General features: G+C 41.3%; 119 protein-coding genes and 10 pseudogenes (2 of these 129 only partly in view). 112 read left to right on the forward strand and 17 right to left on the reverse strand.

Going from position 1 to position 115,343, the window contains the following annotated elements; all coding sequences use genetic code 11:
* Both QFZ77_RS14985 and QFZ77_RS14990 read left to right on the forward strand, forming a co-directional pair.
* Positions 1-353: pseudogene (locus QFZ77_RS14985) on the forward strand (DinB family protein); it begins 81 nt to the left of the window's first position.
* Between the two features lie 82 nt (positions 354-435).
* Positions 436-948 carry a GNAT family N-acetyltransferase gene (locus QFZ77_RS14990; RefSeq protein ID WP_307440796.1) on the forward strand — a complete coding sequence of 171 codons (513 nt, stop codon included), beginning with the start codon at positions 436-438 and terminating at the stop codon, positions 946-948.
* 207 nt (positions 949-1,155) lie between these two features.
* Here the strand turns inward: QFZ77_RS14990 and QFZ77_RS14995 are convergent, their stop codons facing one another.
* The gene (locus QFZ77_RS14995) at positions 1,156-1,368 is read right to left on the reverse strand and encodes a hypothetical protein (protein WP_307440797.1); all 213 of its coding nucleotides are present in this window, start codon (positions 1,366-1,368) and stop codon (positions 1,156-1,158) included.
* A 615-nt stretch (positions 1,369-1,983) separates the two neighbouring features.
* Entirely contained in the window at positions 1,984-2,475 is a 492-nt protein-coding gene (locus QFZ77_RS15000) for a hypothetical protein (RefSeq protein WP_307440798.1), read from the reverse strand.
* Between the two features lie 302 nt (positions 2,476-2,777).
* Here QFZ77_RS15000 and QFZ77_RS15005 point away from each other — a divergent pair, with 302 nt between their 5' ends.
* The 9 genes from QFZ77_RS15005 (at position 2,778) to QFZ77_RS15045 (ending at position 10,646) form a co-directional block, all read left to right on the forward strand.
* On the forward strand, positions 2,778-3,281 hold the full coding sequence (locus tag QFZ77_RS15005; protein ID WP_307440799.1) for a hypothetical protein: 504 nt from the start codon (positions 2,778-2,780) through the stop codon (positions 3,279-3,281).
* 188 nt (positions 3,282-3,469) lie between these two features.
* Positions 3,470-4,051: a GDSL-type esterase/lipase family protein gene (locus QFZ77_RS15010; RefSeq protein ID WP_307440800.1), complete on the forward strand. Its 582-nt coding sequence runs from the start codon at positions 3,470-3,472 to the stop codon at positions 4,049-4,051.
* A gap of 21 nt (positions 4,052-4,072) precedes the next feature.
* A complete protein-coding gene (locus tag QFZ77_RS15015) occupies positions 4,073-4,537 on the forward strand; it encodes a hypothetical protein (RefSeq protein WP_307440801.1) in 465 nt (154 codons plus the stop codon).
* 301 nt (positions 4,538-4,838) lie between these two features.
* Entirely contained in the window at positions 4,839-5,399 is a 561-nt protein-coding gene (locus QFZ77_RS15020) for a hypothetical protein (RefSeq protein ID WP_307440803.1), read from the forward strand.
* 516 nt (positions 5,400-5,915) lie between these two features.
* Positions 5,916-6,410 carry a hypothetical protein gene (locus QFZ77_RS15025; protein WP_307440804.1) on the forward strand — a complete coding sequence of 165 codons (495 nt, stop codon included), beginning with the start codon at positions 5,916-5,918 and terminating at the stop codon, positions 6,408-6,410.
* A 232-nt stretch (positions 6,411-6,642) separates the two neighbouring features.
* A complete protein-coding gene (locus QFZ77_RS15030) occupies positions 6,643-7,128 on the forward strand; it encodes an alpha-crystallin domain-containing protein (protein WP_307440805.1) in 486 nt (161 codons plus the stop codon).
* Between the two features lie 139 nt (positions 7,129-7,267).
* Positions 7,268-7,795, forward strand: coding sequence for a peptidase M56 (locus QFZ77_RS15035; protein WP_307440806.1), 528 nt, complete (start codon positions 7,268-7,270; stop codon positions 7,793-7,795).
* 882 nt (positions 7,796-8,677) lie between these two features.
* Positions 8,678-9,442: a hypothetical protein gene (locus QFZ77_RS15040; protein ID WP_307440807.1), complete on the forward strand. Its 765-nt coding sequence runs from the start codon at positions 8,678-8,680 to the stop codon at positions 9,440-9,442.
* A gap of 169 nt (positions 9,443-9,611) precedes the next feature.
* On the forward strand, positions 9,612-10,646 hold the full coding sequence (locus QFZ77_RS15045) for a hypothetical protein (RefSeq protein ID WP_307440808.1): 1,035 nt from the start codon (positions 9,612-9,614) through the stop codon (positions 10,644-10,646).
* 209 nt (positions 10,647-10,855) lie between these two features.
* Here the strand turns inward: QFZ77_RS15045 and QFZ77_RS15050 are convergent.
* The 4 genes from QFZ77_RS15050 to QFZ77_RS15065 form a co-directional block, all read right to left on the reverse strand.
* Positions 10,856-12,189, reverse strand: a protein-coding gene (locus QFZ77_RS15050; RefSeq protein WP_307440809.1) for an IS3 family transposase whose coding sequence is annotated in 2 segments (ribosomal slippage) — positions 10,856-11,802 and positions 11,802-12,189 — 1,335 coding nt in all. Because the reading frame shifts where the segments join, the coding sequence is not laid out codon by codon here.
* 320 nt (positions 12,190-12,509) lie between these two features.
* A complete protein-coding gene (locus QFZ77_RS15055) occupies positions 12,510-14,009 on the reverse strand; it encodes an NAD(P)/FAD-dependent oxidoreductase (RefSeq protein WP_307440810.1) in 1,500 nt (499 codons plus the stop codon).
* Between the two features lie 328 nt (positions 14,010-14,337).
* Positions 14,338-14,784: a YybH family protein gene (locus QFZ77_RS15060; protein ID WP_307440811.1), complete on the reverse strand. Its 447-nt coding sequence runs from the start codon at positions 14,782-14,784 to the stop codon at positions 14,338-14,340.
* Positions 14,785-14,874: 90 nt separating this feature from the next.
* Positions 14,875-15,492, reverse strand: a complete 618-nt coding sequence (locus QFZ77_RS15065; RefSeq protein WP_307440812.1) for a nitroreductase family protein — start codon at positions 15,490-15,492, stop codon at positions 14,875-14,877.
* A gap of 632 nt (positions 15,493-16,124) precedes the next feature.
* Here QFZ77_RS15065 and QFZ77_RS15070 point away from each other — a divergent pair.
* The 3 genes from QFZ77_RS15070 (at position 16,125) to QFZ77_RS15080 (ending at position 19,369) form a co-directional block, all read left to right on the forward strand.
* Positions 16,125-16,880 carry an RCC1 domain-containing protein gene (locus tag QFZ77_RS15070; protein ID WP_307440813.1) on the forward strand — a complete coding sequence of 252 codons (756 nt, stop codon included), beginning with the start codon at positions 16,125-16,127 and terminating at the stop codon, positions 16,878-16,880.
* 404 nt (positions 16,881-17,284) lie between these two features.
* Positions 17,285-18,715 (forward strand): multicopper oxidase family protein, encoded by a 1,431-nt coding sequence (locus QFZ77_RS15075; protein ID WP_307440815.1) that lies wholly within the window; start codon positions 17,285-17,287, stop codon positions 18,713-18,715.
* Positions 18,716-18,760: 45 nt separating this feature from the next.
* Complete coding sequence (locus QFZ77_RS15080; RefSeq protein ID WP_307440816.1) at positions 18,761-19,369, forward strand: multicopper oxidase domain-containing protein; 609 nt, start codon at positions 18,761-18,763, stop codon at positions 19,367-19,369.
* A 111-nt stretch (positions 19,370-19,480) separates the two neighbouring features.
* On the opposite strand, the gene QFZ77_RS15085 is transcribed toward QFZ77_RS15080, so the two are convergent.
* Positions 19,481-20,380 carry a LysR family transcriptional regulator gene (locus QFZ77_RS15085; RefSeq protein WP_307440817.1) on the reverse strand — a complete coding sequence of 300 codons (900 nt, stop codon included), beginning with the start codon at positions 20,378-20,380 and terminating at the stop codon, positions 19,481-19,483.
* A gap of 739 nt (positions 20,381-21,119) precedes the next feature.
* Between QFZ77_RS15085 and QFZ77_RS15090 the strand changes: the two genes are divergently transcribed.
* From QFZ77_RS15090 to QFZ77_RS15150, 14 genes are all read left to right on the forward strand, one after another.
* Positions 21,120-21,887 (forward strand): hypothetical protein, encoded by a 768-nt coding sequence (locus QFZ77_RS15090; RefSeq protein WP_307440818.1) that lies wholly within the window; start codon positions 21,120-21,122, stop codon positions 21,885-21,887.
* Positions 21,888-22,071: 184 nt separating this feature from the next.
* Positions 22,072-22,530, forward strand: a complete 459-nt coding sequence (locus tag QFZ77_RS15095) for a GNAT family N-acetyltransferase (RefSeq protein ID WP_307440819.1) — start codon at positions 22,072-22,074, stop codon at positions 22,528-22,530.
* 202 nt (positions 22,531-22,732) lie between these two features.
* Positions 22,733-22,945 (forward strand): hypothetical protein, encoded by a 213-nt coding sequence (locus QFZ77_RS15100; protein ID WP_307440820.1) that lies wholly within the window; start codon positions 22,733-22,735, stop codon positions 22,943-22,945.
* A gap of 336 nt (positions 22,946-23,281) precedes the next feature.
* Positions 23,282-24,064, forward strand: a complete 783-nt coding sequence (locus QFZ77_RS15105; protein WP_307440821.1) for a hypothetical protein — start codon at positions 23,282-23,284, stop codon at positions 24,062-24,064.
* Positions 24,065-24,543: 479 nt separating this feature from the next.
* Entirely contained in the window at positions 24,544-24,687 is a 144-nt protein-coding gene (locus QFZ77_RS37805; protein ID WP_373462744.1) for a tyrosine-type recombinase/integrase, read from the forward strand.
* Between the two features lie 351 nt (positions 24,688-25,038).
* On the forward strand, positions 25,039-26,214 hold the full coding sequence (locus tag QFZ77_RS15110; RefSeq protein WP_307440823.1) for an ankyrin repeat domain-containing protein: 1,176 nt from the start codon (positions 25,039-25,041) through the stop codon (positions 26,212-26,214).
* A gap of 258 nt (positions 26,215-26,472) precedes the next feature.
* Positions 26,473-27,234, forward strand: coding sequence for a hypothetical protein (locus QFZ77_RS15115; protein ID WP_307440824.1), 762 nt, complete (start codon positions 26,473-26,475; stop codon positions 27,232-27,234).
* A gap of 97 nt (positions 27,235-27,331) precedes the next feature.
* Positions 27,332-27,688 carry a hypothetical protein gene (locus tag QFZ77_RS15120; protein ID WP_307440825.1) on the forward strand — a complete coding sequence of 119 codons (357 nt, stop codon included), beginning with the start codon at positions 27,332-27,334 and terminating at the stop codon, positions 27,686-27,688.
* A 525-nt stretch (positions 27,689-28,213) separates the two neighbouring features.
* Positions 28,214-28,663, forward strand: a complete 450-nt coding sequence (locus QFZ77_RS15125; protein ID WP_056834367.1) for a VOC family protein — start codon at positions 28,214-28,216, stop codon at positions 28,661-28,663.
* 173 nt (positions 28,664-28,836) lie between these two features.
* Positions 28,837-29,055 carry a hypothetical protein gene (locus QFZ77_RS15130; protein WP_307440826.1) on the forward strand — a complete coding sequence of 73 codons (219 nt, stop codon included), beginning with the start codon at positions 28,837-28,839 and terminating at the stop codon, positions 29,053-29,055.
* 331 nt (positions 29,056-29,386) lie between these two features.
* Positions 29,387-31,279 carry a hypothetical protein gene (locus tag QFZ77_RS15135; protein ID WP_307440827.1) on the forward strand — a complete coding sequence of 631 codons (1,893 nt, stop codon included), beginning with the start codon at positions 29,387-29,389 and terminating at the stop codon, positions 31,277-31,279.
* Positions 31,280-31,357: 78 nt separating this feature from the next.
* Positions 31,358-32,605 carry a WD40/YVTN/BNR-like repeat-containing protein gene (locus QFZ77_RS15140; protein ID WP_307440828.1) on the forward strand — a complete coding sequence of 416 codons (1,248 nt, stop codon included), beginning with the start codon at positions 31,358-31,360 and terminating at the stop codon, positions 32,603-32,605.
* Positions 32,606-32,990: 385 nt separating this feature from the next.
* The gene (locus QFZ77_RS15145; protein WP_307440829.1) at positions 32,991-33,299 is read left to right on the forward strand and encodes a hypothetical protein; all 309 of its coding nucleotides are present in this window, start codon (positions 32,991-32,993) and stop codon (positions 33,297-33,299) included.
* Between the two features lie 202 nt (positions 33,300-33,501).
* Positions 33,502-33,942: a hypothetical protein gene (locus QFZ77_RS15150; RefSeq protein WP_307440830.1), complete on the forward strand. Its 441-nt coding sequence runs from the start codon at positions 33,502-33,504 to the stop codon at positions 33,940-33,942.
* Between the two features lie 134 nt (positions 33,943-34,076).
* Here the strand turns inward: QFZ77_RS15150 and QFZ77_RS15155 are convergent, their stop codons facing one another.
* The gene (locus tag QFZ77_RS15155; protein WP_307440831.1) at positions 34,077-34,478 is read right to left on the reverse strand and encodes a DUF3888 domain-containing protein; all 402 of its coding nucleotides are present in this window, start codon (positions 34,476-34,478) and stop codon (positions 34,077-34,079) included.
* A 236-nt stretch (positions 34,479-34,714) separates the two neighbouring features.
* Between QFZ77_RS15155 and QFZ77_RS15160 the strand changes: the two genes are divergently transcribed.
* Positions 34,715-35,254 carry a tyrosine-type recombinase/integrase gene (locus tag QFZ77_RS15160; protein WP_307440832.1) on the forward strand — a complete coding sequence of 180 codons (540 nt, stop codon included), beginning with the start codon at positions 34,715-34,717 and terminating at the stop codon, positions 35,252-35,254.
* 169 nt (positions 35,255-35,423) lie between these two features.
* The gene (locus QFZ77_RS15165) at positions 35,424-35,588 is read left to right on the forward strand and encodes a hypothetical protein (RefSeq protein WP_307440833.1); all 165 of its coding nucleotides are present in this window, start codon (positions 35,424-35,426) and stop codon (positions 35,586-35,588) included.
* Positions 35,589-35,675: 87 nt separating this feature from the next.
* Here the strand turns inward: QFZ77_RS15165 and QFZ77_RS15170 are convergent, their stop codons facing one another.
* A complete protein-coding gene (locus QFZ77_RS15170) occupies positions 35,676-36,035 on the reverse strand; it encodes a winged helix-turn-helix transcriptional regulator (RefSeq protein WP_307440834.1) in 360 nt (119 codons plus the stop codon).
* Between the two features lie 151 nt (positions 36,036-36,186).
* Here QFZ77_RS15170 and QFZ77_RS15175 point away from each other — a divergent pair, with 151 nt between their 5' ends.
* The 11 genes and pseudogenes from QFZ77_RS15175 to QFZ77_RS15225 all read left to right on the forward strand — a co-directional run bounded on the left by QFZ77_RS15175 (position 36,187) and on the right by QFZ77_RS15225 (position 45,211).
* Positions 36,187-36,918 carry an NADPH-dependent F420 reductase gene (locus QFZ77_RS15175; RefSeq protein WP_307440835.1) on the forward strand — a complete coding sequence of 244 codons (732 nt, stop codon included), beginning with the start codon at positions 36,187-36,189 and terminating at the stop codon, positions 36,916-36,918.
* An 81-nt stretch (positions 36,919-36,999) separates the two neighbouring features.
* Positions 37,000-38,547: a WG repeat-containing protein gene (locus QFZ77_RS15180; RefSeq protein ID WP_307440836.1), complete on the forward strand. Its 1,548-nt coding sequence runs from the start codon at positions 37,000-37,002 to the stop codon at positions 38,545-38,547.
* A gap of 371 nt (positions 38,548-38,918) precedes the next feature.
* On the forward strand, positions 38,919-39,542 hold the full coding sequence (locus QFZ77_RS15185) for a hypothetical protein (protein ID WP_307440837.1): 624 nt from the start codon (positions 38,919-38,921) through the stop codon (positions 39,540-39,542).
* 636 nt (positions 39,543-40,178) lie between these two features.
* Positions 40,179-40,289: pseudogene (locus tag QFZ77_RS15190) on the forward strand (LuxR C-terminal-related transcriptional regulator); the annotation flags it as partial.
* An 11-nt stretch (positions 40,290-40,300) separates the two neighbouring features.
* Positions 40,301-40,492: a hypothetical protein gene (locus QFZ77_RS15195; RefSeq protein ID WP_307440838.1), complete on the forward strand. Its 192-nt coding sequence runs from the start codon at positions 40,301-40,303 to the stop codon at positions 40,490-40,492.
* Positions 40,493-40,640: 148 nt separating this feature from the next.
* Entirely contained in the window at positions 40,641-41,786 is a 1,146-nt protein-coding gene (gene msrA, locus QFZ77_RS15200; RefSeq protein ID WP_307440839.1) for a peptide-methionine (S)-S-oxide reductase MsrA, read from the forward strand.
* Complete coding sequence (locus QFZ77_RS15205; protein ID WP_307440840.1) at positions 41,783-42,244, forward strand: DinB family protein; 462 nt, start codon at positions 41,783-41,785, stop codon at positions 42,242-42,244. The genes msrA (QFZ77_RS15200) and QFZ77_RS15205 overlap by 4 nt, the downstream gene beginning before the upstream one ends.
* Before the next feature lie 183 nt (positions 42,245-42,427).
* The gene (locus QFZ77_RS15210) at positions 42,428-42,751 is read left to right on the forward strand and encodes a hypothetical protein (protein WP_307440841.1); all 324 of its coding nucleotides are present in this window, start codon (positions 42,428-42,430) and stop codon (positions 42,749-42,751) included.
* Positions 42,752-43,097: 346 nt separating this feature from the next.
* Positions 43,098-43,217 (forward strand): annotated as a pseudogene (locus QFZ77_RS15215) (IS3 family transposase); the annotation flags it as partial.
* A gap of 303 nt (positions 43,218-43,520) precedes the next feature.
* A complete protein-coding gene (locus QFZ77_RS15220) occupies positions 43,521-44,552 on the forward strand; it encodes a sensor histidine kinase (protein ID WP_307440842.1) in 1,032 nt (343 codons plus the stop codon).
* Positions 44,549-45,211: a response regulator gene (locus QFZ77_RS15225; RefSeq protein ID WP_307440843.1), complete on the forward strand. Its 663-nt coding sequence runs from the start codon at positions 44,549-44,551 to the stop codon at positions 45,209-45,211. The genes QFZ77_RS15220 and QFZ77_RS15225 overlap by 4 nt, the downstream gene beginning before the upstream one ends.
* Before the next feature lie 381 nt (positions 45,212-45,592).
* On the opposite strand, the gene QFZ77_RS15230 is transcribed toward QFZ77_RS15225, so the two are convergent.
* Positions 45,593-46,012: a DoxX family protein gene (locus QFZ77_RS15230; protein ID WP_307440844.1), complete on the reverse strand. Its 420-nt coding sequence runs from the start codon at positions 46,010-46,012 to the stop codon at positions 45,593-45,595.
* Between the two features lie 210 nt (positions 46,013-46,222).
* Between QFZ77_RS15230 and QFZ77_RS15235 the strand changes: the two genes are divergently transcribed.
* The 3 genes and pseudogenes from QFZ77_RS15235 (at position 46,223) to QFZ77_RS15240 (ending at position 47,555) form a co-directional block, all read left to right on the forward strand.
* Positions 46,223-46,450, forward strand: a complete 228-nt coding sequence (locus QFZ77_RS15235; RefSeq protein ID WP_307440845.1) for a DNA cytosine methyltransferase — start codon at positions 46,223-46,225, stop codon at positions 46,448-46,450.
* A 625-nt stretch (positions 46,451-47,075) separates the two neighbouring features.
* Positions 47,076-47,267 (forward strand): annotated as a pseudogene (locus QFZ77_RS37810) (helix-turn-helix domain-containing protein); the annotation flags it as partial.
* Between the two features lie 75 nt (positions 47,268-47,342).
* Positions 47,343-47,555, forward strand: a complete 213-nt coding sequence (locus tag QFZ77_RS15240; RefSeq protein WP_307440846.1) for a hypothetical protein — start codon at positions 47,343-47,345, stop codon at positions 47,553-47,555.
* Positions 47,556-48,071: 516 nt separating this feature from the next.
* Here the strand turns inward: QFZ77_RS15240 and QFZ77_RS15245 are convergent.
* Positions 48,072-48,989 (reverse strand): AraC family transcriptional regulator, encoded by a 918-nt coding sequence (locus QFZ77_RS15245; RefSeq protein ID WP_307440847.1) that lies wholly within the window; start codon positions 48,987-48,989, stop codon positions 48,072-48,074.
* A gap of 242 nt (positions 48,990-49,231) precedes the next feature.
* Here QFZ77_RS15245 and QFZ77_RS15250 point away from each other — a divergent pair, with 242 nt between their 5' ends.
* The 12 genes and pseudogenes from QFZ77_RS15250 (at position 49,232) to QFZ77_RS15305 (ending at position 58,294) form a co-directional block, all read left to right on the forward strand.
* Positions 49,232-50,605: an MFS transporter gene (locus tag QFZ77_RS15250; RefSeq protein ID WP_373462604.1), complete on the forward strand. Its 1,374-nt coding sequence runs from the start codon at positions 49,232-49,234 to the stop codon at positions 50,603-50,605.
* A gap of 154 nt (positions 50,606-50,759) precedes the next feature.
* Complete coding sequence (locus QFZ77_RS15255) at positions 50,760-52,190, forward strand: aldehyde dehydrogenase family protein (protein ID WP_307440848.1); 1,431 nt, start codon at positions 50,760-50,762, stop codon at positions 52,188-52,190.
* Positions 52,187-52,399, forward strand: coding sequence for a hypothetical protein (locus QFZ77_RS15260; RefSeq protein ID WP_307440849.1), 213 nt, complete (start codon positions 52,187-52,189; stop codon positions 52,397-52,399). Before QFZ77_RS15255 ends, QFZ77_RS15260 begins: the two co-directional genes overlap by 4 nt.
* A gap of 47 nt (positions 52,400-52,446) precedes the next feature.
* Positions 52,447-53,139: an MFS transporter gene (locus tag QFZ77_RS15265; protein ID WP_307440850.1), complete on the forward strand. Its 693-nt coding sequence runs from the start codon at positions 52,447-52,449 to the stop codon at positions 53,137-53,139.
* A gap of 42 nt (positions 53,140-53,181) precedes the next feature.
* Positions 53,182-54,018, forward strand: coding sequence for an SDR family NAD(P)-dependent oxidoreductase (locus QFZ77_RS15270; protein WP_307440851.1), 837 nt, complete (start codon positions 53,182-53,184; stop codon positions 54,016-54,018).
* 241 nt (positions 54,019-54,259) lie between these two features.
* Positions 54,260-54,702, forward strand: a pseudogene (gene msrA / locus QFZ77_RS15275) (peptide-methionine (S)-S-oxide reductase MsrA); the annotation flags it as partial.
* A 126-nt stretch (positions 54,703-54,828) separates the two neighbouring features.
* Positions 54,829-55,053: a hypothetical protein gene (locus QFZ77_RS15280; protein WP_307450109.1), complete on the forward strand. Its 225-nt coding sequence runs from the start codon at positions 54,829-54,831 to the stop codon at positions 55,051-55,053.
* A complete protein-coding gene (locus QFZ77_RS15285; RefSeq protein ID WP_307440852.1) occupies positions 55,050-55,511 on the forward strand; it encodes a DinB family protein in 462 nt (153 codons plus the stop codon). Before QFZ77_RS15280 ends, QFZ77_RS15285 begins: the two co-directional genes overlap by 4 nt.
* Positions 55,512-55,755: 244 nt before the next feature.
* A complete protein-coding gene (locus QFZ77_RS15290; RefSeq protein WP_307440853.1) occupies positions 55,756-56,262 on the forward strand; it encodes a 3'-5' exonuclease in 507 nt (168 codons plus the stop codon).
* A 330-nt stretch (positions 56,263-56,592) separates the two neighbouring features.
* Entirely contained in the window at positions 56,593-56,781 is a 189-nt protein-coding gene (locus QFZ77_RS15295) for a hypothetical protein (RefSeq protein ID WP_307440854.1), read from the forward strand.
* A 277-nt stretch (positions 56,782-57,058) separates the two neighbouring features.
* Positions 57,059-57,835, forward strand: a complete 777-nt coding sequence (locus QFZ77_RS15300; RefSeq protein ID WP_307440855.1) for a Cof-type HAD-IIB family hydrolase — start codon at positions 57,059-57,061, stop codon at positions 57,833-57,835.
* Between the two features lie 282 nt (positions 57,836-58,117).
* Positions 58,118-58,294, forward strand: coding sequence for a GNAT family N-acetyltransferase (locus QFZ77_RS15305; protein ID WP_307449528.1), 177 nt, complete (start codon positions 58,118-58,120; stop codon positions 58,292-58,294).
* Here QFZ77_RS15305 and QFZ77_RS15310 read toward each other — a convergent pair.
* Positions 58,252-58,686 carry a hypothetical protein gene (locus QFZ77_RS15310; protein ID WP_307440856.1) on the reverse strand — a complete coding sequence of 145 codons (435 nt, stop codon included), beginning with the start codon at positions 58,684-58,686 and terminating at the stop codon, positions 58,252-58,254. The two genes, QFZ77_RS15305 and QFZ77_RS15310, sit on opposite strands and share 43 nt — an antisense overlap.
* A gap of 346 nt (positions 58,687-59,032) precedes the next feature.
* Here QFZ77_RS15310 and QFZ77_RS15315 point away from each other — a divergent pair, with 346 nt between their 5' ends.
* The 3 genes from QFZ77_RS15315 (at position 59,033) to QFZ77_RS15325 (ending at position 61,275) form a co-directional block, all read left to right on the forward strand.
* Positions 59,033-59,437, forward strand: coding sequence for a hypothetical protein (locus QFZ77_RS15315; RefSeq protein WP_307440857.1), 405 nt, complete (start codon positions 59,033-59,035; stop codon positions 59,435-59,437).
* Positions 59,438-59,606: 169 nt separating this feature from the next.
* A complete protein-coding gene (locus tag QFZ77_RS15320; RefSeq protein WP_307440858.1) occupies positions 59,607-60,272 on the forward strand; it encodes a carboxylesterase family protein in 666 nt (221 codons plus the stop codon).
* 160 nt (positions 60,273-60,432) lie between these two features.
* Positions 60,433-61,275 carry a tyrosine-type recombinase/integrase gene (locus QFZ77_RS15325; protein ID WP_307440859.1) on the forward strand — a complete coding sequence of 281 codons (843 nt, stop codon included), beginning with the start codon at positions 60,433-60,435 and terminating at the stop codon, positions 61,273-61,275.
* 82 nt (positions 61,276-61,357) lie between these two features.
* Here QFZ77_RS15325 and QFZ77_RS15330 read toward each other — a convergent pair whose 3' ends face one another.
* On the reverse strand, positions 61,358-61,546 hold the full coding sequence (locus QFZ77_RS15330) for a hypothetical protein (protein ID WP_307440860.1): 189 nt from the start codon (positions 61,544-61,546) through the stop codon (positions 61,358-61,360).
* A 616-nt stretch (positions 61,547-62,162) separates the two neighbouring features.
* Here QFZ77_RS15330 and QFZ77_RS15335 point away from each other — a divergent pair.
* From QFZ77_RS15335 to QFZ77_RS15390, 12 genes are all read left to right on the forward strand, one after another.
* On the forward strand, positions 62,163-63,092 hold the full coding sequence (locus QFZ77_RS15335) for a TniB family NTP-binding protein (RefSeq protein WP_307440861.1): 930 nt from the start codon (positions 62,163-62,165) through the stop codon (positions 63,090-63,092).
* Between the two features lie 440 nt (positions 63,093-63,532).
* Positions 63,533-63,841: a MerR family transcriptional regulator gene (locus tag QFZ77_RS15340; protein ID WP_307440862.1), complete on the forward strand. Its 309-nt coding sequence runs from the start codon at positions 63,533-63,535 to the stop codon at positions 63,839-63,841.
* Positions 63,842-64,488: 647 nt separating this feature from the next.
* Entirely contained in the window at positions 64,489-65,079 is a 591-nt protein-coding gene (locus QFZ77_RS15345) for a hydrolase (RefSeq protein ID WP_307449531.1), read from the forward strand.
* 44 nt (positions 65,080-65,123) lie between these two features.
* Positions 65,124-65,570: a c-type cytochrome gene (locus QFZ77_RS15350; protein WP_307440863.1), complete on the forward strand. Its 447-nt coding sequence runs from the start codon at positions 65,124-65,126 to the stop codon at positions 65,568-65,570.
* A 151-nt stretch (positions 65,571-65,721) separates the two neighbouring features.
* Positions 65,722-65,916 carry a hypothetical protein gene (locus tag QFZ77_RS15355; RefSeq protein ID WP_307440864.1) on the forward strand — a complete coding sequence of 65 codons (195 nt, stop codon included), beginning with the start codon at positions 65,722-65,724 and terminating at the stop codon, positions 65,914-65,916.
* 82 nt (positions 65,917-65,998) lie between these two features.
* Positions 65,999-66,439: a MarR family winged helix-turn-helix transcriptional regulator gene (locus QFZ77_RS15360; RefSeq protein WP_307440865.1), complete on the forward strand. Its 441-nt coding sequence runs from the start codon at positions 65,999-66,001 to the stop codon at positions 66,437-66,439.
* Positions 66,440-67,019: 580 nt separating this feature from the next.
* A complete protein-coding gene (locus QFZ77_RS15365) occupies positions 67,020-67,610 on the forward strand; it encodes a hydrolase (protein ID WP_307449534.1) in 591 nt (196 codons plus the stop codon).
* Between the two features lie 309 nt (positions 67,611-67,919).
* Positions 67,920-68,510, forward strand: coding sequence for a hydrolase (locus QFZ77_RS15370; RefSeq protein ID WP_307449534.1), 591 nt, complete (start codon positions 67,920-67,922; stop codon positions 68,508-68,510).
* Positions 68,511-68,819: 309 nt separating this feature from the next.
* Entirely contained in the window at positions 68,820-69,410 is a 591-nt protein-coding gene (locus QFZ77_RS15375; RefSeq protein WP_307449538.1) for a hydrolase, read from the forward strand.
* 125 nt (positions 69,411-69,535) lie between these two features.
* On the forward strand, positions 69,536-70,429 hold the full coding sequence (locus QFZ77_RS15380; protein WP_307440866.1) for an S-layer homology domain-containing protein: 894 nt from the start codon (positions 69,536-69,538) through the stop codon (positions 70,427-70,429).
* Between the two features lie 11 nt (positions 70,430-70,440).
* Positions 70,441-71,772: a multicopper oxidase family protein gene (locus QFZ77_RS15385; RefSeq protein ID WP_307440867.1), complete on the forward strand. Its 1,332-nt coding sequence runs from the start codon at positions 70,441-70,443 to the stop codon at positions 71,770-71,772.
* A gap of 275 nt (positions 71,773-72,047) precedes the next feature.
* Positions 72,048-72,323, forward strand: a complete 276-nt coding sequence (locus QFZ77_RS15390; RefSeq protein WP_373462605.1) for a DUF896 domain-containing protein — start codon at positions 72,048-72,050, stop codon at positions 72,321-72,323.
* Between the two features lie 153 nt (positions 72,324-72,476).
* Here the strand turns inward: QFZ77_RS15390 and QFZ77_RS15395 are convergent, their stop codons facing one another.
* Complete coding sequence (locus QFZ77_RS15395; protein WP_307440870.1) at positions 72,477-72,791, reverse strand: putative sulfate exporter family transporter; 315 nt, start codon at positions 72,789-72,791, stop codon at positions 72,477-72,479.
* 178 nt (positions 72,792-72,969) lie between these two features.
* Between QFZ77_RS15395 and QFZ77_RS15400 the strand changes: the two are divergent.
* The 4 genes and pseudogenes from QFZ77_RS15400 to QFZ77_RS15415 form a co-directional block, all read left to right on the forward strand.
* Positions 72,970-73,098, forward strand: a pseudogene (locus QFZ77_RS15400) (IS6 family transposase); the annotation flags it as partial.
* 163 nt (positions 73,099-73,261) lie between these two features.
* Positions 73,262-74,209: a ring-cleaving dioxygenase gene (locus QFZ77_RS15405; protein WP_307440871.1), complete on the forward strand. Its 948-nt coding sequence runs from the start codon at positions 73,262-73,264 to the stop codon at positions 74,207-74,209.
* The gene (locus tag QFZ77_RS15410) at positions 74,209-74,601 is read left to right on the forward strand and encodes an alpha/beta hydrolase (protein ID WP_373462606.1); all 393 of its coding nucleotides are present in this window, start codon (positions 74,209-74,211) and stop codon (positions 74,599-74,601) included. Before QFZ77_RS15405 ends, QFZ77_RS15410 begins: the two co-directional genes overlap by 1 nt.
* Before the next feature lie 389 nt (positions 74,602-74,990).
* A pseudogene (locus tag QFZ77_RS15415) lies at positions 74,991-75,593 on the forward strand (NAD(P)H-dependent oxidoreductase); the annotation flags it as partial.
* Positions 75,594-75,825: 232 nt separating this feature from the next.
* Here QFZ77_RS15415 and QFZ77_RS15420 read toward each other — a convergent pair.
* On the reverse strand, positions 75,826-76,419 hold the full coding sequence (locus tag QFZ77_RS15420) for a hydrolase (RefSeq protein WP_307449541.1): 594 nt from the start codon (positions 76,417-76,419) through the stop codon (positions 75,826-75,828).
* Between the two features lie 1,145 nt (positions 76,420-77,564).
* Here QFZ77_RS15420 and QFZ77_RS15425 point away from each other — a divergent pair.
* The gene (locus QFZ77_RS15425) at positions 77,565-78,200 is read left to right on the forward strand and encodes an FMN-dependent NADH-azoreductase (protein WP_307440872.1); all 636 of its coding nucleotides are present in this window, start codon (positions 77,565-77,567) and stop codon (positions 78,198-78,200) included.
* Between the two features lie 144 nt (positions 78,201-78,344).
* On the opposite strand, the gene QFZ77_RS15430 is transcribed toward QFZ77_RS15425, so the two are convergent.
* Positions 78,345-78,599 carry a YolD-like family protein gene (locus tag QFZ77_RS15430; protein ID WP_307449544.1) on the reverse strand — a complete coding sequence of 85 codons (255 nt, stop codon included), beginning with the start codon at positions 78,597-78,599 and terminating at the stop codon, positions 78,345-78,347.
* Positions 78,600-79,024: 425 nt separating this feature from the next.
* Between QFZ77_RS15430 and QFZ77_RS15435 the strand changes: the two genes are divergently transcribed.
* The 33 genes and pseudogenes from QFZ77_RS15435 (at position 79,025) to QFZ77_RS15600 (ending at position 110,800) form a co-directional block, all read left to right on the forward strand.
* Positions 79,025-79,168 carry a hypothetical protein gene (locus tag QFZ77_RS15435; RefSeq protein WP_307440873.1) on the forward strand — a complete coding sequence of 48 codons (144 nt, stop codon included), beginning with the start codon at positions 79,025-79,027 and terminating at the stop codon, positions 79,166-79,168.
* A gap of 63 nt (positions 79,169-79,231) precedes the next feature.
* On the forward strand, positions 79,232-79,756 hold the full coding sequence (gene sigK / locus QFZ77_RS15440; RefSeq protein WP_307440874.1) for an RNA polymerase sporulation sigma factor SigK: 525 nt from the start codon (positions 79,232-79,234) through the stop codon (positions 79,754-79,756).
* A gap of 59 nt (positions 79,757-79,815) precedes the next feature.
* Positions 79,816-80,445 (forward strand): ABC transporter ATP-binding protein, encoded by a 630-nt coding sequence (locus tag QFZ77_RS15445; protein ID WP_307440875.1) that lies wholly within the window; start codon positions 79,816-79,818, stop codon positions 80,443-80,445.
* 50 nt (positions 80,446-80,495) lie between these two features.
* Positions 80,496-82,286 (forward strand): annotated as a pseudogene (locus tag QFZ77_RS37820) (class I tRNA ligase family protein); the annotation flags it as partial.
* A gap of 201 nt (positions 82,287-82,487) precedes the next feature.
* Positions 82,488-83,144 carry a GntR family transcriptional regulator gene (locus tag QFZ77_RS15460; protein ID WP_307440878.1) on the forward strand — a complete coding sequence of 219 codons (657 nt, stop codon included), beginning with the start codon at positions 82,488-82,490 and terminating at the stop codon, positions 83,142-83,144.
* 130 nt (positions 83,145-83,274) lie between these two features.
* A complete protein-coding gene (locus QFZ77_RS15465; protein ID WP_307440879.1) occupies positions 83,275-84,486 on the forward strand; it encodes a M24 family metallopeptidase in 1,212 nt (403 codons plus the stop codon).
* A gap of 20 nt (positions 84,487-84,506) precedes the next feature.
* The gene (locus tag QFZ77_RS15470; RefSeq protein ID WP_307440880.1) at positions 84,507-85,589 is read left to right on the forward strand and encodes a tartrate dehydrogenase; all 1,083 of its coding nucleotides are present in this window, start codon (positions 84,507-84,509) and stop codon (positions 85,587-85,589) included.
* A 38-nt stretch (positions 85,590-85,627) separates the two neighbouring features.
* Positions 85,628-86,620, forward strand: a complete 993-nt coding sequence (locus QFZ77_RS15475) for a thiamine pyrophosphate-dependent dehydrogenase E1 component subunit alpha (protein WP_307440881.1) — start codon at positions 85,628-85,630, stop codon at positions 86,618-86,620.
* Positions 86,621-86,652: 32 nt separating this feature from the next.
* Entirely contained in the window at positions 86,653-87,636 is a 984-nt protein-coding gene (locus QFZ77_RS15480; protein WP_307440882.1) for an alpha-ketoacid dehydrogenase subunit beta, read from the forward strand.
* Between the two features lie 16 nt (positions 87,637-87,652).
* Positions 87,653-88,960, forward strand: coding sequence for a 2-oxo acid dehydrogenase subunit E2 (locus tag QFZ77_RS15485; protein ID WP_307440883.1), 1,308 nt, complete (start codon positions 87,653-87,655; stop codon positions 88,958-88,960).
* A gap of 13 nt (positions 88,961-88,973) precedes the next feature.
* Positions 88,974-90,359, forward strand: coding sequence for a dihydrolipoyl dehydrogenase (gene lpdA, locus QFZ77_RS15490; protein WP_307440884.1), 1,386 nt, complete (start codon positions 88,974-88,976; stop codon positions 90,357-90,359).
* Positions 90,360-90,406: 47 nt separating this feature from the next.
* On the forward strand, positions 90,407-91,834 hold the full coding sequence (locus QFZ77_RS15495; RefSeq protein ID WP_307440885.1) for an NAD-dependent succinate-semialdehyde dehydrogenase: 1,428 nt from the start codon (positions 90,407-90,409) through the stop codon (positions 91,832-91,834).
* A gap of 22 nt (positions 91,835-91,856) precedes the next feature.
* On the forward strand, positions 91,857-92,849 hold the full coding sequence (locus tag QFZ77_RS15500; RefSeq protein ID WP_307440886.1) for a sugar ABC transporter substrate-binding protein: 993 nt from the start codon (positions 91,857-91,859) through the stop codon (positions 92,847-92,849).
* A 37-nt stretch (positions 92,850-92,886) separates the two neighbouring features.
* On the forward strand, positions 92,887-94,389 hold the full coding sequence (locus tag QFZ77_RS15505) for a sugar ABC transporter ATP-binding protein (RefSeq protein ID WP_307440887.1): 1,503 nt from the start codon (positions 92,887-92,889) through the stop codon (positions 94,387-94,389).
* Entirely contained in the window at positions 94,386-95,375 is a 990-nt protein-coding gene (locus QFZ77_RS15510) for an ABC transporter permease (RefSeq protein ID WP_307440888.1), read from the forward strand. The genes QFZ77_RS15505 and QFZ77_RS15510 overlap by 4 nt, the downstream gene beginning before the upstream one ends.
* A 57-nt stretch (positions 95,376-95,432) precedes the next feature.
* The gene (locus tag QFZ77_RS15515; RefSeq protein WP_307440889.1) at positions 95,433-95,831 is read left to right on the forward strand and encodes a cupin domain-containing protein; all 399 of its coding nucleotides are present in this window, start codon (positions 95,433-95,435) and stop codon (positions 95,829-95,831) included.
* A 50-nt stretch (positions 95,832-95,881) separates the two neighbouring features.
* Positions 95,882-96,760: an NAD(P)-dependent oxidoreductase gene (locus QFZ77_RS15520; RefSeq protein WP_307440890.1), complete on the forward strand. Its 879-nt coding sequence runs from the start codon at positions 95,882-95,884 to the stop codon at positions 96,758-96,760.
* A 147-nt stretch (positions 96,761-96,907) separates the two neighbouring features.
* Positions 96,908-98,191, forward strand: coding sequence for a C4-dicarboxylate transporter DctA (dctA, locus tag QFZ77_RS15525; protein ID WP_307440891.1), 1,284 nt, complete (start codon positions 96,908-96,910; stop codon positions 98,189-98,191).
* A gap of 669 nt (positions 98,192-98,860) precedes the next feature.
* Positions 98,861-100,144, forward strand: a complete 1,284-nt coding sequence (locus QFZ77_RS15530) for a TniQ family protein (RefSeq protein ID WP_307440892.1) — start codon at positions 98,861-98,863, stop codon at positions 100,142-100,144.
* Positions 100,113-101,210: a transposase gene (locus QFZ77_RS15535; protein ID WP_307440893.1), complete on the forward strand. Its 1,098-nt coding sequence runs from the start codon at positions 100,113-100,115 to the stop codon at positions 101,208-101,210. The genes QFZ77_RS15530 and QFZ77_RS15535 overlap by 32 nt, the downstream gene beginning before the upstream one ends.
* Positions 101,211-101,375: 165 nt before the next feature.
* The gene (locus QFZ77_RS15540; RefSeq protein WP_307440894.1) at positions 101,376-101,501 is read left to right on the forward strand and encodes a hypothetical protein; all 126 of its coding nucleotides are present in this window, start codon (positions 101,376-101,378) and stop codon (positions 101,499-101,501) included.
* 201 nt (positions 101,502-101,702) lie between these two features.
* Positions 101,703-102,134: a hypothetical protein gene (locus tag QFZ77_RS15545; RefSeq protein WP_307440895.1), complete on the forward strand. Its 432-nt coding sequence runs from the start codon at positions 101,703-101,705 to the stop codon at positions 102,132-102,134.
* 290 nt (positions 102,135-102,424) lie between these two features.
* Entirely contained in the window at positions 102,425-103,621 is a 1,197-nt protein-coding gene (locus QFZ77_RS15550; protein WP_307440896.1) for an IS4 family transposase, read from the forward strand.
* A gap of 227 nt (positions 103,622-103,848) precedes the next feature.
* On the forward strand, positions 103,849-104,400 hold the full coding sequence (locus QFZ77_RS15555) for a hypothetical protein (protein ID WP_307440897.1): 552 nt from the start codon (positions 103,849-103,851) through the stop codon (positions 104,398-104,400).
* A gap of 308 nt (positions 104,401-104,708) precedes the next feature.
* Positions 104,709-105,170 carry a MarR family winged helix-turn-helix transcriptional regulator gene (locus QFZ77_RS15560; protein ID WP_307440898.1) on the forward strand — a complete coding sequence of 154 codons (462 nt, stop codon included), beginning with the start codon at positions 104,709-104,711 and terminating at the stop codon, positions 105,168-105,170.
* A gap of 1 nt (position 105,171) precedes the next feature.
* The gene (locus QFZ77_RS15565) at positions 105,172-105,504 is read left to right on the forward strand and encodes a luciferase domain-containing protein (RefSeq protein WP_307440899.1); all 333 of its coding nucleotides are present in this window, start codon (positions 105,172-105,174) and stop codon (positions 105,502-105,504) included.
* Positions 105,497-106,372 carry a haloalkane dehalogenase gene (locus tag QFZ77_RS15570; protein ID WP_307440900.1) on the forward strand — a complete coding sequence of 292 codons (876 nt, stop codon included), beginning with the start codon at positions 105,497-105,499 and terminating at the stop codon, positions 106,370-106,372. The genes QFZ77_RS15565 and QFZ77_RS15570 overlap by 8 nt, the downstream gene beginning before the upstream one ends.
* A gap of 36 nt (positions 106,373-106,408) precedes the next feature.
* Positions 106,409-106,905, forward strand: a pseudogene (locus QFZ77_RS15575) (MFS transporter); the annotation flags it as partial.
* 462 nt (positions 106,906-107,367) lie between these two features.
* Positions 107,368-108,417 carry a helix-turn-helix transcriptional regulator gene (locus tag QFZ77_RS15580; RefSeq protein ID WP_307440901.1) on the forward strand — a complete coding sequence of 350 codons (1,050 nt, stop codon included), beginning with the start codon at positions 107,368-107,370 and terminating at the stop codon, positions 108,415-108,417.
* 413 nt (positions 108,418-108,830) lie between these two features.
* A complete protein-coding gene (locus QFZ77_RS15585; protein ID WP_307440902.1) occupies positions 108,831-109,625 on the forward strand; it encodes an SDR family NAD(P)-dependent oxidoreductase in 795 nt (264 codons plus the stop codon).
* Between the two features lie 121 nt (positions 109,626-109,746).
* Positions 109,747-109,851 (forward strand): annotated as a pseudogene (locus QFZ77_RS15590) (sigma factor-like helix-turn-helix DNA-binding protein); the annotation flags it as partial.
* Between the two features lie 55 nt (positions 109,852-109,906).
* Complete coding sequence (locus QFZ77_RS15595; RefSeq protein ID WP_307440903.1) at positions 109,907-110,584, forward strand: ABC transporter ATP-binding protein; 678 nt, start codon at positions 109,907-109,909, stop codon at positions 110,582-110,584.
* 18 nt (positions 110,585-110,602) lie between these two features.
* On the forward strand, positions 110,603-110,800 hold the full coding sequence (locus tag QFZ77_RS15600; RefSeq protein ID WP_307440904.1) for a hypothetical protein: 198 nt from the start codon (positions 110,603-110,605) through the stop codon (positions 110,798-110,800).
* Positions 110,801-111,847: 1,047 nt separating this feature from the next.
* Here QFZ77_RS15600 and QFZ77_RS15605 read toward each other — a convergent pair.
* Positions 111,848-112,891: a LacI family DNA-binding transcriptional regulator gene (locus QFZ77_RS15605; RefSeq protein ID WP_307440905.1), complete on the reverse strand. Its 1,044-nt coding sequence runs from the start codon at positions 112,889-112,891 to the stop codon at positions 111,848-111,850.
* 552 nt (positions 112,892-113,443) lie between these two features.
* Between QFZ77_RS15605 and QFZ77_RS15610 the strand changes: the two genes are divergently transcribed.
* The 3 genes in view from QFZ77_RS15610 to QFZ77_RS15620 are tightly spaced (at most 48 nt apart) and all read left to right on the forward strand, a layout consistent with a single transcriptional unit that may run on beyond the window.
* Entirely contained in the window at positions 113,444-114,379 is a 936-nt protein-coding gene (locus tag QFZ77_RS15610; RefSeq protein ID WP_307449546.1) for an ABC transporter permease, read from the forward strand.
* A gap of 18 nt (positions 114,380-114,397) precedes the next feature.
* Positions 114,398-115,279, forward strand: a complete 882-nt coding sequence (locus QFZ77_RS15615; protein ID WP_307440906.1) for a carbohydrate ABC transporter permease — start codon at positions 114,398-114,400, stop codon at positions 115,277-115,279.
* A gap of 48 nt (positions 115,280-115,327) precedes the next feature.
* Positions 115,328-115,343: the 5' end (the start) of an ABC transporter substrate-binding protein gene (locus QFZ77_RS15620; RefSeq protein WP_307440907.1), read on the forward strand. The gene runs 1,586 nt beyond the window's last position; only the first 16 of its 1,602 coding nucleotides appear in the window; it begins with the start codon at positions 115,328-115,330; its stop codon lies beyond the right edge, outside the window.

A 115,343-nucleotide genomic window follows, 5' to 3' on the forward strand; every position in this document is an offset into this window, starting at 1 on the left:
AGTATTCTCAAACACTCTTTCACATTTTAGATGTGGAATATAGTTGGATTCGTGGAATACAAGGTAAGCCTGATATCCAATTACCATTTGAGAACTTTCAAACACTCCTGCAGGTAAAGGAACTTTCAGATTCTTGGATCGATGAAATACAAGCATTTCTTAATACGTGGACTTCGGATTATGAAATTGAAACAGTCAGTGTTCCGTGGACAGTAGGGGTTTTTACCAAGGGCGAAATTTTGCGTCATGTAATTGCTCATGAAATTCATCATATGGGTCAGCTTTCTATTTGGGCAAGAGAACTGGAGCTTCAACCAATATCAGCCAATGTTATTGGGCGAGGGTTGGTTTAGTAACAGGTTGAACTAACGATGAACTTTACTTCAATCCGCAAGTTTTATATAGAACAATTTGATAAATGAAAGGAAGTGACTAATGAACATTCGTCTGTTGAATGACTCTGATGCCCAAGTGTACAGGGAAGTAAGGTTGCGTGCATTGAAAAATGATCCCGATGCATTTGGATCAACGTATGAGCAAGAAGAAACTAAACCTCTGGGGCACATTATAGAAAGGATACACCATACAAAAGATCAATTTACATTGGGATGTTTTGACGACAATAACACATTAGTTGGCATTGTCAATTTTTCACGTGAAAACAGGCTTAAGACGGCACATAAAGGAAATATTTACGGCATGTACGTAGAGCCTAAATTTCGAGGACAGGGGTTAGGTAAAGCCCTTCTAACAGCCTTGATTGAAAGAGCAACAAAAGAATGTGAAGGGTTGGAACAGATTCATTTGACGGTTGTGTCTAATAACAAATCAGCAAAACGCTTATATGTCTCGCTGGGGTTTGAAGTTTACGGTGTAGAACCACATGCATTAAAGTTTGATGAACAGTATTTCGATGAAGACTTAATGATTTTAAGATTGCGACTTTAAACTAAAGGTGCACGATAGTTCAATGAATGAGATGGGATCTGCGTCTGCGGATCCCGTTTTCATTTGGTTTTGAAACACAACAAAGGCCACAAATGGATGCTTTCCGCTAGTTGCCTTTGTTGTACAGATGCCCCTGATTTATACTAATTTAACATGAATAGGTATACTATTCCCTCTATTTCATTTCAGCAGGTACCTCAGTGCTCTTTACTTCTCTTCAATGGTTTGCCATCCACTAGTAGTACCGTAAGGGATCAATATTTGGGAATTCCCCGTCAGCCTATTAATTTTCACTACTAAAGGCAAATTACTACTACCATAAGCTGTATGGTCGTACCGATACAACGTTGGATACACAAGAAAGCTGAATAATACAATCAAAACTGCTCCGACACCCAGGACACCTAAGTATTTCTTCATCGCCGTTCAACTCCCCTATTTCAATGACCCAGTGTGCACTTCCAAGCAACATCCACAAAGTTTATACGGTAAGCCTTTTAATTCCATACGGCCAATCAGATCTTGTATGTCCGTCGAACATAGCTTTGGATGATCAGACGTAATTGGGTTATCCCGATTCTTCAGTGGGGGACTGTCCAACGACGGGCACCGTTTTGCAGAATGAATTATATACGTCATAGGTGACGTTGGAGTCCAAGTGTTGATGTTAAGGACGAATCCTCCAGGATTATGCTTACGCCATTCTAGATATGCAGGTACTTCACTTTCTTCCGTGAATTCCCGGTAATTGTCCAAGAGCTTTCCTCCTATGCCCCAAATTACAAAGCAAACTTTCTTTCAAATACATTATAGACACGCAGCCGCGGTTCTTGATCTAACGTCCCCAGGTAATAACATTAATACGTATACAAATGCAGGGAAATGCTTCGTCAGACCAAACAACTTGGCGGGATCAGTCTCACTCATCATAATACGGTATCTATCTGAGAAGTTGCTATGACCTGTGGCTTTGTAGTCTATGTAATCTAACCTTGCCTTCGTAAGGCTGTTTTCACGGCAGTCGAACAATTTCTCTTATCCAAACAATGATCTCCAAAATGATCTCTTTTTTTCAGGACTATACTCAATGCCTGCTAAAGTGTAAATACGTTGGTGATACAAAGGATCAAATCTATCTAACAGACGTACTTCAAAAATGAAGTTTTGAATCTCACTCATCAATTCAAGGCTAATCATCTTGCTTGTGACCTTTTGCATCGCAGGAGCAATTCTTGGATCGTCCGAGGGAATCTCTCCTGCCCGCATTAAGTGGAGAACCTTATTCACTTCAATAGCTTCTTTATCTGGGACAAATGATCCAATTCCTGCAATTGACGTAATCATAGATTGCTCTGTGTCTTCATTGAGAGTATCGTATTCAATTAGATAAGCAAGGAACAACTTAGCTGCCTTTACTATGGTATCTTTTTCGCAAGGAAGAAGAGACTCTCTTCGTAGAATGGCTTCTTCAGTGGCTAATGCCGCACCATATTTGTTGATAATTTCTCGAGCCTTATCTAACTTCATATTTTTGAGCACTCCTAATCAAATATAAGATATTCGTCTCAACTAACTTATCATGTTTTCACTTCCACATATATACATTTTTAGAAGGACTGCACTATTCGCTCCGCTGTCCTCAGGGATATTTAATGAACTGAGTTAAAAAGTTCATCAGAATTTTATCAGTCACCTTTTGAATGATCAGCAGAAGCTTTTGAGTCTTTAAATTCTCAATGAATTCATCGTTACGCTAACGGGGAACTATAACGCAACTATGCTTTGTTTTTATACGTCTATACTTACAAAGCATGAAAGGAAGTCAATACATGCAAAGAACTTATAAATTAATGCGTCAACTATTAGTTGTAGTAGCATTATTGGTAGTTTCTACTGGATGTTCTAATACGGAATCAACGATTGAAAAAACAACGAAAAATGAAGTCTTAAACTTACCAAAGTCACAGCAGCTGCAAGAACTACCCTTTGAAAGTGGAATAGGGCGAGCAATTATTATTTTTGAAGAGAGCGGTGCTGATTGTATTATTTATGCGAAAGGCTTAAATCCTGGAGAAAAATATACAATTTCTCTAGTAGTAGATAATGGAGTCTCTCCTGGAGTGATATTTGGTCCAATAGAGAATGTCAAAATGAAGGTTGGATCACTGGAAGATGAAGTAATGTTTAAGCCGAATTCCGAAGGTGAGCTATTCGTTTCTATGCGTAACCCAATTCGATTATTTACAGTAGCTAAGGAAGAATTGTTCTTTAAGATAGAATCTGAAAATAAAAAAGTAATTATGAAGACTGTTCCCTTTTTAGTTAATAAATAAGGAGTATAGCATAGTCGTTAAACTAACGGGAGAACGATAGCGAAATCATGATGCGATGGCAGCCGGCAAGAATGCTCGGTTGCTTTTTTATTGAAGTACGGGCAGTTATGCTAAATAAGATTGTGATAAAATGGAAAATATCTTGAGATAATCTACTCCAACAATTTTGAAGGAAGGAAACCCAGAAAATGAAGTTGGTCTGTTTTGGAGACAGCATCACCGCGAGGACAGAAGGATATGATCGCCCGTTATTAACACTTAAACTGAAGGAAAAACTAAGAGGAAATTGGGAAGTCATTAACGCTGGTGTACCAGGCAACAACACATACGATGCACTTCAGAGAATTGAGAAAGATGTCATAATTCATAATCCTGATTTAGTGACGGTACTATTCGGAGCAAATGATGCTGCGTTTCACAAAATGATTCAATTGCAAGACTATAAAAGGAATCTCACCGACATTGTTAAGATGATTACTCCAAGAAAGACGATTCTTATCAGCCCCTCACCAGTTGACGAGAGTTTGCAACATGCGCGAACTAATGCAGTTCTTAGGCAGTATACGGATAGCGTTAAAGAAGTGAGTGTAGCGACAGGCAGTTACTATATTGACTTGTTTTCAAATATGGTTGGACTTCAAAATTTGAGCGACATTTTACTAGGTTTAAGAAACGATGGTTTACATTTCGGTGAACGGGGTTACGACTATTTATCCGATGAAATATACAAAAAGTTACAGATTATAATGAAGGGCTGGTATTCAAAATAGGTCTCAGATAGGAATTACGGAATGCAAATTTCCTTTACTCTTGAGTATCATGGTTGGCTAGATATAGAAGTTACAGATATGTCAGGCAATTATAATATACCAGCATCATTTATGACGGATGTTATTTATGATATTATTCAGCGTGTCTCAAGTTTGCTTTACGGTGCATCAGAAACAGTAATCGTTATTCAGACTGAGCCAAACGAATGTCGAATTCGTATTCAGCGAATAGATTCCGACTGTATTTTTGAAATATTTGAATTTAATGATAATTTCAACAAGGATGAAATTGACAAAGGTTCATGTGTATTTAAAGCTAAGGTCAAATTAAAGGACTTATTAAGGAAAATTCTAATTGAGATTAATAAATTACTTGATCTAGGTAAGGAAGAGTATTATCGTCGATGGGGGTTTGAGTTTCCTGACGATGTGTACGAAAGATTTACAAAAGCGTGGAAAGCGCTGAAAGATGAAGAGCAGAAATGAATTAAATAGAATGCTCATTAAATCGAGGTATGGTCGTTGAACTAACGGAAACGATAGTTCAAATACAACCAGGACGAGGCTGCCACAATCATAGGCAGCCTTCGTTGCGCTAACCAGGGCAGTTTGGTTGAATAAGTACAGTACAATTGAATTTTGCACTTTTGCAATGGTTTATGCCTATGATAGTATAGTGAAAGCAGTGCTAGTGCACTCAATAATAGTTACTTCAGCTACAGATAATATGAGCGGCAGCGTTTCTAATAGAATAGATATTGTATCGAATTAATAAACAGGGGTGTAGATGTTGAAAAAGAAAAAGATGCTTATTATTTTGAGTTTTTGTACCACCTTTTTATTTTTGAGTATATCGACTCAAACAAAAACGTTTGCAAATATAGGTTTATATGACAAGATGAATACTGCAATTACTGGGCGTGGTTTTTCTAAAGATCCCGATGGTAAAGATATATCAATTACTTCTGTTAATTATAAAAAAACAACTGAAGATGTAAAGATTAAAAAGGAAAACGAGATTCCTGGGTACGTATCTGATATAGAGTTAGCCGAAAAGGGTGGAATGTATACCCGAAAAAGTTTAATGACATATCATGATTTTATTGATCTAGGGATTGCAGATGACCTTAGACACGATATTGAACCAGAGAGAATGGTATGGGTATTTACATCTAAGTTTAGCAATGATCATAACTTAGGAGAAGGTGTGGTACCAACAAGAGAAGTAACAACAGTTATTGATGGGGAAACCGGAGATGTCTTATCCGTATACAATTCTTCTAACATAAACCAGGTAAAAAGAATGCCTTCTCCTGATAGTAACTCCATATTTTATAATAAGCAGTAGTTATTGAATCCAATTAATAAATCGAAACCATTGAAGTGTGCTTTAAGGGTTTTTTCAAATACACATAATTTATGTCTGAATGGTCGGCATCTCAGGAATCAGGCCGAAGAGATAGGTTGGTATTATATGTCCCCAAATACGTCTCTAATGCGTGTTTTAAAGAGATGAGTTGGATCCGCAACGAACGGGTAGAAGGCCAGGTAGAGATAGAATACGTGTAATCATCTGATGTCGTATGAGCGTTCAGCTAACGGCAGAACTATAGTTCAATCACGACACAACGGCAGCCGGCATAAGATCGGCTGCCGTTGTCCGTTGAAGTAACGGACAGTAGAGTGGGATTTGTAAAATGATGGAACTTTTGTGAGCATTGAACGTCTAATTGAGTAGTTAAAACTTACTGGAAGGAGCCAAGAGAAAGACATAGATGTATTGAGAAAAAATAAATACAAAAGATAAAAGATAAAAGGGCTATGCTGTTTGTGAAAAATTTAATTAACAAAAAGGAGTTTTTATATGAGACAGAGTTCTAAATTTGCTTCTATCCTGACAGTTCTTTTTTTAGTTACTTGTGCTGGGATAGTCAGTGCAGCTGGGTTACAAGATAATAGGTCGCTTGAAGAGAAAACGAGCAGACCAATACAGGAGGTACAACAACAAAATCTCGAAGAATCTGCTAAGAGCATCGTTACAGATTATTTTAATGCCATTATTAAGGAAGGTGACGCTGGTGGAGTAACTCCATTAGTAGCTTTTTCATTGGGAAAAGTGGACACTTCAGATTCAGCAGATATCAAAGTATCGGTGGCTTTGAAGTATAAAGATGATAATATGGAATTGCCTTCAGTAGATTATTCAGTCGTTCGAGTTGATGATATGTATCAAGTACAGAAACAAGTTTGCATATTTGATGCAATTCCAGGTTCTCCTACAAAAGGCACAGCTTCTTGCAGCAAGATTTTTATTGAGCATGAAAATGGATTGATGACCGTTCCTGGTAGAAATAACTAATCACATTCACTTTTAAAAACCACGCATAGTACATATAGCGAGTCCACTTTTTTACCTGTTGAACTAACGAGAAACGATAGTGAAGGAGCTTACCTCGCGGTAGCTCCTCTTTTTGTTCATTCAAGTAACGGTCAGCATAGTGGAACGATGAATATTTTTCCATTACGCGGTTATCCTATCCTAAGCACAAGCATAGGACTAAAAAAGTGCTAGTTCAATGGAGGCGGGAATAATGAAAAAAATATCAATTGTATTGCTGATGTGCTTTCTACTTCTCTTTACTATGGGATTTGTAAAGAAAGGGGAACTTATTTTGACAAGTGTTGAACCAACGGTCATTAAAACTGAACGTATATTACGATACGATTTCAGAATCAAAAATACTGGCTCTCAACGAATTATTAGTACATTCGATTATCCTGGAAATCACCCATTAGGTTTAGAAGTGACGGTAAGACCAAATGATAAACTTGCTTCGTTAATGGTGATGAGTGAAAATACGGGATTTAGAAAAATGAAACTCAGAGGCAGTGGTTCAGCTGGTTTTATAGAGCCAGGTAAAGAATCATCTTTTCATGTAGAATTTCAAATTAAGGAAAACGTAGAAGTTGAAAAAGTAAAATCTACTTCACTTGACGGTGTTTTACTTATTCTAGATGGACCAAAGATTATTGCTGAAATACCTTTAGCAGATAGCGTAAATAAGAACACAAACTAACCTCAGCCAACAATAAAAACACCTCTTGGCTGAGGTGTAGGAGCAGTTTGCCGCGGCAGCTGTTCCTTTTTGTTTATTTAAAGGGCAGGCTAATGGATTACTTTTACCATACCTGAAAAAAATAAACTAGGGTGATTAAATGAGAAAAAAGTTGTTATATGCTCTGTTTCTTATCATTAGTATTTTGTTTCTTCCCCAATCGACGTTAGCTGAACCTCAAAAGTTACATGACGGAACTAAACCACCTAACTATAACATCTATAAGAATGTTGATTACCAAGTTGAGTTCCAGTATCCGAAATCGTGGAAACCAGTGACAGGATACACCCCTGCTAAGTACGAAGGTACTGACGGATATTTTTTAATTAGTGCAGTATCAGGGGTAGGCTTGAATATAGATGATGTTGTGAAATTTAATGCATATCATAAGTTACAACCATTTGGATCAAGACCTAAAATAGAAAGTTTGAGTATATCCGGACAAGAAGCAAGACTAATTTTACCTTCCACTGACCAAGATGAGCATATGCATAATGAAGCAAGTTTAATTATCAAATATCCTTCACCAGTGACTATAAACGGAGATAAATACTACTATCTCATCATCTATGCAGATCAAAACCATATATATCAAATCGGTAATACTGTTACTTTTATACATTCATAAGTAAAAACCATATCCCCGATGTAGATAGACATTAACGAGCAGTTAGCCGTGGCAACCTGTTCTTTTTGTTGAACTAACGGGACACTATAGTTTAATCACGACATTAAGGCAGCTGATTGCGCTCAGTTGCCTTTTTCAATGATTTAAAAACGGGTATTATCAGCAGCAAGTATATATATTATCGTTTTAACATATAGGTATAAATGCAGGAGGTGGGGTATTGAAAAAAGTGGCATTATACATATTCGTATTCGCAATAATAGTAGTGTTCATTTTTTGGTTTGCCTTCTCGTTATTCCTTCACAAATCTGATGAATGGTGGTCAATATTCGAGTTTGAGCATATTGGATCTGATGTTACTATTGCAAAAATATCATGGCTAAAAGTTTTAATAATTGGAATGATTAGTGTCATTATAGGATTTGTTAGCTTCAAAAATCATCATAAACAATAATATTTGACAAGTATGTAACGAATTTAGGGGCAACGGATATTGATGATGTAATTTTGAACATGATTGGTTGCCTAATAGGATATATGGCTTATGTGGTTTCGGTAGAATTGTATAAAAAATTGAACAAAGGGTTTCCAACATTAAGCTAACGGGAGAACTAGTCGAGGGGTTTGCTTCGCGGCAGCTCCTCTTTTGTTTATTACGGGCAGTTTAATTCAACTAAGACTATCAAATTTATTTGTTTTTTCCTAGTATATACATCGTAGCATGTTCCATTTTATGAAACATGACGACTGGCGATTTAAAAAATGCGGACAAGGAAGAAGCAGATATAAATCACGGATGTGCATTTCAGTTCCGAAACTTTGGTGACAATCTATACGTCCTAAAGATAGAAAATCCAAAGTACAAAAAAAGGTGGGGTTTAGTTGAGGACGAGTATATCGACCTGCTTTACAACGTTGATGCTTCTTGCGCTGACATTGTCAATACATCAATCAGCTCTAACACAACCGGGTCCTAAAAATGTCCCTGTACTAGCGACTAACGATATTGATCTAGTAGGAATCGCCTTCCCTCTGCCAAACGTGAATGTAAATCAATCACTTTTCGCCGGACTCGACGACAGCAAAATAGCACAACTTGCACAGTGGTATGACGAAGCGCGGCCGATTTCGGATACTTTACTGTCTGCGTCTCACCGGGATTGGCACTTGCAGTTTATACGGAAGAATGGCACGGTTGTAGATATTATGCCTGCGTCCCACTGCGACAAAAGTACCGATAAAGCCGGGTCTACTACAATTACCTGTACGACGGCGGAAGACCGGGTGATCATAAAGGATTCCGCAAACAAACAGCACGACTCAGTTTTTGCGATGGCCCCGTCGCTTTATCGTTTTATTGTGAAGGATCATGAGATGTGGATGCCAACTGTTCCGATGTATACTTACCAGAAAACCGTTCATGCAGGCGAGAGTTATAAATTAATAGGAAACGGGTGGATTGATGGAAATGTAATGTTAGAGTTGAGGGAAGGGGATAAAGTGTTGTTGAAGACAGAAGCTATTCCCCAATTTGGCCGTTTTTCAAAAACAATCACCATTCCCTTGGACATATCACCAGGAGACTATTACATGTTCTTCGTTAATCCTAACGGGTCATCGAGTGGAAGCCCAATTCATGTGGAATAGCTTTTACTACTAAGTGGAGTTATCGATGGACCCGCCTGACTTTTCTACGCTAACGGGGAACGATAGTTCAATAAAAACACGGAAGCAGCCGATTCACAATGACCGGCTGCTTCATTGCGCTAACGGGCAGAAGAGTTTAACAAAGAGGGAGTTTTTAGGGGAGGATGCCATGAAGGTTAGGGATGCACGCACGGCGGCAGTCGATTGGGTGGCAAGCCACATCAGCCGAGAAGCAGGATACATGGGAGCGTACTTCAGCGGCTCGACAGTAGGGCTACCGGACGACACGGAGATGTCCGCCGGCTCCGATATCGACGTCATGGTCGTGCTGGACCGGAAGGACCTTCCGCTCAAACCAGGGAAATTGATCCATTTGGGAGTGCTTGTTGAGATCTCCTTTCTGTCCCGGCATCAGCTTTCGTCCGCTGAGGACGTTCTGACATCGTATCACCTTGCCGGCAGCTTCCGGACGGACACCATCATTGATGATCCCACGGGATATCTGCGAAGTGTGCAACGGGAGGTATCCCGCCATTTCGCGGAACGGGCATGGGTACGCCGTCGCTGCGGAAACGTGCTTCGGTCGATCGAGAGGGGGCTGGGGTCCATCGACCCCTCCGCGCCGTGGTACGACCAGGTTACGGCATGGCTTTTTCCGACAGGCGTAACAACTCACCTCCTCCTTGTTGCTGCGCTTCGTAATCCGACGATTCGATTGCGTTATCTAGCTGCACACCAAGTTCTTCAGGCGTACGGGCGCACGGACGATTATCCGCACCTGCTGAGGCTGCTCGGATGCGCCGACTTAAGTCCTCAGCGTGTCGAAGTGCATCTGAATGAGCTTGCCAGTACCTTCGATGCAGCGTCAGCTGTTGCAAGAACGCCGTTCTTCTTCAGCTCCGACATTACGGCCGCGGCAAGGCCGATCGTCATTGACGGGAGCCGGGAGCTGATAAGATTAGGCTGTCACCGCGAAGCAGTCTTCTGGATGGTGGCGACCTTCGCAAGGTGCCACAAAATTCTCGCTGCGGACGCCCCGGAACTGCAGCCCGTGTACGCGCCTTCCTTCGACGAAATGGTTGCCGATCTCGGCATTCGATCATGGGACGACATCCGGCAGCGCGCCAAAGATGTCAGAGATTTTCTTCCCGATCTTTGTGAAGTCGCGGAGGAAATTCTGTTGGCTATCCCGGAGGTAGAATAGCGTCCATGTGAAATACCATTTCAGGCACGAAGGTTCCCGACTCTCGTCAAAGAATTTCTTCTGGTTAATAAACAAATAACGAGCCATCATATGAATCGGTTATCCCGCTGCGCTAACGGGCACGAGTTGAATGACAGAAAAAAGCAGGCCAAGACTGTATTGTGAACTGTGACCCTAGTTGTGGACAGTTTATAAAAAACGACTTAGGCTTAGCCAGCAAGGAGATGACCTCTGAATTCGTCGGGGGTCATCTTATTTAACGTCCACTGATACCGCTCGGAGTTGTAGTAGGCTATGTAGTCAGCAACACATGCCTTTACCTCCTCAAAGGTCTGACATGCTTTGAAATCAACATCATCTTTCATATGCCCAAAGAATGATTCCATCGAAGCATTATCCCAGCAGTTACCTTTACGGGACATGGATTGCTTAAAACCGGCCTTCTTGATTTGAAGACGAGTTTTGTTGTGTGTGTAGTGCATGCCTTGATCGGAGTGAAAGATGGCTTCGGGATGTATGTTTCCATCAAGCCGTTCTAACAGGCGTTGAATCGTTTGTTCGACGAGCGGTAGCTCCAGTGTAGCAGCGAGGCAGTCGGCAAGAATTTGTCGGGTAGCCCCGTCTTTCACACACGAAAGATAGGCCCATTGTCCGCTTCCATACCGTAAGTAAGTGATGTCGGTGAGGAATACTTTTTCTGGTTCACCCTGATCAAACTGGCGCTCCAGAAGGTTCGGGAATGTCTGATGCTCCTGAGTTGCCTTGGCCATCTTCCGGTACGGATTGGCTTGGCGGATCCGTGCAACAAGATTGAACTTGCGCATAAGGCGGCGGATCTTCTTGTGATTCATGATAACGCCACTAATTTGCTCGAGACGCATCTTAATCACCAGAGCACCAGCTTTACCCCGCAGAGCGTCGAAGTGCTGCTTAATGAGAACGATGTCGCATTCGTCAGTCACTGTACGAAGCTGCCGATGCTGTTGGGTTTCCATCCACTTGTAGTAGCCGCTTGTACTTACCGCCGCGATCGCACAGAGATAGCGCGTCATACGCTTTAGCCCATGCGCTCGGATAGTATGATTGATGATCTCGTGGCGCTCGGAGGGCCTTAATGTTTCTTTCTCTGCCTTTCGAGCGCCTCGAGCTTTTTTAGAAGGTCTACCTCTGCTTCCAGAAACTTAATCTTGGCTCTCGCCAATTTCAATTCTTCTTCTGCAGACAAAGCACCAGTCTTCCTTCGTCCGGTACTGCCTCTGCCTCGCCGCTCTTCCTTGAGTCCCGACTCTCCAAATGTAGCGTAGGTATCGCGCCAGCGTTTTAAACTCTGCTTGGGTTTTTTATGACCAATGAGATCCAAGTCAAAACCAGCCTTAATGAATATCTCCGCAGGTGTTTCCCCTTCTTCATAGGCTTTAACTGCAGCTAATTTAAATTCAGGCGTATATGTAATATTCGTCTCCGATACATGCTGCACATTTGAATTTGTTTCTAACCTCCGCATGTTCTCTTCTGTGAATAACGTACGATTTAAATTCCCCATTTTCTTATCCCCGCTCCCTCACCATTACTCTGATTAAAACACAAAAGACCCACAAGAGGGGCACTTTTTTCAAAGTGTCCTTCTTGTGGGTCACAGTTCATTGTTCCAGTTTTGGACTGCTTTTTATGATGCTCCCACAAGAATACATTGAATACATGTAAACAATGTGCAGAGCCTTATATTTCAAGGGTTTTTCACGCGCTCGTTTAGATAACTGACACCACCCGCAAACACATGGATAAAAATGTAAGAGCCCTCCATGTCTGGAGAGTTCATTTTATGAGTAATAAATATTAAAATTGCAGCCTACCCTCCATAAATTATTGCTGTTCGAAAGACATAAGAACGTCCTTCAAACGCTCATCGAATGCAGCATCAAACGACGGAATTAATTCATCAATTCGTTGCTGAAATAGTTTAGGATCCTGAACACCAAGCTCCGCTCTTAATTGTTTTTCTTCTGGCGAACCATTATCATTCAATATCATGGTCAGTATTTCCGCATTAAAGAATTTGCTAGGAGGCAGAACCAAGGAATTCATCAAGAACTGTGTTAGATAAAATTTGCTATTACCATTAGTTCCTAATTCCATCGCTTTTTTTGTGAACAAGTCGATGTATTTCTGGGCGAATGAAACCCCCTTTATAGGCGTTGCATCAATATGCTCGACACCCTTCCATCGCAAATCAGCAATAGAGCTCAGCCACCAAGCCGGGTCGATGGCTTCTTGCATCCGATGTAGCACATGTCGCTCAAAATATGGCTGTGAATTGCGCCTCTGCTCTTCCAGACAATTTGCAATTGTTTCTGCTTCAATTGCAGCTACCGTCATTCCTTGTCCATAAATGGGGTCAAAGTTACAGAACGCATCTCCAAGAACAAGCAGTCCCGACGGCCAATTCTCCATTTTCTCGAAATGCTGCCGAATAGATTCAGGTGTACGATATCCGCGAGGGCCTTGCAAAGGTTCTAAATTACTTACAATCTTAGCAATTTCTGATGCATTTAGGTTTTTGAGTTCCTCTTGGAATTCATCCGGTTTAGTGGGAGGATAATGCTCACCACCTGCGCTAAACAGTAATGTTCCGGCTATATTATCTTCAATGCGCAATAGCATACCAGTACTTATTCCTTTAGCAGGTTGTGCCTCAGATATAACCGATCTCCACTCTTTATCCGCTTGCGGAGGAATTTTGTAGTACTGGGTACTATAGCCAAGAAATACCTTCAGCACCTCTGGATCCGGTACAGTATGACCGAGCGAATTCAACCATTTGATGACCTTTGAAGAGCGCCCAGCAGTATCGATAACCATGTCCGCTGTAAGCATACCTTCCTGTTTATTCTCGTTGCGCTTTTTTGTATATATGCCAGTAATCGTTTGACGGTCTTCAGAAGACATTAAACCTATAACCTCTGTATTTGTTAGGAAGTGAACATTATGGATGTTTTGTACACGGCGACGAAGCACCCATTCTAACAAAGCCCTGCTGCTCGAAGCACTGTTGATTAGAGGACGGTTTACAAGTGTACCGAACTGATTAACAAGAACCATCTCTTCGGCGTCTGAGGGATGAGCACCGTGGTCTAACAGATCATTCGTATAACCAGGGAAGTAGCGCTCTAGAATCATGTGACCGCGTGGCAGTACACGATGAGGATGGAAAGACTGTGGAGTACCTTGCCTATTGGCTGGTGCTGTCGGTAATTCATCGCGTTCAACAATATATACCTCTTTATAATACTCGGATAGCATTCTTGCCGTTATCAGTCCAGCGATTCCTGCCCCAATAACTACAGCTTTGTTCATGTTTGACATGATAATCATCCTTCCATTGTATTGCCAAGGGTTATTTTTCCTTCTACTGCTAATCTTAAAAAGGAACTCGGTATTGATCCTCCGTGATTTAAGGGGTATAGGGGGCATTGGGACAGAAATTGTTGTCAAAATCCTTAAAATCAAGGTAAAAGAGTTTTGATTCTCCCCTTACGCTGGCCATTTTTTGGAGATTGCATCAGCTATTCTTCGTTCAAGTGCTCTTTGAGTAGCTGAAGGAATAGATATTTTTTCAAAATAATCCGACCTGAATTGTTTTTTGCACTTCATTTGCAGGCGCCCCGCTGCGGGGCGCCGAGAACATCGACTCCTACTCATGTGAGTCGATCTGCGACGAGCCCGAAAGCGGTGTGGTGTCGAGGTATCTGACCTCGTAGACGCGCTCGGCGAACTTCCAGCCGTCCTCTGTGCGCTGGTAGCGGTCATGGTACACGGCGTAGTTCAGTCCGCTCCTGCCGTCGCGCAGGCGCGCGAGCTCTGAGATGTAGGCACGGCCGACTGCGGTATCGCCCTCGAGCTGGATCGTGCCCGGGTGCGTGGTTTGCACGAAATAGTCCCACTGACTCTGTAGCTGCTTGCTCCCGGCGCGAATCTGCTCCCGGCTAACGAATTCGACGACTTGGGAAATCCGCCACACGCCGTCCTCCGTGAACAATGACGCAAGGCGGTCGGGGTCGCGCATCATCACTGCGTCGGTGAATTCGCCGCGCAGCGCCTCGATCTCGAAGCGATCAACAATTCTTTGATAGTCACTCATTGGTTTTTCCTCCTCTGTATGTGTGGTTCACTGATTTCTCCGCTTTGTTATATGATTCAGTAAACGGTCTGCAGATGGGCAGCCAGTCTGTCAGATTGCGTTAAAAGATGATACCTCTTCTACTGGGAATCGGAACTTGCGCTGCTTCGTCTCCACCGGGGAAGGGCCGACGGCGATAATTAAAATGGGCTTCAAGTGAGCCGGGATGCCGAACGTCTCGGAAACTGCAGCCGGATCAAATCCACCAATGGGATTTACCCCGTAGCCGTGTTCAAATGCGGCAAGTTGAAAGCCGTATGCCGCAAAAGAAGCGGCAATGATTACTTCCTCTTTGTACTTGTCAGGTGAATTTACATCATAAGAGCGAATATTATTGATCGCTTTTTCCTTGTACGCTTCCGGAAGATACTGTTTTGTTACGAGATCATTCACCATTTGCTCAGCACGCTCATAAGCCTGCAAATTCGCCAACACAATTACAGATGCCGCAGCATCTCTAATTTTTTGCTGGCCGAAAGCGGCGGTGCCCAAGGCTTCCTTCTTATCTTTGTCGTCGACGATAAGAAAGTGCCAAGGCTGAAGGTTAAAGCCTGAAGGCGCCTTGATGGCAAGTTCGACAAAAGAGGTCAACTCCTCTCGGGCAATCCGGCCTTCGGGATCGAAAGCACTAGCGGAATAGCGATTCTGTAATATTGAAGTTGTTCCCACAAAGATCAGCTCCTGTTCATTTCAACTCAATTTGCATGCCGACGGCTGAAAAACGGTTGGTTATAATCGCCAATAACACTCCTTTCTTTTTTATACAACTGATGTTAAGTCAATCATAATTAACAAAATGCATTTATACAAACGCATTTAAATTCATATATTCATTGATTTGAACGAATAAAAGAAATCGAGCGTTACCTGAATATAGTGCTACAAGATGTCAAGACAGTTTTTAAAATTTTTAAGGTGTGAAATTTTGCACATCGCTCTTTTTTGTTACCCCTAAGGGTTCGGTTGTTGATAAAACTGAAGTGGAAATAATGGTATGTATCTCCATCGAGATGGTGTCCACAGATGGAGGACATAGGCCAAGCGAAGCGCGGGAGAAAGCTTTTTCTTTTGGGTGTTCGTAGTAACGTGTTGAAATCCCATGTCCGAATCGCTATGATCAGGGAAAATAGGAGATGCAATGCCACATGATTTGGACCGCGGAAGCGCTAACGGCACTGGGGCTAGACGAAGACTAGGCGTGGGAGTGCTTTCTGTCCTATCCGGACAGTAGCAAGGAGCATGACCTGAAGCCTGGAAAGCGCTGCCGTAATAAAATAGGTCTTGTTTGCAAGGAGGTAAACATGGATAACATTCCACCGAAAGAAGCGGCGTTAAAGGTGAAACGGTGGCCTAAAGATACCATAGCGGCAGGTCGTCGTCATACCGTTGGTCTTAAATCTAACGGCACGGTGACGGCTGTGGGTGATAATAAATATGGCCAATGTGATGTAAGCGGCTGGCGCGATATTGTAGCGGTTGCGGCAGGTTGGCGTCGTACCATTGGACTTAAATCGGATGGCACGGTGGTTGCTGTGGGCCGAAATAATGAAAGTGAATGCAATGTAAGCGGCTGGCATGATATTGTGGCGGTCGCGGCGGGTGACTGGCATACCATCGGTCTTAAATTGGACGGCACGGTGACGGCTGTGGGTAATAATCGGTATGGCCAATGCAATGTAAGCGGCTGGTGCGATATTGTGGCGGTCGCGGCAGGTTATCTACATACAATCGGACTTAAATCGGACGGTACGGTGACGGCTGTGGGTTTGAATAAACATGACCAATGCGACGTAAGCGGCTGGTGCGGTATTGTGACGATTGTGGTGGGTAGTAGTCATACCATCGGCCTTAAATCGGACGGTACTGTGGCCGCTGTGGGTTGGAATGAGCATGGCCAATGCAATGTAAGTGGCTGGCGCGATATTGTGGCGGTTGCAGCGGGTTGCGCTCATACTCTCGGTCTTAAATCGGACGGCACGGTGGTTGCTGTGGGTGATAATGAATATGGCCAATGCGATGTAAGTGGTTGGTGTGGCATCCAACTACCCGGCAATTAGTTTTCTTTTAAACATTGGCTTGTGGATATAGGTAAAATTAAATGTATTGAGGGCTGTGAGAATGCTCTTTTTTGGAGAGCAATGCAAAACGTCTCCCAGGATATGTAAAAGCAAAGGGACTGCCCCTAGCAGTTCCTTTGCTTTTTGTCAAAGTCGCAGGTATCTCAGTATCGTATCATCGTGACTTATCTCATTCACAAGGCTTCTTGTAGACGGAACCCACAATGCGGCAAATGCTCAAAAGTAACCGCCACTCGAGATGCTGCAGGATGCAGCCAAACGTATCGCTTCCTTCTATTCGTTCAAATCAATGGATTTATGAATATAAATGCGTTTGTATAAATGTAACTTGTTGAATATGATGGAGGTGTAGTTGGTAAATTTTTGGGAAAGGGGTTTTTATCATGTACGAACAACTATACCTGATTGATTTTGCTGTTGTATTCCTGTTGGTTGTGTCATGGGCGATTGCAGCCAATCGTTTGGGTCGTCTTCCCTTCCGAAATACAAAAAAAGAATTTAAGCAAAGTGTAAAACGTTTTACCATTTTATACGTTATTGCTCAAGCGTTGGTCGTTGCAGAGTTAGTCATCCTATTCTTACTAGGTACTTATGGTTGGGAATTTATGAAGGAAAAAGTATTACTTTCCATGCCATTGCTCATCCCTTCAGCATTCTCGACACTTGTAACCCTTAAGATCCTGCGAAAGATGAACAGTCGAATTACTGACGATTTACAATCCACTGAAGATGAGATGGATCGAAAGTTACTTACCTCGCCAAAATTCATTCTTCCCATTCAGGCTACTCTGATCAGTTCCTTTGTAGATTGGTATTCGTTCTATTTTGTTTACCCTTTTGAATTAAATGTTGTAAATGCTATTCTCCTATGGATTGTATTCGCCTTGATTCTAGTTGCATTATGGCTTCGACAAAAACGTCGCAGTGTAAAACTGCTACAAACCAATTATGCGAATACTACATCTACAAGACTTTTACGTGCTGTGATTTCCTTTGTATGCCTTGCCTTCCTCATTGGCGTCTGGTATACCTTGTCCGTAAAAGCATCTGTTCTTCCAGATCAAATGAATATGGGAAGCATGGGAAGCATGAATCATCGTGAGATTACTATGCAAATGATGAACCATTCTATGAACGAAAAAGAAATAAGTGTAGCATCATTAACGGGTCCTCAAACCGAGAAAGTAGACCGACATTTTGAACTAGTTGCCCAGAAACAACAAGTAAAATTAAGTTCCGGTAAGACCATGGAAGCCTGGACCTTTAATGGAACCGTTCCCGGTCCGGAATTACGAGTGAAGCAAGGTGAAATTGTTGAAGTTGTGTTGAAAAATAAAGATATTGAAGATGGGGTTACCATTCACTGGCATGGGTATAACGTGCCAAATGCAGAAGATGGGGTTGCGGGAGTTACACAAGATTCCGTGCCACCCGGAGGAATACATATATACCGTTTTCAAGCCAAACAAGCGGGAACGTACTGGTACCATTCCCATCAACAATCGGCAAAACAAGTCATTAAAGGGTTATTCGGTTCGCTCATCGTTGAACCAAAAGATCCACCAGAGCCCAATACGAAAGAGATCACGGTATTAAGTCAAGCTTGGCAATTGGCAAATGACCGTTCATTAACGCCCACGTACGGGTTAAATGATACGCTTGATCATCAAACAATTACGTCGGGCACAATAGTCAGACTTCGAATCATTAATGCCCAGAACTACCCGCAATCTTTCCAATTGTCAGGAGTTCCATTTAAAGTGGTTGCAATCGACGGAAATGATATTCAGTCGCCCGCCTTATTAACGAATTAGAGACTATTTATCGCTGGCGGTGGACGATATGATGTTTTATTCACAATGCCACAGACACCAGTAAGGTTGAGCAGCCAAAGTGATGCAGGTGTAACTCCCGGGATTGTCTTTAGTGAGACGGAGACCAATTCAACCTTAGCTATAGATGAGCAATATCCCGTATTCGATCCGAGTCAATATGGAGTAAAAGAGCAGACCCCTTTCACTATCAATAGTAAATTTGACCGCACCTTCAAAATAGTCCTTGATAGTCGAGCAGGGTTCTATGATGGTAAACTATATCCTTTATATACCATAAACGGACGCGTTTTTCCCGATACTCCTATGTTAACGGTCAAAGAAGGTGATCTTGTAAAAGTAACTTTTTTCAATCGCGGTTTGGATCATCATCCGATGCATCTTCATGGGCATACGATGCTCGTTCTCAGCCGGAACGGGAAACCGACTACAGGAAGCCCTTGGTGGACGGATTCACTAGATGTAGCTCCCGGTGAAGGTTATGAAGTTGCTTTTAAAGCAGATAATCCCGGGATATGGATGGACCATTGTCATAATTTATTACATGCAGGAATGGGAATGACCATGCACTTAACCTATGAAGGAATCAGCACCCCTTTTCAAACAGGGAAGAAAACAGCCAACCAGCCGGAATAAACGATCGCATCCATACATGTTCAAATTTAAGGACTATTCCATAAGATGAATGGGATAGTCCTTTTTCCACAAGATGATCGATGATCTTCCCATCGCGAATCATGCCGTTATCTACATGTTATTGTTTTGTGCAATTCTCTGAAAGTACTCGATGACAACTTGACGAAATTCCTTTGCTGCACTTGATAAATAGCGACTCCGGTGTCTCGAAAGTCCAATCTCCCGGTTACACACGGGCTCCTCTATTTTCAAGGGTACAATATTTCCCGGATGCCCTACAACATATAATGCAGTCTTTGGTATAAAGGAAATTCCTAGTCCTGCTTGTACAAGAGAACCTAATGATGCCGGTTCATCACCTTCATACGCGTTGTTGGGTATAAATCCAACTTTCTCACAATAAGAATCCATCAAGTCACGAATTCCATAACCTTTTTTCAAACTGACAAACCGTTCTTCCTTAAGTTCGGATAAACGAACTCTGTCCCTATTCGCAAATCGATGGGTCGATGGGACAATCACATAAATCTGCTCTTGGAAAACGATATCACAGACAAGTTCACTTCCTTGAATGGGTGGGGCAGACAAACAAAAATCCACTTCACCCTTCTTAACCCAAATTTCCATTTCATGGGTCCTCAATTGCTGGACATGAAACTGGACGTGGGGAAGAATTTCCCGAAATCGATGAAGGATATCCGGCAACATATAAGCAGTGTTAACAGCCAGTGATAATGTACCATAATCAGCGCTAGTCAAATCGACGATTTCACGTTTTCCTTCCTCCAATTCAAACAAAGCCCTTTCTACACGCTGAAGAAAAGAACGACCAAACTCATTCAGTCGTAACTTGCGACTATTTCTGTCAAATAATGAGACACCTAAGTCCTCTTCCAACAATCGAATCGTCTTACTGAGCGAGGATTGTGTAACATGTAATACCCCTGCAGCTTCTGTCATGTGTTCCAAACGGGCTACAGTACGAAAGTACTCGAGCTGAAGAAGTTCCACCTTGTTATGCACCTCACATTCCATTTTCTCAATCTTATTATAGACAAAAATAGTATTGTGTGGGATGGTTTGAATCCTCTGTGACGGAAAACGGTTTGGAGGTATGAACGATACTCTGAATATCTTCTTCAGCTGTTCTGGCAAAAGACCAGAGTATCTCTTAATCCAACTGGTCCGATTCCATCCCGAGAGCTTGAACAGACTTCACAAGCTCCTTTTTCACTTTCTCAACTTCTCGGAGTTGAGTTATTTAATACTTCACTAATGGGTAACGATAGCACAAGGACAACGGGCTGCTAACAAATCAAAGTATTTTAGAAAGGACGAGGAAAAAAATTAAAAAAAGTTTTTCCACTGAAAAAGCAGAGTGGTCAGATACAAAAGAAAAACAGTATCGACAAGACTGATTTTCTCTTGTATACCAGTTCGGTGATACACTAAAAACAATTGATGATAAAGTGTTTTTGATAAAGAACGATGAACAAACCGAGATAATGAAACCAAATAAACAAAAAACATTTTGGTATGAAACTTGGTTAAATATAAAGGATTTCTACGGAGTATAAGCAATTATTGCTTTTTGCTGTTGTACTAAAAACGATACTGAAGGAGCTCACCTCGTGGCTGCTCTTTTTTTGTTCATTCAAGTAGCGGGCAGCAGTTTAACATAGGTGTTTGCATACAAGTTCATCTTTTGGAAAACTTTATATATTATGCTTTCCAAAGGAGAAAGAAAAACATGAAAAAAACTATACTAACAATACTTTTATCTGTTGCAAGTGGCATCACTTTTCAATCGGTTTGCAATTCTGCTGAAATAGCGCCTTTAACAACAGATGATTACCAACAGATCCAGTTAAGTAATTTTTCTTCGCCTGACATAAAAGAAATACATAAAGCTGAACTATTTGGTTCTTACATCGGAGGTGTTCCGAGAGGTAAGTTTTTAAAAATTGATGATAAATTAGTGGATCAAAATAGGTATTTCACGAGTAGGATCATGCTGGGTGATGTGACGAATGATCAACTAGATGAGGTTTTTTTTTATCAATATTCACCAGGTAGCGCAGGAGCAATGGGATTAAATGTTTATAGTCTGATCAATAGTAAATGGAGTTCAATTTTCAACGAACCAAGCAATACACACGATAATAATGAAACCGAGCGATTTAGCAATGAATATCTAACAAACAACCGAATTCGCTTTTATGATAAACGGACAGATTTGTCTGGAGTTATTGATATTTCAAGGTTGAAATTTTCAGAAGAACGCTTGAGAACGATGAGTCTAAAAACTGATCCGATTTCTGAGTATGTAATTCATTATGAAAACGTTGGTTGTGGAATTGAAACCATACAATGGATTTTTGCTTTTTCTCATCCTAACTCTGTTTTTTCTTTGCATAACCATTACATTTATAAATTTGATGAACATAAATTCACGCTGTATGAAACGAGAATTCATGATAACGAAGGTGTAATTATTACCCGAAAAAAGTATTATTAAGTTTGTTTAACTATCGGGAATCGATAGTTAAACAATGAAGGGCTGCCGCGTGGCAGCTATTTTTTATAAGGGGCAGTTATGTTGAAAAAGAGTGGTATTTTTGTTATATCGAATTATTATCTATAATGTTAATTCGGTTATATTGTAATATTGAGGAAGAAAGCTCAAATTGGGGGAATTTCTGATGTTCGAGGTATTCGAATTACAGGATAAAATGGAGTATTTTGATGAAGCTGTTAAACTATTTTGGAATCAATGGGGAAGTCAGAGTAACTATAAGTTTTATCTTGATTGCATGATGAACTCGTGTAATTCGGAGAGCGACCTGCCTCGTTTTTATATTGCAATCCAAAATAAAACCATTATTGGTACTTATGCATTATTACGAAATGATTTAATAAGTCGTCAGGATTTATTTCCGTGGATCGCTTGTTTATATGTTGTTCCCAAGTTGAGGGGGAATAAAATGGGTTCAAAATTGTTGGAACATGCAATCAGTGAGACTGGAAAAAAGGGGTATAAGAAGCTTTATTTGTGTACTGATTTAGATGGTTACTACGAGAAAAATGGTTGGACTCATTTAACTACTGGTTATATGTTTAATGGCGATGTTACAAAGATTTATGAAGTTTCAACTCGCTAAACTAATGAGGTATGGGGCAACCCAATTCTTGTCGGTGGTTAAACAACGGGACAAATTCTTGTCGTTAAACAGGACAAGTTCTTGTTGTCGGATGACAAAAACATTGTCCGAATCAAGTCCGTGTAAATCGCGGGCTTTTTTATTTATCGGCTCAAGTTCTTGTCAATTGGCAATGTCAAGAACTTGGGCCGATTGCCGATTTGTGACAAGAACATTGTCCGAAAGCCGACAATTAAAAGTGAACCGCTCCGTTAATGGCGATAACGAAGACTACGGCGTCGTACTGCTGGACGGTTCAGGTCGCTTGCTGCTGGAAGTGGCGATCGGATCTCGCGTGTTCTCACGTCCGACGATGGGATTCTCGAAGTTACTTCCGACTCTGGCATACGGGCTAGTATCGTTGACCGACAAATAATCGGTATACGGCAGGTGTGTCAAAGGCTACATTGTGTTTCGTGAGGTTGCTAAGAGGGATTTGAATGCTTTGGAGTATGTAAAGGTTGAGGTTCGTTTAATAATCAGGTACACAATTATGAGAGCCTTCCTACATGTAGTAGGCTCTAAGGCTCCTTCTCATGAGCAGATAGGGTGGGGATAGTTTTAACTTTTGAAATCAAACATAATTTGCATATACGGCTATGCACTACAATCGCTCGACACTAAGTTCAATTACAGTCGATAATTTTTCAACTAAATTATAACGTTGAGTGGTATTATAGGAATTAAAAGGAAAAAGTGGAGGTGGAAAAATTTGAGTAAATCAAAAGCTATATTGTATGTAATTGTAATTACACTTATTTATAATGTTTACACTTACGTTAATAATCGTGTGATTGATCCTTTTATGATTGATGCATCGAAGTCTATTACGGAGAACCCAACCTCTGATTTGCTTAATACAATACAGGGTTATTATTTTGGGCTTGTAAATACAAGTGACAAACCAGTCAATCTAATAAATATTGAACTAGAAGGTTATCAAGGGATTAAAATTGGGGAGTTGACGGTTGCAGGAAATCCTTTATTGGCTCAAAAAGTAAAGAGCAATAGGGAATACAGTAGTTCCAAATCGTGGTCAACGAATAGTCAAGGACTTGTGGTTGAATATCAAGTGGAAATTTTGGAACCCAAGATTAAAAATCCGACAAGTGCATTAATTACTTATTCATATTTAGGCATTAAGCATAAACAAGTAATTGGCTTATCTGAAGTAAAAAGGCCAGGGATAACTATGTCTAATCCCCCTTTCATGAACTTAAATTTTCATGTTTCAATAATATCAACTTTAATAGCGTTAATACTGTTGATAATCATTTACAGAATCAGAGAAATAAATGAAACTTACTTAGGGATAAAATTATTTGGTTATTCTTATTTAGGAGCCTTCAATCTGAATATAATCATCTTGATTCCATTAGGTATTATAATTTATTTGCTATTATTCCGTCCCAAAACTAATGCTACGGTCAAAATGTATTCCGCTTTATGCGGATTTACTTTTATGATAATTAGCTATCTTTTTACGCTCATTTAAGAGAAATGTGTTGAGCCAAGAGATCTTTAGACGGAGTGAATAACTACATGCAAATACGAATCTTTCATTTAACTAACGGGCAGAATAGCGTGGTAATGACACAAAGGAATATTTAATAGATGGCGAATAGTAACGGTAATAACGTAACCGAAAAGGTTGTACCAAATCGAGCTAGTTGATGAATGCTCGGCAATTATAGGTTAACCATGACAAGGCTGCCATCTCGAATGGTAGCCTTGCTTTGTTGAGAGGAAGTAAGGCTCTCCATCGGAATGATAATGTTTTGTCTCCAAGGTGAGAGATTTACTAGTATTCCTCGTCTATATAGTATAGAACTCTAGGAGGCTTGGCAGTGGAGGAACGAATAAGGAAAGGGAAATTCCGATCAATGATGATCTGTATCAAGCCCTAAACGGCTGGATTGAAATCCGTAGAGATAACCCTGATGAACTTATCTTCCTATCCCCCAAAAAAGGCAAATTCACACTTCAAGAATCGAACACATATTCACTAGGTTAGGTAAACAACTCGGTCTAGAGGACTTTACACCTCACATTTTACGGCACACCTTTTGTCATGACCTGATTATCAAGGATATCCTCTGCAGGTTGTCGCCGAATTAGCTGGCAACGAAGATTTAAATACAACACGTATTTACACCATGTCTGGGAAGAAAGATACGAGAAAGCTGTAAATTCTTTATCTCTAGGAGATTCATTTTAACTTAAAGAAATTTGAAGTAAAGAAGGGGATCATATTTTATCCGTATAACTAGCAGAAAAACAAGTATGGGAGAAACCATTTAGCAGCTACAATCAGTACTGACGTTACCGATAATCCCTACTTAAGCTATTTGAAACCGTAGTCGATCCGGAAAAAAATATATTTCACTGGAAAATATATGTATAATAGGGTGGCGCGGAGATTCCAAATAAATTATTTGCTAATTTCTAATAGTAGGGGGAGTGCTTCGTTTGAAAAAATTTATATCAGGTTTACTTGTGGGGGCCATTGCTAGTTTTTCTACCGTGGCGATTGCATCAGATACCATACAAGCATTGATCTTCCCAGCAAAAATTAATATTAATGGTGTCACCCATGAAGTGAGTGATGAATATCGGATTCTAAATGTGGATGGTCACGCGTATGTACCAATTCGTTATATAGCTGAGAATACCGGTTCTATCGTAGGTTACGACCAAAAAAATCAAGTTATTTCGTTGGCCTATGGGCAAATCAATATTCAAGATCCAAATGACAAATCGATTTCCATCGGGGATTTAGTCGTTGAACCCATTCAGGTTAATTTAGAAAAATTAAAAGGACATATAAAAGTAGATCGAACAGCTACAAGCTATGTAAATTTAACAATTGAATTTTACGATAAAGATGGTGAATTACTGGGTTCTACCGACATTTCTGATGATTTTAAGCCGGGGATTCATTCTTTTGAATCAACACTCTCTGGATTTAATTCCATGGGGTATACAACAGTCAAAGTTCGATTGAATGAAGTACGTGACGGTGTTAAGTCATACCTTGAAAATCTTATTGCTTCTGCTAAACAACAGGATGAAAAACAAATTAAGTCTTATCTTTCACAATTGCCTTCGGAGAAACTTGATCTTCTTCTTTTGGAATTTATGAAGCGCTTATTAAACTATGACCAGAATGCTTGCTCCTATCTGTATTCATATATTTTAAATACAAAAGCAAATGTTAATGTGATCGATAAGGTAACAGGTTATACACCTCTCATGTATGCAAGTTTTTATTTCCCAACGATGATAGATTCCTTGTTGAAAAAAAATGCTGACGTTAATATAGCTACAAAACATGGTGGGACAGCGTTAATGATAATTGCAGGAAGGAATAATCCTGATGTTGTAAAAAAGTTTCTTGATCTTGGAGCAGATCCAAATGCAAGAACTGATGACGGAGGTAGTGTTTTATATTCGGCTGTTTACCCATTACATAGAAATTATACTGAGGAAACTGTCAAATCAGTTCAGTATCTGCTTGATGCGAATGCATCTATTAATGTTACAGGTCCAGATGGCAAGTCTCTTCTGGAAGGATTTGACGATTTCATGGGCATACCAGCCGCGAAACAAATTTATGATCTTTTAGTGGCTAAGGGTGCAAGATAAAGCCTCAAGGTCAATCGAAAATGAGGCTTGCAGTAAATACATGTCCGAGAGGAGAATCCATTTCGCGAGTCCTCACGGAAAAAACCAATGAAGATAGAGGAACGGATAAAAGAACAAATCAGTGTATACCAAACGGTACGTTACGTACGGTGGTGTGAGAGGTCGGGGTCTAGTCGTCCCCTCCTACTCGATTCCGCTAACGGGCAGGATTGCGTGATGCACTGCACACAGATCAAAAGAAGGGGAATGGGGATTTTTATGGAAATATATATCCATAAAATGAATGATTACCTTAAAGGAAGTGTTAAAGTGGACCTGAAAATTGCAAATAATGATTGGAATGACTTTAATAATGATATCTCTTGGTTTATTAAGCCGAATGATATAGTTACCATAACTGAGACCTCCAAAGGTAGAGATTTTTTTAAATTCTCTGACTCATTCACAAGAATTTACCCGGTATTGAGTGAATTATTAAAGAAGGCACGTGTAACTAATGTTCAGGTAAACAATAAACCCTATCAATTATTAGGATGGTCTGACCACGAAGGTAATTCTTTCGGCTGGTTAGTTAGACCTCCTGCTGTTGATATTAATAAGCCATTATGCAATGAACATAAATTACTTTTAACATATTTCGGGGGAATAACTGAAAGATGGAACGAGACCGAAATAAGTTGGCTTTTAAATTTGAATTCAGCATTGACTCTTGAGGATGCCGAAGAAGGTTTTCAAGGGTGGGAGAATTATATCGCTGATGTGAGTAATGATGAGGATTTCGAAAGTTACATCAATCCCAACGACTACATAGCATTTGCTTTCGAAGCTAACGGCAATATGACACTATATCATAAGAATAACTCATCACTAATTATGCTTGCTCATGATCATTGTTTTGAGCACATAACACCCCTCGATGGTTATCCAGAATATACGATTTACAGAATAAATGATTGTCCAGACTTAGTTGCTTGGGTCGAAGAAGTTGCCAAGCAAGAAATAATTAGATTGATTGGATAACACAATGAAGCATTAAACTAAAGTGGGAACTTTAGTGCGGGAGCTGCTTTGTCGCGGCTCCCTATGATTTATTGAGGTATAAGGAGGATTTATTTCCATGAGACCAAGCAGTCAGGTACTTATCGAACAATTAGGAACAGATTATATTGATTCAAGGTTAAAGGGATTTTCATACGACCATCCATCACATTTAGTTCAAATAAGGTATGGTGATTCAAATAACATTGAAAATGACAAGGAAATAATATTTAGGGATTGTTTTTCCGTAAGTATTAACACATGGTTGGAAGGTATTAAGGGGAAAGTTCCTCGAAAACCAGATGAAATGGATTTCTTTTTTCATGAGATAACGATTGAGGATGTTGAAATCAATGGTGTTCAACTTTATAAATGTTCAATGATAATACCCATGATGGATTGTCATATCACATGTGTCACGATTGAAATAATTTAATGAAGGTTTGAACTAACGTAAGAACGAGAGCTCAATCATAATGGGGGAAAATCATAGATGTTAAGAAAGACAATTAAAAGAACAATAATTGTATATGTAATTATTGGTTTTTTGATAGGTTTAGGTATGCTTGTCTACTCTTTTTTTAATAAAAATTTCACTTTCTATTTTGGTGAGAAAGAGGTACATGGTATAGTTTCAGGTATAATCGCTGTTCCATTTGTACCATTCATAATGGCTATAGTTGGATTATTTCATGCTGTGATGCTATGGTTTCCATTAGTCTACATATATAAGAAATTGACAAGAAGTAGGTCATTGCGCTAACGGGAAACGTTAGCTGCATAACAAAGATTAAACAGGCTGCCGAAGATAAACTCGGTGGCCTGTTGTTAACGGGTACGTTAGCTGAATAAGACCCTGCAGCAACTGAATAACTTTATGACAGAGACGCTTAGACATAAACTTAATTGAGGACAGCTTTAAATAGAGATGATGACTTTTAATTCATAAGGAGATAAAACTATGACAAAAAATAAATTACTACGAATGGACAACGTCCTTATCGTCGTTGACGACCTCGAAGCCGTTAAAGCCTTCTTTCTCCAACTCGGATTCGAGTTGGAGGGCGAAACGACCGTCGAGGGCTCCTCCGTAGATCGTCTCATTGGCCTTCAGAACGTCCATGCTACCCTCGTGTTTATGCGCACTCCGGACGGCCACGGACGGATCGAGCTGGACAAGTTCCACACGCCGGATGCGATCAGAACTGGGCCGGAGAAGGCTCCGGTGAACGAACTCGGGATCCGCCGCATCATGTTCGCCGTCGATGACATCGATGACGTGGTCGCGCGCCTGCTTGCCCATGGCGCCGAACTGGTCGGCGAAGTGGTGCAATACGGGGACACGAATCGACTCGCCTACATCCGCGGTCCCGAAGGCATCATCGTCGGATTGAGCGAGCAGCTCAAGTAATAAATCGGTAACTGTTACGCTAACGGGAAACGATAGTTCAACACAAAACGGCAGCCGCGGGGCAGCCGTCATTGCGCTAACGGGCAGTATAGTTCCAAAATGTGGTATTTTGTGGAATTAAGTTAAAGATATATTACGGAAACATACGAAAAGAGTCAGGTGGTGGAACAATTATGAATGATTTTATTCAATTTGTTGAACATCAGGCAAAAATTCAGGGTAAAATATTCTTTCCTAACAAATTTGAAGGAAGAGCTTATTTAGACTTAAATACAGGTTGGGAGCTAGAGGACATAAGCGGTTGGTTATTTGATAATAACGAGAACGATCTAATAAAACGACCGAAAACTAGCAAAGATGAAAGAGCGCAGTCAAGAGTATTACACACCTGAGCTCGTTCGAAAGATGCAGTATGCCCAAAGAATAGCTACAAATTGATTACAAGTTCCACGTTGGTGAGCCGTATGACTTAGTAGGGCACGTGCGGTTCGATAAGGGGGGAGCCATGAGAATGGTTCCCCTACTTTATTTACAGGTGACCAAACTCCCTCAGGATAACGCAACTTATGATGAGATTTATGCGTCTTATTAATGGGATAAACTGTAAATTATAAGGGTTCTTATGAAAAAATGAGTATACGTTATTTTAGTAATAATGACCTTTATGTTTTCATCGGGTGAATCAGTTTCTCCAAAAATATTGAGGAGGAGTGTAAGATAAAAATGGTTGTAAATAAAAAGGCAGCTGCGGTTATTATCGCCATCATCATGGTAAGCGGATTAGGTTGGATTGGCTTTCGATTGGTAAACGAAAGCAAGGGCTCAGTTTCACAAGGCACAACTCAGCAAAGCACTGCTGAACCCAATGATAGTTTTTCAATGAAACCTATACCCTCGGTTGTTGATGGGATAATCGAAGAGGACATTCAATCTATTCGTATCTTTGAAGGATCTATGTACGATTATACGGCCAAAGAGACCCCTTTCTTTTCAAAGCCTGATGTAGGCATCATGTTTTTTTCGAAAACGATGATGCCTTTGACGCCAGAGGTCATATCCGAACTTCCTAATAGAATCAAGATCATTTCTAAGAATATAAAAAAGGAAGTTCGTTTTTCAGTCGATCCGATAAAATCCGGAGATTCCAACGTAGTTCCGTTGTTGCTGCAATTGATTGATGCTCCTAAAGAGGATCTCCTTATCCATTTCGTTTCTATGGACGGACAAAAAGAGAAAATCGTTACCCTATTTTATACCGAACCGTTCAATTATACAGTTACATCTGAAGATGATCCGGAAATTGCGAAATACGACGCATATTTAGAACAAGGGATGAACACAGTTCGCCATTTACAACCAGGCAAGTTATATAAGTATCGATTCCAATTTACGCACGATGTGAATAGGGAGAGTGTTCAACACAAGTTGACAGAATACCTCAAAAACAATGCTTTTCAGGGAGTAAGTTTGGACTGGGAGAATGATAGGAGTTTTATTCTTTCTATAGATTTCAGGCATGAGGCAAATGCAGCTCCTGTTGGATTGAGTTTTAACGGCGTTCGCAACACAGCAGGATATACGCTCTCAACCGGTAAACAACATCGTTTTCAACCTGCACCTGCCCAGGCGCTTTATAGAATCAACCTTGCAACTTCAAAGAAGGATAGCTTGTTTGCCTCCTCTATTCATTATAATGAAATTGATGTATCCCCCAATGGGAAGTATGGATTGGCAGCAGAAGTGGGAGATAATGAAATGCATTCGATTTACGCCTATTCTGTAATCGATTTGAATGGAAAAATATTAAAATCATTCGGTATGGACGAGATTCGTCTTGCCAAATGGTCCCCAAATGGCAATGCACTGATCTATTTGCAAAAAAACAATGTGATGCTTTATGACCTCCCTAGCGGTAATACCAAAGTCATTTGGGTAGCTCCAAATCAAGAAAAAAATGCTAGAATCGTCTCCTTAGACAATGATCCTACATCAGAAACGACAGTGATCGGTTGGGGTAAGCACGACGATAATGGCAGATTCACCTATGATCTTTACGTTTTATCAGATTATAGTGACAGCCAACCAAGGAAAATCCAATCCGCGGGCAGCTTTTCTTGTTACGAAGGACCCTGCATTGCCCCTGGTTATCGGATCGTCAAAAAAGACGAAATGTATTACGAAGTTTATGGCGATCAGGAAAACACTCCTAAATGGTCTGCTTACAAAATAGATTTGGCCAGTGGGGAGAAGAAGGAAGAGGACCTAATACATCTGATTTCGGATGACGATAATAAACGTATTTTTGAATTATCGAATGGGAAATCGTTATGGATTCAAAAACTACCTGTGAATGGTAAGGAGCAATGGATTCGTTCCGATCCGTTCACAGGCAAACAAACTCCACTTATGGAAACCTCTCTCGGATTATTTAAAGAGTGGATGTCTCTGTATGAAATCGGGGAAGACAAATACTTGATCCATCTTCCTGGTCAGAATTGGAAAATCATTGATACAAGAAACAACAAAGTGTCAGAATATGTATTGATTCCAAAGGAAGTCAATCAAGTTCACAAATTAGGGACACAACTATATTTTTTTAGCAACGAAGAGTCATAACTAACCAATTGTAAACAATGGTTAAGTAGTAAATGAAATGATGCAGGAAGTTCAAAATATTGAGGGCGGCGGACCGAAATGTCAAACAATCTTAACCATTTAAGAGTATTTATAAAAAAGATACTCTCCGTGATTTTTCTTTGCCTAGTCTTAACCGCTTGTACCGATCCAAAACAATCACAACCACCCACCATAAAAATAACGCCATCCGCACAACCTGAACCTACAAAAGAAAACACTGTCATTAAGCCTGAGAAAGAAAATATCATTCCAGTAGAGTATATGCCTCTAACATTACCTACTATTAGCCTATCACCCATTGGTACGAACGTGGTCAATAAGAAGCTTAAAGAAGTAAAACTACAAGATGCTTCGGTTGTTCTATATAGCAAAAAGAGTGGCGAATCTCATCACATCTACGCTGGTATTAAAACTGGAGACAAGATTTTCGAAATCGATGGCATTATTGGATATGGAAATCCCGACGAGACCGAAATTTCTCAAAATTATTTCAACGGCATTTCACTCATTAAAATCCGTGGATCAGAAGGAGCATCCGCCCCGATTACCCACTACATTAAAATTGAAAATGGCTTCCCTATATCATTTATTCAAATGGAAAAATACTGCCAAGAATATGATATCGATAGTGACGGTAAAAAAGAATTGATCACATCTGCTGGAGGAACGATTCCAGAAACTGAAATAATAAAAGTAAACGGCAACAAATTTGAAAGCGTAAATCTTAATCAGGTCATGAATGGTGTTGTGACTTTTGATAATAAGCAACTAGAATTTATTGTATACCAACCCAACAAAAATCCTGAATTATATAAAATGACCTCTAGAGGAATGGAATATGTGAGCGAGCAGTCCATTGCCACGATTGATAACAAAAATACTACTATTAATGAACCTCAACAAAAAGTTTGGTTTCCCCGACCGCACGGGGGTAGAACAATAAGCGCTTCGGGCAACCTGCTTGATGATACATTTATTGATCCGAATAATGGATGGGCCCTATTCCATATAGGCGAAGAAAATAGGTGGGAGCTACAACGCACCTTCGATGGGGGAAAGAATTGGGACACTATAACAAATAAAGCGCCTGAGAAATCCCTACAATTGAGTATCCTTGACGACAAACATGGTTGGCTTCTCGGTAACTTTGAGAAAGATGAACCCCCCATATTATATATAATGAGGACAGAAGATGGCGGAGTAACGTGGAAGAAACAAACACTTGAATCTCCAGTTGATACAAATAAAATTACTAAAGACACTGAAATCATATCCCAGAATATGTTTTTCTTTAAGCGAGAGTGAAGGAATCGTACAACTCGAATTTCAAGTTATGGATTCTAAATCCCTTTATATCTACTACACCTCAGATAAGGGAAGCACCTGGTCAAAGCCAGTAAAGGTTGACTTAACAAAAACAACGATTACGTTTGGTGATTGGACATGGGTTCGTACCGATGGAAATAAGTTGATATTCTCGAAAGGAAATAAACAATGGATTTCGGATAATAATGGTGAAACATGGAATCTAGTGCAGAAATAAATGCCCGCAGCCGTCCCGGAGCTTCACTCCGAGGGACGCCAGAATTGTTGAACAGTAACGCAAGGGAAACCAACGTAAATCTGCTTTCGAATAATCTTCATTAAAATGGATAAGCTTTAGGAAAAACAAATAAAAGTAGGGGATAATTTGAAAATTTTGATCATCGTTGGTATCACCATCGTACTCTGTTTAATATCTTTTTCTTTATTCGCTCATCTGCTAAAGAAAGACATGGCTGAAACAGCTACAAAGACCCTTGATGATTCAAGTTGTAACAATTCATTCGAATGGTTAGGAATGACTTACGTTAAGAAAAACGTGGATAACGAAGAATTATTGGAACCTGGTATCAAGTTGAGTTTTGTGAAATGTACTAAAGGCAAATTAGAATTAGCTACTGATGATGTTTACCCAAATATTATCGTACGACGCTATAGTAACTTCAGCTCCAAATGATATCATTACCAACGGGTCCCTTTATTCACCCATTTATTATTAAGCTAACAAGTGCTATAGCTGAGGGGCTTGCTTCGCGGCAGCGCCTCTTTTGTTTATTAAAGTAACAGGCTGCGAGGTAAGCTGTAAATTTTGGCACATGATAATTAATTTTTATTTTGCTATTCTAAAAAAAGAAATTTAGAGGAGTTTGGAGTAAGGAATGAAAAATCATAAATGGACAAAAATTGTATTGCCTACGCTTGGAGCAGTTTTTACGATTATTGTATTCATCGTACTAACAGCTATGGAAGATATGGGGATTAGTAGTTTTGTATGGGATGTAAAATACCCTGTACAAACTACAGATAAAGTAATATTTTTTATTATATCCTTCTTAAAATGTATATTATTGTATGTATTTCTGTTGCTACGAAAAGGAGCATATATCTATAGAGTGATTGTTTCATCGGTAGTTGTTGCACTTACTGCTATTTGGTTGATTTCGTTAGGTTGGTTATTCTATTCGGACCTTTTAGAAGGTTCTTATGGTTTAACCCTATCACTGGTTGGTGAGGTTACGGCTATAACCACTAATCTGATTATCGTATTCGCATGTGTTTGGTCACTTCTTCAAAGAAAGTCAATATTGAAAAGAAATTAAACAATTTTCGTTCAACGACCGGGAAAGAGAGTAACGTAAAACAACAGGCTGCCGATGATGATACCGGCAGCCTGTTGAGGTATTGGACAATTTGGTGGGGGAAAGCATATAGAAAAAGGAATTGCTTTTTCCAACTAACGGTACATGTACTGTAAATGGGACGGTAATTTGTGATCCTCGACGTGCTTGTAGCTAATGGTCTTTACGTCACCGTTCAAACCAACAAGAAATTTAATCTCGTCGACACCTACGGAAACATGAGCACCGACGTATGGTATGACTATAATGGTTACGGAGTAACTTGTTTTGTTCGTTGATGCTGCTTCACACCTTACTTGCGTTCCATAAAACGGTGCGTAAGTCGGTGGATGCACCAGTATCTTCCCATAATACCTGTTTATTTCAGCCTGTATTTGGGGACTTAGGAGTCTTGCGATAACTGCATTACATAAAGCTTCGTCTTCTTTTGGTATTGCTGATACAGTGGTAGGTTGACTGAATAACAGTATACAGGCGGCAAAGATGAATTTTAACATTAGCCCTCCACGGATAGTTTTGGGGTTATTCTTCCCAATTGCCATTCGAAAATTACTGAAAAGTAGGGGTATTGAGCTAACGGAGAACGTTAAAGGAATATTTAGCGAAACAATCTGATCGATTGAAGCCAAGTAGTTTAGGGCATCGTATCCGCTTTGTTAGATCTTTGTTTCGCTTTGCTTACGAAGAAACCTACCTAACATCAAATCCATCTCTAAAATTAAGAGAGCCTAAGATGGAAAAACGAATTCCGAAGTTTTTAATCGAGGAAGATGTGATCCATTTGAAGTTCTCTTGTCTATCCATGCGGGAACGAGCTCTTCTAGAGTTCCTGTACACTACCGGTTGCCGAGTTGGAGAAGTACAAAAGATAAACATTGAAGATTTGAATTGGGAGAATCGCTCTGCGATCGTTAATGGTAAGGGATCGAAGCAAAGAGAAGTTTATTTCACAACCGAGTGCAAGGTCTGGTTGAAGAAGTATCTGGCAAGTCGCAAGGACTCCTGTAAAGCCTTGTTTGTAACCGACACTTATCCTAGGATGGCCATTCCCACGATTAGGTGGTCAATAAAACGGCTTGCAGACCGGGGAGAGGTCGCAACCAACGTGTACCCTCATCGTTTTCGCCATACTTATGCGTGCCAGTTGCTGAACAACGGAGCACCTTTGGATTTCATTCAAGGCATGTTGGGACATGAAAAGGCATCGACCACTCAAATATATGCGCAGCTCCGCGGCGAGCGCAGAAGAGAACTTTATCGTCGATTCTTTTAGGCGGTTACTGCCCTTCCGTAATGATGGTTTGAATCACAAAATAGTGCCTTACTCCAGGGTGGCAATCAGTTAAACTAAACCGCTTAATTGGCTTCAATAAGGCGGTTAGCATGCTTTTTGGGAAAACTAAGCAAGATATAAAAAAAGTGTCTGGTAAGGAGCTGCGTGCATGGAATACCAGGAGACGGAAGAGTTTCTCATAAAGAAGTTGCGCAAATACATAGAAGGGTATGTTTATGATGCTGAACTTTCCAGTAGCGAGTGCTTGAAAGTGATTGTAGAGATAGTACGTACCTATCCGATCACAGGGAAGGAATATGTAGTTGATAGTTGAAAAAACAAAGAGTAGATATATATCACAATAACTGAACTGTCCCTTGTTTTTATTAAGGGCAGATTAATTTAAAAATACCCAATATGATTAATCTATTTTGTCTCCAAACTTCTTTCCGAATTCCTCCATTAGATCAATAATTGGAATCAATTGCTCCCCTTTTGATGTTAACGAGTACTCAACACGCGGGGGCACCTCTGGATAAACTTTGCGATTAATTAAGCCATCCGCTTCTAATTCTCGAAGTTGCTTTGTTAGAGACCCTTGTGAAATTCCCCATAAAAGAGTCTTGATTTCATTGTATCGGTGCGGTTTAAACTTTAAAAACCAAAGAATTAGATACTTCCAACGTCCTGAAAGCAGGTTTTGGGTATATGCAATGCCATATATTTCTCTGTGATCCGTCTTACATTCTTCATTAAATCCATCTTTGTTTATTCTAGACACCTTTCCACCTCATTCTGCTGTTAGGTACAAAAAATAGTACTATGTCATTATTTATTGCCCTCTTCAAAAAAACGAGTAACGTATATATATTAGTACATGTGCACAAATTACTCAATCGGGTCAGTCCAAATGGAAAGAGGAGGAATTTATAATGAGATTTGGAATTATTGGTACAGGACCAATTGGGTCTAATATTGCGAAAAAATTGGTTGAGAATGGACATGATGTCAAGATTGCAGATGCTCGTGGGATTGAACGCTTGGAAGGGAAAAAACTTACAGGAACACCTGTGATCGTGGAAGATGTAATTAAAAATATTGATGTTCTTATCACGTCTATTCCTTTCCACGCGCTGCCAAGCATTCGCAACATTATAGATAAAGTTGGTGAGGAAGTAGTCGTTGTAGACACTTCAAATTATTATCCGCAAATAAGTAATAAAATCGAAGAAATTGAGAACGGGATGGTTGAAAGTGTTTGGGTATCCAATCATTTAGGTAGACCTATAATTAAAGCGTTCAACAATTTCTTAGCCTATACGTTAGAACATCAAGGAACTCCCGAAGGGACTGATGGGCGCATTGCCATAGCGATTGCTGGTGATGACCTAACCCATAAACAAATAATCATGGGTGTAGCAAACGATCTAGGCTTCGACTCAGTGGATAGTGGTTCTTTAAGTGATTCGTGGAGACAACAGCCAGGAACCCCTGCGTACTGCACAGAACTTACAAAAGAGGAACTAGCCATAGCCATAAATAAAGCGAATAAAGAAAAAGCTCCATTTCTGCGTGATAAGGTGATGGAAAAGCTGTCAGCTTCTCCAGGTGCAATTTCAATTCAAGATGTTGTTAAAGCAAATAGAGAAATCTTCAATTCTTAAGTTAGAAACCCTTATCGAAGTAATTGACGTTCAACTATCGAGGAACGATAGTTGAATGACGAGGAAGGGGAAGACCCTCTTATGAGTGAATTTACGCAAGGCACTTTGTTAAAAATTGGGCATGTTTCGGACATTTTACGTCTTCGACGTCAATTGGATATGAACTGTATCATTCAAGTGTTGAATAGTAATTGGGCAGTCTTTTTTTATCGCGAGCAAATTTCAATTCCTTATGTTGAACAATTTCACCTGGTATGCTCTCTGTCCTTCCCACTGCTCGCCTTCTATAATTTCGAGGATCACGGTTGGGGATTTACTGTCTATCAAGACGGCCAAACTTACCATAAGTTTGATATATCCTACGAAGAAATCGATGGGAACTTGCAAAAGATCCCACCGAAATTATTCAATTCTTTCGGTTTCACTGCCCAAGAGTTGCTGGAAATAGCGAATTCCCTCAATCGAGCGGATGTTGAGCGCTTCAAGCTTGCAATGGGTTTCCCAGAGATGTCATGGCTTTCTTATGATTATGCTGTGGGAGACATTGAGGATGATGATAGTGAAATAGAGGTGCTTCACGAACCGCCACTTAGTTCACCTAACCCTCCTTCGGACAAGCTTTTCAGAAGCTCAAAAGACACACCTGTTTACGGGCCAAACGATAAAAGTGGCTTGACGCCGTTTCAATCCAAAGGGCTTTCTGGTTTTTTCGATTCACTCGGGGAGGTCGCTATTCTTCCTGTTTTTCAACAAGTCCAATATTTCACTGATGGGTTAGCCGCGTTCAAGCGTGACAACCGATGGGGATTTATCGACGAAGAAGGTGCCGAAGTAATTAGGCCGTCCTTCGACCGAATCGGTTTCTTCTCAGAAGGAGTCGCACTAGTCAGCACGGAACAAAATAGCCTGCTCATAGATCACAGCGGTCAAGTTCTACAGAAATATGAGAATGTATTCGAAGAGAAACCATTTCTTAACTGCTTCGTTGAAGGGCATGCAATCGTCACAGTTAATGGTCAGTATGGTCTGCTGGACCGGAACGGATCGTTTGCGTTAGACCCGGTTTTTTCAGCAATTAGACAGGTGTGCAACGGTTTCGCAGTCGTACAACAGAAGGGGATGCCTTCGTTTCTTTGGCGGACAGACGGTACGCGGATGGAGGCGCCGAAGGGCTACACAATAGCCGGCGGCTTCTCCGAGGGACTCGCCCCTGTGCGGTCAGAAGGAGACCGGCATTATTTCTCTTTCATGGATCTGAATGGCGACATCGTCCTGGAAAATATGCCAATCATGTTGCTTTCTCAAGGCTTCAACAGCGGGCTCATGCCAATCCCTGGCCCCAAAAAGAAGTATGGGTACATGAATACCAAGGGCGAGATCGTCATTGAACCGAAATTCGATACCGCCCTTGGATTTATCGGAGATGCTGCTCTCGTCGAGAACCGCGGTAAAACGAGCTTTATTCGGCTAGACGGCACCCCCTATTTCAAACCTAAGGAACTGCGGAACCTGTCACAATGGAGTATTCGTCTTCACAACCCTTTTGTCGCACTCGATATTTTTAATTCAGAATACATCAGCAAATACACAGGGGAGCTTTTTTTTTCGAGCAAATCTCACCATCAATAACTCAGTAATCGACTATACCTATACTGGAGGACAGTAAGTATCTATAAGCGATTTGTTACAATGATGGATCACGATCTAGAAAAGTGCATACCTACCAGTATCAAAAAACAACCGCTGACAAACATCCATTTCTTCAAATGAGATACCTTCTGAAGCAGTTGTCTGTATTTTATAACTAGTATCATACCTGTTTTGTTTATTTTTGGAATTGAACTAACGGAAACGATAGTTCCATGACAACAGGCTACCGAATTTATCGGTAGCCTGTTCAACTAACGGGCAGTTTAGCGCAACTATTGGTCGTTTTACGCGTCTTGATAGGGGGATTTGTAAACGTGTTGGATACAGAAAACAAGCTGAAGAGGTGAAATATGATTCGGGGAGTAATTATCGAAGGGTTATCAACCACTGGAAAAAGCTCAGTGTTTTCTGCATTAAAGAGATTACATAGTCAAACACATAACAGTGAAAAGACGATAATTGCAATAAGTGAACACTATTCGCAAATATTGCATTCTTACCAAGGCGTTTTAAGAGCGATGGACAAGGATGAACATATTCAACTTTTAAATCGTCATGTTGATTATTTTGATCAACAATACAATTGGATTGATTCACTTGGTCATACGAAACCATCAAATGGTGTATTTTATCTTCTAGAGAGGTTCCATATAAATCATCGAGCGGCATTTATAACTTCTGCAGAAATTGAGATGCTAGAAAACCGTCTATTGAGGCTGAATTCACATTGTGTACTCTTAACCTTGTCCGAAGATGCTGTTAAGCCCAGATATATTGAAAGTCGTGGCGATGCTTGGAAATCATATGTGATGAAAAACCATTCCTCGGAAACAGAAGCATGTCAGAAGTTCTTAGAGGATCAGGAAAAACTTCGTATGCATGCGAAACAATCGCAAATTCCCACTTTAGAGATAAACACAGACGAAGCAGACTGGGATTGTTATGCAAAACAAATACTCATTGGATTAAGCTAATGGATACTATAGTTCAATAAAGATACGGAGGCAGCCGACCACAATGATCGGCTGCCTTTTCCACGATAGCGGGTAGGATAGTGGAGTAAGCGATATTGTTTCAATCAAAATGAGATCGAAAATATAATAAACCGTTTTGGTAAAGATTTTTATGAAATGGTTTTGAGAGTTATTAATACATATTCTGATAAGTGGGCTCTGAACTCTTTTCAACTTATTCCTTCATATTCAGCAAACTTAGTTGTTAGATGCACTTCAGCTCGCTTTGGAAGTGTGGTGCTTAAAATAGGTAATCCCGCATTAATTTCCACTGAATATAATACTTTGAGTCAATATTACGGCAGTCAATTTTGCAAAGTGTTTGACGCGGATGTTGAGAGTGGTGTCATACTTGAAGAGTGTGTGCGACCAGGTATTTCTTTAAGGGATGAAGATTTACTTGACAAAAGACTATCTGTATTTTGTTCCTTATATAAAGGCATGCACATAACACCTGTAAAAACTGGAATATATCCGACTTACACAGAATGGGTCAGTAGAATTACAGAATACATGAGTAAGCGAGATGATTGCACAGAATTATATTTGCACATGAAAAAAGCAGAGGATATATGCTTATCGGTTTCTTCTTCGTATCTGACGATTACGGAAGGCACGGTGAAAAATCACGTCTCAAATCTGATCGCGAAGCTGGGGCTCCGCGACCGAACGCAGGCGGCGTATAATGCGGTCCGTCACTCCATTTGAGCGAAACGAGCATGACTTTTGGCATAGTGTATGAGATTCGTCATGCGCAGCGGCCCAAGGTGATGCTTTTTTTGCGTCCAATTCATGACGTTCAACAGATTTGGCAGTCCGCTATTCTTGGTAAGATCAAAGGGCAAGAACGGAGGAGAACGCGGCAGCGAATCTCCGACGAAACTCAAGAAGAGATAGGAGAGTGGGCGTGATGGCGGAAAAAAGAGTCGGTTTGGCGTTGCGGATCGTGACTGTGTCGCTCTTGCTGTGATGGTGGTCGGATCTTTCTTTGAACTCAACTGCTTCTTGAATTATTGAACGCACATACGAATGCAATGGATTATGCGGAGGTGAAGGCTTATGAACTTGAAACGATTCGTGCTTCCCGGGTTGATGGCCGTGGTGTTGTTTGCCGCTTATGGTTCATATCACAAACACGATACTACGGAGGCGAAAGGCATGAGTAACAAGGTGAATCGATTAACGGAAACGGCGACGGCAAGTGGGGATACCAAGACCGCCGTTTTCGCCGGAGGGTGCTTCTGGAGCGTGGAAGCGCCGTTCGAGAAGCTGGACGGCGTCGTGGGCGTTGTCACCGGCTATACGGGCGGACACACGACCGATCCGACTTATGAGAAGGTGTCTGCCGGAAAGACGGGCCATCTCGAAGCGGTGCAGGTCCGTTACGACCCGAGCCGCATCTCGTACGACCAGCTGCTCCAAGTCTTCTGGCGCAACACGGATCCGACCGACGCGGAGGGGCAATTCGCCGACCGCGGCACGGAATATCGTTCGGTCATCTTCTACGACGGCAAGGAACAGCATACGGCGGCGGAAGCGTCGAAAGCGGCGCTCGCCGCACAAGGCAAGTTTGAGAAACCGCTCGTGACGAACATTTTACCGGTCTCCACGTTCTATGAAGCCGAGGAAGTCCATCAGGACTTCTACCGGACCCATCAGGCCGATTACAAATTCAACGACGTCGCGTCCGGCCGGGAGGCGTTTCTGGACCGCGTCTGGGGCGAGGACCAGGAGTTGAAGGAGCTGGAAAGTCCGTATTCTCGGTTCGACAAAGCGGAAAGGCTGAAGTCGCTCACGAAGCTGCAGGTCGAAGTCACGCAGCATGATCAGGACGAGCCGCCGTTCCAGAACTCGTATTGGAACAACACCGAAGAAGGCATATACGTGGACATCGTGTCGGGCGAACCGCTGTTCAGCTCGAAAGGCCAGTTTGATGCCGGTACGGGTTGGGCGAGCTTCACCCGTCCTTTGGAGCCGGATAGCGTGGTCTACCGGAAAGTCGGCGGGTTCTTCTCGGACGAGACTCAAGTGAGAAGCCGCTACGCGGATTCCTTCCTCGGCCACGTATTCGAAGACGGCCCCGAGCCGACGGGACTTCGCTATTGCACGAACTCCGCGTCGCTTCGCTTTATTCCGAAGAACGACTTGGCACAAAGCGGATACGGGAAATATGCCAAACTATTTCAGGGGGACGATGAACAATGAGAAACGAATTTATTTTGGAACTGTTGGACAGCCGGCTGAACGTCTTTCTTCAATTGGTCGAGCAATGCCCTCCGGACAAACGCCGAGTGATCCCGAACGGCTTCAAGAACCACTTGCATTGGCATGTCGGGCATGTGCTGACGGTGACGGAATTCCACGTGTTCAGCCTCTCGAACCAGCCTACGTTCCTGTCGGAACGGTACCAGGCGTTGTTCGCCTACGGCACGAAGCCTGCGGATTGGCAGGAAGAGCCGCCGGCGTGGGACGACTTGATCGCGCAGCTGAGAGCTCTAGCGGTCCTCATCCGTAAGACGTTGAAGGACAGGCTGGACGAGCCCGTGCCGGAGAACTTCCTGAAGGCGCAAACGATCGGCGAGCTGATCGTGTCCACGGAGCTGCATATGCTTGACCATGTCGGATTCGTCAACGCTATGCTGAAAGCACTGCAAGCTTCCTAAGGCGAACGATGCTTCTTTGATTACTACCCACAACGAACCATATGCCCGCCTTCAACACGATACCATAGCTGTCTAATGCAGATTTACTTGCTGAGAACAAAAAACAAAACCATTGTTCGAGTCCGAATGATGGTTTTGTTATTTATTTAAAAGGATTGTTTGAAATAGAAGCAGCGGACGGGAATGTTATCAAAGTTCTTGTCATCCGACAGTTCTTTTTGCAATCAAGGTTGGGTGCTACTGCTTAAAGATAATTCTGCAAATCAAATGTTTTACGAATGTAGCGAGTGTTATGCACAGTATGACAACTACGTGGATATAGACAAACAGGCGTTACCATTGGATACGCATACTGGCGAAATCGTGATACCACGAGATGAAGAAATAATAAATAATTCTCTGTTTGGATATTTAATAGTAAGTTGGAAAGGGAAAAAACTAATAATTCAAAACGGTGAGATTATAGCAATATGGAATAGCGAATTACGCTCATACGATCAATCTTAAAATAGACCATCACATATTCATACGGTTTAATGAATATCTCTGTCGTAGGATTTATCGTTAGCCTCGTTAAAGTAATAGGCAGTAGAACGAAATGGTTGGTTCTTCTTACTGAAAGGAAAAAGTTTGTTGGAAACGAATATAATCAAAAGGTAATATGCCATGAAAATGGGGTGGTTATCTTCTCTAATTCCTTTAAGAAAAAAGAAAAGATAGCAGCCAACCGTCGACGAATCCGTCCCGATGATTTTCTTTACGACGGCCTGATGCAAGGATTCGCAAGCATACCTGACCAACTGATCGCGTCGCTTCAGGTTAAAGATGGAATGGCTTAATGATCATACTTTCAAAAACGCGTGCTGAGGCTAAGAAGGCTGTATTCGAATATATCGAATTATTTTCCAACCGTCGGAGAACGCATTCCTCCAACGAATATATACCGCCGTTCAAGGTCAGAGCAAAGCGGTGAGTGTTAGACTAATTGGTGTCAGAGGCCATTGAACAAATCGACTTTTACAGCCAAAATATGTTATGATCGCGTGATATAGGAGAATGACTATATGATGAGGAGTAGGAGTTATTGTTAAAAAAATTGGATATTATCATTAGTAGTCCCTTTTCATGGAGACTATTTTTTGGGCTAAAGCTCGTTTTTGGTTTAGCTATAGCAGGTATTTTTTATTTTGAAAATTCGACTACGATTTTTTTGAGTTTAAGTTTTGTTATCTTTTCAGTGGTAGTTTTCCTTATTGTTAATCAGTTTTACGCAAAAATGAAAAAGCGAAATTTGCTTTTTCACCTCCTCATCTTAGATTTTTTGGTGTCCGCATCTTATGGTTATATTTTTATCGGCGGGAAATTCCCCAATCACCTGTTTATTGGGATAACGGCTTTAGCTATTTTAATGTTTATAAAAAAAACCCGCATACTCATTCTTGCTTGTATCTTATTGCTGTTACTCTTTATTGTTACGATGGGTAGTATTGACTGGTACTTGTATAAACGACTGGACGAAACCGGCTATTTTATAGCCTGCTCGTTTATTGTTTTCGCATGCATCGTGACGGCTTTAATTAATTTCTACCAAAGGGCTCGCAGGGATACATTGGAGCTCTACGAGAAATTGAAGCAGTCCCATGTGCAATTGCAGGAATATGCGCTCAAGGCGGAAGAGTGGGCGGCAACGAGGGAAAGAGTGCGAATTGCCCGAGAAATTCATGATACGGTAGGTCATAAACTGACGGCATTGTTGGTCCAAATGCAAGTGGCACGTAAGTTAAGTGTGGTCGATCCAATACGCAGCGAGCAATCCTATCTGGAATGCGAGGGATTAATCCGATCTTCATTACAAGAACTCCGATTGTCGGTAAGGGCTATTCGAGATGAACCTATTAAATCCTCTTATTTGAATGATTGCCTTGAAAGGTTGTCAGAGGAGTTTACCAAATTTGCACAGGTCCAAACTGATTTTAAAGCGGATGGGATTCCCGTTGCAATTCCTAGCGACTTACAATTGACCGCTTACCGAATCGCACAGGAATCGCTTACGAATGCTCAGAAACATGGACATGCAAATAATGCGGAAATCTCGTTAACCTATTCCGACACCAGCTTTTCTCTTTGCATAAGCAATGACGGAGAAATGCCTGACGATCTAAAGCCGGGGTTTGGGTTAATCAATTTACAAGAACGAGTGAAGGAGTGGAACGGAGAGGTGTATTTTAGGATGGATCCCATCAAGGGCTTCGCTGTTGAAGTTGTACTTCCATATTCCTTGACGGATACGGAGCGTGAAAAGAATTGAGGATTCTTATCGTTGACGATCAACGAATCTTGAGAGACGGGCTTGCGACCATCATCGGCTTGGAACCTGGCATTGAAGTGGTTGGAACGGCTGTGGATGGAAGGGATGCCTATTCCAAAGTGGTTGAATGGCGACCGGATGTGGTGTTGATGGACATTCGAATGCCGGGAATGGATGGCGTCGAAGGATCTAAATTGATCCTCAAGCATTTTCCGGAGACGAAGGTATTAATTCTGACCACTTTTGATGATGTGGAATTGATCATGCAAGTTTTGGAAAACGGTGTCCATGGGTATTTATTGAAGGATATGCCTGCGGAGGCGATCATAAGCGCTATTCAAACAGTCTACAATGGTGGAACAGTACTGCAACAAGATATGACTTCGATGCTGCTAAAAGAGTTAAAGAAAATGTCCGAAAAGAACCCGGAGAAGACGCATCCCCTAAGTCATCATGAACCGGAAGGATTGGGGTTATTAACTGAACGGGAGAAAGATGTACTGGCTTTATTGGGGCAAGGATTGAATAATAAAGAAATCGCAAGCTCGCTGTTTCTTACGGAAGGTACAGTGAAAAATCACGTTTCAAATCTCATAGCCAAGCTTGGGCTGCGCGACAGAACGCAAGCTGCTGTATTTTCGGTTCGCCATCTACTTTAAATCGCGAGGCATGACTTTTGGCATTAAAGCTTGAAATTTTTCATGCTTTAATGGTCAATAGTTGTGCCTTTTCTATTGAAATACATGACTTCTCACAGACTTGCACTTGTTCGATTCTTGTTATTTTCCAAGTGTAGGGAAAAGGAGGAATGCTTCTATCCACCTCGATTCATGGTCTACGCATGGAGCGACGAAGGGAATTGTTTAGGTGTTACTTTTAGAGGTCACATGGCCCCTTTTCAATTAAAGGTGTAAAATGACGAGATCGAGGAAATAACAAGATAAATAAATGCCAAAAAACCCAAAGCGAATGCGCCTTGGGTTGACATAATCACTCGAGGTTCGGGCCTCTGCTTGTCTTGTTTCTCTCATAACGGACGACTATTTGTAGGCGGGTTCCTTACGGATTTCGTTCAGTTTGCGAAACACAATGTAGGAGGCCATAAGAAGTACAATCGCAACTACAGCTGCAATGCTTTCCGAAGGGTAGCCGCTAGCAATGTTTGACCAAATAGCCGAAATGGCATCGAACGTAAATCCGGCATACGCCCACTCTTTTAATCTATTAAATTTTGGAACAAGCAGCGCAATAATTCCGAGAGCTTTTGCGATTCCAAGTATATTCAAAAAGTACTCCGGATAACCCAACTTCGTGACAATTTCTACGACTTGGGAAGTATGAGACAAATCTGAAAAAGCAGTTATTAAGAAATATAAAGCAACAATGCCCACAAGAATCCAATTGATGATTTTAATATTTTTCATTTTGACAGCTCCTCGATAATTTTTAATAGTTTTCATTTTGGCAGCTCCTTGCTTCCGTTTTTTCTTTCACCTTTATGATATCAAGAAAAGGAAGGAGGCAAATCTGCGAAAAGATAGATATTCGCATGAAAACGAGCATGACTTTTGGTGAAAGTTTTAATGCTCTATGCAAGAAGTCATGTTCCCCGGAATTTAATGCGGTAATGGAAGATCGGGGATAGGGCAATTAAGGAAGACTGAAGTTCATTGACGGGATTCCTTGAATCTGGTTTTGATGTGGTATTCGCTCTCGAGCTTGATGAAGATGCAGTCAAAACCTATCGACATAATATCGGTTTACATATCTTCAATGGAGATATCACCAAATTTGATAAAAGCGCTATTACAAAGGCACGAGTAATGATCGGAGGAAGCCCATGCCAGGGTTTTTCTAATTCAAATAGATATACAAATTTTTTGGACCTTGCGATCTAAATGATGTACGGCAGCCTGTATCCCCGGCTTCACGGTGTTACAATTGGGTTCCATAATGGTCCCTTGCTTGTCTCGACATTTTGTGTTTCGGCAAGGTGTATAGCTTGATCCAAACAAACCGCAAATGACCGGGGAATCTCCTTGACCTTAGCCAGAATGGGGTTTTGAAGGAAGAGGGTTGGTTGGGCAAGCATGAACAGTTAGCCCAGTTAGCAAGCGCTTCCAATACCTTAAGGCTTGTTTGATCTGTCCCCGTGATGGCAGCTACTACAATCCTTCCTACTAAAGCGTGCCGTGCTGTGCAGATTTAGTTTAATTGTTGAAGTATTCGTGAAGTATCGATGCGAGGTTCGGTTCATTTGATGGGAAATTTAATCCATTATTATCCGATTCTGGAGTCTATTGTTCGTATGGATTATACTTAAATTATACATCAGTGGCAATATTGGAGGAGTGATTCAAGTGGAAGGTCTAATACTAGAAAAAGATACTCCATTTCAAGTTGTCTGGTGATAAAAAAGTCGTGAACCAGTAAAAAAAGTCATGAACCAGTAAAAAATGTCGTGAACCTCTTAGTCAGTCCCGATGATCTTTAATAATCATCGGGACTATTTTTTTATCAGGAGTGATACATATCGAAACAATAGGAAGCCGTATTAGGATAATCAGAAAGCTGAATAGGATTAATCAAGTTGATTTCTCTAATCGGATTGGAATATCGCAGGCTACGCTGAGTGAGTTAGAACAAGATAAATATAAGCCATCTGTCGATACCATCCTTGCAATTGTTGAAGGATTTGAGGTGGATGTTGAATGGATTCTTTTGGGATCAAAGAGTTTTAAAGGTAATGTTTTCGGAATCAGTGGCGTCAATGAAAAAGAGGCTAACGTGTTGTTACAATTTGAAAAATTAAAGGCTAGCGATCAGGATGAAATTATTGATTTCATAAAGTTGAAAATAAGTCGATGGTTGAAAACGATTATGAGTGACCGGGAATTTTGGGTGACGAATAGTGTACGACTGCAGAATCGGATTGTTTATACGCTCGTGTCTCTTGAGAGGACAGGCTCTCTAAGTGAAATCGAACATTCACGCGCTGTGTAATTGGCTTAAAGACGCGAAGCTGCAGTATCGCTTGCAGTTTCGGCTGTCCCGCCAAAATCAATTCCAAAGAAGAAGGGATTAGGCTAGTGTCGGCAGAATATTCGGTTTGGCTCCGCCAAATGTCGGGTGACAAGAACATATATGCTTAAAGTCGCGTAGTTGCGGCTTTTTTTGTTTTAACGATATATGTTCTTGTCAAAAGCCAATGACAAGAACATATATCGTTTGCCGAATGATGACAAGAACTTGTATTGTTATGCGTAACTGAAAACCTTTCTCAAAACCTGGTTTAATTAGATGAATTTGAAACGTAAGTTGGTAAGGGTCAACGATTAAGCTTAACGGGATACGTTAATCCAATATACTGGACTTATTCTCCAGTCCAAGACAGCTGCTGTTTTTATTTTAAAGTTTATTTTTCAATGTATGTGAGAAGAAACTTTGAATGATCGAGATCAAGGACGTAAATCTCAGGGGTGGAAGCAGGAAATTGGCTTCGCGTAATTGAAGTTTTTTTTAGCCGGTCTCGAACGCTTCTCGTACTGGTAATCTGTGTAAAGCTTTTATATCTTGAAGCGGAGGAAGCCCGAAATGCCGACGGTACTCCCGGCTGAATTGAGCCGGGCTCTCGTATCCAACTTCCAGCGCGGCGGCCGTCGCGTTCGCGGAGCCGTTTAGCATGAGGCGTCTCGCTTCCTGAAGACGGAGCTGCTTCTGATATTGCAAAGGAGCCATCGTCGTGACAGTTTTAAATTTGTGATGAAGTCCAGATACGCTCATGTTGGACGATCTCGCAACCTCTTCGATCGTAAAGGTTTTGTTGTAATTCACCTTGATCCATTCTATTGCTCTGCCGATCCCCTCATTTTGCTGGTCCATGAAGACTCGTCGGATAAACAAGTGCCCATAATCTCCCGTAAGTAAGCGGAAAATCATCTCGCGTTTGATCAGCGAAGACAGAAAATGAATTTCCGATTCGGGCTTGCCCCGCAACTCCAACAGTCGGATGAATAAGAACTGTAAGTGCTCATCGGATTTGCCTACATAGGCTCCGGGTCCCATCTTTTGGTTGAGCGGTTTCACATTGATGTCAGCTTCCGTCATGACAGAGGCAATTTCTTCCGCCGTTAAATCAATGCGTAAGCCGATATATGGTGATTGCCGCGTAGCGCCAATGACTTGACCGGAGGCCGGGATATCAAACAACGAGACTAAATAGTCGCCCGCACCATAATAGATCGTGTCTTGACCGAGTTGGATTTTCTTGGTGCCTTGTAGGATGAGGCAAAAAGATGGCGTGAGAATGCCTGGCGCCATCGCCGTCGGTCGGTTACGCCGTACCAGCGTAAAAAAGGGGACAGCCGTCTCCGTTCGCCCCTCCGTAAGATTGAGACAACCCACCTTCTCTAATAATTGATCTAAATTCGTCTGCATGGGAGCGTCACCCTGTTCTTATTTTTATCCTCCTATTATACATCCTACCCTGAAGATTGCCAACCAATTAACGAATTATAAGAATTTTTACTTTGCAGGATTGAGCAAATTTTAAGCAGGAACGAGCTATTTCGCGAAAGTGATTCGTGCCATAATGTCCTTAAGAACATGAAAGGGAGGTTATTCACTTGAATGAACAATCGAAACGGATCATTCTGCTGATGATCATCGCGACTCAACTGATGGTGGTGCTCGACGGTTCTATTTTGATTACCGCGTTACCTGAAATCGGCCGTTCACTACATCTTTCGACGGCAGTATTAACTTGGGTGCAGAACGCTTATATTTTGGCGTTCGGCGGCTTCCTGCTATTAGGCGCTCGAGCAGGGGACATCTTCGGAAGAAGAAAAACATTCAGCGCGGGTATCGCCTTGTTCTCGCTGGCATCGATACTGGCAGGCTTGACGCCGTCTGCTTCGCTGCTACTTGTCGCCCGTGCTTTGCAAGGGGTGGCGGCAGCGATTGCGACGCCGTCGGCGCTGGCCTTGTTGACTGTTACTTTCTCGGAGGCCCGAGAACGTGTGAAGGCGATCGCTATTTACAGCGCAGTGTCGGGAGCTGGAGGAAGCGTCGGTCTAATCGTTGGCGGATTGCTTACGGACGTCATTTCATGGCGCGCCGGGATGTTCCTCAACGTGCCGATCGGCATCACTCTGCTCCTAATGGTGCCCCGATATATGCGGGAGACAGATACGACAAAGGGTCATCTGGATATTATGGGAGCTTTGACATCGGTAATCGGCATGACGGCGCTGGCATTCGGCTTCGTTCAAGCAGCGTCTGTCGGGTGGGGGGCACTGGAAGTATGGGGCCCGGTTGCTCTTGGAGTAGTTTCGCTAGCAGCTTTCGTACTGACCGAAGCACGAGCGAAAGAACCGGTTACACCTCTTCGCTTGTTCGCGAACCGACAGCGATCCGGAGCTTATCTGGGGAGGCTGCTGCTCCTATGCGGCAATTATCCGATCTTTTTCTTCGTCCCGCAATTTTTGCAAAACGTCCTTCATTTTAATTCATTGGAGGCGGGACTTGGGATTATGCCGTTTATGGTCGTTCAGTTCGGGATGATGTATGCCATGCCTTCGCTTGTAGCCCGATTCGGGAATGCTAGAGTATTGATTTCCGGATTGGTAATCGCGATCGCTGGAACAAGCTGGCTGAGTCTCATATCGGCAGATTCTAGCTTTTTCCCTGATTTGTTTTTCCCGTTGATCGTCATGGGGTTCGGGGCAGGGATGATCTTCCAGCCGTTCACGACGTTAGGGTTGTCTGGTGTGGAGGCCAAGGACGCGGGGGCCGCGTCAGGGCTCGTCAACGTCGCTCATCAGACTGGATCGTCGCTCGGGCTCGCGGTTTTGATCTCCGTCTTCGAGGCGGTGAAACGTTCGGGGGATGCTTCCGCTACATCTTTTACCCATGCGATCTCCGTCTCGATCGGGGGTTCGGTCTTATTCCTGACGGCTTCACTCGTTGTGGTGTTGATCTTAGTGCTCCCGGCGAATCGAGTGCGGGCGCGACATGGAGCCAGGGCGTATTTCTCCAAGGGAACAACAAGATAAGTTTACTTCACACCTTCGCGATGATGATCTGCAATCCTTCAAACTGGAAGCTATCATCGACCTGTGGGAACTTGAATGTTAGAAATGCGGTAAATGTGTTAGAGTGCTTAATAAATTGTCATTAAGTCTTTTAATTATTAGGAGGGATATAATCATGCGAATTATTAATCGAAATTATATCAATGGAGAATTCATTCAACCACAAGGGACGGACGAACAAATTCTAATTAATCCGTCCACGAAAGAAATTATCGGCAAAGTAATCCTTGGAAATGAATCGGATACCCGGGCAGCTATTGCAGCCGCGAAAAAGGCTTTTGTAACTTTCTCGCAAACTTCTATCGAGGAGCGGGCCCAGATGCTTAAACGATTGCACGATTCTATTCTGGCACGTATGGATAGTATGGTCGAAGCAAATATTGAAGAATATGGTGCACCAAGAAGAATGGCGATCGGACGCGTAAAACTGGCAGCGAATAATTTCTTGGATGTTAAGGAAGCATTGGAAAAATTCGAGTTTGTCCGTTACATGGCTTCCGCGAAAGTTGTAAAGGAGCCCATGGGTGTTATCGGTATAATCACGCCTTGGAACGCGAGCTATTCACAAATTACGACGAAGTTAGCAGTGGCAATTGCAGCGGGTTGTACCGTGGTTATAAAGCCAAGTGAATTGAGCGCGATTCAGACCGACGAGATCGTTGAAGCCTTCCACCAAGCAGGGCTGCCTAAAGGTGTAATTAATATCGTCAATGGCTTTGGCAACACGGTTGGAGCGGAATTGACTCGCCACGAAGACGTGGCCATGATTAATTTCACCGGATCAACTCGCGTGGGGAAAGAGATCCGCAGAGGCGCCGTCGATACTATGAAACGAGTAACACTTGAGCTTGGCGGCAAATCCCCGATTGTCTTACTTGATGATGTGGATTTTGAAAAAGCAATTCCGGTTGCTGTAAGACAAGCGCTAACTAATAATGGTCAGGCATGCATTAATGGCTCCCGCTTACTTGTACCTGAACATCGCTTGGAGGAAGTCAAACGGCTTGCTAAAGCGGCTATGGAAGCTGTGAAAGTAGGAATGCCAACCGAAGAAACGACAACCCTTGGACCAATCGTGACACAAAAGCAGTACGAAAATGTTCAACGCTACATTCAAACCGGTATCGATGAGGGCGCTGAATTGATTACGGGCGGAGTTGGAAATCCTGAGGGTCTGGAGCACGGCTATTTCGTCAAACCGACACTTTTTGCAAATGTCACGGAAGATATGACGATTGCGAAAGAAGAAATCTTTGGCCCCGTACAAGCGATCCTCACCTATAAAACGGAAGAGGAAGCCATTGAAATGGCAAATAATACGTCGTATGGGCTTGCAGCCTATATTCATACCGGTAATTTGGAAAAAGCTAATGAGCTTGCTCGCAAAATCAATTCGGGAACCATCCTCATAAACGGAGCGTTTCATGAAATGAAAGCCCCATTTGGCGGTTATAAACAGTCCGGTATTGGCCGAGAGTATGGCGAATACGGTATTGAAGAATGTCTGGAAACAAAGACGATTACGGGATATGAAAAATCATATTGATCGATAAATTAAGAGGTATCATTGCAATATTTCTCGGACTGAAATATCTGCCTAAATCCGATCGTCATAAAGCAGCTCGCCTAGATGTACTCGGTATGTGCCTTTCTCCAATTGCATTCGATACGCTTGCTTACGGTGTGAGCGAAGGTGGCACAAGCTGGTCTTCCACTTCTACAGTTACAGGGCTAACGATCGGCGTGATGCATTAATTGCATTTATATTCGTGGAGCTCCGATAGAAGCATCCACTTCTGGAATTGAAAGTATTCAAATCCTCGGACTTTACACGCAGTATAATCTTGACCTGGACCGTTCAGCTATCATTATTCTGTGCGTTGTTGATTGTACCTCTGTACCTTCAAGGCATGAAGCATTACACCGCTCTTGAAACCGGCTGTATTCTAATGCCACAAGCGCTTTGCGCAGGAATCGGCATGCCAATCAGTGGACGTCTATTTTATAAAATCGGTGCCAAGCGGCTTGCTTTCATTGGTTTAGCCATCGTATCTAGTGCGTTATTTATTTTATCAAGTGTATCGGTTGATACCAGTCTGTCGCTTATTATCGTGTCCATTTGCACGTTAGGACTTGGGATGAGTTTCTCCATGATGCCACTGAATACACATGTTCTGAACTCTGCCCCTCGCCGGTTGGTTAGCCGCGTAACGCCACTTACTACAGCTGCACAGCAAGTTATCGTTTTGTTCGCGGTTGCAGCACTTACTGGGTATCTTACTTCGCAAATTACTTCTTACGCAACAATTGCTGGGGAAGGAGCGAATCCGCTGGCTGCAATAGTGGCGGGTTACGGAGATACGTTCTTCCTTTCCGCATGTATTGCATCAGTTGGTGTCGCCCTTTCACTAATTCTTCGCAAACCACGGTTGAAGGAAGAAGATCAATTGGATAGTGGTGATGAGCCAAATCCAGCAATGATAATGGGTTACTAAACAACATTCACTTAAATTAATTAGTATAGGAGATTAAAATATATGACAACTCAAAAAGTATGGTTTATTACTGGAAGCTCTAGAGGTCTTGGCCGCAGCCTGACGGAAGCTGTTTTGAAAAAAGGTGATTATGTGATTGCAACAGCACGTAGTCCGAAATCGTTGGCAGATTTGGCTGAACAATACGGTGACAAAATTCATCCGCTTGTCTTGGACGTAACCGATAAGAAGGCAGTAATTAAAGCTGTTGAGCAAGCGATTGAAGTATTCGGGCGACTGGATGTCGTCGTAAACAATGCCGGCTACGGAGACATGGCTTCCATTGAAGATGTGACACACGATGATTTTCATGCCCAGATGAACACGAATTTTTATGGCGTAGTCTATCTGACAAAAGCGGTGCTGCCGATCATGCGTAAACAAGGTGGCGGGAACATCATTCAGATTTCATCGATAGGCGGACGGATTGGGACCGCTGGGCTGGCAGCTTATCAAAGTGCCAAATGGGCGGTCGGTGGCTTCTCAGAAGTACTAGCTCAAGAGGTCGCGCCATTCGGCATCAAGGTTACCGTGATCGAACCAGGAGGCATGCGTACAGACTGGGCAGGCTCGTCAATGACCATCCCACCAGTCAGTGAACCGTATGAGCAGACCGTCGGGGCATTCGCTAAAATGCTTCGTGAACATGCCGGACAGGAGCCTGGACACCCTGTCAAGATCGCGGAAGTCATTACAGGACTACCTGACATGGAAGAGCCGCCGTTTCGTCTCTTAATGGGCAATGATGCTGTAGCCATTGCAGCTGCCGAACAGCGAGCACGCGCAGAGTCCGATGCGAAATGGCGATACCTAAGTGAGTCGGTCAGCTTCAATTCCTAATATATAAGAACAGGGGGCTATGCGATATTACATAAAAGGGGGGTTATTCTTTTGAATGAGCATCTAGTTGGATTCTTCCGATTCCATCAACATTCATGATTGATTAAAGTGGTGTTATCCGTTCGACCTTCATAATCCAAATTTTGTTCAGGTCTTGAGCCCCGGCATGAGTAATAAGGTGAATCGATTCACGGAAACGGCGATGGCAAGTGGGGATACCAAGACCGCCGTATTCTCCGGCATGAGTAACAAGGTGCACGGAACCGGCGACGACAAGCGGGAATACCAAAACCGCCGTATTCGCTGGAGGCTGCTTCTGGAGCGTGGAAGCGCCGTTAGAGAAGCTGGACGGCGTCGGAGCGTCGTCACCGGCTATACGGGCGGACACACGAGCGACCCAACTTATGAGAAGGAGTCTACCGGAAATGCGGGCCATCTCGAAGAGGTGCAGGTCCGTTACGACCCGAGCCGTATCTCGTACGACCAGCTGCTCCAAGTCTTCTGGCGCAAAACGGATCCGACCGACGCGGAGGGGCAATTCGCCGACCGCGGCACGGAAAATCGTTCAGTCATCTTCTACGACGGCAAGGAACAGCAGACGGCGGCGGAAGCGTCGAAAGGGCGCTCGCCGCGCAAGGCAAGTTTCAGAAGCCGCTCGTGACGAGAATTTTACCAGTCTCCGCGTTCTATGCTGCCGAGGACGTCCATCAGGACATCTACCGGACCCATCCGTCCGATTACAAATTCAACGACGTTGCGTCCGGCCGGGAGGCTTTTCTGGACCGCGTCTGGGGCGAGGGTCAGGAGCTGATGGCGCTGGAAAGTCCGTATTCCCGGTTCGACAAAGCGGAAAGGCTGAAGTCGCTCACGAAGCTGCAGGTCGAAGTCACGCAGCATGATCAAGACGGCCCCGAGCCGACGGGACTTCGATATTGCACGAACTCCGCGTCGCTGCACTTTATTCCTAAGGACGACTTGACACAAAGCGGATCCGGAAAATATGACAATCTATTTCAAGGGGACGATGAACAATGAGAAACGAGTTTATTTTGGAACTATTGGACAGCCGGCTGAACGTCTTTTTACAATTGGTCGAGCAATGCCCGCCGGACAAACGCCGCGTGATCCCGAACGGCTTCAAGAACCACCTGCACTGGCATGTCGGACATGTGCTGACGGTGACGGAATTCCACGTGTTCAGCCTCTCGAACCATCTCACATTCCTGACGGGACGGTACCAGGCGTTGTTCGCCTACGGCACGAAGCCCGCGGATTGGCAGGAAGAGCCACCAGCGTGGGACGACTTGATCTCGCAGCTCAAGGCTCTAGCGTTCCTTATCCGCGAGACTTTGAAGGACAGGCTGGACGAGCCCGTGCCGGAGAACTTCCTGAAGGCGCAAACGATCGGCGAGCTGATCGTGTCCACGGAGCTGCATATGCTTGACCATGTCGGATTTGTCAATGCTATGCTGAAAGCACTGCAAGCTTCTTAAGGCGAACGATGCTTCTTTGATTACTGCCAACGACGAACCATATGCCCGCCTTCAACACGATAATGATTGCAATCACTTTAATGATGATTATTGTTCAGTTCGCAGCAACCTTAAAAAAGAGAAAAAGAGAAAAAGAGATTCCAAAACGGTAAAAGTTGGTGTAAAATACGACAAGAAACTAAAGGAGAACTGACTATGCTATTAAATCAAGAACTAGAAGAAGCAAAGCGAGAAATTATCGCCGATGCGCCCGCTAACAGTTGAGCATAAGATAGAGATCTATAATATTGTTTCAGCACTTGAGAAAATGTCTGAGAGTAGTATTGAAGATGTAGTTGAATTCGCTGATAGTAACGGATTGTGCATTAAAGATGATAGTTACAATAAATATATTAAAGAAAATGAATACGTCTATAGTAGGGTCAAAGATGTGAAATATCAAGAATTCCAAAATTTGTATTATTATCTCGAGGGCTTTACTCCGTTTTCAACGCAACATAAAATTAAGGGTTCTGAATTTGAAAATGTATTTGTTGTGTTAGACAATGGTAAGTGGAATAAATTCAATTTTGAATACTTGTTTAGTAACAAAACTGAAAACGAATCAGTATTTTTAAGAACTAAAAAGATTTTTTATGTTTGTTGCACAAGGGCAAAGGAAAATCTAATTGTTTTCTATCATAATCCTAATGACTATATCGTTGCTCAAGCAGTAAAGTGGTTTGGGGTGGATAATGTGCATAAAATGTAAACTTAAACTAATAGCTAAGGAAACAAGAGGAAGGATAAAATTGGTTTCTAGGTTGAATTGTAAATATAGTCTCGTTTATAATTAAGTATATATCAATAAATCTCATTTATAATCGTTCGAAATCTCAAATAGACATTCAAAAAAGCACCCATTTGGGTGCTTTTTAGTCTCATTTATAATTGTTACCCACAAGAGGTATCAGTAATGATTATTGTTGAGACTTATTTGATCAATAAATGAGATAAATACGGATACATGTTTGAGACGTAATAATGAAGATAGATGAATCAAATCCGTTGATTTATCTATCTTAGAGAGGAGAGTGCCCTCATGATCGATAAATACCCTTTACTCAAGGAAAAGGATAAGACTATGTTCGTATTTGAAAAATCTGGCAAATATTATGGCCATATTGTCAAAAATAAAACCGACAAGGCACCGGCGAAATTGATCTTTGAAACTCCTAAATTCGGCACCGTTGAAGAATTAAAAGCTGAATATCCTTCAGCGGAAGTGTAGGGCTGTCTATCTATTTCGGTCGCTTTGGCTGCGATCTGGAATAGTTCTTTTTTTACGTTAATTAATCTTTTGTACAAGGGTGATTTATGAATCTTGAGAACATCTGCCTTTCATTTCATTACGAAACCTGTAAGTCTGAACTAGATTTAGCCAGGATATGCAGATCGATTGATCAGTGTGGCGGCAAAGTGGACGAAAAATATTGGATGCATGGCTTTGCAACTATTACTGTCATTTTTTATAATGAAAGAGATAGTAATAGGGGGATTCGTGCAGAATGTATAAAATAGTGTTTTTTGATGTTGATGGTACGTTATACAGTGAAGTGGATAGAGTAATCCCTAAAAGTACAAAAGTGGCGATTAAGAGACTTCATGAAGAAGGCATTAAGGTCGTAGTTGCAACAGGTAGACCGCATAATTTATGTGAAGAACTGATTTCACTAGGTATTGATACATTAATCTCGTCTAATGGCGCTCTTGTGAAAAACCAAAGCGAAGTTATTTATAAGTCGGTAATATCTCAAAAGACTGTTCATGATCTGTCGAGTTTTGCCGAGTTACACGGACACGGTATTTCCTACTTTACAGATTCAATTTCAATGAACGGCATCGGTGTAGAAGAGAAACGTGTTAGAAATGCTCTAGCAGAGACTCTTGGTCTTGTAGATTATCCTAGCAAATTAAACACACTGCCAGAGGAGATTTACTGTATATGTTTGTATGCTGATGAGAGTGAAACTGAAAAATTTATTGATAACTTTCCGCAACTTCAGTTTGTACGTTTCCACGGTTATGTAATGAACGTCCTTGAAACCCAAATTGTATCTAAATCGCAAGCAATTAAAAAAGTGCTGGATTATTACAAAATTGACGTTTGCAATTCAATTGCATTTGGAGATGGTGGAAACGATTTGGATATGTTAGAGTTTGTAGGTTTGGGGATTGCTATGGGAAACGGTGATGAAAAGCTTAAACAAAAAGCAGATTTCGTTACCAAAAAAGCAAGCGAAGATGGTATACACTTTGCTCTGACACAGTTCGGAATAATATAATTCAGTCATCCATCATTTAACTAACGGAAACGAGAGCTCAACAGACACTCTTAAAGGCTATCAACATGAACGACAGCCTCTTGAATGAGTCCATTGTACCTAATGTTAAAGACTTGATAGCTGGCTAAATAAATTCTTCTTCCAATGGAGTTGACGAATCTGATTCATCTCCCGAGCCGTTAGGGGAATGTGAACAAATCCTAAATAACTTTATAAGTCATAACATTAGCTAAGCATGACCAAGAGTACGTAAGATTTATTGTACTTTCATGGAGCTTTTCAATATCCAAAGGGTATCCCGTACTTCGAATAGATGCGTTATATGCATCGCCATTACATAGGAATATGGGTGTAGGTCGGAAGCTTATGCAGCATGCCATTGACTTAGCGAACAAAGCGACCCGATTACAGCTTTTTCATTGTTTTTGGGATATGAGGTCTTGCTTCCAATCCATATGAATCCAATTATTGAGTTCAGGAGCAAGCACTCGAAACACTTCAGGAGTTGTTGTAACTTCAACTATTCCTTTTCCATGTATTGCTGGGGATATTCTGATAAATTTACCGTTGATTAATTTTACTGATAAATAATTTGGTGGTATTGATTTTGAAGGGAAACTTTCCTTATATCCTAATACCTTGGATTTGCTTAACCAAGCTAGAATCTTTTCAATAATTTCTTTATCTCTTTTCTCAGCTGGATTGAGTGGCGGAATTTGAATGGATTCAAGGGGTATAACATACTGAACAGAATCAATGTCATTTATCATTGGCATAGTAATTTCTTTAGAAGTAGAGCATCCAGATAAAATCATCATTGTCAAAAGTAACATTATTAAAAATCTTATCATATCATTCTCCCTTTACATTTATTTAATGAAAGAACACTCAAAGATAGTTATACTTATTTTGACATAATCTACACCTCATGGTTATGTTGCTTCTTAACAAACAAATTTATGTAAGAAATTTCCTTGAACTGTGTTCAACTACCAATGAAAGAACTAATTAACTTTCATTCTCTGTGGTGCAGTGCAAGATATGCATGGATATCTTCTGATTTTTTACTTCGTTCAACTAACGGAAACGTTTGCGCAACAATAACAACCATTCCGCATGGCGACTAGCTTGTAAACTATTGGGAATATTACTAATACGTAATTTTTTAACCTTGCGAAAAAGATAGGGCGGTAAATCATGAATTATTTTGATGACGAACAAATCAAAAAAGGAAGAAAATTGGTATTTTCCATCATCATTATTGTTCTTGCTGTTGAAGTGTTCAATTTTATACATTACATTCTGACCAATGGGTTTGAAAATGTATTCAAACAACTCGTTTCCTTGGGGTTATTTTCCTTATTCTCATACTTATTCTACAAGGGATATAAGTGGACAGAGTTTATAATCCCGTTTTTGCTATTTCAGGATATTTTGGCAGGTCTATTTTATTTATTAAAACAAGCTGGAATCTTACAGGCTTTTAGTGGATGGTTGATGTTGATAATTACTGTTGTAATGGCAATTCTTGGAGGGTTGTTTCTTGGAGGCTCAGACAATCTTACAGCTTTTATGAAGTACCAAAAGGAGCTACGGCGGTGATTAAACTAACGCAGAACGATAGCGCAACAAACAGGGAGCAGATCGCCGTGCGGTAACTGCTCCCTGTTTAGCGTTAAGCTAAAGGGCAGTAATGTTAAACAATTCTATTGACTCCTTTCTCAGGTGGGAGTATAATTCTTCCAATTTATTATTAGAGGGGGAGCGAAAAATGCCAGTTAAAAATTATACGTTTCACAAAGAAGCACCTAGGAATATGAGTGTAAATTATCAGTTGTTTCTACCACACGATTATGAATCAAAAAAAGACAACAAGTATCCATTAATTTTGTTTCTCCACGGCATTAAAAAACGTGGAGAGGATATTAGTGTGCTAGATGGTTACGGGCTTACTTGGATTGCAGAAAGCAAACAAGACTTCCCTTTTATTGTAGTTACTCCACAATGTCCATCCGACTCTAATTGGACATTGGAATATCATTCAATCAAAGCGTTGGTTGATGAAATAATAACGAATTATCGAGTTGATTCTGACAGGGTATATGTAACTGGATTTAGTATGGGTGGAAACGGTACATGGGATTTCGCTTCAAGATCGCCAGAATTTTTTTCAGCTGTAGTTCCAATTTCAGGGTGGTTCGATTCGGATAAGACAATGTTATTAAAAGATGTACCTATATGGGCTTTTCATTGTGTAGACGACGATGTTGTCCCGGTTTCAGGAACAGAGGATATGGTTAAGGCTTTAACAAGTATCGGTGGAAATGTAAAATTTACTTACTACGCCGGACTAAAGCATGATCACCGAGTAATGCACGAAACATTTAATACTACAGAACTGTATACTTGGTTGTTGAATCATAAAAGAAAAATATGATCTTTGGTGATTCAACTAACGGGTAACGTTACTTCAATAAAATTCGCTGACTTGTTGCACAGTCGGATGACGGTAATCGATAGTTTAAAATTGAATATAAGATTAAACCCTCCTATTTCTAGCAAAACTAGAGTTAACAAAACTTGGGAGGGTTTTTATTATGAATTTGAAGGATCTGTGGATGCTGTACGAAGCTGATAAACGTATTTTGGGATTTAGTTCGCACACAATGAAAGCATACGCTTTACAATTAAAAATGTTAGTTCTTGATCTTGGTGATCTTGAACTAGAGGAAATATCTCTAGTCTTACTTAAAGACTATTTGGCTAGGGTATCAGAGAGATTAAAACCTAGTAGTTTAGGCCATCGAATTCGATTTGTGCGTTCCCTTTTCCGTTTTGCATTTGAAGAAGGACATCTCACTCGGAATCCGTCTATTAAGTTGAGAGAACCAAAGATGGACAAACGAATTCCGAAATTTCTGATTGAAGAGGACGTAATTCATCTTAAGATTACCTGTCGATCTCATAGAGAGCACGCATTATTAGAGTTTCTATATTGCACAGGATGCCGCGTTGGAGAAGTTCAGAAAATAAACCTTGAAGATATCAACTGGGAAAACTGTTCTGCTATTGTAAATGGTAAGGGATCCAAACAAAGAGAGGTTTATTTTACTACGGAGTGTAAGGTTTGGCTTAAGAGGTACATGGAAAGCAGAAATGATACTTGTAAAGCATTGTTTGTCACCGAAACGAATCCTGTCCGTCGATTGTCGATTCCAACGATACGTTGGTCTTTGAAAAAGCTTGCTAAACGTGGTGATATTACTGCGAATGTATATCCACACCGATTCCGTCATACTTATGCCTGCCAATTGTTAGATAACGGTGCACCTTTAGAATTTATTCAGGGGATGCTCGGACATGAGAAAGCATCTACAACTCAAATTTACGCCCAACTGCGCGGTGAGCGTAGGAGAGAATTATATCGTCGTTATTTTTAAGCCTAATAAATGTATTGTCTTTACTCAAGACAAAGAGGGCGACGATTAGCTCAATGCTATAATGATAGACTACTGTTATATGTTATTTAATTATTACATTGAATTGATACGTATTTCGAGCGAACCATGAGTCTCCGACTCTCACGAAATCCTTGCAATATTCGCGAATAATTCCAGCATTGTCGAGCATTTCATCTTTGCTTACAACAACATATACTTGTGATAATGCTGCGGCGAATAGTTCTATATCGGTAGACAACGTTTTATTCATTACTAAAGACCCTCCAGAATGTATCCATCATTGAACAATCTATAAATGGTGTCTCTTTATTATCTATTTAGATTAGAACATATATAGAAAAAAATGTAAATAACAAATGAATTATCTAATTAACTACATAGAAGTCTTTGAATATCATATCTGATTTATTATTTGGAAGCATAAGTTTGCCGTGGTAAATTGGAAGCATAAGCATTCCAAAACGGCAAACTTATGGGTTAAGTTACAAAAATGCATGTAAAATAATGATGTTATCAAGGTTGCCCATCACGGCAATAAAACTTTTAGGTTGCTTGTAGTCCATAAACTCAACAAAATACTTAACCCACTCAAAACAGTTTTATGGAGTTGGGGTTACTAGGAGTGAATTTCTCGTGAATGGCGGAATTTATGCATTATTTATAGTAAAACGAGTATGAGAAGGACTAATAAGTAACATAATTCAGGAGTGTTAAATCCTCGAAGTTAGAATGGCCATTATTTCTTTTATCTAAAGTTATCATGATCGTATCGTAAAAGTTCTTAGATGGAATCGGTTTAAAAGATTAAGTTTTGGGAATACTTGGATGTAAAATAATTAAGTACGATATTTAAGGTGGGAAAAGTGTTGTTAGCTATTTCAAGTGATTTCAGTAGTAATGACTATGTTAAAACAATTACAAGGATAAAGGGCTCTGTAATTAAACATATCGAATTTAGGAAAGTGATTGACGCCATTTCTGAGTGCCATAACTCCTCAAAAATTGGATGTCCTAATAATCTTTTATTGACTGGATCCTCTGGTAGTGGAAAGTCAGCTCTGTTGTCTTATTACAAAAATAAGTATTTGGAGAGATATAATGGTGATTCAGTTTTTCCAATACTTTATTTGAAGTCACCACTTCATGCAAAACCAAGGGAGTTAGCAATAAGTCTATTAGAACAAATGGATGTTAATTATCGTAACAATCTCTCTTTATCATCAATGACAAACAAAGTTGTTGAGTCGATTACACAACTTGGTATTGAATTAATTATGCTCGATGATATTGAGCATCTTTTCGATGCTACTTCGCTAAGGATACATAGTGATTCCGTCGAATGGCTTAGAATGCTATTTGACAATTTACAAGTTTCTGTTATTTTATCTGGTTTAGAAGTATCTAATAGATTACTACTTCATAATGCAGCATTCGCTAGTAGGGTTCTATCTAGGGTAACGTTATCTCCATTAGATGAAGATGAGTATGCCTTATTTCTTCAAACAATTGATTCTTACTTGCCATTCTCAGAAAAATTATGGCTTACGGAACAAGCGATCGAAAAATTGTATCTTACGACCGACGGACTCCCAGGCTATACTAAAGAGATAATTATTAAAGCAACTAGATTGGCTTTTGAAGAGGACCGACTTACAGATTGGCACATAATAAAAACTTGTAATTTGCTTAGTAGAAGTTCACAGAATTCTAGGAATTTAGATTTTGTTCTGCTAGACGATCAAGAGTTGCATACTGGGCAATATAGAAGAAAATCAAAAATGGAGAAATTTATTTAAGAGAATATAAAAAGTACTTAAACATTGACTTTATAAGTCTATGGCTAAGTACTTTTTTTTGTGTCTAGGGAGTCATTCGGGGTAACATTAGGGAAGCGAAAATGTTATGCATTTCATGCATAAATAATGTATAAGGCCATATGCGGTTTTTCGCAATAATTATGAAAAATACCGCTATTTAAACAATGATTACCTTCTTTTTTCTCAGTAAATATGAAATTAGCCCTTGATAAATCAATAATTTTTAATCCATTTTTCTCAATAAATATGACACCACACATTTGTGATTTTTCATAATTTATTGTAAATGTTTCAAAATTTATTGTAGTTTTTGTTTCAAAAAACCACTTATGCATTCTTCTACATAAAAATACAATTGTGTAAAAAAGGGAACAAAGGAGTTCGAAACCTATATAGTTGATAATTGGAAAGAGGGCTTAATGCCATATAATACTCTAACTAAAATATCTGGCAATAATACCAGCATTATTTTGACTGGGAGTCATGCTGCTAAAATTCTTAGAATGACATTAGCAGGTATTGTTTCTCTTATTGAAGATGGAGATCTTGAAGGGATTGTAAGTTTCACTAATAAGAATAAAACTGTATTAGTTAGAAGGGAATCCGTAGAGCGATATCAAAATAAAAGGGAAACTTATATGACTAAGGAGGAGATGATGAGATTTCTCCAAGTAAATCAGAAGGTTGCAGAGAGATTAATTTCTAGTCCCAAGGGGGACATAAGGTAATTGACACAGGCGGAGAGGGCTGTCACTTGGCAGCTTTATTCGCTTTAGAGGGAAGTTATGCTGCATGTTGACCACAACCTCAACCAGATATAGTCGGATGGGATCGCTCCACATCAAATGGAGTTCATGTTTGGATTAACGATTTAAAATCCATGTACTCAGAGGGTGCTTAAGCAGGGCTTTTGTACCCATTAAATAGATAGCAATTAACTAATTAAAATATATTGACTAATTTAATGTAAGTATATATTATAATAAATGTAAACTAGATTCCTGACACAATGTATCAATTAAAATAGTTGAGAGGTGAGGGTTTATAGGGGGACAAAGTTTGTTCGCGTTTAATACACAATATGTTTTTTTGTTATTAACTGAATGTCAAATATCTCAAAATAAAGATACTTAAATTAAAGATTTTTTTCACAAAAAACGAAAAGGAGCTAACAACCATGAAAAAATTTCTTACAGGACGCACAGTAACAACGCTAGCACTTTTAACTGTCGTAGTATCCACAAGCGCATGTGGCTCTATGATCGGATCAAAAGCGAATACACCTGCTGCCGCGACTAGCCAAGCTCATACAGCACTTCATTCAAAGGCTGTTCCATCACCAAGATTGTTAACACCGACGAACCATACGTTACTCATGATCGACCACCAACCGCAAATGGCTTTTGGTACTTCGTCTATAGACATCGCGACGCTGCGCAATAACGTGACTGGACTTGCCAAAGCAGCGAAAGCTTTCAACGTTCCAACCGTTCTGACGACGGTAGCTTCGAAGTCTTTCAGCGGACCGATTTTCCCGGAAATCCAAGCGGTATTCCCTGATCAGCAGCCAATTGACCGTACGACAATGAATGCTATGGAAGATCAAAGAGTCGTCGATAAATTGAACAGTTATGGCAATAATAAACTCGTGGTTTCTGGTCTTTGGACTGAGGTATGCGACTTGACAGCCGTACTTTCCGCGATCGATCAAGGATATGAGGTGTATATCGTTACCGATACTTCAGGCGGTGTATCCAAAGAAGCTCACGATATGGCTATTAAGCGCATGATTCAAGCCGGCGCTACCCCAATCACCTGGGAGCAGTATTTACTAGAATTGCAACGTGACTGGGCTCGTTCCGAAACTTACAAAGCCACAACGGATATTGCCAAAGAACACGGCGGAGCATACGGATTAGGCATTATTTACTCGCAAGAAATGTTTGGTGGAAAAGAAGGACATTAATCGAAGAAAATCAAAATTTTTAAAAGAGGGGGTCTATCAGATTTATGTTTAAGAAGACGCCAGTTCTGCTGTTAGCGCTTGCCATTTCCGTATCGTTAGCCGCATGTAAAAAAACGGATGAGACGCCTTCAGAAAGCCTAAATCCATCCGCGGATTCTAGGCCTTCTGAGCCATCTGTTCCAACAAGCTCGCCGGAAAATGTTGGCCAAGCAAATCAGGCAAATCCCAGTCCTAGTGAAAGCATAACGGCAGCTCCAACAACGGCAGCGCTTGATGCGTCAATCATCTTCAAACAAAATTGTATAGCCTGTCATGGTGCAGAGTTGGAAGGGAGAATGATTGGTCCCAATTTGCAAAAAGTAGGTGCGCGTTTAAGCAAAGAAAAAATCATTAACCAAATCACTAATGGGAACACAATGCCACCTTTCAAAGATAAACTGAACAAGCAAGAAATTGAAACGTTGGCAAGCTGGCTAGCAGCCAAAAAATAAAAAAGATAGTCAGATTAATAGCTAAATAAGTAAATAGTGTTGACCATGTGGCGCCCATCCCAACTGTAATAAGGTAATCGTCAAATTAAAATTAATTCTGTAACATGGAGCGCGGTAGGCGTGAAGAAAAAATTATGGGAGGAATGCGGAAATGACACCAGTTCAGGTAGATGAATGGCTGGATGAGTATAATGATTATTTGCTGCTTTATGAGTTGTTTGGAGACAAGGCTTATTTGGATGAAACGACGAAAATATTAACAAATTTAAAAAGATATATCTCTCGTCTGCACATGTACAAGAAACGTATGTTCATGGATGATTCACGAAATGTATTGCAGAAATGATTACCATTGTTATTATTATAAAAAAGAATTACCTTTAATTTAAGATAGTTAAATCTAAGATATTGAGAGGAGGTGAACCTCTATGTCATTCCAACTAGAAGATGATCAATCTACTTCGCTTAAGACCTTTGTTGTCCTTTCAAAAGCCTACAAAACACTCATGGACCGTGCGGTTAAAGATATGAAGCAAAACGGTCTATCACCTTCGGAGTTTACGATTTTGGAATTGTTATATACGAAGGGAAGAATACCACTGCAGCAAATTGGTGAAAAGATTTTAATAACCAGTGGAAGTATTACCTATAATATCGATAAGCTGGAGAAAAAAGGTCTAATAAAACGTGTGCATTGTGAAGAAGATCGAAGAGTTATTTATGCTGAAATTACACCGGTGGGGTATGAATTATTCGATCTAACTTTTCCAGGTCATGCAGAAACGATCCATTCCATCACTCAAGGTCTTTCTCTAGATGAAAAACAAGACATTATAAAACTTCTTAAGAAACTAGGAAAAGGAATGTAATAAATAAATACAGCCTTTCAGAGTTAGGGTGTATGAACTGAGATAGCCCCAAATGAGGCAAGAGCAAGAAGGAAATATAGAATGTCAAACATTTAAAGTGATTAACTAACTAAATATGTGTTGACTTATTAAATGTAAGTATATATTATAATAAAAGTAATCGGAATTACTTACACCGTTTCAAATAAACAAAGTAAAGTGAAGGGGGCATAGTCGGTCGAAATGCACTAGGGATAAATTGAAGATAATTACTAGTAAGTTCAATATGTTTGATGCACTACAATATGTTTTTAGAAAATATACTTTCGGTAAATATCTTAATGCCATATTTCTTAAATTTAAGAATAACAAATTTGAGATATTACTTAAAAAGGAGCTAACAACCATGAAAAAATATCTTACAGGCCGTACAGTAACAACACTAGCACTTTTAACTGCCGTCGTATCGACAAGCGCATTCGGATCTATGATGGTTGCAAAAGCGGATACACCTGCTGCAACTAGCCAAGGTACAACAGCCATTCATGCAAAAGCTGTTCCATCTCCAAGATTATTAACACCGACGAACCATACGTTGCTTATGATCGATCACCAGCCGCAAATGGCTTTTGGTACTTCATCCATTGACATCCAGACGCTGCGCAATAACGTGACTGGGCTTGCCAAAGCAGCGAAAGCTTTCAAAGTTCCAACTGTTCTGACGACGGTAGCTGCGAAGTCGTTTAGCGGACCGATTTTCCCTGAAATCCAAGCCGTATTCCCTGATCAACAGCCAATCGACCGTACGACGATGAACGCTTGGGAAGATCAAAGAGTGGTAGATAAAGTTAACAGCTACGCTAAAAAGAAACTAGTTGTTTCTGGTCTATGGACTGAGGTTTGCGACTTGTCCGCCGTTCTCTCCGCGATCGATCAAGGATATGAAGTGTACATCGTAACCGATACTTCAGGTGGCGTATCGAAAGAGGCGCACGATATGGCGATTGAGCGCATGATTCAAGCCGGCGCGACGCCAATCACTTGGGAGCAATACTTACTAGAGTTGCAACGTGACTGGGCTCGTTCTGAAACTTATAAAGCCACTACCGATATTGCCAAAGAATACGGCGGCGCATACGGATTAGGCATTATCTATTCGCAAGAAATGTTTGGCGGTAAAGAAGGACATTAATCAATAATTGAAAAGATACGCGATAAAATGATGGTAGGACATTTAAATGTTTTATATCTTTAAAGTAAGATAATTAATTTTAAGATAAATTTATAATAAAAGGAGCTAACAACCATGAAAAAATATCTTACAGGCCGTACAGTAACAACACTAGCACTTTTAACTGCCGTCGTATCGACAAGCGCATTCGGATCTATGATGGTTGCAAAAGCGGATACACCTGCTGCAACTAGCCAAGGTACAACAGCCATTCATGCAAAAGCTGTTCCATCTCCAAGATTATTAACACCGACGAACCATACGTTGCTTATGATCGATCACCAGCCGCAAATGGCTTTTGGTACTTCATCCATTGACATCCAGACGCTGCGCAATAACGTGACTGGGCTTGCCAAAGCAGCGAAAGCTTTCAAAGTTCCAACTGTTCTGACGACGGTAGCTGCGAAGTCGTTTAGCGGACCGATTTTCCCTGAAATCCAAGCCGTATTCCCTGATCAACAGCCAATCGACCGTACGACGATGAACGCTTGGGAAGATCAAAGAGTGGTAGATAAAGTTAACAGCTACGCTAAAAAGAAACTAGTTGTTTCTGGTCTATGGACTGAGGTTTGCGACTTGTCCGCCGTTCTCTCCGCGATCGATCAAGGATATGAAGTGTACATCGTAACCGATACTTCAGGTGGCGTATCGAAAGAGGCGCACGATATGGCGATTGAGCGCATGATTCAAGCCGGCGCGACGCCAATCACTTGGGAGCAATACTTACTAGAGTTGCAACGTGACTGGGCTCGTTCTGAAACTTATAAAGCCACTACCGATATTGCCAAAGAATACGGCGGCGCATACGGATTAGGCATTATCTATTCGCAAGAAATGTTTGGCGGTAAAGAAGGACATTAATCAATAATTGAAAAGATACGCGATAAAATGATGGTAGGACATTTAAATGTTTTATATCTTTAAAGTAAGATAATTAATTTTAAGATAAATTTATAATAAAAGGAGCTAACAACCATGAAAAAATATCTTACAGGCCGTACAGTAACAACACTAGCACTTTTAACTGCCGTCGTATCGACAAGCGCATTCGGATCTATGATGGTTGCAAAAGCGGATACACCTGCTGCAACTAGCCAAGGTACAACAGCCATTCATGCAAAAGCTGTTCCATCTCCAAGATTATTAACACCGACGAACCATACGTTGCTTATGATCGATCACCAGCCGCAAATGGCTTTTGGTACTTCATCCATTGACATCCAGACGCTGCGCAATAACGTGACTGGGCTTGCCAAAGCAGCGAAAGCTTTCAAAGTTCCAACTGTTCTGACGACGGTAGCTGCGAAGTCGTTTAGCGGACCGATTTTCCCTGAAATCCAAGCCGTATTCCCTGATCAACAGCCAATCGACCGTACGACGATGAACGCCTGGGAAGATCAAAGAGTGGTAGATAAAGTTAACAGCTACGCTAAAAAGAAACTAGTTGTTTCTGGTCTATGGACTGAGGTGTGCGACTTGTCAGCCGTTCTCTCCGCGATAGATCAAGGATATGAAGTGTACATCGTAACCGATACTTCAGGCGGCGTATCGAAAGAGGCGCACGATATGGCAATTGAGCGCATGATTCAAGCCGGCGCGACGCCAATCACTTGGGAGCAATACTTACTAGAGCTGCAACGTGACTGGGCTCGTTCTGAAACTTATAAAGCCACTACCGATATTGCCAAAGAACATGGTGGCGCATACGGATTAGGCATTATCTACTCGCAAGAAATGTTTGGCGGTAAAGAAGGACATTAATCGATTGCTGTTTGAAAATTCACGAAGCAAAATGTGCTTCGTGAATTTTTTCATCAATTTCAAATGGATGGTCTCAAGCTAATGCTAGTTAGCATTAAACTCAAATACTAGGAGTAAATAATCATATGAAGAAGAGCTTATCTGTTTTATTTTCTGCAACAATTGTTCTGTCGATGTTTTCTTCCGTCGCGTTAAGTAAAACTTCAGCCGACTTCACGGATCTGAAAGATCTGGATACAGCGACAAAAGCGAAATTCGACGCGATGATTAACGCCGGTATATTTAATGGCGTAAGCGATACAACATTTGGTCTTCATGATGAAATGAACCGTGCTCAGTTCGCGAAAGTAGCAGCATTGATCATGAATCTGGAAATTAATAAAAACTTAAATACATCAAGTTTCACTGACGTTAGTATGGGCGACAGAGCTAACGGCTATGCGCTCCCTTACATCGAAGCTTTGAAAGCTGCTGGCGTGACCGACGGTTATGGGGAAGGCATATATAACCCAGCGGGTAAAGTAACCAAAGAACAACTGGCTGCTTTCCTTGTTCGGGTACTGGGCAAAGATGCTGATGCCAAAGGCAAAACTTACACGGACAAAACCGTTTCTGACTGGGCACAAGGCTATGTAGCGCTTTCTCTTGAATTAAAACTGTTTCCAGCTGCTGAAGGTAGTTTCGGTGGTATATCCAACGCGACTCGCGATCTACTCTTGCTTGGCGCTTATGAGGTGAAGCAACACTTGATGCCAACCGGAGAACAAATGATTCACATTATGGACTTTGCATTCAGTAAAAAAGCCTTGACTGTGAAAGCTGGCACGAAAGTAACTATCATGAACGAAGAAGATGTTCCGCACACTATCGTTAGCGATGGACTATTCGACTCTCGTAAGGAAAACAGTGCTGGAATAAAAAAAGGCGAAAGCTATAGCTACACCTTTGATAAACCAGGTGTATACAAAGTCTACTGTTCCTTTCATCCTTTTATGACTACCACGGTAACTGTTAAGTGAGAGAGGAATCTATGAAAAAAACACTGAAAATTGCAGCAGCCGCTTTATTAGTCTCCGTCCTGATAGGAAGTTCATACCTCCGCTTACCGGTTCCAGTTGTGGCGGCCGGTCAGCTTGAGCCAAACTGGACGTTCGACGATGTTGTCGAACAGATGCATAGGGATTGGATCGGCGGAACAGTGAAAAAGGAAGAAATGACCGGACAAGTTCGAGAGTTTAACATGCACATTGAAGAGATCGAGCATGAATTGACCGATGGGGTTAAGATTAAAGCATGGGCATACGGTTTGGAAGGGCAGCCTGCCACTGTTCCAGGCCCTCAAATTCGCGTCAAAAAAGGTGATCTGGTCCGCATTGTGATCAAAAACAATTCGACACAGCCGCATTCTTTGCACCCTCACGGCATTACCAGCGTGGATATGCTGAATGACGGCGTTGCGCACATCACAGGGAACTACATTATGCCAAAGAAATCTTACACCTATGAGTTTGTAGCCAAAGAAGCAGGTACCCACTGGTATCACTGCCATGTGCAAACATCTCTGCACCAGGATATGGGGATGTATGGATCTTTGATCATTGAAGATACCGAGAAACCAAGTTGGGACAAAGAATTTACCATGATGCTAGACGAGTGGGACACCCACCGTGACCCGTCAAATGCAACTGCAAAACCAACTTACAATTACTACTCAGTTAACGGCAAATCGGGTAATTCCATTCCTGATATGATGATTAAAGAAGGTGAGATCGCCCGCGTTCGTTTGATCAACGCAGGCTTTGAATCCCATTCTGAGCATCTTCATGGAACGCACTTCGTCGTTATTGCGAAGGACGGTTACAAAGTGCCGCAGCCTTACAATATGGACACGGTAAATATCGCTCCTGGTGAAACCTACGATGTTCTCGTAAAAGGCCGGGACGGCGTATGGCCATGGCACGACCATAACTCCTTAGCCGCGACGGATGACGGCGTGTACCCAGGCGGCATGCTGATGCATATACGCGGTTCTGGCGATGACAAGTTCAACCCAGAAGCAAATCCGTCGTTAATGCCAGTTGAAGGCCACATTCATGCTTCTGACGATCATGTGCTGACAACAAATGGCGATCCTTTGTTCATCAAAGAGAAAATGACCTACAACAGTGAAGAATGGCTCAGTGCTTCCCCGGAACGAAGAGCAAAGATCCACGATCAAAACATGGAATGGGGTCAATCTATCGGTGGCGTGTACAACGCAGTTTCTGGCACGTGGTCATTCCCTAGCAATGGCAGTACAATCATTCAGCAGCCTAGCGAGTCTCCAAACGGAGCCCACCCGAACCATCAACATAAAATGTAATGGTAATAAGGGGCTCTGAACTCGGCAGTTACAAACTATATGACTCTAGGATCGACTGTTTAAATGAAACGATATTAAATAACATGTAAAAGGGAATGTGTAGAAAAAGCTGATAAAAAAGCTTGACAAAAAGGGCGTGGCTTGTAAATTTTTATTGTATTGAAAAAAATTCAAGCTCTGATCTTCTAGGAATTGGGAATAACAGGCAGCTAATTTGGCGCGCTGTAAAGGAAAAAAAAGTCATACATTGATCATGATATTTTAGAAACACCTGAATGAAAATCCAACAATTTTGCTTGAATCAAAAAAAGGAGTGGATCATTGTGCGTGCCATTTTAAATAAAATTAATGAGCTTTCAAGAAAAGAAAAAGAAATTGGATTAACTGACATTGAAAAAACAGAACAAGCAAATCTACGAAAAGAATATCTTCAAATATTTCGTGGTTCTATAGATAGTATGCTCTTGAATTCTACAATTGTTGATCCGAACGGTGATAATGTTACTCCAGAAAGATTAAAAAAAGAAAAGGTTAAAATAGCTACAAAATAAATGATTTTCACTATTTGAGGACTCCGAATAAAATTATTAAATGCTACGCTGCCTAAAGATGGCTCCTAAATTGGAAATTGGTCGGGAGTCATCTTTTTTATGTCCATTACAAAATATAGCTCAAGTGAGTACCTAACGGTTAAACCTACTTCCTTAAATATGATTCGTAAACCATTGGAACACCAAACTGGTGAGAGAAACGGTGAACCATACGAGAAGCCCGAATAGGATCGGCCGAACCCCCATTTTCATCATTTTACGAAAATCCGCGCTTAAACCGATTCCTGTTAATGCCATCACAATCATAAACTTAGCCAGATCACCTATATAATGCTTTATTTCATTACTGAACAAACCTAGAGTATTAAATATAGAGGCTACCATAAACCACAGTATGAACCACGGGAAGATCCGGGCCATGCTGTATGAAACGCTTTGGTCTTCGACGGCCTCCCTTTTCTTGCGCATTCCGAGCCATACTTCAATCGCGAAGTTTACGGAGCGCCTTGCTTCCGAGAAGCTTGCTCAATTGGGAGGTAGCTTGTGGTGCATAGTCCTAGTACATAATAACATAATTGAAATGAATTTATGGGATGGGGTAAACGTTGAAAACGGGATTAGATTTGTTTAAGCGGAAGCAGTATGAATCATCTTGCTAACAGTAAGATAGAATTTGAAATATAGCCTAAGTTATCGTGATCTAGTGGAGATGATGGAAGAACGAGGTCTTGGGATGGCTCTTACAATCATTATGCGATGGGTTCATGAGTTTGGGCAAGGAAATTGGAAGAAAGGTTAGGGAATTAAAAAATATATAACTTAATTTGCCTTCCAAGAGGTAATACAAATGTACAATGCACTCTTTTATCATTAAATTAATTGATGTTTTATCAATATGTAGGGAAAACTATAATAAAGAAGTTTAAGGAGGCATTTTCATGTCAAAACAAACAACTGGTATCCATCACATAACTGCATTTGCAGGTGATCCTCAAGCAAACGTCGATTTTTATGCCGGAATCCTCGGCCTTCGCCTGGTAAAGAAAACAATTAACTTTGATGCTCCTGATGTATATCACTTATATTTTGGTAATGAAGCAGGGAGTCCAGGCACGATCATTACGTTCTTCCCAACACCTGGAACACCAAAAGGCAAGATAGGAGGTGGCCAAGTCGGTATTACTACCTATATCGTACCTCATGGTTCGCTAGACTTCTGGGAGAAGCGTCTTATTAACTTTGGAATCTCAGTTAAGAAAGTGAGCCGTTTCAAAGAAGATTATATTCAATTCACAGACACCGAGGGAATGGGTCTTGAATTAGTTGAACGAAATGAGGGGAAAAACAGCAAGTGGGCATTTAATGGGGTTCCAGCAGACAAGGCGATTAAAGGTTTCGGAGGAGCTGTGCTATTCAGCACCAATGCAGAGAGCACTATGGATACGCTGCAAAACGTACTTGGTTTGACAAAAGTTGCAGAAGATGACAATTACGCGCGTTTTCAAGCAACAGGAGAGATAGCCAACATCATTGACGTTCTTCTAACCAACATGGATTGGGGTGTAGGGGGAGCTGGAATAGTTCATCATATTGCTTGGCGTGCAAACGATTTTGATGATCATGTAGAATGGCATAAAGAAGTAATGCGCAAGGGATATCGACCAACTCAAATTCTTGACCGTCAATACTTCAATGCCATTTATTTCCGTGAATACGGTGGAATTCTTTTCGAAATTGCTACAGATCCTCCAGGTTTTTCAAAAGATGAGCCTGCTGAATCATTAGGTGAGAAATTAATGCTGCCTGAGTGGTATGAGAAAAATCGTGCAAAAATTGAAGAGAACCTGATCCCTATTCAAGTAAGAGAACTGGTAGGGAAACAGTAATGAAACATATTTTTGAAAAAGGTACTAGAGTGGATGATCCGGTATTAGTTGGGTTTGTCCGAGACAACCTAGTGGCCATTGGTTATTCTAACGGAGCCAATATAGCAGGCAGCCTTCTATTCCATTATCAAAATGCATTTAGTGGCGCTATTCTTCATCATCCAATGGTTCCAAGAAGAGGCATTAAGCTACCGAATTTATCTGATATCCCTATCTTTATAGGTGCAGGTACTAATGATCCAATCTGCACTGCGCAAGAAACCGAAGAGCTACAAAAACTACTTCGTGAAGCTGGAGCAACAGTTGAAGTTCATTGGGAGCATTTTGGTCATCAATTAACAACTAGCGAAGTGGATGCAGCCTCGGTTTGGTTTAAGAAGAACCTGTTGTAATATGGATTGGTGCTCGCGATCTAAATGATATCTTTTGATGCTCGTGGAATGGAGCGTTGTTACATGTCTGCAAGTTTACAACATCGCCTTCAATGAGGCTTTATTAATATTGACTATCGAAAATACGTTGACTATAAAAAGTAAGTTTTATGATATTAATGCAATAGAATTTCCTTTTATTTTACCTATTAAACAGTAAATATCCTTTGGACGATCATTTTCCTCATTATCCATTGAAGAACTACATACTAAACATTTATATTTACTAGTTGTTCTTCTTTATCTGATACTGAATTTTTTCTAGGTGATGAATATTTAATCATTTTTTTTGAAATTATAGTAAAGGCGATAATTTAATTACATTTTTAGTTTGTTAATAAAAAAGATATCATCCCCATGACCTTCAAACCTCGTTTAGTATGGTAGTAGGGAAAGAATTTATTGAAACCTACCATAAAGCAAATCCAACAGATGAAGTAATTTATCTAGATTTGTACAAGACAAAAATGCCTCATATAGATGGTGACGTATTTAGTGGTTGGGGGAAACTTCGATCAGGAACTTCTTTTGAACAACTCTCCGATGCTGAAAAGTCAAAAGTTGGTCGCCTAAATGAGATTGTTGAGCAATATGTGGCGGCTGATAAGTATGTTTTTGTTTCCCCAATGTGGAATTTTTCTTTCCCACCGCTTCTCAAGGCTTACATTGATGCAATTTGCATTGCGGGTAAAACATATACCGAAAATGGACCAGTTGGTTTATTAACAGATAAAAAAGCCATTCATATTCAAGCAAGTGGTGGAGTGTACACGGAGGGTCCTGCTGCTGATTTCGAAAGTGGTCATAGTTACCTAAAGAAAATTATCCAATTTCATGGAGTTCCATCTTTTGAGGGAATATTTGTAGAAGGCATGGCATCCCTCATTCACTCTCATTCACCTACTCGATTTTATACTTCAATTATACAGAAAAAAGGTACAGATCCTCAATAATTTGAGGTTTTGTACCTTTTTACATTAAATAGGGACTTTTTCAGTGGCTTCGCGAATTTGGGGCTCATTTTTCCAATATTATGAAACATCACATTTTGTTTTTTTGTTGTTGGTGAATATAGTAACTGCGACATATGTATACTAGCGGCTGCTTGGTTGCAATACCATTTTTTCGGAAATGGATTACATCCAGATTTTCCTATTGCAGTGTCACCGAATAGCATACTTTTGTTTAATGCCCTTCTTTTCCTCCAAACATCTCATTTGCGTAAATGACACCAAGTCCATAAGCGCCGCCGTGATCTTTTGCTATAGTCAGAACATCATTGTAAGTTTTTTGATTAGCCCAATCACGCTGCATCTCAAGCAAATATTGCAACCACGTAATAGGTACAGCACCAGCCTGGATCATTCGTTGAATAGCCATTTCATGCGCCTCTTGACTTACGCCTCCACAAGCATCAGATATAAAGTATACTTTATATCCCGCGTCAATTGCTGAAAGAACTGGATCGACAACGCAAACTTCAGTCCAGAGGCCAGCAATTACAATTTTCTTTTTACCGAAGCTTTTTACTTTATCTACGACGCGCTGGTCTTCCCAAGCATTCATGGTTGTACGGTCGATCGGCGCTTGATCAGGAAAAACAGCTTTAATTTCCGGAAAGATAGGACCGCTAAAAGTTTTCGAAGCCACTGTAGTAAGTAACGTAGGCACACCGAACAATTTCGCGGATTTTGCAACTCCTGCTACATTATTTCGGATGGTTTCCAAACTATGCGATTTCGTTGCGAAAGCCATTTGTGGTTGATGGTCAACTAGCATGAGGGAATGATCGGTTGGACTTAACAAACGTGGTGAAGCATTAGTTGCAGTCGCTTGAATCTGTGCTCCTTCCGAAACCTTAGTAGCAAGCGAGTTAAATTCTGCTTGTGAAGACCCGACTGAATTTGCTCGAGAATTATCAGTGGCAGTTTGAGCAACATAATTGGGAGCGACTTGCCCATCATTCAATGCATTAACCTGAAAACCCTTTGTTTGAACATTTGTTTCATTCGGACCCTTAGTGGTACATCCTGTCAAAGCAGAGAATAACATTAGACCAGCAATTGAGTATAATCTTTTTTTCATTTAATAAACACCTCCATCATTAAGATGATTCAAGAGAGGTGGCGTTATCCGAAGGAAATTTTTCCATTACAATTTAAGTGAGGAGAAGTTATTTAATCCTGCATAAAATCCAGATCATCTAGTGGTTTCATACCGTAATCGTGTGGAGCAGGTTGAGCCTTGAAAGCTCAAGAAACACGTGTTGCCTGAGAAGGAGATCAGGATAAAGCCTAACCAGCAGTTCTGCACAGAGTCTTGCGTAGTGCATGGTAACGTGTACGACGAAGCGGAGACAGGAAGTGAGTAGGCCGGAATCAAGTGAAAAGGACAATTAACCCCGAAATACAAAAATATATCCTGTAATTCAATAACATCCCAGTTGTAAGTGTTCTGAAAAATTTGAAGTCCATGAAAATCTAAGAAACGAGAGAAAAACAGAGATATGCTTTTGTTCATAGAGGGAGGTATGTTCAACAAGTTCGATGCATATTTTCGAAATATTAAAAAAACAAAATAGCAAAAAAAATCATTGCTCTTTTCCCCTTCAATTTAACTGTTTATAATTCTCGAATTTCGGATAACCCTTATTCATTAGAATTTCCCGAATGTGAGGTAGTGAATATAGCTGTTCACGAAGGGTTTTAACCCTTATTAATACCGCTTTAGCTTCATCACCATAACACTCTGCATCCCCCTGCCAACAAAAGGGGATAAGGAAGGATCTCTTTATCTGATACTAGGATTTTTTCTAGGTGATGAATATTGAATCATTTTTTTTCAAATCATAGTAAAGGCGATAATTTAATTACATTTTTAGTTAGCTGATAAAAAAAATATAACAGAAGGGAAGTTTTCAGATAATGGCAACTATACTCTACATCACTGCACATCCGCACGACCATCAAACCTCGTTTAGTATGGCAGTAGGGAAAGAATTTATTGAAACCTACCATAAAGCAAATCCAACAGATGAAGTAATTTATCTAGATTTGTACAAGACCAATATGCCTCATATAGATGGTGACGTATTTAGTGGTTGGGGGAAACTTCGATCAGGAACTTCTTTTGAACAACTCTCCGATGCTGAAAAGTCAAAAGTTGGTCGCCTAAATGAGATCGTTGAGCAATATGTGGCGGCTGATAAGTATGTTTTTGTTTCCCCAATGTGGAATTTTTCTTTCCCACCGCTTCTCAAGGCTTACATTGATGCAATTTGCATTGCGGGTAAAACATTTAAATATACCGAAAATGGACCAGTTGGTTTATTAACAGATAAAAAAGCCATTCATATTCAAGCAAGTGGTGGAGTGTACACGGAGGGTCCTGCTGCTGATTTCGAAAGTGGTCATAGTTACCTAAAGAAAATTATGCAATTTCATGGAGTTCCATCTTTTGAGGGAATATTTGTAGAAGGCATGGCAGCTATGCCAGACAAAGCTCTATCGATTAAAGAAAAGGCGATCGCACAAGCGCAAGAGGTTGCAAAGCGTTTTTAATAAAACATCCAAAATCAAAAAGTAGCCCGCACAAGAAGATCAAGTTGTGGGCTTCTTTTTTGGGACACCTGAACAAAACACCCACTTTTGTGTACATGTTCGAAAAAGAAGGAAGGATCTTGCCGTGGCAAGTTCCTTCCTTCTTTAATTCATCTCGATTTCAATTTCATAGCAAACACTTATAATGTCGTCCATTAGAATCCACTCGAATCCTTCACTATGACTTATTTTTAAACTACTACTCATTGACTGGTCAATCTTTGTGATAATACCCGTTATTTCTTGGTCTTTGATGTTATTGAAATAGCTTATTGTGAGGAATCTTTGATCTCGCAGTGATTCAGCTATTACTTTTGCGATTGTTTCTGCCTCTCGGAAAGTTGTTTTCTTGTTCTCCATCAAGTTTCCACCCTCCATTGGTGTTCATTATATTAATTATTAGGGAGGAGCGTTTTTTGTTCCATAAATTAATTTAGCTCAAACAGGAGGAAATGAATATGGCGATTGTTACTGATGCAAAAGGAAATATATTATTGGAATTTAAGAAAGTGCAGGAGGAAGAACTTGATAGAATACAGTTAGCGCACCATTAACCCATTCATTAATTGTGATAAAGTACCAAGCTAAATACCTATTAATGCTCAACAAATGGAGAAAGAGTTGGGAACTACCTGGAGGTGTTATTGAATAAGGGGAAACTGCTAGGGAGTGTGTTATTAGAGAGCTCTTTGAAGAAACCAACCAATATGTAAATGATATTGAGTTTAAGGGATTGATGAAATTTGATCTTTAACCAAGTTTTCATGGTCCCAAGAGGATTGAGTATGGTGGTTTGTTTTATCAGTGAACTGGATATTATAGCTGATTTTATTGAGAATGATGAGGCAGAAACAATCATTTTATGGGATGGTTCATCGGATATAGGATATATTGAAGAAATTGATGAAAAATTAATCGAGCTTGTTTGACCGAAGGTCTGTTGTGTGGCAGCTCTTTGTTCTCCAAGCGGGAATTTATAGAGGGCATTTACGTTGCTTCGAGTACACAACCTCAAAAAATTCGACAACACAGGAGAAGATCTCGAGGATTTGATCTCGATCGGGACAATCGGATTGATTAAGGCGATTGAATCGTTCTCGCCGAACAAAGGGACGAAGCTGGCAACCTTCGCCGCTCGTTGTATCGAGAACGAGATCTTGATGCATCTGAGATCGCTGAAGAAAACACGGAAAGATGTGTCCTTGCATGATCCCATCGGAACGGACAAAGAGGGGAACGAGATTACATTGATCGATATCCTTGGCACGGAGGCCGACGATGTCGTGGATAAGGTGCAGCTCAAGATAGAGAAGAGCAAAATATTTCGGAACTTGGAAATCTTGGACGATCGCGAGAAGGAAGTCGTCGTTGGTCGGTTTGGGCTGGAGCTTGGCGGGGAAGAGCGGACGCAGCGGGAGATTGCTAAAGAGCTGGGGATTAGCCGCTCCTACGTGTCGCGAATTGAGAAAAGGGCACTCATGAAGCTGTATCATGAGTTTTATAAGGCAAAGAGGTAAGGTTACGAATCGGATGCTTCATTTATTTGGACCCTGTCCAAGTAATGGAGGTGAAGGTTATGACGTTAATCCATATCGAGAATGCCAGTAAATACTATGCTATGGGCGAGGAAACGATTAAAGCATTAGATGATGTCTCGTTAGATATTGATCATGGGGAGTTCGTAGCTATTATGGGGCCGTCGGGTTCCGGTAAATCAACGCTGATGAACATCATCGGGTGTTTGGATATTGTAGATAAAGGTGTTTATGACCTGGATGGTCAAGCAATTAACTTACTTAAAGATTCTCAGCTTGCTGAGATTCGTAATCAGAAGATTGGTTTTGTTTTTCAAAGCTTCAACTTGCTGCCGAGATTAAGTGCCTATGAGAATGTGGAGTTGCCTTTGATCTATCGGAGACTGAGCAAAAAGGAAAGAGAGCCTCTCGTTTTACATGCACTAGAGTCGGTGGACTTGCTGGATCGTAAGAAGCATTTTCCATCAGAGATATCTGGTGGACAGCAGCAACGTGTTGCTATAGCGCGATCGTTGGAGGAGACCCAGTGCCGCAATATTGTTCAAAAAACTCGTAGCAAAATCTCAGAAGAATTCTGGAATATGATTAATAAAGGTTCGGGCTGTATAAGGCATCAATTTATCTTTATGCATGTAAATCTTAACCTCACGAGTAGGTTTAGGATCAATTAATCGGATAATTTTTATATTTGGACAATTGTAGCTTTCAACAAGACGGAGGGACAACTCACAAAGGTTCGGAATTCATAGGAACTGCTTAAGAGCCCCCTTTCGCCTATATCAGCGTGAACAAAGGGCATATTGTTGTAGATGCCAACTATGTCAGCGATATGAATGGTACCGGCATCGTTCATACGGCACCGGCGTATGGGGCAGGACGACTACCGTACGAGCCGCCAGCACGAATTGGGTTTCGTGAGCGTAGTGAACTTGGCCGGACTTATACCGATTTCGCCGGACGATTTGTCAAAGATTCTGACGTCGATATCGTGAAAAACTTGTCCGAACGCAACCTGCTGTTCTCGAAGGAACGATATGAACACAGCTACCCATTCTGCTGGCGGTGTAAATCGCCTCTGCTCTACTATGCGATGGAAAGCTGGTTCATCAAAACGACCGCAGTCAAAGATCAGTTGATTGAGAATAACAAAACAATCGATTGGTACCCTTCCCATATACGCGAAGGACGTTTCGGCAAATTCCTAGAAGACCTTGTGGATTGGAATATTAGTCGGAATCGATACTGGGGTACTCCGCTGAACATCTGGATTTGCCCGGATTGCACATCCGAGTATGCGCCTGGAAGCCATAAAGATATGCGTGAAAAATCTGTGGAAGCAATCAGTGAGCACTTGGAGCTGCATAAACCTTATGTGGACAATGTTAAATTACACTGCTCTTGTGGAGGCACCATGGTAAGAACACCTGAAGTAATCGACGTGTGGTTCGATAGCGGTTCAATGCCGTTTGCCCAGTACCATCATCCGTTCGGTGATGAAAAGCTATTCCATGATCAGTATCCTGCTGATATGATCTGCGAAGGCATCGACCAAACGAGAGGCTGGTTCTTCAGCCTGATGGCGGTATCAACATTGTATACCGGAAAATCTCCATACAAAGCGGTAATTTCAAATGGACACGTGTTGGATGAAAACGGTCTAAAGATGTCCAAAAGCAAAGGGAATGTCATTGACCCATGGGAAATTATCGATGAATACGGAGCGGACGCGTTTCGCTGGGCCCTGCTCTCTGACAGCGCACCGTGGTACAGCAAGAGGTTTTCGAAGCAGATTGTAGCCGAGGCAAAGTCTAAAGTGTGATACGATCAATATAATCCCGAAGACTATCCACAGCAAACTTCTAAGAACGAATTAGACTGTTGGGTGCTATCGAGATTAAATACCACCTTGCAAAACGTAGTGAAGGGGCTTGAGGTTTACGACTTTTTGAACCCGGCAAAGCATATAGAAACGTTCGTCGACGAGCTTAGCAATTGGTATATTCGTCGCTCACGTGACCGTTTCTGGGGCAGCCAAATGACAGAAGACAAGGTATTTGCGTACCAAACACTGCGCAAAGTTTTGTTAACACTGGCTCAGATGATTGCACCATATATCCCTCTCATTGCCGAAGATATTTTCAGCAACCTTGGCGGCGAAGGCAGCGTCCATCTAACTGATTATCCGTTGGTAATGGGACACGTTATTGATGGGGAGCTGGAAAGTGACATGGAAACCGTACGACAAATTGTCGAGCTGGCACGCAGCGTCCGGAATGAAATGGGGATCAAGACTCGCCAGCCTTTATCCGAACTGATCGTCTCGATAGACCGCGAATTTAATCTGAACCCATTCGAGGATATCATAAAAGATGAAATCAACGTTAAAGCAATCCGAGTGGAACAAAGCGATAGCAGCTTCGTTAACTACAATTTAAGACTGAACTTGAAAGTTGCCGGCAAAAAATACGGAAAATTCGTCGGCCCCGTTCAAAACTATTTAAAACAGCTATCTGGCTGGAAACTTATTTTTCATGTTTCGTCAATCTTGTAGACAGCTTTCCGAAGTTTCTTGGCGCGGTCCATACTTGGACAAGCTTTGAAAAATCTTTATAAAATTTAAAGGAAAAGTATTGCAAATTTTAGTTAAAGAATATAAAATAAGCTTATAAACGATAATCGATTATTTATTATTCATCTTGTGGAGGTTAATACATTGCAAAAATCAGTTCAAAATCCACTGCTCAAAAGGCAGGTTCTACGCGAGGATATTAAAAATTATTTAACGGATTTAATCATAAGTGGACAATTTAAAACTGGCGAACGTCTTGTGGAGACGCAAATTGCCAAAGATTTAGGTGTCAGCCAAGCTCCTGTGCGTGAGGCAATTCGGGATCTTGAGCAGTTAGGCTTATTGGAAACCATCCCTTACCGTGGCACGTTTATCCGCAGCTTCACTCTAGAGGATTTAAAGCACGCCTATCTGGTACGTGCTGAGCTAGAATCATTTGGGATTCGTGGAGCAATCAAACGGTTGACTGACAATGATTTGGAAGCATTGGAAGACCTGTATCGTAAGATGCTAGCCTCGGAAGAAGCGGGAGATATCAGAGCGAGAAGTTTATTAGATAATGAATTTCATTCCTTCATTATCGAGTCCTCCGGTAACGCTATCCTCGTAAAAGCGTGGAAAGCAGCGAGTGTAGCGGAATGGACGTATTTTGGTGGACGTGTTTTAAAATCTTTGAGCGGACGGGAGATCGTTGAACGGCACCTTCCGATTTTGGAAGCGCTTCAGAAAAGAAGTGAGGAAGAGGCTTCGGCGGTCATGCATGCCCATTTTACCGAGTTAATTGAGATTTTGGAAATATAAATGAACAAGAAGTCAGGTCATACCCTAAAGGTTATTGAGAGGGGGGATGTTATATGTAGGCCGAAAACGAAAATAAGAAATGGGACAAAAAAAGTTTATTATTTAAACACATATAAAAGGAGGATTTTCAATGACATATGGAACTATGGCAGTCGATCACGAAATGAGAATTAATTACGATAAACTTCGCAAAGACAGATTGCAAAAAACAAGGGATCAAATGGAAAAAGATGGTCTTGGAGCTTTACTAGTTTATGATCCGGACAATATTCGTTATATCACAAGTACCAAACTGGGTGAATGGTCCAATAATAAGTTAGGACGATATGCTTTATTACCAAAGGGGAAAGATCCGATTTTGTTTGAAATCGGCAGTGCTGTTCCTTCGAGAAAAGCGCTATGCCCTTGGTTAAAAGATATTCGTCCAGCTAAAACGGATATGAGAGGTACGATGCCGCCTGAGCTTGGTACTATTGAATATAGCATAAATGAAATCGCTTCCATTTTAAAAGAATATGGCTTGGAAAAAGAGCCTATTGGCGTAGATGTCTTGACTGTGCCAATCGTTCAAGCTCTTCAAAAAAATGGTTTGGTTTTAGTAGACGGTCAGCAAACGATGTTGAATGCTCAAACCATTAAAACGAAAGAAGAAATCCAGTGTCTCGAAATTTCCGCGGCAATGGTTGATGGTGCTTACTGGGATGTTTTCAACATGATTAAGCCGGGAATTCGTGAAAACGAAGTTTATGCCATGATGAGAAAGCGTTTATATGAGCTCGGAGCAGAAAATGTTCACAACGTTAATGTCATCAGTGGTGATCGTGCTAATCCGCATCCGCACGATTTCTCCGATCGAATCATTCGTCCGGGCGACATGGTCTTCTTGGATGTTGTGAATGATTTTAACGGCTACAAAACGTGCTACTATCGCACATTCGTATGCGGTCGTCCAACCGAAAGACAAAAACGTGTTTATAAGAAAGCATACGATTGGTTATACGATGCAATCAAAATGATTAAACCAGGCGTCCGCACAGATGAAATCGCCAAACTTTGGCCGGATTATAAACAACTGGGTTATGATAATGAATACGAAACATTGGCATTATTTATCGGTCATGGCGTAGGTGTTTCTCACTGGGCAAAACCTATAATTAGCCATCAAAATTCAATTGATATGCCTGAAGTGCTTCAAGAAGGTATGCACATTGCTCTTGAAACCTATTATGGTGAAGAAGGCGATGCTGCTCGTATTGAAGAGCAGGTTGTTATTACCAAGGATGGCTGTAAAGTAATTACTACCTTCCCTGCCAATGAACTGCTATCAACTTGGAATTACTAGTTTAAGAGGGAGGGATGGATATGAAAAAAACGTATAGAATCGCAGTGATTCCAGGTGATGGAATAGGTCCGGAAGTTATCACTGAAGGTGTAAAGGTCTTGAATAAAGCAGCCGAACTGGACGGGAGTTTTCAGTTTGATTTTACCTATTTTCCATGGGGTTGCGAGTATTATCTGGGGCATGGGAAAATGATGGATGACGACGGTCTGGAGCAACTAAAAGCTTTTGACGCGATTTATTTAGGGGCGGTTGGTTATCCGGGAGTTCCAGACCACATTTCTCTTTGGGGACTGCTTCTTAAAATAAGAAAAGGTTTTGATCAATATGTCAATTTACGACCTATTAAATTGCTTGACGGTGTGCGGTGCCCCCTGAATAATATCCTATCGGAGCAAGTAGATATGTTAGTTATCCGTGAAAATAGCGAAGGGGAGTACGCGGGAGCCGGTGAATGGTTAATGAAAGATTCCCCGCAAGAGGTCGTCCTACAGACCGGTGTTTTCTCTCGGAAAGGTACGGAAAGAATCATTCGTTATGCTTATGAACTAGCACGCAAGCATGGAAAAACGTTAACCAGCATTAGTAAAGGCAATGCCTTGAATTATTCAATGGTATTTTGGGATCAGGTGTTTGATGAAGTGGGCAAGGAATATCCCGATGTAAAAACCAGTTCCTACCTCGTTGATGCGGCTAGTATGTATTTCATTAAAGATCCAAAGAGATTTGAAGTTGTTGTAGCTTCTAATTTATTCGGCGATATTTTAACCGATTTGGGAGCGGCTATCGCAGGGGGACTTGGTCTGGCTGCAGGCGCTAACATTAATCCTGAGCGGAAATATCCTTCGATGTTCGAGCCGATCCATGGATCAGCTCCGCGCCATGCAGGGAAGCAAACGGCCAATCCACTCGCTTCGGTCTGGTCCGCAAGCCAAATGCTAGATTTTCTCGGTCATTCGGATTGGGGCAATAAATTAATTAAGACCATGGAAGAACTGATTGTTCGTGGTGCGGTTCTCACACAGGACATGGGAGGAACGGCTACTACGACAGAAGTTGGAGATGAAATCGTAGCCTTATTAGATCATTCTTTTGCCATAAAATAATCGATTATTGATTATTCCTCAACAAGGAGGTTCTACTCATGCTGCCAGGGACAACGAAACAAAAACTTCTAGCTTACGAAAAAGAATTGCTGCTGGATATTTTATACAAGATGTATACCGTACGTATTTTCGAAGAAAAGGTCGAACAATTGTTTATGCGGGGCAAAATCCACGGGACAATGCACTTATGCATTGGACAGGAGGGAACCGCTGTAGGCGCATGTGCGATGTTGGAGCCTGCTGATAAAATTACCAGCACGCATCGGGGACATGGACATTGTATTGCCAAAGGAACCGATATCAACCGGATGATGGCAGAAATATTAGGTAAGTCAACGGGGTATTGCAAAGGGAAAGGAGGTTCCATGCATATCGCTGACTTGGAGACTGGCAATTTAGGGGCGAATGGGATTGTTGCCGGAGGACATTCCTTAGCTGTAGGAGCGGCTCTTACTTCTCAGATGAGGGATCTGGGCTATGTGGTCCTTTGCTTCTTTGGAGATGGAGCAACCAACGAAGGGAATTTTCACGAGTCTTTGAATCTAGCGTCTATTTGGAAACTACCAGTTATCTTTTTCTGCGAAAATAACGGATACGCGATGTCCGGTCCAATCAAGGAGATGGTCAACATCGAGAATCTTGCCGATCGTGCTGTATCTTACGGCATCCCTGGCGTAGTTGTGGACGGTTCCAATGTAATAGAAATTATGGATGTCACCAATGAAGCAGTGAAGAGGGCCCGTACTGGGTTTGGTCCTACTTTGATCGAAGCAAAGACGTATCGTTGGAAAGGGCATTCCAAAAGCGATGCACGGAAATATAGAGCCCGGGAAGAAGAACTTGAATGGATCAACCAGAGAGACCCTATTTTACTATTCAAGAAGCAGTTGATTGAGGAAGGTTTGTTAACTGATGAACAGGATCTAACCATGCGGGATAGTGTGCTAGCTGAAGTAGATGCAGCCGTTTATTTCGCGGAAAGCAGCCCGCCACCCGATATCGATACGCTTAAAGAAGATGTATACGCTTAACCTAACCTTATTGGAAAGCGAAGGGAATTTGGATGAGACTAGCGACATATCAAGAAGCAATTAGGGAAGCTATGAGCCAGGAAATGCGCACGAATGAACTTGTTTTTATTTTGGGAGAGGACATCGGTGTATATGGCGGAGCCTTCGGTGTAACGAACGGAATGATTGAAGAATTTGGAAGCGAGCGTGTTCGTGTCACTCCGATTTCGGAATCTGCCATTACAGGCTGTGCCATTGGTGCTGCAATGACTGGTATGCGTCCAATCTTGGAAATTCAATTCTCTGATTTTATTACAATTGCTACAGATCAGATTGTCAACCAAGCTGCGAAGCTGCGCTATATGTTTGGTGGAAAAGGAAATGTGCCCATAGTTGTTAGAACCCCTGGGGGTTCCGGAGCTGGATTAGCTGCTCAGCACTCACAGAGCCTAGAGGCATGGATGACCCATATCCCCGGTTTAAAGGTTATTCAACCGTCAACCCCATACGATGCTAAAGGCTTGTTGAAAGCGGCTATGGATGATGATAACCCTGTCATATTTTATGAACATAAACTGTTGTATGGGATGAAAGGTGATGTTCCGGAAGAGCCTTACACAATTCCACTAGGTAAAGCTGATATCAAACGGGAAGGAACGGACGTTACGATTATCGCCACTTCCATTATGGTGCACAAAGCGTTGGAGGCGGCGAAGCAGTTGGAGCTGGAAGGAATTAGTGTAGAGGTTGTGGATCCGCGAACTTTAGTGCCTTTGGATGAAGAAACCATTATTGAATCTGTGAAAAAGACCGGGCGTGCCGTTGTCGTACACGAAGCGGTAAAAAGAGGAGGTTATGGTGCCGAGATTGTCAGCATGATTCAGGAAAGTGAAGCCTTCGATTATCTAGATGCGCCTATTCAGCGCGTTGCTGGCCTTCCGATTCCTATACCTTACAATGTTGAGCTTGAAAAACTTGCTGTGCCTCAAGTAGGGGATATTATCCAAGCTGTAAAATCCACTTTATTGAGAGTGTAAGAAGGAAGTGAATAACGTGGCTACAGAAGTCCTGATGCCTAAATTAGGCGCAACTATGGAAAATGGCAAGATTTTGATGTGGCACAAAAAAGAAGGTGATTCGATAATCAGTGGAGAAATACTTCTCGAAGTTATGACAGATAAAGTGAATATTGAAGTGGAAGCGGAAGTGTCCGGCATTTTACTGAAAACCCTATATAAGCAGGATGAGGATGTTCCTGTCATGCAAGTTATTGCATACATCGGGAACGAAGGCGAGGCGATTCCGGGACCTGCAGCACAATCGGTTATGGAAGCCAGAGAACAGGTCCCATCTGCTGTAGGAAAATTACGCAGGACGCCAGCGGCAAGGAAATTGGCCAGTGACCGAAACGTGGATCTACGGCAAGTTACAGGTTCTGGACCACTAGGCCGGATTCATCGATCTGATGTGGAAAATTTTGTCGCCCGCAAGGCGGATAAGATCGTAGTTACTCCATTGGCGAGAAAAATGGCAGAAGACCAGCAGCTGGTAGTAGATGATATCAAAGGATTTGGCATCCGTGGCAAGATTACGAGCCAAGATGTGCAGTCTCACCTGCAGCAGAAATTGCCGGAATTATCGGAGTCCATTGAAATGAAACCTATCGAAGGATTGGCAGAGAGGGTCCGTGTTGAGGGCATTCGTAAGGTCGTTGGCCGAAGAATGGTTGAAAGCGCTTTCGTTGCGCCGCACGTTACACTCGTTTCTGAGGCGGATATGTCGCAAGTGATGAAGCTTCGGGAACAACTGCTTCCTTCCATTGAAAAACGGACAGGATTCAGGCTTTCTTATACGGAGATGATCATGAAGGCAGTCGCCCATGCGCTGCGCAACCATCCTATGGTTAATGCCTCCTTGCAGGGTGACTATATCATGCTGAACCGAGATGTCCATATTGGACTCGCAGTTGCTGTTCCGAATGGTTTGCTGGTACCAGTCATACGCGATGTGGATAAAAAAGGGCTGGCTGCTTTGACGGAAGAGTCCAAAACATTAGGGAAACTTGCTCGTGAACAAAAGCTGGGTCTAGATCAGATGACGGGCGGAACGTTTACAATTAGTAATTTAGGCATGTATGCCGTAGACTCCTTCACACCTATTATTAACCAGCCTGAATCGGCGATTTTAGGTGCGGGACGAATTCATGATAAAGCGGTAGGGGTTGGCGGTTCTATAGAATTGCGTCCGATGATGACCCTTAGTCTGTCCTTTGACCATCGGGTAATCGATGGTGCACCGGCGGCAGCGTTTCTTACCGAAATTAAGGGGATTTTGGAAAACCCCTTAGAATTGCTACTTTAAGGGGATGAAAAGCATGAAGCAATTTGATATAGCTGTCCTTGGAGGCGGACCTGGAGGTTATGTTGCGGCCATTCGTGCTGCAAAGGCAGGTGCATCTGTAGCCTTAATTGAAGCCGATGAACTTGGTGGCACTTGTTTGAACAGGGGCTGCATCCCCTCAAAGACGCTGCTTCGTCATTCTGAAATCATTGAACATATCAAAAAGGCGAAGGATTGGGGCATCGAGACAGGCAGCCTGACGTTTTCTTTGAACAAAATGTTAGCGAGAAAAACACAAATCATCCAAAAGCTCCGCAATGGTATTTCCTATTTGTTGAAAGAAAATCATATTCAGCTTTTTCGAGGCATGGGCAGCGTAGATCCGAACTTATCCATTCTCATACAATCAGGAGAACATCAAGAGCGGATTCAAGCCGATAAAGTCATTTTAGCGACAGGGTCCAGAACGTTTCTTCCGAATATACCTGGAACAGATCAAATCTTTATTCATACAACGGATACCATATTTGACATTGCGGAAATCCCCAAATCACTGGCTATTATTGGCGGTGGAGTGATCGGTGTGGAGTTGGCTTGTATCTTTGCTAATCTGCAAACGGAAGTTACCATTATTGAAATGGCCGATCGAATTATATCCAGTGAGGATCCAGATGCATCGGCAGCTCTTCACAAATCATTGAAACAGAAAAGTGTTCGACTGCTGACAAGTCATCAAGTGGAATCCTTTGGGCCTAATCAAGGGAAAAAAGAAATCACCATTCGTACGCCGGAAGGAAAGATTGAAAAACACCTCTTTGATGAAGTGCTTATGGCTGCTGGAAGAAAACCCAACATGAGCGGGATCACGGATTTGGGGTTAAAGCTGAATGGCCCATTCTTATCTGTAAATGAATGTATGGAGACGAATATTCCTAATGTTTACGCGGTAGGCGATGTCATTGGGGGCTTTCAGCTGGCACATGTTGCCAGTGCGGAAGGATTGGTTGCTGCCTCCAATGCCATTTTAAATGCTGGGGAAGCTGTCAATTATCAGGTCGTTCCTCGCTGCATCTACACATTTCCCGAAATAGCAAGTGTCGGGCTCAGTGAAAGTGAAGCGGAGAGATTAGGCTACTCCGTACAAAAAACGATCTACCCGCTAAATCACTCGGGGAAAGCGATGGCTTCAGGTGAATCGGAAGGTTTCATGAAGATAATTGCCGACAAAACTTACGGTCAGCTCCTAGGCGTCGTCATTGTAGGCGCTCACGCGACGGAAATGATTTCAGAAGCATCTGCTTTTATTTATTTGGAGGGCACAGTTGATGAACTAGCCAAGATGATTCATCCTCATCCTACCCTCTCGGAGGGACTGTTTGAGGGAGCCAATGCTCACTTGGGTATCGGGATTCATATGTAAGGTCGCGTTTCGAAATTTTCAACTGTTACTGAATGGAGGAATTGAACTTGGACCAGCTTATCTATATCAATGGACAGTGGACAGGGGCAAGCTTAGATAAAATCCCAGTCCAAAACCCGGCTACAAGTCAAATCATAGGGACGGTTCCTAAAGCTGGGAAAAAGGAGACGCGTGACGCAATCGATGCTGCTCATTCAGCCTTTGCTTCCTGGTCCCGTTTGACAGCCTATGAACGCTCAGACTACTTAGAGAAATACTATCATCTAATTATTGACAATATGAATGAAATTGCCAGTATTTTGACGTTGGAAATGGGAAAACCGCTGGCGGAAGCGAAGGGAGAAGTCCGGTATTCCGCTTCTTTCATTAAATGGTTTGCTGAAGAAGGCAAGCGCGTTTACGGCAGAACGATTCCCTCTCATGTTGATGGCAAAGAAATGCTTGTATTGAAAGCACCCGTTGGCGTAGTTGCTGCAATCACCCCATGGAATTTCCCAGCAGCTATGATTACGCGGAAAATGGGTCCTGCGCTTGCAGCTGGATGCACAATTGTTTTGAAACCGGCTAAGCAAACACCGCTTACTGCGATTATGCTGGTCAAGTTGGCGGAACAGGCAGGGATTCCGAAGGGGGTTGTCAATCTCGTAACCGGAAATGCTGCTGAAATTGGCGGGGAATTTTTAAGCAATCCCAAAGTTCGTAAAGTCACATTTACCGGCTCTACTGAGATTGGGAAGGAATTGATGATCCAAGCGGCACAGCATGTAAAAAATCTTTCTTTGGAGCTCGGTGGCCACGCCCCGATTCTGATCCTCGATGATGCGAATGTTGATAAAGCGGTTAAGTGTGTAATCGCTTCCAAATTCCGTAACGGCGGTCAAACTTGTATTTGCGGAAACCGTGTCTATGTGCAGGATGGCATTTATAATCAATTTCTTGAGAAATTGGTCCATGAAACGCAGCAGCTTAAGGTTGGAAACGGCATGGACGATGGGGTAGATATTGGCCCGCTTATCGATAAGAATGGCTTCCTGAAGGTCGAAGAGCACGTACATAATGCAACAAGTTTAGGTGCTAAATGCTGGGTTGGCGGGAGCAGGAAAGAAGTACAAGAAGATGCTTATTATTATACGCCTACCGTCTTGTCTGATGTGACCCAGGAAATGCTGATCATGAATGAAGAAACTTTCGGTCCCGTTCTTCCAATCCAAAAAGTTTCAACTGTCGAAGAGGCCATAGCATATGCAAATCTAACTCCGTACGGCTTAGCTGCCTATGTTTTTACCGAGAGTCATAGTCTGGGTATGAATGTCATTCATCAGTTGGATTTTGGAATTATCGGTTGGAATGATGGACTTCCTTCGGCAGCGCAAGCACCTTTTGGCGGGATGAAGGAGAGTGGTTTAGGACGTGAAGGCGGGATCGAAGGCTTGGAAGCATTTTTAGAGACCAAGTATGTTTCAATTGGTTTGTAAATAGTGAGCGGGGGGATGGCAATTGAAAAAAAGTGCTTTGAACCGCAATAAATACGCAGCTTTACTTTTTGTTCTAACGAGTACATTGATTTTTGCAGGATGTGGGAGCAATCAAACGACTTCTGTAATAAGTCAAGCTAAAGAATCACCCAAAGCGGCATCCAAAGAGATTACGATCGGTTTTGTTGTAAAAACGATGGATAATCCTTACTTCCAGCTCATGAATAAAGGAGCTCAAAAAGCGGCAGATGAACTGGGCGTGAAGCTTGTTTGGAAGGCGGGACAAAATTCTACGGATGTTGCGGCTCAGCTCAACATCGTACAGGACTTGATCCAGCAGCATGTGAGCGCAATTGTTATCGCACCGATCGGACCGGAAGCCATTGTACCCGCGATTGATAAAGCCAATGGAAACGGAATTCCGGTTGTGATCGTCGATACGCGCGCGAGCGGAGGTAAGATCGTTTCTTTTATCGGGTATGAGAATCTGAGCACAGCTGCTGATATGGGCAAATTTGTGGTAGATGCTCTTCTTGGCAAAGGAGAAGTAGGCATTCTTGAAGGATCACGTGGGCAGTCAACCACAGAAGAAAGACTTCAGGGATATCACAAGAGTCTCGATAAAGAACCGGGTATTAAAGTGGTAGCATCCCAGACCGCCAACTATTCTCAGGATCAAGGATTTACCGTGACCCAAAATATGATTCAGGCGCACCCTGACATTGACTTTATTATCGGATCTAACGACGAAATGGCTTTAGGGGCTATACGAGCCATACAGAACGCCGGAAAGTCAGAGAAAATTCGGGTTGTTGGGTTTAATGCTACGCCACTCGCACTGCAAGCCGTTAAAAAAGGCGAAATGCTGGCTACCATCAGCAATCATCCTGATAAAGAAGGCTATAACAGCGTCAAAACAGCTCTTGAAGCAGTGAAGGGAAATGCGGTGGAAGCGACTCAAATGGTGACCACGGAAATTGTAACAGCTAAAAATGTGGATGAATTTTTGAAATAATCACCGGGACTAAACATTTTCACACAGAGGTGGTTCGATGTCTACAGTCCTACTGCGTATGGCAGGCATTTCGAAGGAATTCCCTGGAGTAAAAGCGTTGGAGGATGTCAACTTTACTGTCCGCACTGGTGAAGTGCATGTGTTGATGGGGGAAAATGGAGCCGGCAAGTCCACGTTATTGAAAATCCTCTCGGGGGCATACCAGTGCACCAACGGCAAAATATGGGTTAAAGGCAGGGAAGTCACTGGGTTAAATCCCATTAAAGCAGGAAAACTAGGTATTTTCACGATCTATCAGGAGCTAAATTTACTGCCGAACTTAACTGTGACAGAGAACGTATTCTTGGGGAAAATGCCTCTGGCTAATCGGTTTTTGGGAACTGTTCGATTCAGGGAAATGGTTCTGAAAACCAAAAGTATTTTAGAAGACCTGGGGATTCATGTGAATCCCGATGCTAAAGTACAGGATTTGCCAATCGCGGATCGACAAATGATTGAAATTGCGAAGGCATTATTAGCAGATCCGGATATCCTGGTGATGGATGAGCCGACATCTTCGTTATCCAAGCAGGAAGTTGAAAGATTATTTTCTGTCATACGGAAATTAAAGAGTAAGGGTAAAGGAATTATTTTCATATCGCATCGGATCGAAGAGCTTTGGAAGATCGGGGACCGGATTACGATCCTCCGGGGAGGCCGGGTAGTTCTCGAAAACGCATTGCAAAATGTGGATGAAAATATGCTGATTAAAGCAATGGTTGGTAAAGAAATCAAAGAAAGATTCCCGGGCAATTCTAGTGAAAAGGGGCAGGAGGTGCTTAATGTCCGAAATCTTTCGCGCCAAGGAAAGCTACATGATATCACTTTTTCCTTGAAGAAAGGAGAAATACTCGGCATCGCAGGCTTAGTTGGAGCGGGAAGAACGGAGCTTGTGCGGGCTATTTATGGAGCGGATCCGATTGATTCCGGAGAGATTTACTTGAACGGAAAAAAAACCAGGATTCGTCATCCTAGTGAGGCCATACACCATGGCATTGCGTTAATTCCGGAGGATAGAAAAGGGCAGGGGCTTCTACTTGGAATGGGCATCAAGGAAAATATTACGTTGCCTATCTTAAAATACATATCCCCAATTGGAGTTATTGATAAAACCGAGGAAAAGCGATTGGCGGAAGAATTTAAGACAAGACTGCAAATCAAAACACCTGATGTGCACTTTAAGACGATAAATCTGAGTGGCGGAAATCAACAAAAAGTAGTTTTGGCCAAATGGTTATGTGCGAAAGCTAAAGTGTTCATTTTCGACGAACCCACACGCGGCATAGATGTGGGCGCCAAAACGGAAGTGTACCAAAACATGATCGAACTAACGAAACAAGGAGTTTCTATTATCATGATTTCTTCCGAATTGCCTGAGATTATGGGAATGAGCGATCGGATTCTTGTTATGCACCAGGGGAAAGTGACAGCAATTTTTGAGAAGGATGAAGCAGATTCTGAAAAAATTTTAAGCTGTATGATGGGGAGGTATAAGAATTGAACATTTCTAAGCCCCATTTTCAAAAAGTAGCGAATCGGCGATGGCTTAAGTCCAGCCTCTTACTGCAAATTTTGCGGAAGTACTCTGTGTTTGTTGCTTTAGTGTTGTTCTGTACGGTTATCAGCTTAATGACACCTAACTTTTTGACGATTTCCAATTTATTAAACGTTGCCCAACAAATTTCAGAGAACTTTATATTAGCACTGGCAGCGTTATTGGTCATCATCACTGGGGGAATCGATTTATCGGCGGGTTCTATTGTCGGATTGGCCGGTATTGTCACCGCACTTTATCTTGTTAATGGCGGTAATTTCTTTATAGCCATTCTTGTAGGAATAGTTACGGGCGCAGCTTGTGGCGCGGTGAACGGCTTGTTGGTCGCTAAGACCAGATTATCTCCATTTATCGCAACATTAGGAATGATGGGTATTGCCAAAGGGTTAGCCTTGGTTATTACATCCGGAAATTCGATTGCGATTAGTAATACTTCCTATCAATTTATAGGAAGCGGAAATGTACTGGGGATACCGACGCCGGTTTTAATCATGTTGGTTTTGTTGATCATCGTACATTTCATTCTTAAGAAAACTTGGATGGGCAGATATTTATACGCAATTGGGGGAGGTGAGGAAACTTCGCGATTGTCTGGAATTCGAGTAGATCGGGTTCAATGGGTTGTTTACACAGTAGCTGGTGCCTTTGCAGGACTTACAGCTATTTTACTAACATCCAAATTATATACCGCTCTGCCAACTGCAGCTGAAGGCTATGAGTTAAATGCGATTGCAGCTGCCGTCATCGGCGGGGCAAGTCTAATGGGTGGGGTCGGTGGGGTATGGGGAACTTTATATGGTGCCTTACTGATTGGTATAATAAGCAACGGTTTAAATTTACTGGATGTATCTTCATTTTGGAAGCAGGTAGTCATTGGTGCAATCATTATTATTGCCGTTCTCATTGACCGATTCCGAAATCGTGCTAAATAGGATGGAAATTAGTTAAGCTGATCAAATTAGGGTTTAGAGAAAGGTAGGATGAACATAATGACAGTTCGTAAAATTAATATCAGCGAAGTTAGCAGTGACCAGACGCTTAAAAGTGAAGAGGGCTGGGTCCGGATGGAAGTTAAGTGGGTATGTACCGAAGATACGATGGGATCTCAATATACCACTTTCGGACACACCATATTCGGTCCTGGAGGAGGTGCTCATGAGCTCCATGCTCATCCGAACGCGGAAGAGATTCTGTATGTTATTCGCGGACATGGCATCGCGATCAGCGGTGACGAGCAATTTGAAATTGGTCCAGGAGACCTGCTGTTTGTTCCAAAAGGAGAAAGACATTATTTCAAAAATACACATCCGACAGAAGAAATGGAAACCGTATGGCTCTATGGCGGTGCTCCTTCTTTAAAGAAAGCTGGTTATGTGCAGGTTGATTAATACAGTTATTTAATATTTCTATATCAAAATTTATTGAGGGAGTGAAGAAAATGAAAGTAGGATTCGTAGGTCTAGGTAACATGGGGTTTCCCATGGCTCAAAACATTCTTAAAGCAGGACATGAATTGGTGGTTTATAATCGCACAGCTTCCAAGGCTGATCCATTGATCTTGCAAGGTGCTAAGTTTTGCGCGACGCCTGCTGAAGTGGCTCGTGAGGCAGGTATTGTTCTTAGTATGCTAGCGGACGATGCCGCTGCGGAAGAAGTTGTTTTTGGCACAAACGGGATTTTGGAAGGACTGCCATCAGGGGGGATCCATGTATCTACAAGCACGATCAGCATTGATCTAGCGAAGCGGATGGCCGATGCTCACCAAGCTCACGGTCAACAGTGCGTTTCCGCTAACGTTTTGGGCCGTCCGGATGCAGCGGAAGCGGCTGAACTTCGCGTCATGGTAGCCGGTCCGGCAGAAGCGCGTGAGAAAGTTTGGCCGGTTTTGGAGGCTTTAGGAAAAAATATCTTCGTAGTCGGAGATGAGGTTCAAATGGCCAACGTCGTCAAGCTCGCGAACAACTTCCTCATTATCGCCATGCTTGAGGCACTATCAGAAGCTCTGGTGCTCGTGCGTAAGCATGGCGTAGATTCTGGGCAGTTCTTAGAGGTTGCAAATTCGTTTTTCCGTTCCCCGATTTATCAAAATTACGGAAGAATTATCAATGAACGTCTCTTTGAACCGGCCGGGTTCAAAATGAAACTAGGTCTGAAGGACGTAAAGCTTATGCTGCAAGCGGCGGAGGCTGTGTCTACGCCACTGCCAATTGCTGACTTAGTACGAAACCACTTTTTGGAGGGAATCTCACGCGGCTGGGGGGATCTGGAATGGGCAGCCCTAATTAAATCACTGGAATCGGACGCTGGATTAGACTAGGAACAACCTGAGGAGCAGCATGGGAGGGCATCGGTTTACTTTAGAGTGAACATAATGCCCTCTTTTTTATGAATTATTAATGTAAGCGGATTCATTTTGATGTGAAATGATGTGAAACACTTACAAAATAAGAAAAGAGGGATTAGCATGAGGGTCAATCTTAAAAACTTAACGGTACAAGTAATTATTGCTATTATTATCGGTGTTTTTATTGGACAGATTTTCCCTACATTTGGTGTACAACTGAAAGTGCTAGCCGATGTGTTCATTAAATTAATTAAAATGGTTATCGTCCCCATTGTATTCCTAACTATTGTCATAGGCATAAACAACATGGGCAGCTTAAAAAAGGTCGGCCGCATCGGTGGAAAGGCACTGCTCTATTTTGAGCTTGTAACAACACTTGCCATGATTATTGGCGTCTCCGTGATGTACTTCGTTCAGCCTGGCAAAGGTATGGATACCAGCCAGTTAGGCAAAGCTGCTGCGGATGTAGCCAAGATTACGAAGCAAGCAAATGATGCCTCGCAAGGCTGGATTGATTTCCTCGTGAATATTGTTCCTGATAATGTTATTGGCGCGTTTGCTAAAGGCGACATGCTTCCTGTATTATTTTTCGCACTTCTGTTCGCTTTTGCCCTTCTGCCATTGAAGGAAAGGTCAAAACCGTTAACAGATCTTCTCGAAAGACTCAATGAGGTCTTCTTTAAAATTGTTGGCATCATCATGCGCGTATCGCCTTTAGCAGCAGGCGGCGCAATGGCTTTCACGATCGGCAAGTTCGGAATCGGTTCTCTCTTCTCGTTAGGGAAGATGATGGCTTGTGTCTATATCACTATGTTCTTATTTATCGTAATCGTTCTAGGGCTGATCGCGCGATACTTCGGGTTTAACATTTTTAACTTGCTTAAATTCATTAAAGGAGAAATATTGCTTGTCTTAGGAACATCTTCTTCTGAATCCGCATTGCCAAGTTTAATGAAACGACTTGAACAATATGGCTGCTCTAAATCTGTTGTTGGCCTCGTCGTTCCAACGGGATACTCCTTTAACCCTGATGGAAGCTCACTCTATATGGTTATGGCGCCATTGTTCATCGCTCAGGCTTTCGACGTACATCTGAACTGGGCTCAGTTACTGACAATGCTTGGTGTAGCGATGCTTATCTCTAAGGGAGCCGCTGGTGTCTCCGGTACTGCTTTCGTTGCTACAGCATCTTTATTGACTGCCCTTCCGGGTCATATTATTCCAATCGAAGGTATGGCTCTGCTCCTCGGTGTCGACCGATTTATGTCTGAAGCACGGGCGATCACCAACATGATCGGCAACGCCGTCGCGACGGTTGTGATTTCGAAAAGCGAGAATCAGTTTGATAACTCGAAAAGTAAAAATCTCCCTGTTGCGAATGAGGATAATGCATTCTCGGTATAGCAAATCTATTTGAATAATGGATACAGCCCTTACTCTATTGGAGTGGGGCTGTTTATGATGGGAAGAGAGAAGATTATATTTAAGGGTATTACTGGACTCCTCCCACTTGGTATAACAGGCTACTGCTAGATGCTGTATTTGATGTTTATTATCATTGGTACAATGAAAGTTAAGGAATCTCTTTCAATGAGCTTAAATTTTTGCTAATCCAGTTGCGGTTTTTAGACTTGCACTTGTTGCAGTGCGTGCAAGTCTAATGTGCTTTTTTGCATTATTATAAATCCTCATTTTTCAATTGGTTTTCACACTTTGCCATTTCAAATTTGGTCCCTCAAATGGGCAACTTTCAAGGTTAATTAATTTCATGAATAATTATGCATAAATTGCATAATTGTATAATCTCTATTGCAATTAATTTTGAAACAGAAGTGTTGACTGGATATACCTAGAGGCAAAATCTAAATAATTATGAAACAAAATAAACGGAGCCGCGCGGGTTTGCGGACTCCGTTTTATATTTATTTATGAAACATCACAACGATTTGTTGCAATATTCCTTGGAAATTGTTTTTATACGAAATAATGAATAAATATACAACAGGGCAAACGATAATATTTTTCGTTTGCCCATTTTCATAATAATCGTAGAATTAATGGAGCTGAGGAATTATGAATACTAAGAAATTGCTATTTGTCCCCAAAGTTTATGAAGATGAAAGTTTAGTTAGCTATATTTATCGATTAGCTAATGTAAATAACTATGATAAAGCTTGGATATTTGAGGTGCTAGGAATAGATCTTAGTAAAATACGTACCCATGGATTTCAACTGGGAAATGAAAAAATAGATACATCCATTCTCGCTGAAATTACTGGAATTAATCAAGTTGTATTTGACGACTTATCTTTGAATATTAAAAATTCAAATTCAGTAATTCAAAATACAATTGAGCGATTTGCTATTAGAAATGTAAAAAAACAGTTCTGTCCGTTATGTTTAAAAGAAAGTATTTATTATAGGAAAATTTGGGATATAAATATTTATACAAGATGTCATATTCATAATTGTTTATTAATGTGTAGATGCATAAATTGTAATAGATATATGACAAATCAAGATATTTTAAGTGATTTATGCAAATGTGGATACATGATATCGAACAATTTGATTATAGGGTGTGAAAATTCTGATTTAGGACAACTAATATCAAAAAAAAATAATAAAAATAAAAATCAGATAACCCCAAAAATTTCAGAGGGATTTGAAAAGTTAGAGATTGATTTAATATTGTACCTAATAATATTCTTATCTATAAAAATTTCAAATGGTTTTTATCAGAGAAGAATTGCATTCACTGAATCTAGTGATGTTCAATTTAATGATAAAATCGTTAACGAAGCTTTCGGTATTTTTATTAACTGGCCGCAATCATTTTATGATTTTTTGAATGAATTCAAAAAGATACCTAAAAAATATCATCTTCTAACGGGATTAAAAAGAGATTATGGACGTTTTCATGTTGAAATGAAGAAACTATCTCTAACCCCTAGTTTTAGATTTTTTACCGAAGAATATATGAAGTATATACAAAATATTTGGGATGGAGGAAATGGTCCGAAATTCTTAAATGCGACCTTAAACAGCAAATATATTAGTGCAATTCAGGCGAGTAAACTCCTGGGTACGAAATCTATTAATTTTTCAGCACTAATTAATGAAGGTTTACTGGAAGGTATAATTGTTATTAGACCTTCTAAAAACTTAATACTAATCGAAAAACCCTCTTTAGAGAACTATAAAAAGCAAAGAGAATTAGCCGCAAAAAATAATAGAAACCAGATCGTAGATGAAACAGTAAAAGAATTAGGGTTTATTACAGTGAGAGAAGCTGCAAAGAGATTCGAAAACATCAAATACAACAATGACAAAAATAGCAATAGATCACTTAGTTAAAAAAGGTCATAGGATCTTTATTCTGGAAAGTTTTGTAGATAATCTGTATGAGTTTGTAAATAACAAAAGTAAAACTTTCAACGGTGAAACTAATAATCCGGCCACCACCAAAAGAAACAAGGAGAATCACGACAATAGTCCATCTAAGAATGATCCGAAGGATGCGCTTGTCATTGCCGACGTGGTCAGCCGAGGATTTTACTATGAATACTCTCGACAAGCTGCAGTCTTTCAAAGGTTGAGAACAATGATGAGTGATCGGGAATATTGGGTGACAAATAGTGTACGGCTGCAGAACCGAATCATCCGCTGGATAGACATTCGCTTCCCTGAATATTTTTCTGTGTTTAAAGATTGGACCTGCAAACGTTCCTTGGCTACGCTTAAGGAATTCCCATTTCCGCAGGATATAGAGTCTCTGTCCGTATCTGATGTGATCACTGCTTGGAGAGCGCATATGCAGCGAGCCGGTGGTTCCACTGGCATGCAGAAAGCTGCGCAACTTATCTCTCTAGCTAAGCGAAGTGTAGGCGACAAGACTGCTCCCAATGAAGCGAATCAGGATTTACACCGACTCTTGCAAGAGTTCGAACGGATTGTTGAAATACTAAATGAAATTGAAAAAGATATCCAAAAATTGCTCAGTGAAATTCCTATGGCCGATCAGCTTCGATCTATCAAAGGACTAGGCTCAATCTGTACGGCAGCTATTCTTTCAGGTGCTGGTGACCTTAGACAGTATGCGCATGGGCGCCAATTATTACGTAAAGCCGGCTTGAACCTAGCCGAAAGCACGTCGGGAAAACGTAAAGGACAGATCGTGCTTTCTAAAAGAGGCGATGCTACGCTGCGAAAATATCTATATCTAGCCACGATCCAGCTCGTAGGGAATAATCCTGTGTTCCGACAGTTACATGAGAATAATGTTCAAATCAAGCATATGAAGAAGCAACAGTCTGTATTTAAACTGCTTGGAAAACTGGCACGAATCATCATTAGTATTGTTCAAAAAGGAGAAACTTTTTCTCCTGAGATAGCTGCTCCAACGTTTACGCAAGCTGCTTAAAACGAACTTAAAGATCACATAGATTGACTCATTCGCAGGATTTCAAAAAAGAAAGCACGGAGAACCGAGCTACTGCCCGGCAAGGGCTTCAGACCCATCCGCTAAACGCTATCGGTCTCCACGCCTTGGTCAGGTGTAACGAAGGAATGTGAGGGCATAGACCCGTTGAGCCATGGGATGGTGAACGCCAAGGAGAAAGTGGAGTATGCGTGCAGAAGAATAGCACTTGGAGAAATGTTCTACACGTTTCTTCTGTTCCCGCATATCCAAACATGGAACGACGGTGTTTAATAAGCTTACTTTCTGGACGACAGCTGTTATACATGGCGATGAAATCCTGCGAATGAGTGAGTAAATGTGAGATAAACCCTTAAAACCGAGGGACGGGCAGTAGAGTGGAATAACCAAGATAGAAATACTGTAAAATGATGGAAACTTTTATGGATGCTGAACGTCTAAATGATTAGTAGTTATTAAGGAAGAGGGGATTTCATGAGAAAATTTTTAATCGTTGCGATTTTAAGCTTGTTTTTGCTGAGTGCATGTTCATCTCAACAAAAATATTCTGAACAAACTAAACCTACTCAATTAATATCAATTACATTAACAGATGCTTATCCTGGGAATTTAACAAATGTAAATAGAGTCGAATTGTTTGATGGTTCTTCAGGGGAAAGAAAAATAGTAGCAGATCGGACAATAATTCAAAACTGGCTTAACCAAATTAAAGATATTAAATTAATACCTGAAAAGGATCAAGGTGTAAGGGCTGGGGACGTATTTGGAATTACTTTATATGAAGGCGAAGTTAAAAAATTTGGGTTTCTATCAGGGAATGTAAACAATGTATATTACAAGACCAATAAAGATTTCGTAGAACCAATCAGAGCCTTATTTAAGGAACAGTTTGGGAGACAATTCTAGGCAGGCTTTTCGGTAAGATATATCATTAAGCTAACGGAAACTATAGTTGAACAAACCACAAAAGGCTGCCGCGTGCAGCCTTTTGTGTTAAGGGCAGTATAACAAAATAAGTAATTAGGTAATAACAATGAAACATACACTACGCATGCATCAAACCTGACATGAAAATTTCGCTTAAAATATTTCCTAAATAAGGAATATTATGTTGTATTTTCGTGGACGTCTATGAAAAAAGCTCCTATTGTTAAGAATGACGCGTTATCCATCATTCTCCACAAAAGGAGCCCACCATGGATAACAATAAAAATATTCGAGTCATTTGTCAATGCTTATATGTATTAAACCTGCCCAAACAGCGATTCTTCTGGGACGATCATCGGACTCACAAATTGTACTCGGGTAGAGCCATTGGGCTACACGTTCTTGCACAATTGCTGCAATTAAAGTCCTATGAAGATATTACGGAGCAACTGCAAGCTCATCCTGAGCTAGGTCAAATCTTTGGTATGACATCGGTTAGCGGTCCTCAATTATCCCGGGAAACGAAGGCACTGTGCACAGACACTCTACAGGACTTGTTCTACCATTTGATTGGCCAAATCCAAGAAAGAACCAAGGATGGTAATGGTTTCTCTCCTTCCATCGGGAGATTACATCTGATTGATGCCACAGATATTAGACTTCCGGATTTTCTTGGAAGCTGGGCAAGGTGCGGCTCACGAAAAACGGGTGTTCGACTGCATGTCCGCCTGGTAGTAGCTGACTCGGATACCGTCTTTCCTGATAAAGTAATCGCCTCTACGGTAAATGTTCGGGAAGCAAAGGTATCACTCGAACTAACCCTTGAAGATGACGTTACTTATGTGATGGATCGGGGCTATGAAAAGAGTGAGCATGTTGAGAAATGGCTAACAGACGGGATTCAGTTTGTTGTTCGGGTCCGCGACCTCTTACAACTCCATCCGGTACCAGGTACGGAACGAACGATTCCATCGTCAGAATCTGCCCAAACTCGAATTCTACAAGATGTTGACGTCCTTACGAACAAAACGACGAAGCCTGCGCGTTTGGTTGCCTTTGCAGATGAAACAGGACGGCAATACCGCGTGCTAACAAGTCGATGGGACTTAACGGCCGATGAGATTGCGCTGATCTACAAGAACCGTTGGCGGATAGAATTATTCTTTAAATGGGTCAAGCAGCATCTGAAACTTGTAAAGCTGCACGGATCCCATCCTGACGGAGTATGGAACCAACTGTTTCTGTCGCTGATTGCTTTTGCAGTAAGCTTATTACTAAAGCTTAATCTACAGACCCCAAAAACACAGTGGCAAGTACTGAAACTAGTAAGGACCTACATGTATAAGATGTGGGAAGAACTGGAGAACGCGGTATTTCGTCCGCCCACTCGGAAATCCCGAGGCAGGCAGAAGGTAAATGGATTTGGACCTTCATGCAAGTTACCGCAGCGGATTATATTACTTTAAAACTCGGAAAACAATACACTTAATTACCAATTAAATGGTAAAATGCGTCACCTTATATGAATATCACTTTTTTGGCGCTTACACCAAAATGCCGATTGTAAATAAATTCAATAAATACCTAAATATTTAATTTTCTAGAATCTAACCAGCATCGCGTCTTTGATGCAAGGCTAATGTGAAACATATCCATGTTTTATCTGTCAAAAATTTAAGGGGAGCGGATAACAATGAAATATAAAATCGGTTCAATCTCGTTCGTAATATTTTTAGCTTTAACTTTTGGGTTAGCGGTATATCAAGATAGTCAAAAAAAGAAGGAATACATGGTTGAGTTTCCTGCCATTGAAGATGTGGTTTCAGCTGCAATAGATATTGGCGGACACGGACCACCAGATTCGAATAATCAGCCAATTCAAATGGACTTAAATAATAACATGCAAAAGATAACAGTCGCCAAAATTATATATTGGCTTTCACATGCTGAATATATAGGTCCTACCCGTAACCAATTTATATCACATGGCGGTGGACCGAATGAGTTTGTGATGAAGACCAAAGATGGAAAATTAATAAGAATCTTCGATGCAATTGATCCCATATCAATCGTTATCTCAAGCGGGTGGATGGCTACTGGAGTTTCAGTAAGCGATCAGGTGACCATTTCATATGATAATAAAATCTTTCGATCAAAATCGCCAGATTTAAAACGATGGATTCAAACTGATATGAGTAAAATAATTGAGGATCGATTAAAAGAACAACAAAAGCAGGGATCTTAACGAAGTATTTCATTCTTTGTTTACAATGGAGAACTATATTTTAGGGGCTTGCTTCGACGCAGCTCCTCTTTTGTTTATTAAACCGAGGGACGGGCAGATTTGTGTAACGAAACCAGCACGCTATTTGTACCCAAAAGGGTAGGTATTCAAAGTAACGAACCACGTATACGGAATTTTGATTTAACAAAGCGATAACATATTTTTCGGCTATCTGGGTAGGTCTTACAAAATAAAATAGTTGCAATAACATCCTATTCGGTGTATCATGAAATTAGTTGCAATAACATCCTATTAAAGGGGGGGATAATGTGAGCGAGCATTGGAGGCAGAATGACAAGGGCGCAGCGGAATCGCACGGTCAATACATCTCAGCCATCTACCGACACATGCAGGTACTGATCTCAGCCGAGTTGGCACCATATAGAATCGGAAGCGGACAGTATATTTTTCTGATGGCGATTGCGTTTCGGCAACCAATCACTCAGAAGGAGCTAAGTAAGAAACTGCTCATTGACAAAACGACTACTGCCAAAGCGATTACCAAGCTGGAAGCAGAAGGTTACGTACGGAGGGAAGTCGATCCCGCCGACAACCGCTATCATCTACTCTATTTGACGGACTCGGGACGTGAGGTGATACCTAAGGTGCAGGAAGCGCTGGCCCGCGTTAAGAACAAAACGCGGAAAGGTATTACCGATGCAGAGTATGACTTGTTAGTAAGCTTGCTGAAAATCGTGCTTCGCAATCTGACCGAGCAGGAGGAGACGTAAGATGAGCAGGTACGGGAGAACAGACTTGACAGAAGAGCTGTTGACTTGGGCTGGCGTTACAAAGCATCCTCATCGGTTCGGAGGGGTGGAAATTCAGCTAAACGAAACGGAAATCGGGCATCTTCACGGCAACCGCTTGTTCGACCTGCTTTTGTCGAAATCCGAACGCGATCGGTGGATTGAAGAAGGGAAGGCAAGTCCACATCATATGTATCCCGATTCAGGCTGGGTATCCGTTTATTTGAATACCGAGCAAGATATTGCTTGTGCCATTGAAATCGCGCGTTCTAAATATGATCAAATAAAATTGAAGGGTGAGATGAAAAATGATTAACGAGGAATTCCCCTATGAGAAAAAGCGAAATCAAGTATTCGATTTAGAGATGGCATATGTAGAGGTTGGTAGTGGTGATCCAATCGTTTTCTTGCATGGTAATCCAACATCCTCCTATCTCTGGCGTAACATTATTCTTTATGCACAAGAATATGGGCGCTGCATTGCCCCTGATTTAATTGGGATGGGAGATTCTGATAAATTACCAGTTAGCGGTCCTGACTCCTACAGCTTTTTTGAGCATCGGAAATATCTCGATGAGCTTCTCGACAAACTTGGAATCCATAAAAATATCACTTTCGTAGTACACGATTGGGGTTCGGTTTTGGGATTTGATTGGGCACGGCGGCATCCTAGCGCTGTGGACGGCATTGTTTATACGGAAGCATTTTTCAAACCGGGTAGCTGGAGCGAGATTTCAGAACAAGGGCGTAAAATTTTTCAGGCATTGCAATCTTCAGAAGGAGAAAAGATGATACTGGAACAAAACTCTTTTCTCAATGTCAATCTTCCCATTAGTATTTTACGTGAGTTGACGGAGGAAGAGGTGGCGCAGTATCACCGTCCCTTTATCGAACCAGGCGAGGGGCGTCGTCCGATGTTATCTTGGGCACGACAACTTCCTTTTGATAGCGATTCAGCGGTGGCCGAAATTATCACAGCTAATGGAGATTGGTTAGCACAAAGTCCCATTCCAAAACTATTCATTCATACCAAAAATGGAAGAGCTCCAGAATCTCACTTAGATTTTTGCCGCAGTTGGCCAGAGCAGACAGAAGTCTCGGTGCCGGGAATTCATTATCCAATGGAAGATGCCCCTGATGAGGTTGGGAAAGCCCTTGCTTCTTGGTTGAAAAGGTTGAAATAGAATCTAGACATTATGGATAACGGGGTTTACACGATCATGGAAACAAAAGGGACAGAGCAAACAGGAGAAACATTAATGCGTATCGTGATGTTCACAGTTACCCTCTCATCGATGAGTGTACTATGTACTTCCCGACATTAGTAAAGAGTTTCACCTTACGATTGCAGAGGTAAGCTGGCTCTCTTCCTCTTACGGTCTGATTTATGCGATCGGAACGGTAACGTATGGGAAGCTAGCAGATCGATACAAGCTCAAAAATTTACTGACGTTTGGATTGGTCATTTTTACGATTGGTTCCCTTGATCGGCCTTGTTTCCCAAACCTTCTGGATGGCACTGATGGGAAGGTGTCTGCAAGTAGTCGGAGCTGGTGCTATACCCGCAACAGCGGTACTAATCCCAGTGCGCTATTTCGCTCCAGAACGTAGAGGAAAAGCATTGGGAATGATGGCTACAGGCTTAGCTCTTGGTAGTGCTTTGGGTCCTGTTATTTCTGCACTGATTGTTAATGTAGCTCAGTGGCGATACGTATGGCTGAGAAATTTGAATTAACGTTGCGTTTAACGAATTGTAGGGTCGACAAATGCTGCTCCTCGAAGCTATCTCATTAGAATTTCAATTAGCAGCCCCAAAAAATATCGAGGCATTAACTTTAAAGGTGTTGTTCCGCTCCCTCGGGGAACTATAGTTCAATCACGACATGAAGGCAGCCGGCACAAGGGCAGGTTAGTTCCAATATGTGTGAATATAGTTTATGTAAGACCAATAAATTAACACGGGCTAACCCAGGTGATTTGTATTAGTTTAACCCACGAATTTTTCCTTCTAAGCAACGATTTTGATTTGAATGACAGATATGAGATTATACGGGGTGTAAAAAAACGCCGGTGACCTTAAGCAGGTGACCGGCGTTAATAGCTGTCCCGTCAACAAGGCAGGACGCCAATCACAACGAAAACTAATGAATGTGTAAGTAGCTAAAGGAGGCCCATATGTATGACGTCTTATACCTCTGACCGTATTAAAATCCCGCCAGGATTTTGGGCAGGATTACGTCAATTAGGGATTGTCGCCTACGACGTAGCTCGCAAAGCACGACTGCCGCTCACCATTATTACTGAACCAGTAGTCACCACCGCCCAATATTTCGCGATCTGGCAGGCTTATTCCGATCTCATTGGTGACACTGCCAAAGGAATCATCAAGCTTGCGACCGTCTTTGAAACAGCGAAGTACCCACCGACCGTCTTAGCGACTTACCACGCTCGTGACTACCGCGACGCTCTAAACCGAATGGCTCGGTACAAACAACTGTGCCCCCCCGAAAGCTTACGTATCACCGAGGATGGCGAGCACTGTACAATCGAACTGGAATGGCTGTATACTGAGCAACCCGTTCCGCCGATGCTGGTTGGTATCACGTTGGCATTTCTTCTGGAGCTTGGGCGCCGGGGCACAGGTCAACCTTTGACGGCGCGGTTCGTCGAATTTTCGCACTCAATGGGCGATGTACAGGCCCTTGAAGCTTACTTCGGCTGCCGTATCCGGATTGGTGCAAAATGTAACCGGTTGACGCTACATCGAAGAGATCTGGACCGCCCCTTTGTCTCGTACAACGAAGAGTTGCTGGAGATCCTGACTCCCGTTCTGGACCGATCGCTCAATGAACAGCAGCGCAGCCGCTCAATTACCGAGATGGTCAAATGGATCATGAAACGTAGCCTCACAGGAGGGCGCCCCGACATTCAGGCTGTCGCGAAGGAGTTGGGTATGAGCGATCGTACCTTGCAGCGCCGGCTTACTGACGAAAACACGAGCTTCAAGCATCTGTTGACACAAGCTAGACATGAGCAGGCACGAGAGTACTTGGCAGACCCCTCGCTCGATATTAAAGAAGTGGCTTTCTTGATTGGATATGAAGACCAGAACTCGTTCTACCGCGCCTTCCGCCTTTGGGAAGGTGATACTCCTTCAAATTGGCGTACTGAACATTTAGGTGCAAACTCGATATCAGAAGGACGGCTAGGAATGCCGACTATGCATTAATAGAATTCCCAACCTAACCAATTCTACAGACAGCTAGTATTTACTGAGTTTTATCATTTGGCGTGTTAAACAAGAACTTTGGCGCAATATGCTAGTTACTGAACAATCCAGACAAGGTAATATAATCACTATCCGGAGCACAAGACTGTTTTAAAAATGACTACTAATCAGCTTGCTGTGAATGACAAACGAATGAAAGGGGCGATTTTAAAGGGGAGTTGATCATGACATAGTTTTGAAGAAAATTTAAATCATTAGATGTTAAAGATGACAAATTGACTTTGTCTTAAAAGTAAATTTTTTAACACTATATTAAAAGAAGGGTAACCTAATAATAACTACAAAAGAATAGGAACGTTTTTTTATATTAACTTTTATAATCATTATAAGTAGATTAAAAGGAGAAATGTATTATGGATATGGGATTAAACAATAAAACAGCTTTAGTTACAGGATCTACGAAAGGTATAGGTAAAGCAATTGCCATTGAACTTGCCAAAGAAGGTGTTAATGTACTAATTAATGGACGAAATTATGAAGAGGTAGAACGAACAGTAAATGAAATTAAGTCGGAATTCCCGGCTACCTCTCCTCAAAATGCTACAGCCGATATTGTGGATATTGGGCAAAGAGAAGCTTTATTTAAAAAATACCCAAATATTGATATTTTAGTTAACAATATGGGTATTTATGAAATTATGCGATATGAGGACGTTGACGATGAAGTATGGGAAAAATACTTCCGTACTAATGTTCTTGCTGCAAATGGATTATCTAAATTTTATTTGCCTAAAATGTTGAAAAATGATTATGGCCGCATTATCTTTATTGCGAGTGAAGAGGCAATTATGCCTTCAGGACTAATGCCGCAGTACTGTATGACAAAGTCAATGCTATTATCATTGTCAAAAAGCTTATCTAAATTAACAAAAGGAACAGAAGTTACAGTCAATACGATCATGCCAGGACCAACACTCTCTGAAAATGTGCATCAAATAATTGAGGGTATGTACCCTAATGAAGATATGACTTTTTCAGAAAAAGAGAAAGAATTTATGACTACAAACCTACCTCAATCTGAAATACAGCGATTTATCAAGCCTATTGAAATAGGTAGACTAACTACATTTGTATGTAGTCCTTATGCATCCGCATTTAAAGGTTCTCCAATCCGTATGGATGGGGGAATGGTACCGACTATTTTTTAACATTTTTTCTATTTCAAATATTGTATATAGGTTTAACAAATGTATAACAAATTTATTAAATATATCTATATTATTCATGTATCAATGAACCTTTTTCACCTTATCGCGAATCCAACGGTCGAGGGAGATAGCGAAGGAGCTGGGGATTTCGCGGTCGTATGTGTCTCGGATTGAGAAGCGGGCGCTGATGAAGCTGTATCATGAGTTTTATAAGGCTAAAAGGTAAGGGTTATGAATCGCATACTTCATTTATTTGTGATCAAGTAATGGAGGCGAAGTGAATGACTTTAATCCATATCGAAAATGTTAGTAAATATTACTATATGGGCGGAGAAACCATTCGAGCATTAGATGACATTTCTTTAGATATTGAGCATGGCGAATTCGTGGCCATCATGGGCCCGTCTGGTTCTGGTAAATCTACGTTAATGAACATTATAGGTTGTTTGGATATTGCAGATAAAGGTGCCTATGACCTTGATGGTAAAGCAATTAACCTTCTTAAGGATACTCAACTCGCTGAGATTCGCAATCAGAAGATTGGCTTCGTTTTTCAAAGCTTCAACTTGCTGCCGAGATTAAGTGCGTATGAAAACGTGGAATTACCTTTAATTTATCGGGGAATGACGAAAAGGGAACGAGAGCCATATGTTCTGCAGGCGCTGGAATCCGTGGACTTACTAGATCGTATGGGACACCTTCCCTCGGAATTATCCGGTGGGCAGCAACAGCGTGTCGCCATTGCCCGAGCTTTGGCAGGAGATCCGTCGATTATTTTGGCCGATGAGCCTACAGGCGCGTTGGATTCGAAGACGGGCGTTGAGATTTTAGATCTTTTAAAGAAATTAAATGCACAAGGTAGGACGATTGTTTTGATTACGCATGATCTTTTGGTTGCGAAGCAGGCAAAGCGGATTGTTCGTTTTCGGGATGGGCGAATGCATGAGGATGTGTCGTGAGTTTTGTAGGGTCAAGCGGTGGAGAAACAGACAATCATCGTTGAAGTGTCTATAAATATTATTCAAATAGTTGGTGTTGTTGAAGACCGGTACTCCGTGGAATATATGGGGTGCCGGTTTATTATTTTATTATTCAATGAACAATTTGTAGATATCAAAGAAAAAGGTGAAGCCATCAAGCTATTCCAGCTGCCACCTGAAACCGCCACACATTAAAAGCGCAATGGACTAGGAGAAACATGTTCCTGTTCCATTGTGCTTTTTTGTTTTGCAACCATTGTACCTAGCGGGGGCTTCCTCTAATGCTTGTGCGAGCCCACCAATGAGGGGGATATCATATATGTTACCGTTGTCTGCTATTACGGGGGAAGTGGCGGCTTACGCTAACTGTAATTATGCTTAATAAAATAGCGGAAGTCTAGGGCTTTATTTCGTCCAAGGCTGCCGCTGCTTCTAGAATGGATGTTCTCTCAATCAATTCGCAGCGCCTTCTGACGTCGTTTCTTCAAATATGATGATGGAGATGATGAGTTATATACCGCTGCGTTCATTACTGCAGAGCAATGATGGAGGAGACGCAATTTTGACGAATATCGCGTTTTATTCTATCATGTTTGGCATTCCCTCTTAATCGCAGCTCGTGCAGATGAGTGACCCGCAGAGACGGGCCTTGTCATGTTGTCGATCGCCGGCCTTTAGCGTGCGGGTATAGAGATTAAGGATGGAAAAAAGGAAGGATCCATCTTCCTTATCAAACAGACACGGACTTGTTCCTACCTACTACCGCAATCCTTAAATGAAGTCGTTAAATGTACATCAACAAGTCGCCAAAACAGTAGATCAGGCTTCATAATTTTGATACTTTCTTAGCATAGTCCGCTGAGCAGCGACTTTTGGTGTCAGGTGGATCTATAGGAACATCAAGAAACGGTTCTCCTAGATCATTCGGGAGGACCGTTTTTTTAATAGGATGATTAATTTTTGTTACTAACCACTTTTTTTCATGAGATCAGTTGTGGTTTTTGTATAGAGGCGATATTTAGTCAGGTTAGTGAGGTCATTCTTTTAAAGAGTGACCTCTTTATTAATTTAAGCTTTGTTTGAATGTTTTGGACGATAAATAAACAAAGCTGCAATAAATACACACAAATCCAACGCGATGGCTAATTGAGGAGGCGGTTTCCCGACCCCTTTCTTAAGTAAACAATAAACCGCTGCACCATTCATAGGGTGCAGCGGTTTATTGTTTTATGGTTTCATAAATTACGATTCGTTTAAATTCCCCGTAGATTCGCGAAAGATGGGCTTTGTTTGTACGTGAGTAATTTGAGGAGGCTTGAGAGGATTCTCAACCCTGGATAACAATATTTCACCAGCTAGAACTCCTATTTCGTCCCGGAATATATGGACGGTTGTCAAATGAGGTTCTACGATCTGCGACTCAGGAGAGTTATCAAATCCGCAGATAACAATATCCTCTGGTATTCGTACATTTTTATTTTTTAAAATCCTCATCACGTTAATGGCAATAAAATCATTCGTACAAACAAATGCAGACGGAAGGTTCTTCATGTTATCCAACCGATTTTCAAGCCATTTAGGATCCGCAATATATCGATCTTCTTCAACTATGCAAAATAAAGGGTCGAGCTGTAAATGAGAGTCTAGTAATGCCCTGTTAAATCCAGCCCATCTTTCATTAAAACTTTTACAATGATTGTAATCACCAATAAAGCCAACACTTGCATAACCATTATCGATTAATTTCTTTGTCATATAATAAGAACTTTGTTCGTTCTCCATTAGAATAATATCTGCATGAAGTTCGGGATAAAAGATATCCGCTGTGGAATCTATAAAAATGGATGGGATCCCCAAGGAATTGATTAATTGGGTGTATTTCTTGTCAAATAACTCAATACAAACGATTCCGTCTACTTTATTAGTATCGAAATTATTAGGAAGTACTAAAGAAGAAATGTCCGATTCTCGAACAATGTGGATGGATAAATTAAAACCATCGGAACTGATTTTTTTTTCAAGCCCGCTTAGTGATGAGGCGCCAAAATGAGAATTGCTCGGCATGTTTGACGTTAAAAGTGCAATGTTGCCTGTATTTTTGGTATTTAAAGTGTCCGTATCTATAAGAGCAAACTGTTTATAATTTAACTCAATCGCACGTTTTAATACCTTATTTCTTGTTTCTGCAGGAATATTATCACTCCCGTTTAGCGCTTTAGAAACAGTATTCCTGGATAGTCCTAAGGAGTCCGCGATATGTTGTATGGTGATTTTTTCTTTACTCATGTGCTTACTCCTTTAACGAACAACTAAAGTTCGCATATCAATGAATGATAAGTTTAAAATAAATGTATAATATTATAATTAAAGTGTCAATTTAAAAAAGTTACAAATGAACAAAATTGAATTCAGAAATTAGTGCATATGCAAATAGATGATAATTCGATGATTAAACTAATTTATGTAAACAAATGCACAAATAAATTTGTGCAAATGGATCCGTGAATTGAGAGTTAATGCTCCTTTTATATCTTTCGTCTTCTTTTGGAGAGATGAAAAAAACCATAAAAATAAAGAGTTTTCCGACTTTCAGGTGGGAATATGCACCAAATTTGATTTACATATGAATAAATTTAATGAAAATTATGTTGACTAAATTTAATATTGTGTGTAAATTGTAATTGTGGTCATGAGGATAAGACGAGAAATGTAAGCCCTTACTATCAAGGGGGTTACATGTAAAAAAACGAATTTGTTTGAAAAAAATTTGTGCAAATGAATAATTTTATGGATATTGAGTTAGGGGGTACTATCTTGCAAGAAATAGCAGAAGTTGACATGAGAGCAGCCAAACAGAAAAGTAATACATTTATAAGTAAAATCGATTATATGAGGAAAAATCCTTTTCTGTACCTACTGATGGCACCAGCCTTCATTCTGACCATCCTATTTAAGTACGTGCCCATGTACGGGGCGGTCATTGCTTTTAAAGACTTTAGTCCGAGCAAAGGGATTTTCGGCAGTGAATGGGTGGGATTAAAGCATTTTACGAAGTTTTTAACCTCACCCAATTTTGAAGTTATTTTCATGAACACGCTGAAACTTAGTGCTTACGGACTCATACTTGGTTTCCCGGTCCCCATCTTATTAGCGCTCATGCTGAATCAATTGCGTAAAGCTGGTGTTAAAAAAAGGATTCAATTGGTCTTATATGCGCCAAACTTTATATCCGTTGTCGTTGTTGTTGGGATGCTATTCGTCTTCTTATCGCCGGTAGGGCCGATTAATAAGATTTTAACCCTGATTACTGGCCATCCTATTAGTTTTATGTCAGACCCGGATTATTTTCGTACGCTTTATATCTTATCTGGCATTTGGCAGGGAGCGGGCTGGTCATCGATTATTTATGTAGCTGCATTAGCCGGCGTTGACCCCGAGCTCCATAATGCTGCAACCATTGATGGAGCTAACCTGCTGCAAAGAATTAAACACATCGACTTGCCTACGATTAAACCGGTTATGGCTATCGTTTTCATCTTAGCTGCAGGCGGCATTATGGCAATTGGATTTGAGAAAGCCTATTTGATGCAAACGGCAATGAATGTTCCGACTTCAGAGATCATTCCAACCTATGTGTATAAAATTGGTTTGCAAGCAGGAAATTATGCCTATTCCTCTGCGGTTGGTCTATTTAACTCCGTGATTAATGTCGTTTTACTTATCCTCGTTAATATTGTCGTGAAGAAATTAAATGAAGGTGAAGGCCTCTATTAAAAGAAAAGGAGATGCCGTATGAATTTTAAGCCTACTAGATTGGACCGTTTTATTCTGGCCATCAATTACATTCTATTGTTCTTTGCTGTATTGATCGTTGTAGTTCCCTTAATTTATGTTGTCGTGGCATCGTTTATGGAGCCGACTGCACTGTTAAATAAAGGGATCTCCTTCCATCTTGCGGATTATAGTATTCAAGGCTATAAAGTCATCTTATCGAATCATGCGATGATCCGGGGATTTGTAAATGCTCTTTTTTACTCCGTCGCATTTTCTTTTGTTACCGTCGTTGTCTCCATTTTTGCCGGCTACCCATTATCGGTTGCTGGTTTCGTAGGTAAAAAGTTTTTTACAATCCTGTTTGTCATCACCATGTTTTTCGGCGGCGGGTTAATTCCAACCTATCTGGTGATAAAAAACTTGGGAATGTTAGATACGGTATGGGCGATCATCCTACCAACGGCTGTAAATGTTTGGAATATTGTTTTGGCGAGGACCTTTTTTAGTGGAATTCCGAATGAATTGAACGAGGCAGCAAAGGTCGATGGCGCATCTGAGGTGCGTATCTTCTTCAAGATTGTTCTCCCTCTATCTAAACCAATTATTTTCGTATTAGCTCTATATGCATTCGTAGGCCAATGGAATTCTTATTTCGACGCGTTAATTTATTTGAAGAGTGCTAATTTGCTGCCTCTACAGTTGGTTTTAAGATCTATCTTAATTCAGAATCAAGTAAATCCTGGCATGATTGCGGACCAATTGGCTATGGCAGAACTGAAACGGTTATCTGAGATTATTAAGTATTCGTCCATTGTTATTTCAAGTCTACCGTTACTTATTATGTATCCTTTTTTCCAAAAGTATTTTGAAAAGGGTGTTTTGGTCGGTTCATTAAAATAATGGATCGGCAAACATATAGGTTTTCCAAAAAAGAGGAGGGTTATTCTTATGAAACATTCCCAAA

The organism is Paenibacillus sp. V4I3, assembly GCF_030817215.1.
Lineage (GTDB): Bacteria > Bacillota > Bacilli > Paenibacillales > NBRC-103111 > Paenibacillus_E.

Coding starts and splice junctions, on each gene's coding strand:
- QFZ77_RS14990 (WP_307440796.1), top strand. CDS start 436: ATGAACATTCGTCTGTTGAATGACTCTGATGCCCAAGTGTACAGGGAA.
- QFZ77_RS14995 (WP_307440797.1), bottom strand. CDS start 1,368: ATGAAGAAATACTTAGGTGTCCTGGGTGTCGGAGCAGTTTTGATTGTA.
- QFZ77_RS15000 (WP_307440798.1), bottom strand. CDS start 2,475: ATGAAGTTAGATAAGGCTCGAGAAATTATCAACAAATATGGTGCGGCA.
- QFZ77_RS15005 (WP_307440799.1), top strand. CDS start 2,778: ATGCAAAGAACTTATAAATTAATGCGTCAACTATTAGTTGTAGTAGCA.
- QFZ77_RS15010 (WP_307440800.1), top strand. CDS start 3,470: ATGAAGTTGGTCTGTTTTGGAGACAGCATCACCGCGAGGACAGAAGGA.
- QFZ77_RS15015 (WP_307440801.1), top strand. CDS start 4,073: ATGCAAATTTCCTTTACTCTTGAGTATCATGGTTGGCTAGATATAGAA.
- QFZ77_RS15020 (WP_307440803.1), top strand. CDS start 4,839: ATGTTGAAAAAGAAAAAGATGCTTATTATTTTGAGTTTTTGTACCACC.
- QFZ77_RS15025 (WP_307440804.1), top strand. CDS start 5,916: ATGAGACAGAGTTCTAAATTTGCTTCTATCCTGACAGTTCTTTTTTTA.
- QFZ77_RS15030 (WP_307440805.1), top strand. CDS start 6,643: ATGAAAAAAATATCAATTGTATTGCTGATGTGCTTTCTACTTCTCTTT.
- QFZ77_RS15035 (WP_307440806.1), top strand. CDS start 7,268: ATGAGAAAAAAGTTGTTATATGCTCTGTTTCTTATCATTAGTATTTTG.
- QFZ77_RS15045 (WP_307440808.1), top strand. CDS start 9,612: ATGAAGGTTAGGGATGCACGCACGGCGGCAGTCGATTGGGTGGCAAGC.
- QFZ77_RS15055 (WP_307440810.1), bottom strand. CDS start 14,009: ATGTCAAACATGAACAAAGCTGTAGTTATTGGGGCAGGAATCGCTGGA.
- QFZ77_RS15060 (WP_307440811.1), bottom strand. CDS start 14,784: ATGAGTGACTATCAAAGAATTGTTGATCGCTTCGAGATCGAGGCGCTG.
- QFZ77_RS15070 (WP_307440813.1), top strand. CDS start 16,125: ATGGATAACATTCCACCGAAAGAAGCGGCGTTAAAGGTGAAACGGTGG.
- QFZ77_RS15075 (WP_307440815.1), top strand. CDS start 17,285: ATGTACGAACAACTATACCTGATTGATTTTGCTGTTGTATTCCTGTTG.
- QFZ77_RS15080 (WP_307440816.1), top strand. CDS start 18,761: ATGCCACAGACACCAGTAAGGTTGAGCAGCCAAAGTGATGCAGGTGTA.
- QFZ77_RS15090 (WP_307440818.1), top strand. CDS start 21,120: ATGAAAAAAACTATACTAACAATACTTTTATCTGTTGCAAGTGGCATC.
- QFZ77_RS15095 (WP_307440819.1), top strand. CDS start 22,072: ATGTTCGAGGTATTCGAATTACAGGATAAAATGGAGTATTTTGATGAA.
- QFZ77_RS15115 (WP_307440824.1), top strand. CDS start 26,473: ATGGAAATATATATCCATAAAATGAATGATTACCTTAAAGGAAGTGTT.
- QFZ77_RS15120 (WP_307440825.1), top strand. CDS start 27,332: ATGAGACCAAGCAGTCAGGTACTTATCGAACAATTAGGAACAGATTAT.
- QFZ77_RS15125 (WP_056834367.1), top strand. CDS start 28,214: ATGACAAAAAATAAATTACTACGAATGGACAACGTCCTTATCGTCGTT.
- QFZ77_RS15130 (WP_307440826.1), top strand. CDS start 28,837: ATGAATGATTTTATTCAATTTGTTGAACATCAGGCAAAAATTCAGGGT.
- QFZ77_RS15135 (WP_307440827.1), top strand. CDS start 29,387: ATGGTTGTAAATAAAAAGGCAGCTGCGGTTATTATCGCCATCATCATG.
- QFZ77_RS15140 (WP_307440828.1), top strand. CDS start 31,358: ATGTCAAACAATCTTAACCATTTAAGAGTATTTATAAAAAAGATACTC.
- QFZ77_RS15150 (WP_307440830.1), top strand. CDS start 33,502: ATGAAAAATCATAAATGGACAAAAATTGTATTGCCTACGCTTGGAGCA.
- QFZ77_RS15155 (WP_307440831.1), bottom strand. CDS start 34,478: ATGTTAAAATTCATCTTTGCCGCCTGTATACTGTTATTCAGTCAACCT.
- QFZ77_RS15160 (WP_307440832.1), top strand. CDS start 34,715: ATGGAAAAACGAATTCCGAAGTTTTTAATCGAGGAAGATGTGATCCAT.
- QFZ77_RS15165 (WP_307440833.1), top strand. CDS start 35,424: ATGGAATACCAGGAGACGGAAGAGTTTCTCATAAAGAAGTTGCGCAAA.
- QFZ77_RS15175 (WP_307440835.1), top strand. CDS start 36,187: ATGAGATTTGGAATTATTGGTACAGGACCAATTGGGTCTAATATTGCG.
- QFZ77_RS15180 (WP_307440836.1), top strand. CDS start 37,000: ATGAGTGAATTTACGCAAGGCACTTTGTTAAAAATTGGGCATGTTTCG.
- QFZ77_RS15185 (WP_307440837.1), top strand. CDS start 38,919: ATGATTCGGGGAGTAATTATCGAAGGGTTATCAACCACTGGAAAAAGC.
- QFZ77_RS15195 (WP_307440838.1), top strand. CDS start 40,301: ATGACTTTTGGCATAGTGTATGAGATTCGTCATGCGCAGCGGCCCAAG.
- msrA (WP_307440839.1), top strand. CDS start 40,641: ATGAACTTGAAACGATTCGTGCTTCCCGGGTTGATGGCCGTGGTGTTG.
- QFZ77_RS15205 (WP_307440840.1), top strand. CDS start 41,783: ATGAGAAACGAATTTATTTTGGAACTGTTGGACAGCCGGCTGAACGTC.
- QFZ77_RS15210 (WP_307440841.1), top strand. CDS start 42,428: ATGTTATCAAAGTTCTTGTCATCCGACAGTTCTTTTTGCAATCAAGGT.
- QFZ77_RS15220 (WP_307440842.1), top strand. CDS start 43,521: ATGAAAAAGCGAAATTTGCTTTTTCACCTCCTCATCTTAGATTTTTTG.
- QFZ77_RS15230 (WP_307440844.1), bottom strand. CDS start 46,012: ATGAAAACTATTAAAAATTATCGAGGAGCTGTCAAAATGAAAAATATT.
- QFZ77_RS15245 (WP_307440847.1), bottom strand. CDS start 48,989: ATGCAGACGAATTTAGATCAATTATTAGAGAAGGTGGGTTGTCTCAAT.
- QFZ77_RS15250 (WP_373462604.1), top strand. CDS start 49,232: ATGGTGGTGCTCGACGGTTCTATTTTGATTACCGCGTTACCTGAAATC.
- QFZ77_RS15255 (WP_307440848.1), top strand. CDS start 50,760: ATGCGAATTATTAATCGAAATTATATCAATGGAGAATTCATTCAACCA.
- QFZ77_RS15270 (WP_307440851.1), top strand. CDS start 53,182: ATGACAACTCAAAAAGTATGGTTTATTACTGGAAGCTCTAGAGGTCTT.
- QFZ77_RS15280 (WP_307450109.1), top strand. CDS start 54,829: ATGGCGCTGGAAAGTCCGTATTCCCGGTTCGACAAAGCGGAAAGGCTG.
- QFZ77_RS15285 (WP_307440852.1), top strand. CDS start 55,050: ATGAGAAACGAGTTTATTTTGGAACTATTGGACAGCCGGCTGAACGTC.
- QFZ77_RS15290 (WP_307440853.1), top strand. CDS start 55,756: ATGCGCCCGCTAACAGTTGAGCATAAGATAGAGATCTATAATATTGTT.
- QFZ77_RS15295 (WP_307440854.1), top strand. CDS start 56,593: ATGATCGATAAATACCCTTTACTCAAGGAAAAGGATAAGACTATGTTC.
- QFZ77_RS15300 (WP_307440855.1), top strand. CDS start 57,059: ATGTATAAAATAGTGTTTTTTGATGTTGATGGTACGTTATACAGTGAA.
- QFZ77_RS15310 (WP_307440856.1), bottom strand. CDS start 58,686: ATGATAAGATTTTTAATAATGTTACTTTTGACAATGATGATTTTATCT.
- QFZ77_RS15315 (WP_307440857.1), top strand. CDS start 59,033: ATGAATTATTTTGATGACGAACAAATCAAAAAAGGAAGAAAATTGGTA.
- QFZ77_RS15320 (WP_307440858.1), top strand. CDS start 59,607: ATGCCAGTTAAAAATTATACGTTTCACAAAGAAGCACCTAGGAATATG.
- QFZ77_RS15325 (WP_307440859.1), top strand. CDS start 60,433: ATGAATTTGAAGGATCTGTGGATGCTGTACGAAGCTGATAAACGTATT.
- QFZ77_RS15330 (WP_307440860.1), bottom strand. CDS start 61,546: ATGAATAAAACGTTGTCTACCGATATAGAACTATTCGCCGCAGCATTA.
- QFZ77_RS15340 (WP_307440862.1), top strand. CDS start 63,533: ATGCCATATAATACTCTAACTAAAATATCTGGCAATAATACCAGCATT.
- QFZ77_RS15345 (WP_307449531.1), top strand. CDS start 64,489: ATGATCGACCACCAACCGCAAATGGCTTTTGGTACTTCGTCTATAGAC.
- QFZ77_RS15350 (WP_307440863.1), top strand. CDS start 65,124: ATGTTTAAGAAGACGCCAGTTCTGCTGTTAGCGCTTGCCATTTCCGTA.
- QFZ77_RS15355 (WP_307440864.1), top strand. CDS start 65,722: ATGACACCAGTTCAGGTAGATGAATGGCTGGATGAGTATAATGATTAT.
- QFZ77_RS15360 (WP_307440865.1), top strand. CDS start 65,999: ATGTCATTCCAACTAGAAGATGATCAATCTACTTCGCTTAAGACCTTT.
- QFZ77_RS15365 (WP_307449534.1), top strand. CDS start 67,020: ATGATCGATCACCAGCCGCAAATGGCTTTTGGTACTTCATCCATTGAC.
- QFZ77_RS15370 (WP_307449534.1), top strand. CDS start 67,920: ATGATCGATCACCAGCCGCAAATGGCTTTTGGTACTTCATCCATTGAC.
- QFZ77_RS15375 (WP_307449538.1), top strand. CDS start 68,820: ATGATCGATCACCAGCCGCAAATGGCTTTTGGTACTTCATCCATTGAC.
- QFZ77_RS15380 (WP_307440866.1), top strand. CDS start 69,536: ATGAAGAAGAGCTTATCTGTTTTATTTTCTGCAACAATTGTTCTGTCG.
- QFZ77_RS15385 (WP_307440867.1), top strand. CDS start 70,441: ATGAAAAAAACACTGAAAATTGCAGCAGCCGCTTTATTAGTCTCCGTC.
- QFZ77_RS15390 (WP_373462605.1), top strand. CDS start 72,048: ATGAAAATCCAACAATTTTGCTTGAATCAAAAAAAGGAGTGGATCATT.
- QFZ77_RS15395 (WP_307440870.1), bottom strand. CDS start 72,791: ATGCGCAAGAAAAGGGAGGCCGTCGAAGACCAAAGCGTTTCATACAGC.
- QFZ77_RS15405 (WP_307440871.1), top strand. CDS start 73,262: ATGTCAAAACAAACAACTGGTATCCATCACATAACTGCATTTGCAGGT.
- QFZ77_RS15410 (WP_373462606.1), top strand. CDS start 74,209: ATGAAACATATTTTTGAAAAAGGTACTAGAGTGGATGATCCGGTATTA.
- QFZ77_RS15420 (WP_307449541.1), bottom strand. CDS start 76,419: ATGCTAGTTGACCATCAACCACAAATGGCTTTCGCAACGAAATCGCAT.
- QFZ77_RS15425 (WP_307440872.1), top strand. CDS start 77,565: ATGGCAACTATACTCTACATCACTGCACATCCGCACGACCATCAAACC.
- QFZ77_RS15430 (WP_307449544.1), bottom strand. CDS start 78,599: ATGGAGAACAAGAAAACAACTTTCCGAGAGGCAGAAACAATCGCAAAA.
- QFZ77_RS15435 (WP_307440873.1), top strand. CDS start 79,025: ATGGTGGTTTGTTTTATCAGTGAACTGGATATTATAGCTGATTTTATT.
- QFZ77_RS15445 (WP_307440875.1), top strand. CDS start 79,816: ATGACGTTAATCCATATCGAGAATGCCAGTAAATACTATGCTATGGGC.
- QFZ77_RS15465 (WP_307440879.1), top strand. CDS start 83,275: ATGACATATGGAACTATGGCAGTCGATCACGAAATGAGAATTAATTAC.
- QFZ77_RS15470 (WP_307440880.1), top strand. CDS start 84,507: ATGAAAAAAACGTATAGAATCGCAGTGATTCCAGGTGATGGAATAGGT.
- QFZ77_RS15475 (WP_307440881.1), top strand. CDS start 85,628: ATGCTGCCAGGGACAACGAAACAAAAACTTCTAGCTTACGAAAAAGAA.
- QFZ77_RS15480 (WP_307440882.1), top strand. CDS start 86,653: ATGAGACTAGCGACATATCAAGAAGCAATTAGGGAAGCTATGAGCCAG.
- lpdA (WP_307440884.1), top strand. CDS start 88,974: ATGAAGCAATTTGATATAGCTGTCCTTGGAGGCGGACCTGGAGGTTAT.
- QFZ77_RS15505 (WP_307440887.1), top strand. CDS start 92,887: ATGTCTACAGTCCTACTGCGTATGGCAGGCATTTCGAAGGAATTCCCT.
- QFZ77_RS15515 (WP_307440889.1), top strand. CDS start 95,433: ATGACAGTTCGTAAAATTAATATCAGCGAAGTTAGCAGTGACCAGACG.
- QFZ77_RS15520 (WP_307440890.1), top strand. CDS start 95,882: ATGAAAGTAGGATTCGTAGGTCTAGGTAACATGGGGTTTCCCATGGCT.
- dctA (WP_307440891.1), top strand. CDS start 96,908: ATGAGGGTCAATCTTAAAAACTTAACGGTACAAGTAATTATTGCTATT.
- QFZ77_RS15530 (WP_307440892.1), top strand. CDS start 98,861: ATGAATACTAAGAAATTGCTATTTGTCCCCAAAGTTTATGAAGATGAA.
- QFZ77_RS15535 (WP_307440893.1), top strand. CDS start 100,113: ATGACAAAAATAGCAATAGATCACTTAGTTAAAAAAGGTCATAGGATC.
- QFZ77_RS15545 (WP_307440895.1), top strand. CDS start 101,703: ATGAGAAAATTTTTAATCGTTGCGATTTTAAGCTTGTTTTTGCTGAGT.
- QFZ77_RS15550 (WP_307440896.1), top strand. CDS start 102,425: ATGGATAACAATAAAAATATTCGAGTCATTTGTCAATGCTTATATGTA.
- QFZ77_RS15555 (WP_307440897.1), top strand. CDS start 103,849: ATGAAATATAAAATCGGTTCAATCTCGTTCGTAATATTTTTAGCTTTA.
- QFZ77_RS15565 (WP_307440899.1), top strand. CDS start 105,172: ATGAGCAGGTACGGGAGAACAGACTTGACAGAAGAGCTGTTGACTTGG.
- QFZ77_RS15570 (WP_307440900.1), top strand. CDS start 105,497: ATGATTAACGAGGAATTCCCCTATGAGAAAAAGCGAAATCAAGTATTC.
- QFZ77_RS15580 (WP_307440901.1), top strand. CDS start 107,368: ATGACGTCTTATACCTCTGACCGTATTAAAATCCCGCCAGGATTTTGG.
- QFZ77_RS15585 (WP_307440902.1), top strand. CDS start 108,831: ATGGATATGGGATTAAACAATAAAACAGCTTTAGTTACAGGATCTACG.
- QFZ77_RS15595 (WP_307440903.1), top strand. CDS start 109,907: ATGACTTTAATCCATATCGAAAATGTTAGTAAATATTACTATATGGGC.
- QFZ77_RS15605 (WP_307440905.1), bottom strand. CDS start 112,891: ATGAGTAAAGAAAAAATCACCATACAACATATCGCGGACTCCTTAGGA.
- QFZ77_RS15610 (WP_307449546.1), top strand. CDS start 113,444: ATGAGAGCAGCCAAACAGAAAAGTAATACATTTATAAGTAAAATCGAT.
- QFZ77_RS15615 (WP_307440906.1), top strand. CDS start 114,398: ATGAATTTTAAGCCTACTAGATTGGACCGTTTTATTCTGGCCATCAAT.